Origin of the sequence: Arenibacter echinorum, from assembly GCF_003259375.1 — a bacterium.
In the GTDB taxonomy this organism is placed as follows: domain Bacteria; phylum Bacteroidota; class Bacteroidia; order Flavobacteriales; family Flavobacteriaceae; genus Arenibacter; species Arenibacter echinorum.
In genome coordinates, this window is record NZ_QLLN01000007.1 from 1 (window position 1) to 115,343 (window position 115,343).

Below are 115,343 nucleotides of genomic sequence, written 5' to 3' on the forward strand. Positions count from 1 at the left end.
CGCATAGTCATCCTGTACCGTAGCCTTTAATGTATATGTGATGCCACAAATACATACCATGGGGCCTTAATCCAAATTTCTCTGGGCTATTCCCCAGTACAGGGCAGATTCTATACGCGTTGCGCACCCGTGCGCCGGTCGCCGGCGGATAAGCAAGCTTATCCCCGATGCCCCTCGACTTGCATGTGTTAGGCCTGCCGCTAGCGTTCATCCTGAGCCAGGATCAAACTCTTCATCGTTGATTCTTATATAACTTCGATCAACCCATAAAGGCATTTTTCCCGGCCCGTTATTTCGATTTCATTTTCTGTGCCCCCATCCCGTTTCCAGAACCGGGGCACGCTGTCTTTACAATATATCAATGAACTTTTCTACTTATTTTTTACTGTCGCTCTTTCTCTAAGCGGGTGCAAATGTAGGATACTTTTTTTGTTTACGCAAAACCTTTTTCGAATTATTTTTAAAAGATTTTTTAATTAGCTTGTAACAAGCTGATTTGCAGCTAAAATATTTATATAATTTTTTTACGCATTAAAGAATCACCATAGGCAAGGCCGCCAAAAACTCCAGAAATGCATACATAGAACTATGAAAAGAAATTCCAAACCAATCCAAAACGTATCACAAAATCCCTGTAAGGATAATTGGGAGCAGCATAAAAATTATTGCCAGAAGAAAAAGAAGAGTTGAAGTGTTCGGCCTTTAAGAATATCCTGGTTTGCTGCACTCGGGCATTAATAAAAAAGTCCAACATAGGAAATCCTCCCAATTCCTCCTGCCCCTGGGAATAAAATTCTCCCAATACCGGATTATAGGCATCAGCATTATAGGATGTAAAATATTTGAGGGTCACCCCTGTTTGGAAGTATAGGGCCTTTTTAAACCCAAAGTTCGAATAATACAAGGTGTTTCTTGTAACTACTTCCGGCACGTTTAAAACACTATTGCTCTGGGAAACATTTTGATACATTACCGTATTATTGAGCGCAAACCCCTTCCATTTAAATTCCTTTCCATATTTGACCTTTATAATATTAATGGTACTTCCCTCCTGAAAGGGTTTAATAAACGCCTGTTCCTCTCCTTCAACCACAGTTTGTGACGGATCTGAAGCAAAGTAGGTGTAATTGTCCAAAGAAGTGTATTTGGCCATTAAATTGCCAAAAACCTTGGATTCCAGATCAAATTGAAAACCGTTGTTGTTTATCTTATTAAAATCCCCCGTATGTTGCCAGTTGTAATTACTGTAGTCACTTTGATATAACAGGAAGTTAAAATTGGGCATACGCGAAGATGAGTGTATGGAAAATTTAAGCTTATTGTTCTTGTTGATGTCATAACTGGCAAAGGCATCCAATAAGTTTCCGGACAGATCCCCCGAGATATTGGCCTGTGCCGACCCATTCAACTGAAAACCACCAATCTTCTTTACATATTTGGCCCCGGCAGCAATTTCATTGCCCTTAAGCTGGCTTTGGATAAGCTGGGTAGGTGTCTGTAATACCGAATTAAAAAAATAGTTGTACCCGTAATGATTAATAAACCCTGTCAATACACCCAATGTCTTATTGGAGAATTGGGTATAGACGTGATTATAGGTCGTTTTTAAACTCGCTTTATCCGATATACCGGAGTCATAGGCATCTCCAAAATAATCATTTTGGGCGGTTTGTTTATATTGATAGTATTTGGTCTCATAACTAAACTCGTGCCCAAGCGCCAAAGAAGTTGTCCTGGTCTTACCTGAATCTAATTTGCTACCGAATAAAATGTACTGATGATCCAAAAAATACCTTTTTCCCAATAGCCGGTTGCTTGCATCGGAAAAAAGCACATCCAACCGGGATCGATCGCTAAAATCGGAATCACCGGATTCAAACTGTAATTCCTTATTGGACAATCCACCATTTTCCTCAAACAGGGAATTTTGGGCCGCCCCATGTGCTCTTAAGTTATAGCGCTTATCCTTGGATTCATAATTGGCCGTCATCTTAAAATTCCCGGACTCGGCTTCACTATACTGATATTTGCCCAAGGACCTAAAACCTTTAAATGCGATTGAAAAATTTAATCTTGGTGAGGTATTAAAAGCCAATAACGCATCCAATAGCTGTCCTTGCTCAAAAGTGGTCTTAAACATTAGGTCGCTCATAGGGGTCGCCACATTGTAATAATCAATGTCCCTTACTTCCATATAGTTATAATGCTTCGCACTGGCACCCAACTTGGGATAGGTATCCTTTACGTCAAAATTAACTCCCAATTTATTATATGGCTGCCCAACATTGGCAAAAGGCATCAGCTCAAAATCGTCCTTCCTTAAAAAATTGTATTTATACTCCTTCTGAATGGAGATAGTAGTATCCAAAAAAGTCGTATCCCTATCGTAACTTATAATCTTGTAATCCCTAATGGTCACTTCCTGACCCTTATCTTTCCCATTTTTTTTAGGCGGAAGATTTCTGACTTTACGATCCATACCGGCCTCCCCTTCGTTCCTTGAGGGGGGAATTGAATCTTCCTGTGCACTAATGGCCTGACTAAAAAACACTATTAAAAGTGCCAACAAATATCTCATGCTATAAACTTACGTCGACAAAGTTAATTTTTTTGTCCTTAATGAAATGTGAAAGTTTCAAAAACAGAAAATCAACATCTTATCTACCATTCAAATATTAATCCTAACAGCAACTTCTAATTCCTGGATATTGAATTAGCGAACACCAAAACTTAGATCGATCTCAATTCAAGAAACAAAAAAAACCTGCAGGGAATACCTGCAGGTTCTTATACTTATCATTAAAAGCTTTTCTAGTTCAAATCCCAGAACAATTGGGTCTCTGCCTCATCTCCACCAATAGCAGATGCAGCCGAACTATAATTGGCACCATTTAAGGACTGTTCTATAATTGGATAGGTATACCTATTTAGAAAACCGGAAACCGCATCAGCAGGAGTAGCCATAAGTGGATAGTCCAATAATCTTATGGATGTCCAAGCCTCCAAGCCTCTATTATACAATGCAATCCATTTTTGGGTCCCAATCACCTCTTTCCAAGGCGTGGTAGCCGTACTTGCCAAAATAGACAAGTCATAATCTACATTAGGTTGCGCCAAATAATCGGTAGCCTCTTCAGCAGTACCGCCCCAATCAAGGATAGAGGCTGTAATACCGGCATCATAGTGTTCCTTGGCAGTACCTCCTACTTCAAATGACCGCGCTCTTGCTTCGGCCAATAAAAAGCTCACCTCGGAATAATCTAAAATAATACCTGGGAAAGTTGCCTCTTCCAACTGAGCAGAAACGTGGGAATAAGAGGAATAACTGGAAGGCTCTCCAATACCACCTCCCTCGTAGATACCATCACCAGTTGGCATGAAATACAGTGGCAATCTTGGATCGTCCAAAGTATTCATAGCATCTATGATCGTAGCGGCCGCAACAAAATCATTCCTACCACTCAAAACCAAATTATCATAGACCGGATTTGTATTGGGATCGGAACCTAAATATTCGTAAGCTGCATTATCATCATTGCTTGTAAACACCCCAGTTGCAACAGCACTTTCCACGGTAGTTTTGGCGAAGGCCTCATCCACATCGGATAAAAGTATCCCCATTCTCAATTTTAGGGAAGCAGCGAACTTTTTCCACATCGCTACATCACCTTCATATATTCTATCGGCACTACCAAAACTTCCAGTACTCTCATCCAAAGCATTTATAGCAGCGGTCAATCTACCAACTAAATCCTTGTAGATGGTTTCGCCATCGTCATACTTAGGAAGAAGGTTGTCAGCATCCAAAGCTTCGGTATAAGGAACATCCCCAAAAGTTTCCACCAAATTGGCATAAGTATATACATTGAGAATCTCGATAATGATTAGCTTATTAGGCTTTAATGCCTCCAGCTCAGGAGTGGAATAGGTTGTTGCCTCAATAACTATCTTGGCCTCATCCAAATCCTTTAAAACATCTTTGTACATTATGCTCCAGTGTTGTGCAGGAATGGTTCTGGTAACCTGATCATAGTTACTTTCGTCCGTATAGGTGGTTTCCTGTAAATACTGGGCCCATAGTTTAGTATTGTTATTGTTTACATTCAAATCTACCACTTGGTCCACCAAGCTTTTCTGCGCCCCGGTAAACAAACTTTCACCTGGTACAGCCAATGGATCCTTGATGTTCTCGTTCAGACTTTCCAAATCACTGGAACAAGAAGCAAAAATCACGGCAGTAATTAATATTGCTAGTTTTTTCATTTTTATTTTTTTTTAGAATTGTAATTTAAGATTGACACCAAAATCCCTTGTAGTTGGCAATGATCCAACGGAATAACCTTGAAGGTTACCAGCAGACAAACCACTTTCTGGATCTGCATGGGGTAAGTCTTTGTCTATAATCCAAAGGTTTGAACCAATAACGCTTAAACTAGCATTGGTCAAGAACGTATTGGCCAATAATTTGCTAGGCAAATTATAGGTAAGTGCCACTTCACGTAACTTCACATAGCTGGCATCATAGACAAATGCTTTGTCAGGCAAACCTCTTCTGTATCCAAAGGCACCAAATCTGTCGGCCCTAATTCTGGAAGTGTTAGTTGCCCCATCTGGGTTTACACCCTCATTGATAAATCCTCCGCCATCGGCCAAGGTATTCCTTACAGGATTACCCAAATCGTTGATAAACGCTGTTTCTGCATACAAACCAGTAGCAAGTCCATAGTATTGATCCAAGGAGAATATACTACCCCCTTGTTGAATATCGATCAAAAAGCTTAATGAAAATTCTTTGTAGTTGAATTTATTGGAAATCCCCATCAACCAATCTGGATTGGTATCTCCAATATTTTGATCCGATGTGGACGTTTTAACATATTGCCCATCAGCTGGATCAACTACCCTTTCACCATTTAGATAGGTGTAGTCGGTACCATAAATTACTCCATAGGGCTGTCCTACTTCCGCATTAAGGGTTACCCCACCTTGGAAATCTCCCAATTGCAAAGTCTGGATTCCATCTTCCAAGGATACCACCTCGTTCTTATTCTTGGTCCAGTTCACCATGGCAGTCCAAGAGAAGTTATCCGTTCTGACCGGATTTCCAGATATGGAAAGCTCCACACCTTTGTTTTCAATTTCACCTGCATTTAATATCTTTTTCTCATAACCTGTAGCTCTAGATACAGGAACTCCAAAAATTTGATCCACGGAATTGGTTTGGTAGTAAGCAAGATCAAAACTTAACCTATTGCGTAAAAACTTCATTTCCAAACCAAGCTCGAAGCTTTCTGTTTTTTCAGGCTTCAAATTAGGGTTCTTTTTCTCATTGTCAACAGAAGTACTTGGTGCCCCTGGTGGAATGTTTACGTTATAGGTGTCGTAAAGGAAATCGAAAGGTGCACTATTACCTACTTCCGCATAGTTGGCCCTTAATTTACCAAAGGTGATGAAATCAGCATTCAAAAGATTGGTGAAAACAAAACTAGTGGCAATAGAAGGATAGTAAAAAGTACTATTGTCCTCAGGCAATGTAGAAGAGTGATCCCTTCTTATAGTAGCATCCAAGAAAAGTATACTGTTGTAACCCAAAGATGCGCTGGCATAAATACCGTCTATACCAACTCTTTCATCATTTTCAACAGGAAGGGCTAGTGGCCCTGAACTATTCTGCAAAGAATATAGTTTTGGTACGCTCAACCCACCGCTTGTAGCTGAATAAATGGATTGAAATTCGCTCCTTCTAATGTTGGTACCCAATATCCCTTTTAAATTAAATTGATCGGAAAGGTCCTTTTGAAAATTAAACATGAAATCATAATTGGTTTCCGTAACCTCCAGATTTCTTCTTCCGTAACCAGAATCTACATTTCCTCTGTTTCCAGCACTATCAGGAATACCAAAGCTTGTTGGAACACTACCATTGGCCCTTCTCTCTTCCTGTATCTCAGAATAGGTATCGGTTGCTGCCCTTGCAGTAAAGTTCAACCAGTCCGTAAATTTATAATCCAAAGACACATTTCCTATAAAACGATTTCTAGAATCGTTTTGGTAATTCTCGTAACGGGTCCAATAGGGGTTGTCCCAGTAAATCGGCGCCGAACCTGCATCTGTGCTTGCAGGGTTCCAAGTAACGTTTCTTTTGGTGTCAAAATAGATATCCCTTTGATCTTTTAGATCTACGTTGGTTTGCCACCATTGCTTAAAGTTACTCATGATGTTATCACTATAACCGGTTGAGTTACGACCCAATGCCTTGGTGTTGATGTAATTGGCATAACCAGTAACGGTTAAGCGATCCGTTAATGCAAAAGAACCACTCATCGAAAAATTATGCTTTTTAATAGTACTGTTCGGCATTAAACCACTCTGATCGAACTGGGTATAGTTCATTCGAAAAGAACCATCATCGTCATAAGACCTTGCAAAAGAAACCGAATTGGTTGTTGTAACCGGAGTTTCAAAAAATGTTATTGGCCCGTTCTTGGCATTTACCCATGGGGTAGCCGTTCTATAGTTCGGAGAATCTGGATCCAAGGCATCCCATTGGTAGATCATAAGATTTGGATCGAACCTACCGCCATAAGAAGCATCCTCTGTAAATGGCACGGTTAAATCGGCAACCCCGTCACCGGTAACATCCTCCATATTATAAAAATCATCTTCGCCAGGTCCGTAATAAGCACCGTATCCAGCACCGTATTGGTTTTGGTACTTGGCAAAAGTACTTTTATCTATAGAACCTATTGTAATTCCCGAATTAACAGTAACCCCAATTCCTTGGGCATCCTTACCTTTTTTGGTGGTTATCATGATAACCCCGTTGGCAGCCCTTGAACCATATAAGGCAGAAGCAGCCGCTCCTTTTAAAACGTTGACCGACTCAATATCATCAGGGTTTATATCGGAAGCGGTATTTCCATAATCATAATAGTTACCACTTGCTTCACCTTGATACTTGGAATTTGTATTCGTATTGTTTACCGGTACACCATCAATAACGAACAAAGCCTGGTTGCTCCCGGTCAAAGAGGCATTACCTCTAATAACCACGTTGGTGGAACCTCCAAGGTTGTTGTTCTTTCTAATCTGAATACCAGAAGCCTTTCCCGAAAGGGCATTTACAAAGTTTCCGCTTTTCACAGTATTCAAGTCCTCTCCTTGAACCTCTTGTGTAGCATATCCCAAGGATTTTTTATCCCTTGAAATACCCAAAGCCGTTACTACTACTTCCTCCAGTGCTTGGGCATCCTCCTGCATAACAACATCGATTGTGGACGATGCGCCAATTACCTTTGTAACACTCATTTGTCCAATATAACTGAACAATAGAGTTTGCCCTTCACTACCTTGAATGGTATAATTACCATCAAAATCAGTTTGTGTTCCATTAGTGGTCCCTTCGACCAAAATGTTTACTCCAGGCAAGGCCAGACCCAATTGATCGGTCACCGTACCGGAGATTGTTTTTTCCTGTGCGTAGGAAAAACTCATTAATAACCCCATGATCGGAGCTAAAATCCAAGTTAGTTTTGATTTCATTTACTTTTTTTTAAGAATTAGTCAGCCGCAAACTTGTGAAAAATTCCTTAAAAAACCTAAAAAATTTAACAGAAGCATCACTAATTGTTAAACTTACCCCCTATTATTACTAAATTGTTAATATTTTAGTCGTTAATCAATAGTTAATTTAAAGAATTGTGCCAAATTCCTAAAGATTCTTAACCTAAGAATATTCCTACCACATATAATGAATAAATTTTAACAGATTTGAACAAGGCAATAATTCATCCAAAGGACCTTTTTTCTTTAGGCAAATCCTTGACAATCGTTTTTAATGGCCAATTGCCGACTACTTCCTTAACTTCAGGAACACGGACCCACTCGATGACAAAACCATTACATACTTGAGAATTTGTTTCCAACGGGCATTATGCCTTTTATAAATTTTTATATTTGACATTAGTTGGAGAAAAGTATTGGCAATAGGCAGGCTTGTCTTCCGTACATCTATCTAAATTGATGAAGTATTTTCAATTCCATACCACATTAGAACAATACATAAATGTTAAAAGCCTTTTACAAATTTGATTTGGAAGCAGGAACTGATGAAGCCGGTCGTGGGTGTTTGGCAGGACCTGTAACCGCCGCGGCCGTTATTTTACCGAAAGATTTTACGAACGATACCCTTAACGACTCAAAAATTCTGTCCTCTACAAAAAGAGATTTACTTAGGCCAATAATTGAAACAAGTGCTACAAGCTTTGGAATTGCCCAGATTTTTCCGGATGAAATTGACAAAATCAACATATTGAACGCGTCTTTCCTGGCAATGCACAAAGCCTTGGATCAATTAAATACAAACCCCGAATTTATCATTGTGGACGGCAACCGGTTCAACCCCTACCAAAACATCCCCCATGCCTGCATTGTAAAAGGAGACGGCAAATACCTAAGCATTGCCGCCGCTTCCATCTTGGCCAAAACCTTTAGGGACGCTTATATGGAAAAAATTCATTTGGAATATCCCATGTACAATTGGATAAAAAACAAAGGCTATCCCACCATGGAACACAGAGATGCCATACGGAAGTATGGTATTACCAAGTATCATCGAAAAACTTTTAGACAATTACCAGATCAATTCAAACTGGACGTTTAAAAATCCTAAATTTGTTCAAAGCTTTATTTATGAAATTCAAATTACTAGCGGTACTGTTTTTACTATTGATCGGATGCACAGAACAAAGCTCTAAGACCTCACCAATACTCTACTACGTTCCCCAGAACAGTGCCATTGTCATAAAAATAAACGACAAACCCTCTTTTTCCAGTGAACTGGAGAACAGCGACCTCCTCAAAACCTTATCCGCTACAACCACCTATGCCTCCGTACTGGAAAAATTAAAACCCTTAAAATATATCCAGCCCAATGGAGAGAGTATTTTAGCCTTCGTGGAATTGGGAAAGGCAAATTTTGAACTGTTATTAATTGCCCAAAACAGCGATGATCTTTTTCAAATTGGGGAAGGCAGCAATATAGTGGTTGAAAACATAACCTATGAGGGGAAAAGCTTTGACAGTTACAGTGTGGACGGGGCCAATTTCTTTTCCACGGTTTTGGATGACAAAATTATTATAAGCTCCGCGCAAATGCTGATCGAAAATATACTTCGCAATGAAAGGGACCTAGCAGCAGACGAATCCTTGAATAAATTGTATCAAATCGCCAATAATCAGAGTAGTGCCAATATTTTTATAAACACTAATAAAAGTAATCCATTGCTCAACCACATTTTGTCCGACGGACATAAAGTTGATATTTCCAAATTTACGGACTGGGTATCCCTGGATTTTAACACCAACAAGGACCACCTAAAACTAAATGGCATTAGCATGGCCAATGATTCTATTATCAATTATAGTAATCTTTTTAAAAATAGCCATGCCCTAACTCCAAAGACGCCCGCTCTGGCCCCAATGGCCTCCGATGCCATTATGGCCTTTACTTTTGACAATTACGAAAGCTTTGCCCTAAACCAAAAAAGATATTTAGATAGATCCATTGTTATAGATACCACCTTTAAAGCTGTGGAAGAAATTGGATTTGTATACATGAACAAGGAGAAAGCGGTTATTCTCCATACCTATGGTTCCGAGAATATCCTTAACTATCTTGATAAATTGGAAAAAACTTCTGAAGAATACCAAGGCAATGAAATTGTTGGCCTCTCCAAGTCCGATTTCCTTAATCATTATTTCAATCCACTGATACAGGATTTTGAGGCCAATTATTATACTATCATAGAAAACGCGTTTGTGTTCTCTTCAAGTCCGGAGACCTTAAAGACCTTTATTGGAAATTTCAAAAATGTATCCACTTTTGAAAAGACATCGGTTTACAAAACGGCAAAAGAACAATTGGCAGACGAATCCTCCATGCTTTTTGTTTCCAATGCCGATGGGGTTGAATATTTTTTGGACCAGTACATAGACAAGGACATTTCCAAAAACGTTAAAATCAAAGAACTATCCGAGTATTCCTTTGCCGCGCAAATGGTTGCGGATGATAATTTTCATCACACCAATATACTTTTCCAAAAAATTGCCCACGAAACCACGCTCAACAAAACCATTCCCTATTTCACTCTACAGCTGGATACAGAAATAGTGACACCACCACAATTTGTAAAGAACCATAGGACCAATAAGGACGAAATTATAGTTCAGGACCAGGACAACAACCTCTATCTAATCTCTACAGACGGCAAGGTAATATGGAAAAAACAACTAAGTGGTAGAATCCAGGGACGTGTAGAGCAGGTAGACCTGTACAAAAATGGTAGATTGCAACTGGCATTCACTACAGATAACCAATTTATGATAGTGGATAGAAATGGTAAGGATGTGCCCCCCTTTACCTTTACCTACGAAGGAGGCAATTTAAACCCTTTGGCCGTATTTGATTACGACCGCAAAAAGGATTACCGTTTTTTGGTCACCCAGGGAACAAAAATATTTATGTACAATAGCTCGGGCCAGATTGTAAAAGGCTTTAAGTACACCAAGGCAGCAAATCCCATTCTGGGCACACCCAAGCATTTTAGGGTAGGCAAAAAGGATTATTTGGTCATGAAACAGGAAGGTGGCGAACTAAAAATATTGTCCAGAACCGGCGATACACGGGTGAATGTGTCCAACAAAATTAGTTTTTCCGATAATGAAATACTTCTGCATAAAAACAAGTTTACGGTTACCGACACCAAAGGCCATCTATTCCAAATAGATGAAAAAGGCAAAACAACCACCGCAAATCTAAATCTACTCCCAGACCATGGCTTGGATGCCACAAGCAATACCCTGGCCATTATGAACGATAACGTGCTGACCATAAGGAGCAAAAAAGTGGAATTGGATCTTGGGGTATATTCAAAACCGAAGATTTTCTATTTGAACGACAAGATATACATCAGCGTTACGGATATACAGAACCAGAAAATTTATCTTTTCGACAGTCAGGCAGAAGCCATTTCCAACTTTCCAGTTCCCGGGAATTCAAGTATTGATTTAATTGATATGGACAACGACCATAAACTAGAGCTTGTAGCAAAGGATCAGGACAACTCGATCATTGTTTATAAAATAAATTAGTAAAGACAAAGGAGGTAGATATCAAAACTAATCCATAGTCAAGTAAGTTTTTTCTATTATTTCTATAGGAAAAATAATAGTTAAACCTCTCATTAATCCTACACTTCAGGACTTCTCAATACCCTGCCACAGTTCTTTTATTACAAACTTTTTTAATGCAAATGTTAACCATTGGTTTTAACGCACCATTAATACATAAAAACATGCAACATACACACCTAATTAGGCGCAAGCCTGAAATTTTGCTAAATTTAGTTAACCTATTGATCCAAAGTTGATTGTGACAATAACCTTACGAGAACATTAAAAATAAAGATTATGAATCCCTTAAAAGCATTCCCCAAAACAATTCCAGCTATTCTATTGCTTTTCTTTTTTTCCGGAGACCTTCAAGGCCAAATATTGAAAAAATTGGGAAAGCGGGCAGAAAGGGCCGTAGAGCGCACCGTAGAAAATAGGGTAGATAAGGAAGTTACCAAAAAAACCGATGCAGCCTTGGACAGCATTTTGGAGCCCGGCAGTAATGGTCCATCGACTTCACCTGTCCCCAACCCTACTAATGAAGGAGGAAGCAATAATCCTTCAGGCCAAGACAATGCAGGAAATGAAGGCGGAAATTCGGGCAGTGCCACTACCGTTGGCCCAGGTACCGCCAAAACAATTCAAGTATATAGTAAGTTTGATTACGTACCCGGCGACAAACCTTTGTTCTTTGATGACTTCTCGAAGGATTTTATTGGTGACTTCCCATCCAAATGGAATACCAATGGAGGTGGAGAGGTTGTTTCCATAAATGATTCGGGCGAAAAGTGGTTGGAGTTAATTTCGGGATACAACATCTATTTTATTCCAGATACACCAAACCTACCTGAGGAATACACCATTGAGTTTGATGTAATGGCCCTTGGGTTGGATAACAAAACTTCTTCAACAGCATTTCTTAGAGTAGCATTGAGCGATGATGACAAATTTAAGGACGGTGCCAATTTTGTACATGCCCATATTCCTTTTTGCTTATATTCCCCAATAGGCATTACCATGGCCAATCACATTAATAATAAAAGGGAAATTTACAGTGTCGTAAAGGCTGATCTTAGAGATGAAATTGTGGACAGACCACATATTTCCATTGCCGTGAATAAACAGCGGTTTCGCTTATGGGTCAATGAAGAAAAGCATATTGATATCCCCAGGATGGTTCCCCAAGGAGCCGTATTGAACAATTTAAAATTCCATATGAACAATTTTAAAGATGGAAAGGAGCGTATTTTTATCTCCAATCTGAAAGTTGCAGAGGGAGGGGTAGACCTCAGAAGGAAATTGATTTCCGAGGGGGAAGTCTCCACCAATGGCATTCTGTTCGATTCCGGATCGGCCAATATCCAACCACAATCCATGGGGATCATTCGACAAATTTCGCAGGTTTTGCAGGAAGAAAACGGAATGAACCTTATGATAATTGGACATACCGACGCCGATGGCTCGGAAGATGCTAATTTAAGCTTGTCCCAAAAACGCGCTGCGGCGGTAAAGGAAGCCCTGGTAAACGTATATGGTATTGCCGACAACCGTTTGCAAACTCAGGGCAAAGGGGAAAGCGAACCTTTAGGGGACAACAATTCTACAGAGGGCAAAGCGCAGAATAGGCGCGTTGTCTTCAAAAAAATATAATATTTTTAATTAACCCATCCAATAATAAAAATCATGAGAACACTTACCTTAGTTTATAGCTTTTTCCTTGTAACCTCAACAACTTTATCTCAGGATTGTAGCAAATACTTTCCTATGGAGGAAGGCACCAAATTCCAAATTACGAATTATGACAAGAAGGATAAAGTGTCTGGAGTAATGGATTATGTAGTAAAGGAGTTTAGTGGCAATACCGCTACCTTATTCTACGAAATGCACGACGATAAAGGCAAAATGATTTTGAGTTCGGAATATGGAGTCACTTGCACGAATGACGGGATTAAAGTGGATTTCAGCTCCATGATGTCACCAGAGCTCATGGGACAATATAAGGATATGGAGGTGGAAATGACCGGTACTGATCTTTTATACCCTAATAATATCAGTACAGGACAGTCGCTACCCGATGCCGATGTATTAATGACGGTGAAGATGCCACCACTCAACATGAGAATGAATATGAATTTTTTCAACAGAAAAGTAATTGGCAACGAATCCGTAACCACTCCGGCCGGAACTTTCGATTGCTATGTAATTACCTTCGATACCGAGGCTAAAATGGGTGTAAAGATGACGAATAGCAATAAGTTATGGCTCGCCGAAGGTTATGGCATGGTACAACAGGAAACCTACAATAAAAAAGGTGACCTTATGAGCAAGAGCGTGCTTACCAGTTTTGAAAAATGATAGGAACATCTTTTTGAAGGATTACTGCCATGATCGCGCAGGTCGATGAAGAATTGGATTTTTCTAAAGACCAAAAACCTTCGTTCCATGATAACCATTACCTTCTTAATGATTCCGACGAAAACAAGGCATACAAAAATTCGCATGGCAAATATTGGAACAGTATTAAACATAAGCAAGGAAGACATTGAATTTTTGGGGAACCTGGCTAATACACTTATAATCATACCAACTACATAAAAATGAATATATTATAAATATCTAAAACTTGAATTATGAAAAAAAAACCGATCATCATCATTGCATTTGCAGCGCTCCTGATAGCCTCCTGCATAAAAGACTATGTAGGCCATGGAGGCGATAAAATAGAGTTTACCCAGGATAATTATTTATACGAGGGAGATCTTTACCGCATTTACCTGGATCAGGAAATAGCCAAACTAGACGTGACTATTGCGGCCCTTAACGACATCATTGCCAATAATCAGGCCGATCAGACAACACTGAACGATCTTAAGGCAGCGGAAGAGGCCAAGGAGAACTTTGTTTCTGAAATAACTATAATCTTTGACCTGGAGCAAGTGGGGCGCACAATTCCTAGGCCAAGACCACCATGCCCATCACCTCAAAGCTGCGATTTTACGGCCTTCGAATATGTGTTAACCGACAATACCGTTGAGAAATTGGAAATCCTGATCTTAAACGAAAATGGAAAAACCATTGGCGGGGGCGTTATTGATGACTTAAGGCCCCTGTCCGGCACCGGAGGTTTAATTCAATTTAGCAAACTAAGGGTTGATTCCTATAAAGACCCGATCACCATATCGGTGAAGGTTTTCGGTGTAAATGGAAACGATAGAAGCTATAATTTAAAATAGCTGTAATTCCATTAAAAGTACACAACTTGTACAAAGGCTAATCTAAAAAGTGTATTTTTAATTCTTTTGTCATATAGAACGGAATTGAATTGGTAGACCTCATTGGTCTAACGCTCTGCACTCTTCCGAAATTGACAGTAGAATGGACTTTTTAGATTAGCTTCTTTTGTATGAACCGGTATGCTGCCTTTTTCTTAGCACTTTTTTCTCTTGTGGCCTTTGCCCAAAAAGAGTCCTATGATGAACAACTGGACAACTTATTTAACAATGCTTACGAACACCTCTACATAAACAAGGATTCCGCTTACCATTATTTCAAGGAAATTGAGGATTTGGCAGTTAAAAACAACGATTGGGTCACGGTTATTGAAGCCCTGATTAGTTCCAATAGAAATGCAGGTGCTTTTTATGACCTTGACAAACTGAGTGATAATCTGAACATCTTGGATTCCCTTTTTTTAACACACAAGACATATCTGGATTCCCTAAAGGAAAAACGTCTCTTCATAAATTCCTTATTGTACGATAAGGGCAATTACTATTTTCAACTTAATAATTATAGGTCTTCCCGACAAACATTTGGGCAAATTATTGAATCATTGGAGGCCTTACCAGATTCGGAAATGGATGAAGACCTAATAGACCTATTGTCAGTTTCCTATAGCTTTATTGCCAAGATGTACACTGAAGAGGGCAAATATGAACTTGCCCAGCAATATTACGACAAGAACATTAGGTATATCCTTCAAAAAAAACCCGATGACCTAGCTTCCTTGAACACCAATTATAGCCTACTGGCAGAACTGTACGGCAAAAAAGGCCAATACGTAACTTCCACTACATATTTCAAAAGGGCATTGGGATTCTACCTTAATGACCAATCCGGCATTAACGGTATTATTGCAACAGCCCATAATCTCGCGGAAAATTATCTTTCCCTTTCCAAGACCGATAGCGCCCAACATTATCTAAAACTGGCCAAAACATATTTAAACGACACCCATCATTTTGCATCATTTCATCATAGGGTACAAGCCAAATTGGAACAGAAAATGAACCATTTTGATTTGGCGGTCAAGGAACTGAATTTAGCACTTCAATTGGAAAAAAATAAATGGAAGAATGCCAAAAATGAGAGCATGGCCCAGATTTATAATGAAATAGGAGATTTACAGGTCTCATACGGACAATATAGGAGTGCGGTTTCCAATTATAATTTGGGCTTGAATCAAATTGTGGATTTTAGCCAAGATGGAACCATCGCATTAAAACTTCTCAAAAATAAATCCCTGGCACTGAACACCCTAAACTCTAGGGATAATTATAGGACTACCATAGAAACCGTTAAACTAGGCATAAAAACCTTGGACTCCCTAAAACCCACTTTTAGAAGTCAGGCTGACCAATTGTTTCTTATTGAGGATGCCTTTCCCTTATTTGAAGCAGGTATAGAAGCTACTTACCAACTTTACACCTCATCCAGTGACGAACCCTATATCGACCTTGCTTTCAAGTATTCCGAGAAAAGTAAATCTGTCCTATTGCTAGAGGCCCTATTGGGAGCCAAAGCCACAGAATTTGCCGATATACCCGCTGATGTTTTGGAGCGGGAGAGCGAGTTAAAATCTGAAATCACCCATTTGGAGAAACAAATCAAAAATTCCATAGGAGAAAAAACTGAACATCAAGATGCCCTTTTCAATCTAAAGGAAGAATACCGCCAACTAGTAAGGAAATTGGAGACCGATTATAAAAGCTATTACGATCTAAAATACAATACAGCCACTATTGCAATCGAAGAGACTCAACAGGCCTTGGCCAAAAACGAACTTTTAATTTCCTATTTCTATGGCAACAAGGCTATTTATGTTATTTCCTTGGGCAGCAATACTAAGAATTTGATAAAAATACCTATTGATGCAAACCTCGAGGCGGGCATCAAAAAGGTATACAGAATGCTTGCGGATCCAAAATCGGATGTGTCAGTTTTGAGCAAGGCAACCCATAAAATATATGTGCGTTTGCTTGAACCCATCTTAAAATCTGAAAATAAAACGAAACTTATCATTATTACCGATGGCCTATTGAACTATATCCCCTTCGCAGCTTTGAACACCGATCCCGAAGGACTAAGCTATTTGGCCGAAAAGCATGCCATCAGTTATGTAAATTCGGCCACCCTACTTTCGGAACTGCGGCAACGGCAACCAAAAGAACATACCGTTTTGGCCTTTGCCCCAAGTTTTGATGGCACCGTAAGTGTAAGCAATGCAGACAGAGGAAAATTGCTGCCTTTACCAAACAATAAAAAAGAAGTGGAGCAGATATTAACCACCTTTAAAGGCCGTGCCTTTATAGACAAAGAAGCGTCTCTCCCTAACTTTAAATCCCAACTATCCTCTTTCAGGGTGGTTCATTTGGCCACGCACGCCATTTTCGACGACACCGCTCCAGAATATTCCTATTTAGCATTTTCACAGCACGATAACACAACGGAAAACCTTCTCTATGTAGCCGATTTATACAACCTGAAAATAGATGCTGATCTGGTAACCTTAAGTGCTTGCGAAAGTGGTTTGGGAGATCTTAAAAGGGGCGAAGGCTTTATGAGTTTGGCAAGGGGATTCTTCTACAGCGGTGCCGCGAGTATCGCCAGTACCTTATGGAAGATCAATGATGCCAGTACAACTGCTTTAATGCTCGGTTTTTATAATAATCTTTCCGTGGGAGACACCAAGGATGTGGCCTTGCAAAAAGCGCAGATGGGATTTTTGAACATCAACCGTGAAAACGGGTTTTCACATCCTTACTATTGGTCCGGTTTTGTAATATCTGGTAATACCGTACCGCTGTCATTTTCCAATAATTGGATTTGGATATTAATTGGTGTTATCGTTGTGCTTGTGGGTATATTTTTCTTCTTGCGAACTGGAAAAATTAGGCTTAGTCCAATTCCCTGAGCAAAGCTTCGGCCTTTTCCTTATTGTAATCGAAGTCTTGCACATGCCTTTTAAGCGCTGCAACCGCGTTTACCTTATCAGAATCCTTTAGATAGGCAAGTGCCAAATACCAATTGGCCTCAGCTCTAAATACTTCATCGTTCAACATCACGTTCTTTAACAAATCAATGGCCTGGGTATTTTTTCCCAATTGTAAATAGGACAGTGCCTGGTAAAAGTCGCCATGGGATATGCCCCCCATACTTCTAAGTTCTTGGAAGGCAGCTACCGCCTTTTCGTATTCACCAGCCTCATAGGCTGCAAACGCATCCCTTTCCCTTGTTGAATCGCCATCAGCCCTACTTATAGTGTAAACTGTATTGGGGTAACCTTCAAAATTGTCTTGATATAATTCATTGTAATCAGGTCCTGAAAATGATTTGATGCCAATCCAACCCAAACCGATCAATAAGGCTATGGAAGCCGCAATGGACCAATTCTTAAAACGCCATTTTGAAGGTTTACTTTTATCCTTCCCACTAATCTCCCTCTCATAACCTACCAGTTTTTCTTTGAGGTCTTCATTTACATACTCTTTGATGACACGTTTTAGATCTTTTTCAAACTCGAATTGCGCTTTGAAATCCAAATCATTTTTCAATAATTCATCAAAGAGAAGTTGCTCATCGTCCGTGAGCTGGTTCGCAAAATAGTTATATAATAAAAGTTCCTTATCCATAATTATTGGACGTTGTTAGCTTGGATCCGTTCCCTCAAGGTTTTCATACAACGGGATTTTGCCGCTTTTACGACATTTTCACTATTGTAATTTTCAGCCTCCATGATTTCCTGTATAGTGTAACCGCGATAGTAAAAAAGGGTCAACAACTCCTGGCATTGTTTGCCAAGGGTGCCAAAATGTTTTTGTAATAATGTCTGCTCGGTTGTCAACTCTGGTTCTTCCATTTCAAAACCACTTACCAATTCATCTTCCCTACCTACAATTGCTAGGTCGAATTTGGAACTCACCTTTTTCTTATTCTTTTTCATACGATCAAAAATCAAGTATTTGCCAATACCAAAAAGGTAGGTGGCAATACTACTGGTAAAGCTTTCCACTTTACCGTTCATCACATTATCATAGAATATGATATAGGCATCTTGATAAACATCTATATTTTCCTCATCAGATAAATGGTACCTCCGTGCAAAATTTAAGAATTTGTCACGGTTCTCTTCGTAAACCTGTTTCAACGCCTTATCAGAGCCTTTTCTTAGGTCTTCGAGCGTAATTTCGGTTTTTGCTTCTTTCACTTTATGGATGGGGATAAATAAGGTTAACACCTCGCTATGCTAATTTAACATTTTTTAAAAAAAGATGCCTATGAAAACCCTTAAATAGCGCGTACAACTTCCATTTGTAGTATTAGCACTACAAAGAATGCCGCTACTTTACAACAAGAACTAAGTGTTGATAACAAAACACCAAAAAAAAAATTCATCATAACGTTAACCTTTCATTTCCAAACCTATGAAGGGTTAAATATTTAAAACTAAAATCATGAAAACAATCAAAATTTTATACCTGACTTTTGTATTGATCTCCGCAATATCCTGTGATAAGGATTCCGTTGGCGACATCCCTACCGAACCTAAAGAAGTTGAGTCCATTCCCAAAGATGGTGAACTTCCGGCCGAATCTCTCTCACTTACTTTTACCGTTCAGACCCAACAAGACCAAATGGGCGATTTTGCAAAGAATGCCATGGTCGAATTCGATGGCAAGGTATGGTCTGTTGGAGGTATTAACGCCTATTCAACCCCTAATTTATCCAGTGATGTCTGGAGCAGTGAAAACGGGAAAAACTGGATTTCAGTGACCAACGATAAGTTTAGTGAACGTGAAGGCCATACGCTGACCGTATATGACAACAAAATGTGGCTCATTGGAGGTGTAGATGATTCGCACACCCATTTAGGAGAAATATATTTCTCTACCGACGGTGTTAACTGGACCATGGTAACCACCATCAGCCCCACATTAGCCGCCCCGGCCTTCCACAGCACTGTTGTCTTCAACAACAAACTATACGTTATCAGGGATGGCTTTGATGACCATGTCATTGTATTGTCCTCCAGTGATGGCATTAATTGGAATCTTGAAACTGACCATGCTTTTTCCAATAGGGAGGATTTTGAAGCCGTGGTATTTGAAAATGCCATTTATGTAATTGGCGGTAAGCACGTTGATAGTTCATTTAATGAAATATGGAAAAGTACAGATGGCATAGAATGGAATTTGGTTACTCCCAATACCGACATCTTTAGCCCCAGGTATGCACATACGGCAACAGTACACAACAACAAGGTATGGATAGTTGGGGGTGTCACAGGCCCTTATGATGAGACTCATATCGATTTTTGGTTCTCCGAAAACATGGAGGATTGGACAGAATATGATGGTCCCTTACCCACTACAGAAGGTCTTATTCATCATACGGCGCTATCCTATAATGAGGAATTATGGCTTTTTGGAGGACTACAACCAGACGCTTCCGGTGGGGCACCAATAACAGGGGAAATCAGAAGTATAAGCGAAGATTAATACCGGCCGGTTTTAAGCCATTATATAATAAGAACATAAAACAACATTAAACAAATATATCATGAAAACAATATCCACCATTAGAATCAAATTTAAAAATATTTGGACATTAGGACTACTACTCCTTCTTGCAACAACCTTTTTAAGTTGCAACAAAGAAGACGAACCCGAAATTGAAGCCTCCCTTCTGGCAGAGAGTTCACAAGAACTAGTATTGGGCAAATGGTTTGTAGAACTGGCTCAAAGCGATATAGCAAGCCACTGTCTCGAACAGTACTACTTGGATTTCAAGTCCGAAGAAGTTACAAATATGGGAGCACTGGGCTTGATCCATGAACAGACAACAAATTTAGACACGGGCATTTCGTTAACCAAAATTTGTGAGCTGCCCGATGAAACCTCTTATGGGTATTCCTGGACAGGTAACCAAGATCTCAGCATTATGATAGACTCCAGAGAGGCAAGGTTATCCATCATTATGATATCCAACAACCTTCTTATCCTGAACAACGAAACAACCGGAAAAATGCTCGTCATGAAAAGGAGACCTTGACAATCGTCATTTTTAAAGTCGATCACGTTTTTAATCTATTCATCCCTTAATCCTGAAGACGACAGGGGTGGCTCTACTGAGAATCTGATAATTCCAGTCCCGCACTATTTAGGACGAATCTTCGGGGCATTGATATAACTTAAAAGTCCGGTTCTAAACCAGATCACTATTTTTTGCCGAAATGTTAACCTTTAAGGAGTGGGGCCATTAAGATTATAAATACTAAAAACACAATTATGAAAACTATCAAAACTATAATGACATTGGGCCTAATATCAATGTGCATAGCTTGTCAAGGACAGGCAAAACAGGAAAACACCGATAGAAAGGAAGCTCAGAATGTTTCCAAGATGGATACTGCCAAACAGATGAATCTTTTGGATGAACAAGCCAAGATCTTAGGTTCTGTTTTTGGAAATCTTGAAACGGGAGAAAAAAATCCGTTTGAGGGTATTACCAATTATATGGAATTGATTGAAAAAATGGAAGGTCCCGAAGCAGATAAACAGTATTTAAGGGAACAGTACAAATTGTATGACTTGAGTACAGACCCCAAGAAAAAGGAAGAGTTTAAAGTTTTGTTCAATAAAAAACTTAAAGAGGCCATGGACAAAGGCATGACAGAAGAGCAATAAGATAGCGTCTTTAAAAAAAGCCGAAGTAAAAATCTTCGGTTTTTTTATGCTCCAATGTTAACCTAGGAAATGATTCTCCATTAAAGTATACAAATCATTAAAATATTTTATCATGAAAATCTATAATTCAATCTTGGGAATTTTAATACTACTTACAATAACAATGGGCTGCCAGAAAGATGATGACAGCATCATTTATTTAAGTGATGCCAAACAAATAACAGCCTTCAGAATATTAAAAACTGAAAATCCTTCTTTGACCCAGGATATTATCGGCACTATTGATCAGGACACAAGAACCATAACCGCAATGGCTCCAAATGGCACTGACTTAAATGGTCTTGTCCCAAGTATTCAAGTATCATTAAAGGCATCCATAGACCCGAAGGCAAGCCAAGATTTTGTCAACACTGTAATTTACACAGTTACCGCTGAGGATAAAACTACGGCAGCTTATGAAGTAACGGTCCTAATTGATAAAAGCAGTGAAAAAAAAATAACTTATTTTAATTTTGAAAGAGCAGATAACCCCGCATTAACGGCATCTATAAGTTGTTCAATAGACGACGATTTAAAATTGATTACCGCAACTATACCCAATAATGTAGACCTGTCCTCTATGACCCCAAGTATTGGACTATCCCCTGGAGCCACAATAGATCCCAATGGAGTCCAAAATTTCACGGAAAAAGTGAACTACACTATAACCGCAGAGGACGGCTCTTCCAATATCTACGAGGTTCATTTAACCAACCTTGCTACCAAACAAAAAAAGGTATTGGAGGATATCTTAAGTACAAACCCCGAAAACACCTTGGGATGGGACTTAAACACCCCGGATTTAAGTACTTTGGAGGGCGTAAATACCTGGGAAACTGGAGAAATACATTGGATAGACCTTTCTGGAAAGGGCATTAAGGTAATACCCGCAGCCTTAGGTGAACTTAAGAACTTGAGCTTTCTAAAACTCTCCAATAACAATATTGATCTTATTCCTGAAGAGATAGGATCATTAACCAACTTATCAAGTTTTTATGTGGACAATAATATGCTTGAGGCATTACCAGCAGCATTTTGGACACTTACAGCGCTTCGGAATTTAGATTTAAACAATAATAATTTAACCTCCATACCAAGCGAAATTGGTGCCCTAATAAATTTAGGACAACTTAATATCTCCGATAATAATTTGCAGTCCATTCCGGCTGAAACTGGGAACTTGGTCCAATTGACCTATTTAAATTTCAGTTCCAACAAAATTGAAACCCTACCACAAGAAATAGGTCAGCTAACAAACCTGCAATATTTCTATGCTACTGACAATGAATTGACCAATCTTCCCGAATCAATTTGGGATTTAGGAAGTATTGAGTATTTCTCTATAGGCAGTAACAATTTCTCATCGCTAACCAATAAAATAGGACAACTTACTACATTGATAGAATTAAATATATCAAACAACAATCTTAGCACCCTTCCCACTTCCGTGGGAGAACTCATAAACTTGGATGAGTTGGATTTGCGCACTAATAGTTTTACCTCAATCCCTCAAGTCGTTTGTGACCTGGAAACTGATCATGGCACTTTAATTCACAAAGACGAAGGCGTTAGCTGCGAATAGAGAAATTAGGACACCCCTGGTAAATAGCATTTTAAACCGAGGTACCTACTTCGGTTTTTTTTATGCACCAATGTTAACCTATAAAATATCCAAACCATTAAAAGGCAAATAATATTAAAAACAAGAAATTATGAAAATTACAATGAAATATTTGGGCTTAGTTATTGCAATAATGACCCTTACTTTTACATCTTGTTCAAAAGATGGTGAAATAGGGCCAATAGGACCAGCGGGCGCAAACGGAACCAATGGCATTGACGGGGTCGATGGACAGGATGGGCAAGATGGAGAAGATGGCAACGCCAATGTAACTGCTTCTGATTGGTTTGAGCCAACTGAGAGTTCTTATAGCGTTAACAATCCAAGATATAAGGCCTTACCTCTTGCAACAAATCTGAGTTCAAGTTTATTGGAGGACGGGGTTATTCTTGTGTACTATGATAATGACACGGATGTTTATCTCCTCCCCAATCATATATTCGCTCCTGACGGCTCTATATTAAAATCAGTGGACTCAAAAACTAATCGTGCCGCGCGCACTATATACATTAACATCCAACGTTCAGATTCTGATCTAATTCCAAGTGAATACCTATGGGATCAAAGTGGCCCGCCTTACAATAGGGGAGTTCGATTTAGATATGTAATCGTTCCCTCCAACGCTGCATCCGGTAAAAAGGCTACAATCGACTACAAGAAAATGTCTTATGAAGAGGTAATGGACCATTTCGGATTGGATTATTAATAACCATTATTGGACAACATATTAAAAAACCGAGCATCTCACTCGGTTTTTTTTTGCTCTGATGTTAACCTTGTTAATCTTCTAACATTAATAAAAAAACAATAATCATTTTTTAAAAATTCTAATTATGAAAAAAACAATGAAATTATTTGGATTAGCTATCTTGGTTTTTAGCCTTTTGACAACCTCTTGCGCTAAAGATGGTGAAGATGGGGCTATGGGCCCCGCCGGTATTGACGGTGTCGATGGAACCGATGGAACTAACGGTGTTGACGGGACTAACGGAAACGCCAACGTCAATACCTACGTTTTTGACCTTTCGTCCGATTCTGGTAATTCAATTCCCGTGGATTTACCGGAACTCACTCAAGAAGTAATCGACAATGATCTTATTATTGGTTACCTACAAAATGGTGCGGGAAGCAGCACCTATTACCCAGTACCCGCAAGTGTATGGCCGAATGGCACTGGTGGATTCTATGACATTGCCGTTGATATTGCAATAGGAAAATATTGGATTCATTTTTACGAGGTTGGTACACAGACATTCATGAATGTAACTAGTGTAGAATTGGGCAAACTTAAAATCGTTATTGCCGAATCTACAAATACAACTACAGGTAAAAGTGGAAAAGAAAGTATTCGCCAATCATTGAAATCAGCAGGTGTCGACATAAACGATTACTACGCCGTTATGGATTATTTTGGGCTTGACTATTAGGCCTTTTGAGACATAAAAATGAAAAGACCGATGCACATGCCTCGGTTTTTTTATGCCCCAATGTTAACCTTAAAATTTCTGGACCATTAATAGGTAAAGCGTTCCTTCAATTGGAACAATGAAATTTAATAGATAAATAACTTAAAAAAACATTGCGATGAAAACTTCAAATAGAAATCATAGCCTATCCTATCAATTAGGGAAACACCAAAGTGCCAATAGATATTTAGCAAACCTATACCCACTTAAATACCTTATTATCCTACTACTATCAACTACCTTATTCAATTGTAGTAGTGATGATGACACTACTAATTTTGAACAAGACCCTTTATTGGGAAAATGGGAAGTCACCAGTGGTGTTTTTATAGAATCACAACCTAAATACCTCATTTTCAATACAGACAATACTATAAGCTTTTTACATGAGACGGATCTAGGATTTAAATCAAATGAAAAAGTTCCTTATACGGTTTCAGGATCTGAGATCAAAATAAATGTGCAAGGCTTTATACCTTTCGAATTCATATTGGAACAGAATAAACTTCAGATTATAGAGGGTGCTAATGTTTTGCAGTTGATAAAAAATAATAATGCGCCCTCTTCTGAAAATTGGGTAGAGGAACTTTCAATACTAAGTAAAGGAAATGCCCCAGTGAGCGGGGAGGGAGATTTCGCATTCACCTATGACAAAACAGAAATTATATATGGAATGAATGATGAAGCAACTTATATTCCCTTAATTGACCCGGTAACATTTACAGAAATTGGCCAAATAGCAACCACAAATATTGCAACGGCCGTTGAGATTGAAAAGTTTGAAGATGCGGATAGGTTCCTTTTTCAGAACAATGCCAACTCCAACGAAATTAGCGTTTATAAAATGGATGATGGCACTTACCAATTTAGCCTAGAAGCAGACAATAAGATAAGTGGTATGGCCTCTGTAGATTCCCAGTATCTATGGGCAGCTTCCAATGAAGATGAAGGAAGCTTAAATCTAATAAATGTTGCGGACAATACCATAGACCAGACCATACCATTGGGTTATTATAATGTATATGGGTTGGACTATCAAAATGGATTCCTATATATTGCAGATGGTAAATACTTGCATAAATGCCAAACTACACCAACGTTTAAAACTGTTGAGACTTATAAATTGCCAGATTTTGGAATACAAGGCATTGCTTATGACGGCATCAACTTTTGGGTAAGTGGGGTGGATGTAACGGAAAGTGGTTATAAGCTGATTAAGACCAGCCTTACTCCATAAAATATTTCATCCTTAAGTGGGGATTTTAGATATACCGGTCTAAAGATGATCATAAATAGAAATATTGGAATTTTTGGTAAAGCCAGAGTAATAATTGGAAATATCGAAACTACTCCTACACTTGGGTTTTTGCCGAAATAAGATGTGCTTCGAACAGTACCTCAAAATGTTTCAATAGTCGCTGCTTCACCTCGGCCATATCCACTACCTTTTTACCAAGCTCAACATTCAAGGAAGTAACGGCCTTACCTTTAATGCCACAGGGAATCATCAGATCAAAATAGCCCAGATCGGCATTCACGTTCAATGCAAAACCGTGCATGGTTACCCATCGGCTGGCTCGTACCCCCATGGCACATATTTTTCGGGCAAATGGGGTACCCACATCCAACCAAACCCCTGTTTCCCCTTCGGAGCGCTCCGCATTAAGACCGTAGTCCGCCAGGGTCAAAATAACCATTTCCTCTAAAAACCTGAGGTATTTATGAATATCGGTAAAGAAATTATCCAGGTCCAAAATAGGATAACCAACAATCTGTCCCGGGCCATGATAGGTTATATCCCCACCACGGTTTATCTTGTAGAATTTTGCGCCTTTTTCGGTAAGTACATTTTCATCTACCAACAGGTTATCCATATCCCCGCTTTTACCCAAAGTGTATACATGCGGATGCTCTACAAACAAAAAATGATTGGGCGTTTCCAATTGGGAACCCTCCCTCCTATTCTTTATTTTTAAGTCCAAAATAGATTGGAACAATTCTTCCTGGTAATCCCAAGTTTCCTTGTAATCTTTATGCCCCAAATCTTCTAATAGAATCCTTTTGTTCATCCTGCAAAGATACAAACTCCCTCAATACAGCAAACTGCAAGCTTTTAGTTCGGGTTGTTAAGGATGATCAAGGCGGCGATAACACCGGGTACCCATCCACAAAGAGTAAGGATAAATACTATAATAAAGGAACCACACCCCTTGCCAATAACGGCCAAGGGTGGAAAAATAATGGCCAACAAGACCCTAAAACAGCCCATGTTTTTTAATTTTTGATTGATGACGTCCCTCCTCGGGACTGATATACTACTTTTATTCCGCCCCTTGGAAGGACAGCTACACCTATACGACTAAAAAACGGACATTTTGTTACAAGAAATTGGGAATAATTTGGATAGGCTATTTTGAAAACAATCAATTCCAATTTTTGGATTGATAGATTAACGGAGAGTGCCTATATTTGCAGCCTTAATTTATAAGAATATGCAACTTTCGGAACAAGAAATAATTAGAAGGGAAAAACTTGGCAAGTTACGGGAAATGGGCATCGACCCCTATCCCGCGGCACTGTATCCAGTAAATAGTACTTCTAAAAAGGCCAAGGAGAATTATGATGAAGGCAAAAAAGTAGTTCTTTCCGGAAGGCTTATGTCCAGAAGGATTCAAGGCAAGGCTTCCTTTGCAGAACTACAGGACAGCGAAGGCCGTATACAGGTCTATTTCAACAGGGACGAAATTTGTACTGGGGACGACAAGACCTTGTACAATGATGTGTATAAAAAATTATTGGACATTGGCGACATTATTGGTATAGAAGGCGAACTTTTCACCACACAGGTAGGCGAGAAAACCGTAATGGTAAGGAATTTCACCCTACTGAGCAAATCTTTACGTCCCCTGCCCTTGCCAAAAGTGGATGCCGACGGAAAAGTTTACGACGAATTTAACGATCCGGAATTGCGCTACCGTCAGAGATATGTGGATTTGGTAGTAAACCCAAGCGTTAAGAAAAATTTTATAAAGCGTACCAAGATTACCAATAGTATGCGTCAATTTTTTAACGATGCAGGCTATTTGGAGGTGGAGACACCTATTCTGCAACCCATTCCTGGAGGTGCCGCAGCCCGTCCGTTTATGACGCACCACAACGCATTGAACATTCCTTTATATTTAAGGGTGGCCAATGAGTTATACCTAAAAAGATTGATTGTTGGTGGCTTTGATGGGGTTTACGAATTTGCAAAGGATTTTAGAAACGAGGGCATGGATCGTACCCATAACCCTGAGTTTACCGTTATGGAACTTTATGTAGCCTACAAGGATTACAATTGGATGATGGATATGACCGAAAAGCTTTTGGAAAAGGTGGCCATCGATTCCAACGGTGCTTCCAAGGTAACCGTCGGTAAAAATGAGATAGAGTTTAAGGCCCCTTACCCTAGGGTACCCATTTTGGAAGCTATTAAAATCCATACCGGTTTTGATGTTGCCGGGATGAACGAGGTGGAACTTAGGGAAGTTGCCAAAAAATTAAATATTGAGGTTGATGATAGTATGGGAGTTGGCAAGCTTATCGATGAAATTTTCGGTGAAAAATGCGAACATCACTACATACAGCCTACCTTCATCACAGATTACCCCAAAGAAATGAGTCCTTTGTGCAAGGAGCACAGGGACAATCCGGCATTGACGGAACGTTTTGAACTCATGGTAAATGGAAAGGAATTGGCCAATGCCTATTCCGAGCTGAACGATCCCATTGACCAGCGCGAAAGGTTTGAAGAACAACTTCAACTATCGGAAAAAGGGGACGACGAGGCCATGTTCATTGATCAAGATTTCCTAAGGGCCCTGGAATACGGAATGCCCCCAACCAGTGGTATCGGTATAGGTATAGATCGTTTGGTGATGTTGATGACCAACAATGCCTCCATACAAGAGGTGCTTTTCTTCCCACAAATGAGACCGGAAAAGAGACAAGTTGAGCTTAGTGAAGAAGAAAAAGAAATACTTGCCCTGTTAAAACCAGAAGGCAAAATGGCCTTGGATGAACTTAAGACCAAAGCGGGTTTAAGTGGCAAAAAATGGGATAAATCCATGAAGGCCCTTTCCAAGCACGAGTTGATCAAGGTAGCCACAGAAGGCGATACTAAAATGGTGCTTCTTAAGAAATAGTCCCAAAAGGAACTAACAAAATCTATAAATTATTTTAAGCGATTCTATTAGAACGATAGAATCGCTTAAATTTTTACACCCAAAAACCAACATCTCTTGTGGTATTTTTTTGGATTGACATTGCCTTTGTAATTTCATACTTTTATAAACGGCAATTTTCTGAAATAAAATTAATTAGGAATTAATAATCAGCAGAATTCACAGAAAATTCCCAAAAGAATTAGCTATTTGATTACAATTGGAGTTTATTTCTCACATTATTGCCGAAAATATCATCGTTTTATTACCCTAAAAAAATGAAATTTGGATTTTCTGTATAATTGGATTTTTAAAAGAAGATGAATATTTAAGAACTAATGTGGGCATATGCTACAGTATGGAACAAAAAAGTATTGGTAATCATCATAATGTTGATTGCACATAATTCCTTTAGGAAGTAATATTATTTCCCTTAGAATAATTAAATTAACTGCTTAGTATTAACTTAACGCAGATAAGCACAAGAGAAACGGATTTGATACCTTTGATACCAAATAAACATTAAAAATATTAGTATGAAAAATAAAGCATATTTATTCCTGTTCATTTTGGGGGCACTTGTGCTTGTAATTTCAGCGTGGATGATGCTTAAACCTTCGGATACCGTAGATTTTAGTGCAGATATAAAACCCATCTTGAACAAGAATTGCATTACCTGCCATGGTGGAGTTAAAAAAAGTGGTGGTTTTAGTCTTTTATTCGAAGAGGAGGCCTTTGCCAATACCGAATCCGGAGTGCCTGCCATTATCCCCGGCAACGCAGCCAAAAGTCCATTCATCCAACGGTTAAAGGAAGATGACCCAGAATTAAGGATGCCCTATAAGAAGTCGAAACTTTCAAAGGAGGAAATAGAATTATTGACCAAGTGGGTAGATCAAGGTGCCAAATGGGGCAAGCATTGGGCCTATTCCTTACCGGAAAAGGTAGACATTCCGGAAGCCACCCAATCCGCAGGTATTTCTTCCAATGATTCTGAAGGATTTATCCAAAACAGCATAGACCACTTTATTTTAAGGACCTTGGAAAATAACGACTTGGAACCTAGTCCTGCAGCAGAGCCAAATGTAATAGCCAGAAGACTTTCCTTGGACCTTACCGGTCTACCTCCGGACGATTCCTTGTTTAATGATTTTACCACCGGAAAGATTACCTATGAAAATATGGTGGACGAGCTGTTGTCCCAAGATGGGTATGGTGAAAAGTGGGCCAGTTGGTGGTTGGACCAAGCCCGCTATGCCGATACCAAAGGTTATGAAAGTGATATGGGAAGGACTATGTGGCAATATCGTGATTGGGTAATAAGGGCCTTCAACAAGGATATGCCCTATGACCAGTTTACCATTGAGCAGTTGGCCGGTGATCTTTTACCTCAACCATCCGTTGACCAACTCATTGCAACGGCTTTCCATAGAAATACCATGAATAACGGAGAAGGAGGAACAGATGATGAAGAGTTTAGGGTAGCTGCGGTAGTAGACAGAGTAAATACCACTTTTGAGGTATGGCAGAGTACCACAATAGGCTGCGTACAATGTCATAGTCATACTTATGACCCCTTTAAAAATAAAGAGTATTACAATCTCATGGCATTTTTCAACAATTCCAGGGATGAAGATACTTCTGAAGATGAACCTACTCTAAAATTTTATACTCCAGACCAAAAAACGGAGATAAAAAAGATAGTAGATTGGATTTCCAATCACGGCAGTTCCCAAATTGCCGAAAAATATCAGAACTTCCTCACCTACACCGAACCAATTTACCATTCGCATTTAATAAAAAAATTCGAAAATGGTAACGTAGAAGGAAGGCTTTCCTTAAGGGATAATGGTTTCTGTTTTTTAAATAATGTATATACTCAAGGTGCGGGGTATATGTATTTAAAATATTCTTCTGGAATAGACGGCACTACTATGACGATAAGAAAGGATAATGCCGGTGGAGAAATTCTATCCCAGTTTGTCATCAACAAAACTTCTGGCACCTTAGTACGAAAAGTTCCATTTAAAAAAACGAACGAAAAGCTAAACCTTTATATCGAAACGGATAACAATAGTGTCTCACCTAAATCTGCCTTGGGATATTTTACATGGTTTGCCTTTCTTCCCGATATGCCTGATGTTCCGATAGCCGAGTATCCTACTATTGAAAATACCTTATTAAAATTATTAAATACTGATACAGCCTCCTTACCTATCATGGTTGAAAACCCGGACTATAGAAACCGCATCACCCAAGTTTTTGAGCGGGGCAGTTGGCTTATGAAAACCGATACAGTACAACCAGGAACTCCCAAAAGCCTAAACGCTTGGAACGATGCCTGGCCAAAAAATAGGTTGGGACTCTCAAGATGGCTTGTCAGTAAGGAGAACCCGCTAACGGCTCGGACTTTGGTCAACAAGGTGTGGCAACAAATTTATGGGCGGGGCATAGTAGCTTCCTTGGAAGATATGGGCTCGCAATCCGATCCGCCTTCCCATCCAGAATTATTCGATTGGCTGGCTTTAAGATTTATGAACGAGCACAATTGGAGTATAAAAGCCTTGGTAAAAGATATTGTGATGTCCGGCACCTACAGGCAAAGTTCCAAAAACAACGCCAAATTATACAATTTGGATCCTGAAAACCGACTCTATGCCCGCGGTCCCAGAATACGCTTAAGTGCAGAACAAATTCGCGATCAGGCCTTGGCCGTGTCGGGGCTAATAAGTGCCAAAATGTACGGCCCAAGTGTTATGCCGCCACAACCTGATGGCATTTGGCAAACGGTATATAATGGTGGTAATTGGGTGGAAAGCCAAGGGGAGGACAAGTACAGGAAAGCCGTTTACACTTATTTAAAAAGGACCAGCCCCTACCCTTCTTTCCTGACTTTTGATGCCGGAAGTAGGGAAGTATCAACGGTGCGCAGAACGGTAACAAATACCCCTTTACAGGCCTTGGTTACCCTTAATGACCCAGTATATCTGGAAACTGCCTATCATTTGGCCAAATTTATGAGCCAAAACAATAATGTGGACAGCAGCATAAGACAAGGGTACAAGAAAGCCGTTCTATTGGACATCAATAAGGAAAAACTACATGTATTAAAAGAATTGTACAACAGTTCTGTTTCTGAATTCAAGGAAAAACCTAAAAATATTAAGGAATTTCTTCCTTATGAAGCGGATGCAGATGCCAATATAGCAGCATTGACCGTGGTGGCCAATGCTATAATGAACTTGGATGAGTTTTTAACAAAATCGTAGTTATGAACAGTTTAGACCGATTAATAGAAGAAAAGTTGCAGCGGGAGCTCCAAGCAAAGACCCGAAGACATTTTATAAAGGATTGTGTTGCCGGGATGGGAGGTTTGGCCCTAGGCTCCCTTTTTATGTCCTGTAATTCCTTTCTTGGCAATAATGACAAAGCTAGGATTACCCTGACAGAAAGGGACATCAACCCCTTGGCTTCCATGGCACCTCCTTTTCCTGCTAAGGTAAAATCTGTTATTTACCTGCATATGGCAGGGGCTCCTTCCCAGTTGGAAATGTTCGATTACAAGCCTACCCTACATAAACTGAACAATCAGGCCTGTCCGCAATCCTTGTTGGAAGGGCGAAAATTTGCCTTCATCCGCGGAGTACCAAAATTACTTGGACCCCAGGCGGAATTTAAGCAGCATGGGGAATCCGGTAATTGGGTCTCCAACTTTCTGCCCCACTTTTCCAAAGTCGTGGATGAAGTGGCTTTCCTTAAAGCGGTAAATACAGATCAATTTAACCATGGGCCTGCGCAATTATTTATGCATACTGGAAGTCCTAGGTTGGGTAGACCAAGTATAGGATCTTGGGTCACCTATGGTTTGGGATCCGAAAATCAAAATTTACCAGGTTTTGTAGTCCTTACTTCAGGAGGAAAAACGCCAGATGCCGGTAAAAGTGTGTGGGGCAGTGGTTTTTTACCCTCGGTGTACCAAGGGGTCCAATGCCGATCCAAAGGAGATCCGGTACTTTATATAGATGACCCTAAGGGCATTACCCGAAACCTTAAAAAAAGTACTATTGATGCTATAAACAACATCAACAAAAAAGAATTCAATGAATATTCCGATCCTGAGATTTTGGCTAGGATCAATCAGTACGAAATGGCCTACCGCATGCAGACTGCAGTGCCAGAGGTGATGAACATCAATAATGAACCAGAGCATATGAAGGAAATGTATGGAGTACAACCTGGAAAGGAATCCTTTGCCAACAATTGTCTCTTGGCCAGAAAGCTCGTTGAGGACGGGGTACGCTTTGTACAATTGTTCGACTGGGGATGGGACAGCCATGGTGACAGCCATTCCAATGCCGTTGATCTTGGGTTAAGAAATAAATGTACAGAAATAGACAGGCCCATTTCAGCATTACTCCTAGACCTTAAACAGAGAGGATTATTGGAAGAAACCTTGGTGATCTGGGGCAGTGAGTTCGGAAGAACCCCTATGCAGGAAAATAGGGAAGGAAAAGAAATGGCCTTTAAGGGAAGGGACCATCACGGAGATGCCTTTACCATGTGGATGGCCGGAGGAGGCATAAAGAAAGGTGCCAGCTGGGGCCTTACCGATGAAATTGGATTTTCTGCATTGGAGGGCCAGGTCTCGGTACATGATGTGCACGCCACTATGATGCACCTTCTGGGTTTTGACCACGAACAATTTACTTTTGATTTTCAAGGAAGACCCTTCCGACTTACCGATGTGGAAGGACATGTAATCCACGAAATTCTTGCATAAAATACAAACCGACCAAACCAATATAATGCGACTATTTATCCCGTACTGTGAATCCTTGCTAATTTCCTACATCCAAGAAAAGGTTTTATCCTTTAAAACCTCTATGAGAAACCAACTATTTTGGGATACTTTTTGCGCAGGAACACCATTCTACTGCCATAACGGAGTTGAAATTTGCAGACCTATTAATTCCGTTAATCATGTAGCTTTAAAAGAACGCCTAAAATTGAACAAATAATTTATGGAAGTTATCCAACAATTAATAGGTCGCTTACACCCTCTTGTAGTTCATTTACCGATAGGATTCATTATTGCCGCCTTACTATTGCAATGGTATGATAGAAAAAACAAGGAATGGTCCAAAATACTTGGAATCCTGTTTCAATGGGCATTTATTTTCGCCACTATAGCATGTATTAGTGGCTATCTACTTTATAAGGGCGAAGGATATTCCTTCGATACGGTAAAATTTCATTTATGGCTAGGTATTGTTACCGCCTTATTTTCTTTGTTGATGTACCTTAGGTTGTCAGCATCCTCAAAAATCGACTTTATAAAGCGAGTGCCAGTGGTTCTTTTTTCTTTCTCACTATTATTTCTCATATCGTTCACAGGGCATCTTGGGGGAAATATCACCCACGGATCGGATTACCTCATTGAACCACTGCCCAACAGTATAAAATCCATATTGGGTGTTGGCCCGGAAGTTTATGAAATGCCTACCCTGGACGAAGATAATTGGGAAGATGCCGTGCTCTATACCGATCTTGTTCAACCCATCCTGAACAATAGGTGTGTAAGCTGCCATAATGCCAAAAAAGAAAAAGGGGAACTGCAGTTAGAGGAAGAAAACGGTATACTTAGAGGTGGAGAGGACGGAGTGGTAATTGAGCCGAACGACCCGGAAAAAAGCGCCCTCTACGCCAGATTGATATTGCCTTTGGAGCACGAAGACCACATGCCCCCAAAAGACAAGACACAGCCCTCAATAGAGGAAATAGAAATTATAAAAACCTGGATAGCCCATAAGAATTCGTTCGACAAGACCATTGGTGAACTAGGCCTAAAAAAAGAATTATTCTATGCGTTTTTCCCCAAAGAGAAAGACGACACCTACCCCAACGTAGCGGTTGCCGAAATTCCAGTGGATACCATTGCAGCTCTGAAGAATAAGGGCTTTCACGTAGAACGGCTAAGCGAGGAAAGCAATTTTATAAAAATCTCCTGTATCAATAAACCTACCTTTTCCGATAAGGATTTTGATTCGCTATCCTCAGTTAGGAATCAAGTTGTTTATCTAGATCTTGGCGAGACCCAGATTACCGATGCTATTTTTGAAAAAATAAGCACCTTGCCCAACCTTACCATATTAAAGTTGGACAATACCGGGGTAACAGGGAAAAATATAGAAACCTTGGAAAAACTGGAGTATCTTAAAAACTTGAACCTTATGGGGACAAATTTTGAAGAGGTACATCTCCCAAAATTAAAAAAGTTTGAAAAATTGCAGATTGTGTATCTGTTCAACACACCGGTTAAAAAACCAGATCATGTAGACAAACCAAAGGAAGGCGAATTGTTTGTAGATTACGGCGGTTACAACCTACCCAAAATAGCCACGGATTCCATAGTTTTCTAGTTTGGCCACTATCTTGATACTATCAGCGTTAAAAGTAAGTCTTACATCGAAATACTGAAATAAGAGTGGCATTTTCACGTTAATACTAATAGATCCCAAATCTATTTAGTATGAAAAAATTCTACGCAATTATTTTCTTGTCCTTTTTTGCGCTTTCCTGTACCAAGGAAGACAAGGGAGACATTACCGAAGTGGAGATAGATTTGACCGCTTGTTTTACAGTTAGCACGGACACCTTAGTTATTGGGGAATCTTTACAATTGACAAATTGTTCCAAAGATGCCGTTATTTTTTCCTATGATTTTGGCAATAATGAAATAAGCAACCAAGAAAGTCCTTCTGTAACCTATGAGGAAGGTGGCAGTTATACCATTACCCTTGTTGTTTACGATGACCAAAAACATAGCAAAACCATCAGCAAAACAATTTTTGTGGAAACCCCAGTGGAATCCTATTACCTGTTCCCTGAAATTCCCCTAGGATACAATGCGCTACCATTAGAGATGGGCATTGATCCTCTAAACGGCAATATTTTCTATCTAGAAAAAACCGAGGATCTTGTAAACCTGACCGTCCCCAAATTCTACTACAAAGAATTGGGTACCAACCTTATACCTTCTTCCAACTATATTGCTGACCAACAGTTCAACACCGAAAATGCCTATGTCAATTTTCTTGGCAACGGTAATAAGAACATCCATTTTTCCCGTACCCTGCCAGAATTATACGGGTCGCAGGAAATAACCCTGAATAACAACTGGGCCTTGACATCTACTTTAAGCTCAGCAACCAAATACCTATATGGCTACCTAAAAGAAGGTGTAAATTTCATATTCTTTGGAACGCAAAAGGACAATGGCACCTACAAAGCAGTTATTGAAAAAAGGAATGCCAATGGCGATGCTTTTGATGTCCAATTTAAAACCATTGGATCCAACAATGCCTTGCTGGCCGATATGATCAAGACAACCAATGGTTATATAGCCTTTGGAGCCACATTCGACAAGAACATTATTCTACCCTTCATTACCAATTATAGCCCAGTTCTAGTGTTTTTCGATACTAATTTCGCCATTACAAAAACGGTAGAACTTAGTAACTCCGTATTGGGGACGCATATCACCGAAGCCAACCATTTAAATGGTGCTTACCACCTAATACAATTGTCCAACGGCAACTTGGCTACCTACGGCAATGGCGAGCTCAATATTACAGATTCAGACGGAAACTTTATCAAAACCCACTATTTTAATGTGAACAATAAAACCCAGGCCATAATCTCTTTGGGAGATTCTTTTATAATCTCAACAGGCGATGGCTATTTGCGTAAATTCGACCCTACTGGTACTGAAATAAAGAAACTTAATTACAAGGGGAACTTTACTCCGGAAATATTGGAAATAAACAATAACCTGTTTATTGTTGCCGGCTACCGGACCAAGGATACGATCCTCAACATAGCAGAACTTCCTGTCGTAAAAATATTTTACGGTGCAGTGGATAAAGACCTAAATTTGATAAGCGTGGAGTCGATTTTCAACTAATTGGAATCAATATCACAAAAACTAAAACTACATATCAGTTTACATTTTTATAACTGCCAGAAATAGCCTAGTTTAGAACTCCATAAACCTCCCATATGGATTTGAGCAAAAAATTAGGATTATTATTAGGCCCCATCTTCTTTTTTATTATTCTTAATCTACCAAATACCCTAGTCTCCGAAAAAGGCGATGCCGTAATCGCGGTGGCGGTCTGGATGGTAGTTTGGTGGATAACCGAAGCCGTATCCATTTCCGTTGCGGCCTTGCTGCCCCTTATTTTATTTCCCCTCCTAAAGATCATGCCCATCAACGACGTAGGTGCCAACTATGGAAGTCCCATCATTTTTCTATTTTTTGGAGGCTTTGTGATGGCTTTGGCCTTGGAGAAAGTGAACTTACACAAACGTATTGCCCTTAACATCATTAAAATTACAGGAACAACACCGAACAAGGTAGTCCTAGGGTTTATGATTGCTACGGCTGCCTTAAGCATGTGGATAAGCAATACGGCAAGTACTGTGGTTATGCTGCCCATTGCCATGTCCGTAATTGGGCTATTGGTAAACGATGCCGACGGCTTTACCAAGGATGATCGCAATTTTGCACTCAATGTAATGTTGGGAATCGCATTCTCGGCAAACGCTGGAGGAATTGCAACCGTTATTGGCACGCCTCCAAATTCAATTTTAATTGGCTTACTGGAAAACGAGTACAATATCGAAATTTCTTTTCTTAAATGGATGGTTGTTGGATTGCCATTTTCAATCATCTTGGTAACCATTTGTTATCTGGTCCTTGTAAAATGGTTTTTTCCCAATAAGCAATTAAAATTTACAGGCTCCAAACAGATTATTCAGGAAGAATTAAAAAAATTGGGGCCTACGAGCCGCAAAGAAAAAATGGTACTCACCATCTTTGGAATAACAGTTTTCCTATGGATTTTTAGAACATTGATCAACAGTATTTTTCCTTCCTTAGGATTATCGGACACCATCATAAGTATGATAGCCGCAGTTTCCCTTTTTGCCATTCCCTTTAACATTAAAAAAGGTGATTTTATTATCGGCTGGAGCGATACCGAAAAATTGGCATGGGGAATTCTAATATTATTTGGTGGTGGACTTGCCCTGGCCGAAGGAATGTCGACCAGTGGTATTGTAGATATGGTTGCAAACGCCATTTCCACTAGCGATATAAGTATATTATTTACGGCATCCTTGTTAATACTTTTAATGCTCTTCATGACAGAATTAATGAGCAATGTAGCCTTGGTTGCAGTCCTTGCTCCTGTAGTTGCAGGTATAGCGATAGGTCTAGGGGTTCCAGTACTCTATTTATTGATTCCGGTGACCATTGCCAGTAGTTGCGCCTTTATGTTGCCGATGGCCACGCCTCCCAATGCCATAGTTTTTGCCAGTGGATATATAAAGGTATATCAAATGGCAAGGGTGGGAATAGTTCTTAACCTTATCTCAGTGGTATTGCTGATATTGTTGTTCCAATTCGTAATTCCCCTACTCTTCTAATTTACAGGTTGTATTTGGAACATAAGTACAGGAAAAGTTATAACAAAAGTAAAGCCTTTGTTTCCACAAAGACTTTACACATGCTTAATTCCAATAAACTATAAAAAAAAATTCTCTATATAAATAGACTGGTAATATGTAAAAATGTTACAGTCTCAATTTGATTTTTTTCTTTATCCTGATATAATACTAGAATCGGGGCCCTAAGATTCAGAAAGACCTATAATTCCGTTAATTATTTCGTAAATGGGCAATAATCCAAATCCACTTCCAAAATTTAAATTATTTTTAGTTCTTTGAAAGATTACAAGAATTCAAAAAACTTGCCCGAAATATGATTAAACATTTACTCGCGAAAGCCTTATTTACATTTGTGCTGATAGGTTGCTTCCAAGCTGCGGAAGCACAAATCTTTAAAAAGAAGGCCAACAAAGCCGAATCATCCGACACCAAGGAAAAATCAAAAAAAGGAGAAATAGAATCCTATGAAAAGGTAATCACCAAAGATGCAAAAACAGATAAGGGCCTTTTTGATGTTCACATAGTAGATGATAGTCATTATTACGAAATACCGGACTCCCTTTTTAACAAAGAAATGCTCATGGTCAGCAGGATTTCCAAAACGGCTACCGGTATTGGCTTCGGAGGGGGAAAAATAAACACCAAGGTGCTTAGATGGGAAAAATTGCCCAAAAAAGTCCTTCTTAGGGTAGTAAGCTACGATATTGTTGCTGCCGATTCACTCCCGGTAAATGAGGCCGTAGTAAATTCCAATTTTGAACCTGTATTGTATTCATTCGATATCAAGGCATTTAAGAAAGACAGCTTGCATCCCGCTACGGTAATCCAAGTGAACGATCTTTTTGAGAAAGATGTTAATGCCCTAGGCATGCCTGAACATTATCGCAAGGAATATAAGGTTTCACGTTTGGACGACTCCAGAAGCTATATAAGCACCCTAAAAAGTTATCCCTTAAATATTGAGGCAAGACATGTAAAGACTTATGTGGCCAGCAATCCCCCATCCAATGGAAGTTTGGGGTCTATTTCAATTGAAATAAACAACTCCATGATATTACTACCGGAAGAACCAATGAAACGTCGTTATTTTGATAAACGAGTAGGTTGGTTTGCCAGAGGTCAGGTAGATTATGGCCTGGATGCCCAGGAAAGCAAAACCGTAAGGTTTCTTGACCGTTGGAGGCTGGAAGTGAAAGAAGGGGATATTGAAAAATTTAAAAATGGAGAACTTGTAGAGCCCAAAAAGCCGATTGTATACTATGTAGATAGGGCTACACCAAAAAGTTGGGTTCCCTTTATAAAGCAAGGAATAGAGGACTGGCAGATTGCTTTTGAGGCAGCTGGTTTCAAAAATGCCATTTTGGCCAAAGACCCCCCAACTCCCGAAGAAGATCCGGAATGGTCGCCAGAAGACGTGCGTTATTCCGTAGTTCGCTATTTGGCCTCTCCTATTCCCAACGCCAATGGACCGCATGTAAGCGACCCCAGGACTGGAGAAATATTGGAATCCGATATCAATTGGTACCACAATGTAATGACCTTATTGAGAAATTGGTTTTTTGTACAAACGGCTGCCATTAATCCAGATGCCAGGGGAGTTGCCTTTAAAGAGGAGGTCATGGGCCGCCTAATTCGATTTGTGTCTTCGCACGAAGTTGGCCATACACTAGGCTTGCCACACAATATGGGCAGTAGTATAGCCTATCCGGTCGATTCGCTCCGCTCCGCTTCCTTTACCAAAAAGTACGGTACGGCACCCTCTATAATGGATTACGCCAGATTCAACTACATTGCCCAACCGGGAGACGAGGGTGTGGCCCTTATGCCAGAAATTGGAGTGTACGACAAATATGCGATTGGATGGGGATACCGCCCCATTTTGGACAAATCTGACAAGGAAGAAAAGGAAACCTTGGATAGTTGGATCCTAAAACACGCGGGTAATCCATTATATCGATTTGGCCACCAACAAGTAGGGGACGTAGTAGATCCAAGTTCGCAGACAGAAGATTTGGGGGACGATGCCATTAAGGCTAGTGCTTACGGTATTGAAAATCTTAAGAGAATAACTCCAAAACTAATTGAATGGACAGCAGAAAACGGTAAGGAATATGACGATCTAAACACCATGTACGGCCAGGTAATTTCACAATTTAATAGGTACATGGGCCATGTAAGCAATAATATTGGCGGCGTTTATGAGCATTATAAGACCTATGATCAGGAAGGGGCAGTATATACCCCTGTAGTTAAGGATCATCAAAAAAACTGCTTGCTATTTGTGCAGGAACAATTGTTCCAGACCCCGGAATGGCTGATCGTTCCAAACATCTTTAATAAAATAGAATATTCGGGTTCCGTAGAGCGAATAAGAAGCTTACAAGTTAGAACGTTGGAGAATATTTTGAGTTTGGGCAAACTGGCCAGGATGATCGAGAACCAAACTCTCAACGGTGCAGAGGCCTATTCCCTATTGGAAATGATGGGCGACCTTAGAAAAGGACTCTGGTCCGAAACAAGAAATGGAAACAAAATTGACACCTATAGAAGAAATCTACAAAAGGCACATATTGAAAGATTGGCCTACTTGATGACCGCTGAAAACGAAAGCAAAAAGGGAGATTCTGGAGGATATCAAAAATCCACCCCGATCAATACCGGTCAATCCGATATTCGCTCAGTTGCCAGAGCGGAATTGAATATTCTTAGAAAAGACCTGAAAAATGCAATCAATAGAACAGTAGATCCTATGAGCAAGTTTCATTTACAGGATGCAGTGGAACGGATAGAATTAATTTTAAATCCGAACAGTTAAATCGATCATCATTTAAGATACGTCTTAATTGTTATAAAAATAACATTCAGTATAATTGGAAAGGGCTATTTTAACAGATAGCCCTTTTTATTATCCTATATTTCAGATTTTTCCGTTGAACGGATACCTTTTAACGATTAAATGTAAAATTTAACAATATTTATTTTCCAGCATTTAATATTTTTCCTACTTTCAGACCTTTCTTAATACCCCCCAATCTATGTCCTATAAAATTAAAAGTTTATTGTATTTTGTTTGTTTTGTAGCCTCGGCTGTTTTGTACTATGCATTGGAGCCCGAATATAATAATAAAAACAATAGGGATTCGGCCGAAATCATTGAGCTACCATCCAATAATTTGGATCTTGACAATAAGTTGGCAAAACTGGAAAAAATTCAGGAATAGGGCTACTTCTGCACTCTTTTAAAATTCACAACCACATTTATTGGTCTTTTTACAACAACTTTAAATAGGTTTCACAACATTGGCCAATTAGGAGGCAATAGATTATATATCTTAGAGGTATAATAAAAACCCCAAATCTATGTCCTACAAAATAAAAAGTCTCTTATATTTTATTTGTTTTTTGGTGTCAGCATTGGTTTACAATAATCTATCTGACAATACTGAAGCAAATAAAGAACTGATCTCAACAGATAAATCAAAAGTTACTATTGAAGCTTTGGCAGATAACTCAGAAAATAAGTTCATAAACGTACAATAACAACAATCCAATAATTTGTTTTGAAAAAGGGTATAAACCTAGGTTTATGCCCTTTATTTTTGGTTCATACCTCTAATTGGATCAATCCCAAAAGTTGTATGTGAATTACAAAAAGATATAATTTACTATCTCAAGTTTGTGTTCTGTTCATTTTTTGCATCGCCCAAAAAACGAACCAAAAAACGCTAGGCTGATTTTAAATTTCTTTAAATCTACGCAATTTCCACAGCCGCGCCGTCCAGGCCGCTTTCACTATGGTGAAATGCTCTTTGGACAGCTACCTGAACCCAATGTGGAAACCACTTGATTTACGACGAAATTGAAAATAGGCCGGTCCTTTCGTTCCGTCAACCTTCATGTGGGAATAAGTCATTTTCCATTATTAAATACCTTTGGGCATTGCCCTCAAGGTCTATGGTTCGGTCGTTCTTCTTCCGTCGTGGAGATGGCATGGCCGTTAAGAATTATTGAAGCCTTGGAAATAATTTAGGCCATGGCATCGGTCCTTAAAATCCAGAGATTTTAGGGACCACCTAGTGAAGAAGGGTCTTTTCTTTTGTTTCGTTTTCTTTGGACAAGCAAAGAAAATGAAAGAATTATTTAATCGTTAGTTTTTCTAGATTGCTCCTATTAATTAAAACTATTGCTCAAAAAACATGAGTGATCAAATTAATCCTAATTTTACATAAACACAACAATTGTTCCTGACCCCTCTAATTGCAATCCAGAGGGATCCCATAATTTATGTCGGTATGACAATTGTACTTCCCATATCCACCTAGGCCATCTGTTAAAATTGCCCTAAAACCAGCTTTCCTGTTAAACCAATCTAATAACGTATTGTCCTATATACAAAATAGTAAATAATATGAAAAAATTAGTTGTATTAGTTGTATTGATGGCCGGTATAAGCGCCATTGCACAAAAACCGGAACGAGAAAGAGGCCACAGAGGCGATATGAAAGATATGAGTCCTGAACAAATTGCCACCTTGCAAACGAAGCAGATGACCTTGGCCTTAGACCTTACAGATACCCAACAAAAGGAAATTCAAAGTCTAAACCTGGAAAATGCTGTGAAGCGTTCAGAGAAAATGAATGAAATGAAGGCAAAAAAAGAAAGCGGTGAGGCTAAAAAATTAACTTCTGAAGAACGTTTTGCCATGAAAACAGCCATGCTGGATCATCAGATAGCCCAAAAAGAGGAGATGAAGAAAATATTGAACAAGGAGCAATATGAGAAATGGGAGAAGATGAAAAAAAACAGGGAAGGTCATAGAAAAGGCAGGGGAATGGATGACAATGACAAAAGGTCTGGAAAGAAATAAAACTTTTTCCCCTATAGAATAAAGAAGGCTAAATAGGCATATTGTTGTCTATTTAGCCTTCTTACTTTTATTGATCAATGAAGATCTTTGGCAATATTTGCGAGGGCAGCGATGGTCTCATCCAAATCTTTATAACTTAGGGCATCGTTTAAGAAGTAACTCTCAAACGCACTTGGTGGCAAGTATATCCCCTGGTTGAGCATACCGTGGAAATATTTCTTGAAAGCGGCATTGTTGCCTTTGGCCGAAGATTCAAAATCTACCACTGGTTCTTCTGTAAAATGTATCGAGATCATGGAGCCGAACCTATTCATTTGAAAAGGAATATGGTTATCGGTCAATACCTGTGCCATTCCTTTCCCCAAGTATTTGGTCTTATCGGCCAAACTCCTAAAAACTTCTGGATTATTGTTCAATTCGGTCAACATGGCCAGTCCGGCACTCATTGCCAAAGGGTTACCACTCAATGTTCCCGCTTGATAAACTGGACCATCCGGAGCCAAATGCCCCATGATCCCCTCTCTGGCCGCAAAAGCACCAACTGGCAATCCTCCTCCAATTACCTTTCCAAAAGTAACGATATCGGCATCTACCCCCAATACTTCTTGGGCACCCCCTTTTGCCAATCTGAATCCAGTCATAACCTCATCAAAAATTAGCAATATGTCCTCCTGGTCACAAAGATCACGCAATCCCTTAATAAAGTTTTCTTCCGGAATAATACATCCCATATTACCGGCTACGGGCTCAATAATTATGGCAGCAATTTCTCCTTTATTAGCGGTAGCCAAGGCTTTTACACTTTCAAGATTATTATAAACCGCCAAAAGGGTATCCTTTGCAGTGCCCTGGGTTACCCCGGGACTATTAGGACTACCAAAGGTAACCGCTCCACTTCCCGCTTGAATTAAAAAGGAATCCGAATGACCGTGATAGCATCCTGCGAATTTTATTATTTTGTCCTTTCCTGTGAATCCCCTGGCCAAACGCACAGCACTCATACAGGCTTCCGTACCACTGTTTACAAAACGTATCTTATCAATATTGGGGACCATGGAAACCGCTAGCTTTGCCAATTGGGTTTCTATTTCCGTCGGCATTCCAAACGAGGTTCCCTTTTTGGCCTTCTCGATAACCGCATCTATTACGGGGGCATAGGCATGACCTAAGATCAGCGGCCCCCAAGATGCGATGTAATCTATAAGCCGGTTACCATCCTCATCGTACAAATATGCCCCTTTGGCCTCCTTCACAAATACAGGATTACCTCCAACGGCCTTAAAGGCCCTAACAGGGGAATTTACCCCTCCAGGAATATAACGCTGTGCCTCAGCAAATAAAGCACTGCTTCTTCTATAAATCATAGATTATCTTATTTTTTCAGATTTAACAGTCAATTTTTGGCCCTCGGCCAAATTGCTATTGTTCATATTGTTCAACTTCATCAATTCCGGGATGGAGACAAAGTAGCGTTTAGAAATGGAATATAGGGTATCTCCCTTTTGAACCACATGAATTTTATGTTCGTACTGTTTCGGTTCCTTTTTTACAATGGCGCCAGACTTTACAACCGTCCTGTCATACTTATCCAATTCATAACGCTCTATAAGCGCGATCAATTTATGGGGATATTTACGGTCCGTTGCATAACCGGCCTCTTTTAAACCATGGGCCCATCCTTTATAGTCATCATGATCCAAATCGAACAAAAACGCATATCTGGCCCGGGAAGATAAGAATACACTGTGGTCCCTAAAGGAATACATGGGATGGTTATACTTCCTAAAACATTCGCCTTTTGCATCGTCATCATGAAAATCATAATCCCCTTCCCAACCTGTATGACATTTTATTCCGAAATGATTGTTGGTCTTGGCGCCAAGAACACCTCTACCCGCGCCACTTTCCAAGATGCCTTGAGCCAAGGTAATGCTGGCAGGTATGCCATAAGCCTTCATTTCAAATTGGGCTATTTCCGCAAAGGTCTCTATATATTCCTCGGTAGTATTAACCGTGAACTTTACAAATTTGCCATTGTCCTCAGGTAAGGCATAAGCAATCTCACTTTTGGATTCGTTTAGCGGTTTGGACTCTGGCCTGGTAGCAGTTGTAGTAGTCCTTGGATCCGGCTTTTTAGCATAAGTGGTTCTCTTTTTAACACCGCAACTCACTAGGAACAAACCCAATATTGTTGTTATCGCTATTCTTTTTATCATACTTTTATTAATGGAAGATTCTTCTTTTTTAAAATTAAATTCATTCCTGCTATCCCCTGTAGACCACCACTGTGTATCGCCAAAATTTTGGTTCCTGGTTTAAAATAATCATTTTTTACCAAATCCAAAATACCATACAAAAGCTTCCCTGTATAAACGGGATCTGTAGGAATATTGGTCTTTTCTTTAAAATAATTAATAAACTCTATAAGCGCTTCAGAAACTTTGGCATAACCCCCAAAATGATAATCGGTATTGATTTCCCAGTTTTCTTTGGCCGTAAAATTACGAATATCTTTTTTTAAAAAATCACCTTTTAGTGAAGGAAAGCCTATAACACTCTGATAATGAAGTGAAGAATTGATAATCCCGGCCAAGGTTCCACCCGTTCCAACACTTGAACATAGGACGTCAAAATCCTTGTCCTGCGGAGTCAATATTTCTTCACAACCCTTAACGGCAAGCAAATTAGTACCGCCCTCGGGAATCATATAATAAGGACCCAAGTCTTTGTTCAATAATTCCAAAAAAGAAGATTCCGACTTGCACCTATAAGCCTCTCTTGAAATAAACTTAAAATCCATTCCATGCCCATGGGCCTGCGCCAACGTTGGATTGAGCATCCAATTTCGACTTAATTCCTCTCCCCTGATTACCCCTATCGTCTTAATCCCGTACAAATTTCCGGCATAGGCAGTCGCGGCAATATGGTTGGAATAGGCCCCACCAAAAGTTAAAATCGTATCCAAGCCTCTTTGTTTGGCCTCTAAAATATTGTACTTAAGTTTTCGGTATTTATTGCCGGAAATAAACGGGTGTATCAGGTCTTCCCTTTTTACCACTAGGGTAATCTGTTTTTTGTTTAAAATAGAAAGGTCTACTTCCTGATTTATTCCCTGCACGCCTAAGGCTTTTGGCCCCAAAGATATTTAATAAAACTAAAAGTCCTTCTCTCCTGTAGATAATATAAATTAGTTTCATTATCGTAGGCCTCCCTTTCAAAGCTGATATTCTGGTAGGCCTTATAAGCATCAAAATATATTAGGTATCTAATAATGCCTTCCAATAAATACAAAAAATAAAATGGAACAATCAATAATTCCCGTTGTTGCCTTAGATGTATTTTTTCGTGATTAAGTAGCGTAGCATCCTTTTTTAAAGAAGAGTTCTTCAAAATAATGAAGGGCCAAAAGGACAGTCCCACATAGTTCTTGTAAAATACATGTTTAAAAACTAAAATCATTCTATCGGATAAATATCACGCATATCAAAGATAAAAGGGCATTTCATAAAATCTTTTCATAATCGACTTACTACGAACAAAATAGGTTCAAATACAAAAAGTATGCTAAACTTTGTTAAATCGACCCCAACTTGATTGACCAGCTTAAATTATTTGGTATAAATCCCATAAATTTACATCAATGAAGAAATTTATACCACTGGAGGAAGGGGATTTTTACCTTTCAGAAGACGGATACAAAGTTTTTACAAAACAATATCATCTAAAAAGGGGATATTGTTGTGAAAGTGGCTGCAGACATTGTCCCTACGGCTATAATCAAAAAACGAACGCACAGCGCCATAAATAAGGTATTCGGCATGATTTTTGAGTTTGTTTACATTGAATATCACAAGTACTAATTCAAATATAATAGCTATGAAAAAGATTAAATTTTTAGTCGTCCCGATCTTGGTATTGTTCTTCGCCAGTTCCTGCACATCGGTACGTGTATTATCGGATTATGATAAAGAAGCAAATTTTAATTCGTTCAAAACCTATGCCTTTTATAAAACTGGGATAGACAAGGCCCAGATTTCGGATTTGGACAAAAAGAGAATACTTAAGGCCATTGATACTGAAATGAGCTCTAGAGGTTATGTAAAATCTGAAAATCCCGATATGTTATTAAGCATATTTACCAAGGAAAAACAACAGGTGGATGTGTACAACAATTATTGGGGCGCAGGCTTTTATGGATGGGGCTGGTCTCCATTTTACTGGGGATCTCCATATTACGGAGGAAACAATGTTAGCACAAGGACCGAAGGCTCTTTATATATAGACATCATAGATGCCAAGAACAAAGAACTGGTTTGGCAAGGAAGGGGCGTTGGCACCTTGAACAACATTAGAAATATGGAAAAGAAAGAGAAAAGGATAAAAGAATTCGTTTCTGAAATATTGGAAGCTTATCCTCCCGGATCAGCTATGAATTAAATATTTTGCCTTTAAAAATATCCATTACCTAAAGCATATTTAGGTTATTTTTTAGAATAAATTCTCCCTAATTCCCTTCCCATTAAGGAAGGGAATTTTTTTTGATCCCCTTCCAAAAATATGTTGTCTTAAAAGTGCCCTTTTGCTTTCTTTAGCTATATAATTATAAAAGGTGGTTCTTGGGGGACATGGGCGCATTTTGTATCTTTAAAAGGAATAAAACACAAACTATGTCTTTTGAAAGCAATTTCATTTTGGATAAGCTTCCCGAGCATTTGAAGCAATATATTAAACCACAGAATTATGAGGATTATTCCCCTATAGATCAGGCGGTATGGCGATACGTAATGCGAAAAAATGTAGACTATTTAAGTAAGGTGGCCCATAAAAGTTATTTGGAAGGCCTAAACAAAACGGGGATTTCCATAGATTATATTCCCAATATGTACGGCATGAACCGTATTTTAAAGGAAATAGGGTGGGCGGCCGTGGCCGTGGATGGTTTTATTCCTCCTTCTGCCTTTATGGAATTCCAGGCTTACAATGTTTTGGTAATAGCATCGGATATTCGGCAATTGGAGCACATTGAATATACCCCTGCACCCGATATTATACATGAAGGAGCTGGGCATGCCCCAATCATAGCCAATCCCGAATATGCGGAATACCTGCGCAGGTTTGGGGAGATAGGGTCCAAGGCCATTTCCAGTGCCAAGGATTACGAACTATACGAAGCCGTAAGACATCTGTCCATTATAAAGGAGGCCGAAGGCACTCCCCTAGAGGACATAGATAAGGCCCAAAAGAAAATCGAAGAACTGCAATTAAATATGGGCGAACCCAGTGAAATGGCCCTGATCCGAAATCTTCATTGGTGGACCGTGGAATACGGGCTGATAGGTACTGTGGACCGACCAAAAATATACGGTGCGGGTTTACTATCCTCTATTGGGGAAAGTGCCTGGTGTATGACCGATAAGGTCAAAAAAATTCCGTATTCCCTAGAAGCAGCACATACTTCCTTCGATATAACCCAACCACAGCCACAACTATTTGTTACTCCAGATTTCGCCTATCTAAACCAAGTGCTGGAGGAATTTGCCAACACCATGTCCTTGAGACAAGGTGGCCTAAGTGGTTTGGAAAAGCTTATCAACTCCAAGGAAATGGGTACCGTAGAGCTAAGTACTGGCCTACAAGTATCAGGGCATTTTGAGAGTGCCATTGCCCATGAAGGAAAACCGGTCTATTTACAGACCAAAGGCAATACGGCCCTTGCCTACCGGGAAAAGGAATTGATAGGGCACAGCATTAAGCAACATCCCCATGGATTTGGTTCGCCCATAGGAAAATTAAAAGGTATAAATCTTGCAATAGAGGATATGAGTCCCCGCGATTTAAAGGCCTATAATATCTATGAAGGCGAAGCGGTAGACCTTGAATTTATAGGAGACATAAAAGTTTCTGGGGAAATTATTACGGGTACCAGAAACCTAAAGGGAGAAATTATTCTGATTACTTTGGCAAATTGCACGGTTACCCATAATGATAAAATCCTCTTTCATCCGGGCCAAGGCTTATACCATATGGCCGTAGGGGAAAATATTGTTTCCGTGTTCAATGGTCCAGCGGATTTAAAGAGTTTTGATTTGGTTACGCATAAAGTAACCGACACCACCATAAAATCGGCCAAAACAGAACAAAGAAAACAATTGGAGCAATTTTACAAGCAAGTCAGAGAATTTAGGGAAGGTAAAAATGTAACCATCTCTAGAAACAAGGTTTTCCTGGAAATAAAAGCCAACCACCCAGAAGATTGGCTACTTTCCGTTGAATTGTACGAATTGGCAAAAAATAATGGTGATGGAAGTTTTGCTAAAGAACTGAAATATCACTTGGAAGCCCTTAAACACCAAAAACCGCAACTAGGCCATCTGATAGACGACGGACTGGAATTGGTAGATAAAAGTTTGGTAGCATAAGCTTGGTCATTAGTTTCATTTGGATTCCTTATATTTATGCTGCTACCTTTAATAGATCTGAAATGAAGCCTTTAACTTGTTTTGTGTGTTGCTTTTTTATTTTATCCATGTCTCCTCTACTATCCCAAACCAATTATGACGAAAGCAAGGTCCCTTCCTTTGAGGTGCCCGATCCGTTAATGACTTTTAAAGGAAAAAAAATCAAAACCGTTAAAAAATGGGAAAAAACAAGAAGGCCGGAGCTATTTCATTTTTTTGAAAACAATGTATACGGCAAGATTCCCAAGACCCTTAAGATAGACTCCTATACCATATTAGAGCAGGACGACAATGCTTTTAACGGAAAAGCCAAGCGCAAGCAGGTAGAACTTTCTTTTAAGAACAACGGCAAAACCTTGAGATATACCATTTTGCTTTATCTACCGAAGAATAAAGTGAAGGCGCCAGTTTTTTTGGGCTATAATTTTTATGGCAACCATACGATCACGGAAGACAAGGCCGTATTTATTTCATCGGCCTGGGCCAATAACAATGAATCATTCGGAATCGAAAACAACACCTTGACCGAAGTGTCTAGGGGAAAAAGAACAAATCGCTGGGCAGTGGAAAAAATATTGGATGCCGGTTACGGCTTAGCTACCATTTACTATGGCGAAGTAGACCCGGATAAAAATGATTTCACTGACGGAATACATAGTCTCTTGTATCAACAAGACCAGAATCATCCCAAGCCTGACGAATGGGGCAGCATTGCAGCTTGGAGCTGGGGCATGGTAAGGGCAGTGGATTATTTTGAAAAAGATCCTGACATAGATGCTTCCAAGGTAATTGCCTTCGGCCATTCCCGACTGGGCAAAACATCGCTTTGGGCCGGGGTCATGGATAAAAGGTTTGCAGGGGTAATTTCGAACGACTCGGGCTGCGGGGGCGCAGCCATGTCCAAAAGAAAATTCGGAGAGACCCTAGCGGTTATAAACGATAGGTTCCCACATTGGTTTTGCGATAATTTCAATGAGTACAACGAAAATGAAGAAGCCTTGCCGGTAGACCAACATCAATTATTGGCACTTATTGCGCCGAGACCCCTTTATGTGGCCAGCGCCCAAGAAGACCAATGGGCAGACCCCCGGGGCGAATTCCTTTCCGCTCATTATGCCACGCAGGTTTACCACCTATACGATAAAGAAGGCATAGAAACCATGGAAATGCCAAAGGTAAATGAGCCTATCCACAATACCGTTTCCTACCACATCCGTACAGGCAAGCATGATGTTACCGACTACGACTGGGAGAACTATATTAAGTGGGCAAATGCCTATGTGAAATAGTGTTCAACAATTCTATTCCGAACCAATTTAGTTCAGCACCTTTAATTCATCAAAATTTTGGATGTTACTATCCCCATAGGTCAGTGTCCAACCCATGGAATTGGTAAGCACCAAAAATTTGGAAAGCTCGCTTAGCAATCTGTTCTCTGCATTGGACTTTAAGGTAGAAGCCTCTATTTTTTTCAACAAGGATGCATTAACATTCCGCTTAATTTTATTATAATCCTCGGCATTGAACTGGTTTAAATAGTCTGCAGTAACATCGTAATATTCAAAATCGGGGTTTATCTTAATTTCAGGTTCCGGGATACTTATTATCCGAAGGGTCTTGGTAGCCTCATCAATTTCGAATTTTACCAAACTAAGGTCATATGCCACGGTCACCTCCGCATTTACCACCACCAGTGCCTTTTTATCAGCAGTAATCAAAGGGCCAAATAATTGCTGGGAATCCTTATAATTGTATACTTCTGCAAAATGCCCTTCGGTAACGATCAATTTGGAAACGTTGTTGATCTGCTCCTGAATGAGCATGGAATTCTCCTTTAAAATGGACTTCTTTTCTTTCTCCTCCGAACAGGAACGAAAAATAAAAACAACGGCCAACGTAATTATAACACCAACAAAAAACCTTTTCATACCACTAAATATATGTTATAATCAAGAATTATAATGCTAATTTTTAAATAAGATTATTGCGTTTTGCTTTTTGTACGGCTTCCAATTTGCTGTGCACTTGAAGTTTTGTATAGATGTTTTCAATATGCCTACGCACGGTACTGGGTGATAAAAAAAGATTCTCTGCAATTTTAGTATGACTTAGGCCCTTACCCAGTTGTTCCAAAACTTCCACCTCACGATTTGTCAGGAAGACCTTTTCCTGGGTGGCAATATTGTTTAAAGCTATTGGGTTTCTAAGTAATTTAAGGGTTCTTAACGCTACTGTAGGGGTCATTGCTGCTCCTCCGTTTAGTGTATCCAAAATTCCTTTGTAAAGGGTCCCGGGATCAACATCTTTTAGTAGATACCCGTCAGCCCCTGCTTTTATTGCATTAAAAATATTCTCATCATTATCAAAAACCGTCAGCATTACAATTTTAATCTGAGGGTATTGCGCCTTTATTTTTTCGGTTACCTCAATTCCACCTAACACAGGCATTTCTACATCCATCAAGATAAGATCCAAATTGGAGTTTTCCTCCAGTTTTTCCAAGCATTGCAATCCGTTTACAGCTTTCCATTTCACCACTATGGCCTCAAAAAAAGCAAGTTTATCCTCTACTGCTTTTAACAGAAAAGAATTATCGTCTACAATGGCTACTTTAATTTTCATATCTTATTTTCTTACAGGGATGTAAAAATCAACTGAAGTTCCTTGGCCCAACATTGAGGTTAGCTTTAATTCACTATTTAGTTCCACAGCTCTTTTTTGCATATTTGACAGGCCATTCCCCAACGTAACTTCAGAAACATTAAAACCTACTCCGTTATCGTTGACTTCTACATGAAAATAATCTATAGTTTTATGAATACTAACCGCCATAGTGTGTTCTACCAATTCACTATTTACATAAGCGTATTTCAGGGCATTATTAACAGCCTCCTGAATGATTCTATATAGATTTACCCCTTCTTCGGCTGTGAAAGTATAGGTTGGGTCTATATCCGAATCTACCGTGAAATTTAATTTTATATGTTCCGAAGATTTAGTTACGGATGCCATAAAGATGTCCAGGCGATATTGTAGGTCTTCAAAAGTGATGTGCTCTTTGTTCATTGCCCAGATCGTATCGCGCAATTCATTGATCGTGGTTTTGGTGAACATCCCAATTTCGGTTAATTTGTTTTTTATTTTATCCTGTCCAGTAGTTAAACCATACTTTAAGGTGTCTATTGATGAAATAATAAAAGTTAATTGACTGCCTATATTATCATGCAGGTCCCTTGATATCCTTAACCTTTGATCCTGCAACCTATTTTGGGTCTCTATTTGAACCAAAGCTGTTTTTAATTCGTTTTCCTTTAACAGCTGCCTGTTCTTCAATCGCTGTTGACTATAAAAAAGATAGCCTATAAGTCCCAGTAAAAATGCCACGGCAAGCAAACCATAAATTAGATTATTTTTTTTGTTGATCTCCAATTTGTTTTCAACCAATTGCAATTGCTGTTCGGACAGTTCCTTCTCTTTTTTTTCTGCCTGATATTTTGCCTCCAACTCAAGCATTGCCTTCGTTTTGGCAATTTGAAACAAGCTATCTTTTTTAATAATAAAGGCTTTAGAAGTGGTATAGGCGAGATCTATATACCCTTTTTTATAATAAGCTTCTGATAGTAATTGTAACGCATTCACCTCAAATTCTTTAAAATCCTTTTGCTGGGCTACTTCCAAAGCTTTATCCAATTGGGCTATTGCAATATCATATCTTTTAAAACCCAATTGGTTTTTTGCAAAACCTATCCTAGTATTGGTCAGTTCATAGTCGTTATTATCTGTAATAAACATTCCTATGGCCTGCAAATAGGTTTTTTCGGCTTTCCCATATTGACCCAAACTATCTTCGGCTACGGCAATATTGTTCAACATATACGGCACATATCTATGGTACCCTAATTTTTTATACCCCTCAGCTGCATCCAGGGCATAAGTTGTGGCATCATCAAATCTTTTCAAGCGCAACATTACCGAGCCTATATTCCCGGTAGTTACCGTAACCCCAAATGTATTCTTACTTTTTTTATACAATTCAAGCGCTTGTTGGTAATAATCCAACACCTTAGCATATTCCCCCTGCTTTTTATAAACGATGCCAATATTGCTCAATACCATTGGCATTAGGCCTGGATCAGTAGCATTATTTCCATAAATTCTCAGCGCCTTAAAATAATGCTCTAGTGAAGTTTCAAAATTTCCCCGCTCATCCTCTATAATCCCCAGATTATTATAGGTATCGGCCAAACCAATACTATCCGCCTTTAAATAATTGATCGAAAGACTTTTGGAGTGGAAATAAATGGCACTATCGTAATCTGCTTTAGCCTGATACGCACTGGCTATAGAGTTATACGCCGATGCATATAGTTTTTTTTTATTCGTTTTTTTAGCTTCCAATAGCGCAGTCCTTGCGTAAACCAATGCACTGTCCAAGTGTATGTTTCTATATTGCCAGGAAATCTCGTTCAAAGTGCCAACAAGGAGTTCTCCATTTTGAGTTGTTGAAACCCTCAAAAGACTATCCAGCTTTTTTTGCTGAGCATAACATTTTAATATCGTTAGTATTGCTAACAAAAAAATTAGACCTTGCCTTTTCATTAGTACAATTATCGTAAAAATTTCTAATTTATACTATACTTTGTTCCAGCAATGCTTCTTTTAAATTATACGTTATAAAACTATATTCATTTAGTCCACTTTCCCTGTTGGAATAGGTTACGCGATGATGCTCTATACTTTCCAGATAATATCCTACAAGATTTCTATGGGCGTTTTTCAAGGCATGGTTTCTCTTTTTAAAATAAAAAATTACACTAAAAGCGATGGCCAAGGTAGATAGAACAATTAAAATTAAAATAGGCATACTTTTGGCTTTAAATATAGAACCCATCCTGACTTTTTTTATTGAAGTAAAAATGTAAGAACGGGTTCATACTTTTCAAAGTATTAGTTAAGGCATTAATACCAAGAAAGACAAAGCTTCTTGAACATTATATCAGTGCCATTATTGGAACCTTTCCATAAATAGCTCCCAATCAAAATTTGTTTTTACTTGCCAAATATTTCGCTGGTATGGTATTCAAGTAGTTTTTTACCTGCCAAATACATGCCTTCTGCGTATTTTCCCCCATCTGGTTTAAGCCATTTGGTGGTTTCGCTATAATTATCACCTCTAATGGAAACTATTGGATTCAATAAGGTGGCCGTTGCTTGGGTTTGGGTTGAATAGGCCGCAATCTTTTCTTTCTGCAAAACGCCATCAATTTCCAAATCAGATTTCATGCCTCCTAAATATTGAGATTCTGGACTACCACCAATTTTCAATTTTCCACGTGTAAAATTCACATAACTGGCAAGTCCCACAGCCTGTTTCGATTTATCGAACATGCTCGTAAGTCCTGCAGATGTATTTTCGTCCGTAACGGTATACGTATCCACTAATCTATAATTTACAAAAAGCTTCACTTTGGCCTGATTGCCTATATTCCAATCTGTACCCAAGGAAGAAAAAACATATACCAATGCAACATCGGCTATTAAGGCATCACCCAATTCACTGGATAAATTTTGAGCTGTTTTATCAAATCCTCCCAATTTGGAAGAAAATGCATTTCTATCTTTATAGTAATAAGCGTAATCTGTAGGTACAACCGCAATAATCCCTGTCATATCGGTTTCAAAAAGCATTGGACCAACAGCCTTTTCCCAGCCTTTATAGCTATCCGATTTTCCGGCCTCTTCGGCCGAAATAATTTCATATCCCTTATTATTAAAATCAGCAATGAACTCTGCGTACAATTGATCCGTTTTTGCCTGAATTGCATCTTTATCCAAGGACGATAGACCAACAGCCGCTTTTGCTTTGGAAGCATTTTTAATACTTCGCCCAAATCCACCTGCTTTTTTTTCATCGACCGCCTCTTTATAAATTTCAAAATTTATAGTAAAGCTGGAAATATAAATTTTCTTGGGTCCATCAACAATTTTATTGGCTTTAAAACCATCATCTTTTGGTTTAAATTCACCCAATTGTTGCGCCTGAACAGTGCTTATAGCAAAAAGAAAAATCGTAAGGTGTAAAAAATTAAATTTTGATTTCATGAAGTTTAAGGTTTAAATTATTTCCCTCAAAACTCCAATAAAATAGAAAACAAAACCATAGGGCAATTGCCCTATTTTAATCAGAATTTCATAAAAGGATACTCCTTTTGAAGGTACGTAATTTTTTGATCAAGTGCCTTAAGGAATTCCTGATGCTTTTCCGATTCTAGATTAAATGGACGGTGCTGTAATCCTTTTTGAATGGCTAATACTTCATCCATAGTCTTATAGGAAGTTTCAGAAATCCAAACCGTTTTAAATTTTTCCCAGATATAGGTAATCGCCAGGTCATTGGGATGCACCAGATCATTCGCGTAAAAGCGATAATCCCGAAGTTCGTCCATCATTAGTTCATAACTCGGGAAATACAAGGCATTAGCTTTTTTTATTATTTGGTGCACTGCACTGATCAAATGCGCCTTACTTTGTTGATTTTCTATAAATCCATCCTTTAAATGACGCACTGGGGAAACTGTAAAAACAATCTTGGCCTTAGTATTTATGGTTTGAATTTGACGTACAATAGCTTCCAAGCTTTGTACGATTTTTTCTATTGAAAGTAGTTCTTTCTTAAATGCCAACTGTGGCACCTTATGGCAATTGGCGACTTCTTTTCCATTTTCCTTCAATTGATAGGCCCAAGCTGTCCCTAAAGTAATAAAGATATGGGAAGCCTCGGTTATATATAGTTTCGTTTGCAATAAGCCCGAGTTTAAGCTACCGCTTAAATCTTCTTTTGTAACAGAGGACAAATCGGAATGCGCGTCATAGCACTGCCAGCGCTCATTCAAAAAAAATACCTCTTCCCCTGTGTATTGCTTCTGATGAATAGCCCTAAAAATCAAGTTTTCGATAGCCAATGGATGGAATAAAATTCCAAACGGATTTTGTAGGGTTTGAAATTTATAGTAAGCCAGTTTGTCTCCTATATTGTTGGCAAAACAAGACCCCAACACCATTAGCTGACTTCTATAATCAATCTGATTTTCAGCTTTTTTTAGAGGTATCTGTGTTTGAAGTTTCATGATACAATTTTAAGCATTACCTTCCTTAAGCAACTCTAATGCATCCTTAAGATGATATAACTATTTGGATTTTTATAATCGTCCTATAGTATATAATCTTTAGCTTTCTGCAGTACCTCTCCAATCCCAGTTGGATTTTTACCTCCGGCGGTAGCAAAAAACGGTTGACCGCCCCCGCCACCTTGAATGTACTTTCCAAGCTCCCGAACTATGGTTCCAGCATTCAATTTCCTTTCCTCTACCAATTCCTTGGAGATATAACAGGACAAAAGTGCTTTCCCCTCGTTCTCCGAAGCGAAAAGTAAAAAAAGGTCCTTTCTATTCTGTCCCATCTCAAAGGAGATGTCCTTAATTCCTGCCGCATCCAAATCTACCTTTTTGGCCAAGAATTGAATTCCGTTTACTTTAGTTAGTTCATTAAGCAACTCGCCCTTCAAATTTTTAGCCTTCTCTTTTAAGAGGTTTTCCACCTCTTTTTTCAATCTCAAATTTTCTTCTTGCAAAGCCGTTAAGGCCTTAATAGGTTCCTGGGAATTATTCAAAAGCTCCTTAATTTCCAACAGGGTATTATTACTTTCAGAATAATAATCCTTGACAGCATCGGAGGTTATGGCCTCTATCCTGCGTATTCCCGCAGCCACAGCGCCTTCCGACTTAATTCTAAAATGCCAAATATCAGCAGTATTCCGCACATGGGTCCCACCGCAAAGTTCTATTGATTGCCCAAAGCGAATAGTTCTGACCGCATCGCCATATTTTTCTCCGAACAGGGCCATTGCCCCTTGCTCCAAGGCCTTTTCCATAGGCACGTTTCGCTGTTCTTCCAAAGGAAGTCCATTACTTATCCTCGCATTTACAAAACTTTCAATTGCCCTCAGTTCATCTGCACTAAGTTTGGCAAAATGCGAAAAATCGAATCGTAGGTATTTGGAATGTACCGCCGAACCTTTTTGTTCCACATGGGTTCCCAAAATTTCACGTAATGCTTGGTGCAACAAATGGGTTGCCGTATGGTTGCATTCCGTTCTTTTGCGCTGCTTTGCATCTACCACCGCCTTGAATTTATCCCCTGAATCCTTGGGTAAATTTTTTGCAAAATGTACAATCTCGTTATTTTCTTTTTTAGTATCCAAGATATATACCACATCCCCATTGGAAGCTTCCAAATATCCCTTGTCCCCAACCTGTCCTCCACCTTCAGGATAAAAAGGGGTAAGGTTGAATACGATCTGATATTGCTCACCTTCTTTTTTGGAAGTTACTTTTCTATATTTTACAATTTTTACAGAGGTCTCCAAATTATCATACCCCACAAATTCCTGATGTGGATCCTCGGCAAGAACGATCCAATCTTCTTTGGACACTTCGGATGCCGATCTGGAACGATCCTTTTGCTCCTTCATGGCAGCTTCGAACCCTTTTTCATCCAGTTCATATCCCCTTTCACTTAAAATAAGTGCTGTTAAATCAATTGGAAATCCGAAAGTATCGTACAGCTCGAACGCTTTTCTACCGTCTATTTTTTTGTCCTTGTTTTCGGCAACAATATTATCCAACAATAATAATCCTTGGTCCAAAGTCTTTAAAAAGGAATGTTCCTCCTCTTTGACCACATTTTCTATTAACTGTCGTTGGTCCTTAAGTTCTGGAAAGGATTTCCCCATCGTATCGGAAAGCACTTTTACCAATTGGAACATAAAAGGTTCCTTGGTATTCAAAAAGGTAAATCCGTAACGAATGGCCCTTCGCAAAATTCTACGGATTACATAGCCCGCCCCCGTATTACCGGGCAACTGTCCGTCAGCTATGGAAAAGGAAACCGCCCTTATATGATCCGCAATTACCCTAATGGCAATATTTGTTTCTTCGTCTTTTCCATACTTGGAATTGGTGATGGTCTCTATCTCCCTGATTATCGGGGTAAACACATCGGTGTCGTAATTGGACTGCACCCCTTGCATTACCATACACAAACGTTCAAAGCCCATTCCGGTATCCACATGTTTGGCCGGCAAGGCTTCCAATTGTCCATTGGCCTTCCTATTGTACTGCATAAAAACCAGGTTCCAGATCTCCACGACCTGAGGATGGTCTTGATTGACAAGGGCAGCACCGGAAACTTTTACCTTTTCCTCTGCCGAACGGATATCCACGTGTATTTCCGAACAGGGGCCACAGGGTCCTTGGTCTCCCATTTCCCAAAAATTATCCTTCTTGTTCCCAAAAAGAATCCTTTCCTTGGCCACTATCTTACTCCAAAGCTCCAAGGCCTCCGTATCTTGGTCCAGCTTGTCGGCATCTTTACTTCCCTCAAAGACCGTTACATAAAGGCTATCCTTATCAATCTTGCACACTTCGGTTAAAAATTCCCATGCCCAGGCAATGGCCTCGGCCTTAAAGTAATCCCCAAAACTCCAGTTCCCCAACATTTCGAACATGGTATGGTGGTAAGTATCCTTCCCCACCTCTTCCAAGTCGTTATGCTTGCCACTAACCCTAAGGCATTTTTGGGTATCGGCCACTCGAGTGTACTTAGGGACTGAGTTTCCCAGGAAAAACTCCTTAAACTGATTCATGCCCGCATTGGTAAACATTAATGTAGGATCATCTTTGATGACCATAGGTGCAGAAGGAACAATTTTATGGGATTTTTCCTTAAAAAATTCTAAAAACTTGGCTCTAATTTCTTGGGATTTCATGTAAATTGGTAAGCTTTTTATATATTTAACGGTTGTTAGAAAACAATTTGCAAATTTGCAAGTTATCTATAAACATGACCACAAAAATAGGATAAATTAGATACATGTCTAAGGTAAAATATTATTACGACCCGGACACCCTATCTTACCGTAAGATAGAACCCAAAAAATCCAGAAGATTTAGAAATATTGCTCTATTTTTTCTAGGGTCGTTTCTATTTGGTTTTTTAGGTCTTATATTGCTTTTAAACACTAATTTGGTAAACACCCCGCGCGAACTATCTTTGGCCAGGGAAGTGAAAAACTATGAACTTCAGTTCGAATTGCTGGGCAAGAAAATGGAGCAGATAGAAAACGTACTGGCTAATATTGAAGATCGTGACAACAATATCTACAGATTATATTTCGAGGCCAATCCTATTCCTGAAGAACAGAGAAGAGCTGGATTTGGAGGGGTAAACAGGTACAAATCCTTAGAAGGCTTCAACAATTCCGAAATGATCATTGCCACGACCAAAAGGCTGGACATTATTCAAAAACAAATGGTGATACAATCCAAATCCTTGGATGAGATTACAAAGCTGGCGGAGGAAAAAGAAAAATTATTGGCGGCAATCCCCGCTATACAGCCCATAAAAAATGAAGATCTTACGCGTATGGCATCGGGTTACGGTTGGCGTTCAGACCCTTTTACCAAAGCCAGAAAAATGCACTGGGGAATGGATTTCACCTCCCCTAAAGGCACTCCCATTTATGCCTCAGGTGATGGAACCATTACCCGCGCTGACAACAACGCCTCAGGTTACGGGAAACATATAAGAATAGATCATGGTTATGGATATATGAGCCTTTATGGTCATTTAAGTCAGTATAACGTTAAAGCCCGACAAAAGGTAAAAAGAGGTGATCTTATTGGCTTTGTAGGAAGCACTGGGCGTTCCGAAGCACCCCACCTGCATTATGAGGTATGGAAGGATGACGAACGCATTAACCCCATCAACTTCTACTACGGAAGTTTAACCGCAGAGGAATTCGAAAATATGTTGAAATACGCTAACCAAGAAAACCAATCCCTGGATTAATGCATATAGATCTTCCGGAAAAACGATATTATGGTATTGGTGAAGTAGCCGATGCCTTTGATGTGAACACCTCACTTATCCGTTTTTGGGAGAAGGAGTTCGATGTGCTTAAGCCTAAAAAAAACGCTAAGGGCAATAGAAAATTCACCCCCCAGGATATTAAAAACCTGCAACTTATCTACCATTTGGTAAAAGAACGCGGTTTCACCCTGGAAGGTGCCAAAACCCATTTAAAGGAAGATAAATTAAAGACCTTGTCTACCTTTGATGTAATCCAAAAATTGGAAAAGGTTAAGGCAGAACTGATCAAAATAAAGAACCAACTATAAATAACACTAAATACACTGATCATGAAAAAATGGTTAATTCCAGTAATTATCCTTGCCGTTATAGGAATAAGCTTGTACCAATGGGCCGTAGGCTTCAACAACACGGCTGTTAAGCTTAAGGAGACCTCTACCCAGTCATGGGCCAATGTGGAGAGTGCCTACCAAAGACGAAACGATCTTATAGGCAACTTGGTAAAGACGGTACAAGGCGCAGCTGATTTTGAAAAAGGTACCCTTACAGCTGTAATAGAAGCTAGGGCCAAAGCCACCTCCGTTAGCATAGACCCCACGAATATTACCCCAGAGCAGCTGGCAAAATTCAATGAGGTACAAGGGGGACTTAGCGGAGCACTAAAAAGTCTTTTGGTAACCGTAGAACGTTACCCTGACCTGAAGGCCAACCAAAATTTCTTGGAACTGCAGTCACAATTGGAGGGCACGGAAAACAGAATAAACATAGAACGAAATCGATTTAACGAAAGCGTTTTGCCCTACAACAATCATATAAAAACATTCCCTAATTCCGTATTGGCAGGCATATTTAATTTTGATGAACTGGCTTACTTTAAATCTGAAGCTGGTGCAGAACAGGCTCCGGATGTGAATTTCGAATTCAACTAAAATCAAGATGTCCAAAGTAGAAGATTTTTTAACGGCCAATGAAGAATTGGAAATAGTGAATGCTATTGTAGAGGCCGAAAAAAATACTTCCGGGGAAATAAGGGTGCATATTGAACCCAAGTCCAAAAAACCCCATTTTGAACGTGCCCAAGAAGTATTTCACTATTTAAAAATGGACAATACCAAAGAAGAAAATGGAGTATTGATCTACATTGCCGTACATGACAAGAAGTTTGTTATTTATGGCGATAAGGGGATAAACCGCGTAGTCCCCGACAATTTTTGGGACAACACCAAAAAGATTCTGGAAAATCATTTTAAAAAAGGAAATTTTAAGCAAGGTATCATAGAAGGAATACTCATGGCCGGCAAAGAATTGGAAACCCATTTCCCTTGGCGACATAACAACACCAACGAATTAAGCAATGAAGTATCTAAAGGGTAGTCTCTTATTCCTGGTATTATGCAGCTTCTCCATAACTGTTGCCCAATTTAAAATTCCCGAAAAACCCAAGCTTCAGGAACAAACGAGTGTTTATGACTATATAAATTTACTTTCTGCCGAACAAAAAGCTAGCCTGGAACAAAAATTGATCCGTTATTCGGACAGTACTTCAACCCAGATCGTAACGGCCATTATCTCCTCTACCCAAGGGGAAAATATAAACTTTTTAGGCGCCAACTGGGGACATGCCTGGGGTATTGGACAAGCCAAAGAGGACAACGGTATTTTAATTCTATTGGCCCGGGACGACCGGAAAATTGCCATCAATACAGGTTATGGAATAGAGCCCCTATTAACGGATGCCCTTTCCAAACGTATTATAGAAACTGTCATTATACCAGAATTCAAGCAGGACAACTATTACGACGGACTCAACAAAGGGGCGGATGCCATTTTTAATGTGCTCAATGGAGAATTCAAGGAAGAACGCAGTTTCGACAAAAATACTGGTTTTCCATTTCAGACCCTATTGCCTTTCATCATTTTCATTGTAATTCTCATCATTCTTTCTAATAAGGGAAGAAAAGGTGGCGGTGGTAAGGGAGGTAACCGAAAGGGTATGGACCTTTGGGATATTATTGTACTCAGCAATATGGGCCGTGGAGGCTACAGATCAGGGTCTTCCGGTGGTGGCTTTGGTGGTGGAGGCGGTGGTTTCGGAGGAGGCTTCGGCGGTGGCGGCTTTGGTGGCGGTGGCTCGTCTGGGGGATGGTGATTTTCCAATGTATCAATGAATTAATGTAACAATGGGATAATGGATCAATTTACCAATGAATAAATGTGTCATTGTTTTTATGCAGCAATGGCTTAATTTGAAAATTTGGTAATAAGCGATCGCGAGTTCGATGTAAAAACTTAAAAATCAAAAGCCGTCAAATTGAGTGGTTTTTCATAGTGAAACGAAGAAAAACTGTATCGAAATTAGGCTTTTGATCGAAAATTCACTTGTCTTCGATACGATTTTCTACCAAAAATCACTCTGACTGACGTAAATTTTCTAATAGACAACTCACGCTAAGTTAATTTGGTGATTTGAAAATAAACCTTCAAACCAGAAACCTTTTCAATCCAGAAACCCTTCAAATCAGAAAAATCTCAAACTAAAACATTAATTGTAACGACCTCTTCTACCTCCAACATCAGGTTTTTTGCCTCCAAACTGATCAAACTTGTAGGTAAAACTTGCCATAAAATACTGCTGTAGTACCGTACCTTGAAAATCCTGAATAAAATCCTCCCCAGTAGTCCTTCTGGTATTTATATTTTGATCCAACAAATCGTAGGCCAAGACCTTCAAAGTTCCTTTATCTTTCATCATTTGAAGCCCAAGGCTCATATTCCAAAAAAGGGCATCCTTTCTAAATCCTGGACCTACATTGCCATTATAACTATATTTCAGATCATTGCCCCATATTAAGTTTTTGGGCCAATAGGTGGTAACCCTTAGACTGGCATTCTGGGAAGTGAATTTTATATCCTCAACACTTTCCAAATTATAGGTGGTATTGTTAAAGCCTATACCATATCCAGGTTCAATCTCTAACTGTTCCTTATAATTATAGGTAGTGGAAATATAGGGGGTAACATCAAAACTTTTTGCCTTTAATTCCACGCCGTTGGTGAAACTTACCTGTCTTCCATAACTCAATCTTGGCCTTACGTTGAATTTAAGGGTATAGAGACTGTCTTTCTTTATTTGCTTGGAATACCCAACACCCCCGTATCCACTATAATTGCCATCCACATTGGTATAACGGGTAGTTCTTAAAAAATTATCGTCCGTTGTGGAGATGGCGGACACCCTATCCTTCTGGATATCAAATCCGGTATAAAGAAAAATTCCGGTTTTATCCTTCCAGTTATAATTGTTGTAATTAAAATCTACGCCGTGGTTAACACTGGGCAACAAATTGGGGTTCCCTATTACTACGTTCAATGGGTCATTGATATTGGGAACAGGTTGCAATTGATTTACCGATGGCACATTGAGCCTGGAATTATACCTCAGGTACAAGCGTTTGTTCTTGCCTATATTATACCTAATATTAGTTCTAAACAATAAATTCTTATAGGAATTGGAAAAAGAGGTGTTCTGTAGAAAATCCTGATTCTTAAGATCTGTCATTACATAGGAGGCATTGGCCCTAATATTCAATTTTTCACCATTGCTGCGTATTCCAAATGATGGGGACTGTTGAATATTTCCGAAGTTAAAATCTGAACTTAAAGCCGTATTAAAATCGGTATAGCCATTAGTAGCAGCGTCAAAATCCATTACCTGCTTGGCATTGTCCCTTTGATCATTTCGGTATTCATAACCAAAATCCAAAAACAACTTACTGGTCAATGGCTGCCTATAATCCAGCTCCAATTCATAGGAATTTGTTTGATTATCGATTTCCGACAGCTGATCCAGGTTTTCTACACTTGGGTCATCCCCATATATCTCCCGGAAGGAGTTTAGGTTGGAGGTGTTCACATTTTCAGAATTGTTATTGGAGAAGTTAATGCTGATCATTTTACCAATAGTATCAAGCTTTTTCATAATTCCAAGACGATTGGAAAAATTTCTTTGATGTCCATCACTGACAGTTATCCTATCATTTCTGTTGATCAAATCCCCATTTTCATCTGTGGAAGTCGTGTTGTTGCTATTGACCGAATTTGTCCTATTGATACTCATAGAAGGCTGAACCGTAACCCGAAGAGTTTCATCTACATCATAGTCTATATTTGCCGCCCCCCGGTTAGAATTGGTAGAGCCCTCGAAATTGGATACGTTGTCTGTAAAATATCTACTGTCGGGCAAAATGTTTTCCCTACTTGTCCTTTGGTCATTATAGGAATCGCTATATCCAAAAAAGTAGTTGGCATCGATCTTATATTCCCCTTTTTCAGAATTGGCATAACTGGTCCCTACGTTGGATGAAGTAGTGATTCCATTACCGAAATTATTGATAAGACCTGATTCCCTGGCTCCGGAATAACCCCCATCGGTATTCCCTACCATATCGTAAATCTCATCAAAAGAAAACCCAGAATTGTTTATGTTATTTGAGCTGGCAATAACGCTTACCCTCTTCTTATCATTAAAATAATTGATAAGTCCGTTTAGTTGATATCTTTCATCGGTACCATAACCTGCCGCCATTCTTCCTAAATAGCCCTTATTCTTATCTTCCTTGATGGTTAGATTGATGGTCTTGTTTTCACCATCGCCAGCTTCCCCGGTAAACTCTTCGGTTTTGGTTTTGGTATCTGTAATTTGAATCTTGCTTATTATATCCTTGGGCAAACTTTTGGTAGCTACCTTGGGGTCGTTACTAAAGAATACCTGTCCGTTTACCAGGACCTGATTTACCTCCTTACCGTTTACGGTTATCTTACCATCACTATCTACCTCTACCCCAGGTAGCTTTTTCAAAACATCCTCTACAGTCGCATCGGGCTTTGTCTTAAAGGAATCAGCATTAAATTCCAAGGTGTCCTTTTTTATGGTGATAGGCACCCTATCGCCCACAACAAGTACAGCATCCAATTCCTGCGCTTGTTCCTCCAATTGCACATTCCCCAAATCTACCTGAGCCCCCAGTTTAACTTTTATATAATGTGGCTTATACCCATTGTAGGAGAAATATACATTTACCTCCTTGAGATTGGTATCCCCTTCCAATTCAAAGACTCCTTTTTGATCGGATACGGTGTAGGAAACCAAGGTACTATCCTTTAAAGATTCTGCATAAATAGTGGAGGCTTCCAATGGTGCCTTGGTAATAGCATCAACAATTTTCCCGCTCAATACAAAATCCTGGGAAAAAGAAAGGTTAAAAAATAAAATGGAAAATAGGATAGAAAAGTGAAATTTCTTCATCTGGCAATACTGTCTTGGATTCTTGGTAGTTTGGTAAGCCACCAAAAATAACCCTTGACCCACTACGACCCAAATGGTTAACAGAACTTTAAGACCTAGAAATTAGAAATACCCCATTAACAATACAGATTCCTATTTCTTTCTCATAAAGACCGATACAGGCACCCCTGTAAAATCGAAATTCTCCCTTAATTTATTCTCCAGAAAACGCTTATAAGGATCTCTTACATATTGAGGAAGGTTACAGAAAAATGCAAACTGCGGATAGGGTGTTGGCAATTGGGTGCAGAATTTAATTTTTACATACTTATCCTTATAGGCCGGCGGCGGATAGTTTTCTATAATGGGCAACATAATATCGTTCAGCTTTCTGGTCACCACCTTTTTTTGTCTATTTTCATAAACCTGAACTGCAGTTTCTATAGCCTTAAAAATTCGCTGTTTCGTTAAAACAGATATAAAAAGAATGGGCACATCTGTAAAGGGTGCTATGGCCTCCTTAATTTTCTGGGTATAATGCTTAATGGTATTGGTCTCTTTCTCTTCAATCAAATCCCATTTATTCACCAAGATTACGATTCCCTTATTGTTCCGTTGTGCAAGCCAAAAAATATTTTCCACCTGTCCATCAAAACCACGGGTAGCATCCAACATAAGAATGCACACATCCGAATGCTCAATAGCCCTTACGGACCGCATTACGGAATAGAACTCCAAATCTTCCCTCACCTTGGCCTTGCGACGGATCCCAGCGGTATCCACCAAATTAAATTCGAAGCCAAATCTATTGTATTTAGTATCTATACTATCTCTAGTAGTACCGGCAATATCGGTAACTATATATCTTTCTTCCCCTATAAGGGCATTGATAAAAGACGATTTTCCTGCATTAGGTCTTCCAACCACAGCAAAACGCGGCAAGTCGTCCTTCTCTTTTTCCTTTTCCGGTAATATCTTTACCAAATCGTCCAATAAGTCGCCCGTACCACTACCGTTTATACTGGCAATGGTATAATATTCGCCTAGGCCCAAGGAATAAAACTCCACGGCATCTTCAGCTCTTTTACCGTTGTCCACTTTGTTCACTACTAAGAAAACGGGCTTATTTACACGTCTCAACAAATTGGCCACATCCTCATCCATACCCGTAACCCCGGCTTCCACGTCCACCATAAAGATGATGGCATCAGCCTCATCTATGGCCAGTTCTACCTGCTTATCTATTTCTTTTTCAAATACGTCATCGCTCCCCAACACATATCCGCCGGTATCGATCAGAGAAAACTCCACACCGTTCCAATCACTTTTTCCGTAATGACGATCTCGCGTAACCCCGCTCACAGCATCAACAATGGCCTCTCTTCTTTGAATTAATCGGTTAAAAAAGGTTGATTTGCCTACATTAGGTCTTCCTACAATGGCTACTATAGCACTCATACTTTTAATTTGTTGCAAAAGTACTATTTATATCCGAAGAAAAAACAGTATCTTTTATCCTAATTATCAGCCAAATAGTTTGAAAGCCTTACCCAACGAAATTGTATTAAGACCTAGGTTCCAACTTAACCTAAAAGGTCCTGCCCAACCCATTCTACAATTGTTTCAAGAAGTGGACAAACCCCCTTTTAAGGTTAAAATATCCGATCATCATGTTTTTATAAAATTCAATAGGGCGGAAACCCATTTCTGGTCGCCTCAGTTACAAATAGAGATAGTGGACCAGGAGGACGGCAACAGTACCATTTACGGATTATTTGGTCCCAACCCCACTTTATGGACCTTCTTTATGTTTGTCCATTTTGGAGTAGCCTCCCTTTTTATCATTTTTGGGGTTTGGGCCTATTCCAATAAGGCCCTGGGCAAAGAAATAGGCCTTCAAATAGGATTAATGGCCTTAATGGTCGTAACCTGGATTGTTCTTTATGTATTTGGTAGGATAGGAAGAAGAAAAGGAAAGCCCCAAATGCATCAGTTGCATGAGTTTATGTTACAGCATATTAAGGTTTAAGGTTCAAAGATTAAAATGAGTTGGCAGTTTCAGGAAGCAGTGGGCAGAAATAGGTTCAAAGTTTCAAGTTCAAGGCTGTAGGCCAAAAATAATTTGATCGAAAGATGTTCCTTCCCCTAAGGAAGGGAAGGTGGCTTCGACAGAGGAGAAGACGGAAGGGGTTTGATGTACAGGGCGCTGGCAGTGGGCAGTTTTCAGTGGAAAGAGAAAAATCTGATTCCGAATTACATTTTCCAGTTAAGAATAAATCAGCGAGTATCATTGAGGTCTCGACTGCGCTTGACCGGACAATCTTTGTTTAGTTCCAAAAATCATATCGTGTTCTGTGATTTAAACAATCCAATAAGACGCTACCCCTGGTTATACCCGAAGCGTTTCAATTGGTTGGGATCGCTTCTCCAATTCTTGTTGACTTTCACATAGAGTTCCAAATGCACCTGCTTGTCGAAGAATTTTTCCAAGTCCTTACGGGCTTCCACCCCTACCCTTTTTAGGGCACTTCCCTTATGACCTATAATAATACCTTTTTGGGAATCGCGCTCCACCATGATAACAGATCGCATGCGGATTATATCCTCATCCTCAAAAAACTCCTCGGTATCGATCTCCACAGAGTATGGGATTTCCTTTTTATAGAATTGAAGGATTTTTTCCCTAATGGTTTCGTTTACAAAAAAGCGTTCCGGCTTATCCGTTAATTGGTCCTTGGGGTAATAAGGCGGGGCTTCTGGCAACAATTCCAATATCCGAAGAAAGACTTCCTTAACATTAAAATTCTGCAAGGCAGAGATGGGATGTATTTCAGCTGTTGGTAATTGTTCGTGCCAATATTGAACCTGTTCTTCCAAAATACCTTGTTCCGAAACATCAATCTTGTTCAAAAGGAGCAAAACAGGGATTTTGGTGTTTTTTAGTTTTTCAAAAAAGCGCTCATCCTTCAAGGCCTTCTCCCCAATTTCTACCATATAAAGCAGCACATCGGCATCTTCAAAGGCAGATTTTACAAAATCCATCATAGAAGACTGCAATTCATAGGCCGGTTTAATAATTCCCGGAGTATCGGAAAGTACAACTTGAAAATCGTCACCATTGACAATTCCCAAAATACGGTGCCGGGTAGTTTGTGCCTTGGAGGTTATAATGGATAATTTTTCCCCAACAAAGGCATTCATGAGTGTGGATTTCCCCACATTGGGATTTCCTATAATATTTACAAAACCGGCTTTATGCGACATCTTCCCTTTTTAACTATAATAGGTGCAAAGGTAGTAGAATCCTTCTATCTATATCATAATAAAGCCTAAAATTACATAAAGCACTACTGTTATTAAGCCCCCGATCAAGGCATAGGGCAACTGGGTATTTATATGGTCTATATGATCACTGGCAGAGGCCATGGAGGAAATAATGGAGGTATCCGAAATAGGCGAACAGTGGTCTCCAAAAACCCCACCTCCTAAAGTAGCAGCAACCACTAAAGGTATTGGTGCACCATGGATTTCAGCCATGGGCATGGAAATCGCCATCATAATGGCAAAGGTCCCCCAGGAAGTCCCGGTTGAAAATGCGATAAAGGAGCTAATTACAAAAATAACTGACGGTAAAAAAACAGGAGACAACCAATCTTTGGACCAGTTTGCGATAAATTGTCCGGTACCCAGAGCATTACAAGCATCCCCTATAGCAAAGGCCAATAGCATTAATAAAGCCAGTGGCATCAATTCACTAATACCCTTTAGTGTCAGATCTATCATTTCTTTGGTTTTCATAATTTTTTGAGATCGATAGAGCACCATGGCCACCAAAATCGCCGTAAGAACTGCGTATAGGACAGATGATGAACCAGAACCTTGACCAATTGCCTTAAATACATGATCGCCAAAAGAAGTTGCATCCTCCACAGCGTCCCAACCCGTATATGCCAGAAAGAAAGGCATCATAACTACCATGGTTGCAAGGGGAACGATCATATTGTAAGCCTTGGCCTTGATTCCTTCTTTGGACTCAAAGGAGGTTACCTCACTGGACAACATAGGTTTGGCATTATCATTAAGCAATTTACCCGTTTCCCTGGTGCGCTTTTCCGCTTTTGACATAGGTCCAATATCCTTTTTGGTAATAATTACCACGAAAACAATGGCAATGGCCAGGATAGGATAAAAATTATAAGCTATGGACTCTAGCATAGTTCCAAACGGATTTTCTATACCCTGGGTAAGCAAAAGTCCCATTATAAATGCTCCCCATGCATTAAAGGGAATTAAAATGGAGGAAGGAGCAGAACTGGAATCGGCAATATAGGCCAGTTTTTCCCTAGGAATCTTCAGTTTATCAAAAATAGGACGATATAGAGTTCCAACCGTTAAGGAACTAATACTAGTCTCCACAAACAGTAAAATTCCCGTGAACATTGCCATAAGCTGTACTACTACCCTACTATACCCACTTTGTTTTTTTTCAAAATAGGCTATTACCTTATTAAGCTCGTTTATAAAACCCTCGACCCCTTTGGAATACTGTATAAACAATAACAAGGCTCCCACTAGGGCACTGAACATTATGGTTCTGGTATTGCCAGGCGACTTAAAAACATTGACCATACCTTCCACTGCGGCTAAGGTACCGGTAAAAAAATTCCAATCATTGATGATCACCCAAGAGAACCAAATCCCAAAAAGCAGGGCTATATAAACTTGTTTGGTTCTGAGCGCCAGCACAATAGCGATTACAGGTGGTAAGATTGAGAGAAAACCATAGTTATCCATAGATGATCGGGCGAATTAAAGGTGACGGATTTTAATTAAAATCGATACAAAATAGAAAGATTTTGGACAATGAGGACTACAACTGGGCATTTTTAAATGTTTGATAAAAATTTAGTCTCATTTTTAATATTTAATTGAAAATAGATTTGGGAAATCATAAAAAGCATGTATCTTTGCAGTCCGAAATAATTCAGTCAGCATTATGAACTGAGGGTTTAGAGCCAAGTTGAATGTTTTGGAAACGCACATCGCGGGATAGAGCAGCATCCTTCGACTACGCTCAGGACAGGGTACCTACTCTGACTGGAAAAATATAAAATGACAGTACCTTTAAGGTACATTGAACATACATCGCGGGATAGAGCAGTAGGTAGCTCGTCGGGCTCATAACCCGAAGGTCACTGGTTCGAGTCCAGTTCCCGCTACAAAGAAAACCAGCTAGAAATAGCTGGTTTTTTTGTTTTGCGCAAAAGCAATGCTCGCATTGGCTTTGAAGCAAAACGAAAAAATAGGGCGCGGAGCGACCTTGGTTTTCTTTGTAAAGCCACCCCCATGGCCCTTTCCGTAGTGAAACGGAGGAAAGAATCCAGTTCTCCCACAACTCTTAAAATTGTTTCCACATTAAATTTGGCGTAGTAGCCTTTCCTTGTAAAGCCACCCCCCATGGCCCTTTCCGAAGCGAAGTGAAGGAAAGAATCCAGTTCTTCCACTAATCAAATTTTAAGATAAAACAAAATTAGAGGACACAGAACAATCTAGCTTTTGTAGTAAAGCTACCCTATGGCCCTAAGAAATTCCTATTCCAAAAGAGAAACCAATGCTTTCGGATCAGGATGCGGCAGAATATTTATTGGCGAATGTGTTCAATAAAAATTGGTATCAAGACGATAAACTTCTATAGGGAGGGCGAAATAATATTAAAGTCAGATCATAAATAAAAAGCCACTTGCCTTAAGCGGGTTATGGTATAGTCCAGCTGTGGTGTTTTTATGGGCCATAATCCCATTGATGCTGCCAAAAAAAAAGGAACAAAGGCCCCAAAAGCAGCATAATTTATAAGTTGCATATAAATCTGGGGCTATAAGAATTCAAGATGATTTTTAATTGTTAACTTTAAAAAGGTCAATAGTTAAATCACCTAAAATGAACCCACTGAAAATAGTCCTCGTTTTATTAAGTTTTACTTTTTCGTTCCATTGTCTTTGCCAAAATAGTACAACTTCCATTAACGTTACGGTTACGGATAAAAATACAGGAAAGCCAACGGCAGTACGAACTAAAATCAACGATTCTAATGGATATGTAGCCGGCATCCCCAAGGAGGCTATTTCTATTATGTACGGAAGGGACGACAAAGCGGAACGCTACGGTTTTCAACCAGATAGCACCTATTATATTGATGGCCATTTTAATCTTGATCTACGCCCTGGAAAATATAAAATTACCTTATCAAAAGGGTTTGAATATCTGGATCAGGAGCATACTATCGAAGTAAAGGAAAGTGGAGGCAACACTTTTAGTTTTGAGATGAAAAGGTGGGTTAAAATGTCAGATTTAGGTTGGTATTCCGCCGATGACCACATTCATATTCGCCGGTCTCCAAGGGAAAACCCACTAATCTTGAAATGGGTCGAAGCCGAAGGGCTAAATGTTGGGATCTTACTTCAAATGGGAGATTTCTGGGCAACCTATTTTTCCCAATATGCATTTGGAGAAGATGGAACATATGGACAGAATGAAAGCTTACTTTCTACTGGCCAGGAGGACCCAAGAACTCACCAAATTGGTCATACAATCGCCTTGGTAGCCGATGATTTTGTTCGGCAACAAAAAGACTATTACGAATACGATAAGATATTTGATAAGGTTCATGAATTGAACGGGATAACTGGGTATGCCCATCAAGGTATGTCCTTTAATGGTTCAAGGGGTATGACTTTAGATGTGCTAAGCGGCAAAGTGGACTTTCTTGAACTACTCCAATTTTGTGTCAATGGGGGCCCTCTGCTTACCCAAAATTACTACCACTTTCTGGATTTGGGCTATAAACTTACGGCAACGGCAGGATCCGACTTTCCCTGGTGTGGCCTTGGTCCGTCATTTGGTACCGACGACCCAAGTTGGAATGCCCGAATTGGCAATGTCAGGTTTTATACTTGGATAGATGGAAAATTTGAGTATGCATCTTGGAAGAAAAATCTAAAGGAAGGACACACCTTTGTCTCATCCGGCCCTATGCTTGTTTTTAGTATCGATAATCATCTCCCAGGTGATGAAATTAAATTGTCGGCACCGCAAAAAGTCTCCATTAAGGCAAAAGCTTTAGGAAATAAAGACCAAATTCCACTTTCAAAGCTGGAGATAATAGCCCATGGAAAAGTGTTGAAAGAAATAACGCCTAATGGGGATGTTCAATCTCTGGAAAATATGGAATTGAACTTTGATCTAGAATTAGAAAAAGGGACTTGGATAGCTGCACGCTGTTTTGCAGGCCCAAATCAAGTTGCCCATACAACACCTATTTATATTACTGTAAATGACGGGGGTTTTCACAACCCGGAAACATTCGATGACTACTTGTCATTAAACGAAAAGTATCTGGATGAACTGGAAGCGGAATTGAAGCAACCCAACGATCGGGTAGATATGCGCGCCTGGTGGCATCGTAACCCGCTACAAAAAAGAATTGCCGAAACACGAAAAATCATTGAAACATTGAGAGAAAAAAGAAGGCCGGATTAAAGCATTTTTTTTGCATTGGTACTAATGCGTCTAAGACTAACAAAAAATCCTCCTTTTCTACTTCTTTTTTAATTTTTCTTGGATTTTCTGTAACTAGGATGTGGTTCCGTAGAATTCAATTCATTTTTCCAAATATCTATTTCCACTTCGTTTTTCTGAATAGCACCAAGCGTGCTTCGTCCTTTTGATACATAGGACTCAAGAAGGGCGATTAAATCTGTTATTTTTTCAGGGTACTGTGCCACCAGATTATTCTTCTCACCCAAGTCTTCTTTCATATTGTAGAGTTGTACTTGAGGCAGTCCCAATTTTATAGTTTCGATCCCAAATGGGGCAGTCCTTCCTCCTGAGCCTGGCGCTAAAAGTAATTTCCAGTCGCCTTTACGTATGGAAAAACGCCCATGAACAGAATGATGTACTATACTTTCACGGGGATTGTTAACAGCTTTTCCAAACCAAGAATTAAAAAAACTGAAACTATCCTCTCCAACCTCATCAGGAAGCTCTTCAGAAAGCATCTCTGCAAAGGTCGCCATCATATCGGTTAAACAAATAAGCTGATTGGATTGAGAGTGAGCTTTCACTTTCTCTGGCCAACGAAGAATGAAAGGGACACGGTGCCCACCATCCCAAAGATCTGCTTTGTATCCTCTTAACTTAGAGCTTGGAAAATGATTCTTCGACTCTAAATAAGAAATATCCACTTCTCGGCCCTGTGAGGTACCATTATCCGAACTAAAAATTACAATTGTATTTTCGCTTAGCCCATTACGATTAAGGGCCTCCATCACTTCACCTACAGAACCATCGGTTTGAGCTACAAAGTCACTATACTCACCCAAAGTCCCTTTTCCTTTCCAATTGGGAGCTGGGGCCACTGGTGAATGTGGCGAATTTTGCGCAAAATAAATAAAGAAAGGCTTTCCTGACTTTGCCGCTGCAGCTTTATCATCTATCTGCCGTACTACTTCTTTTGTTAAATCAGGAAGTGTTTCAATAAAAGGAATCTCTTTGATAATCGTATCGTCTTGAACAATACTGCTCATATCGGCAGATTGCTGGAAGCCATAAAATTCATCAAAACCACGACTGATAGGTCCGTCTGGAATGTGGGTACCTATAGGGGCAGGAGCATAGAAGTGTGTTTCGGTCATCTTTTGTCTCGATGGTTTTTTTGTCCCGCTTGGCAATTCATAATGATAATCCAAATGCCATTTTCCAACAATGGATGTACTATAGCCCTTGCCACGGAACAAACTACCAAGCGTCATTCGGTCTGCTTCAATCAGGGGTTCGCTTCCCCCACCTACAATCCCCCTTTGCAATCGTGTACGCCAATTATACCGACCGGTCATCAATCCATATCGTGATGGAGTACATACTGACGAACTTGTATGGGCATCAGTAAAGACCATCCCTTCTGCTGCCAATTGGTTTAAGTTAGGTGTTGGAATCTTGCTATGGGTTGGATTTAGTGCCTGAACCTCTCCATAGCCCATATCATCAGCATATATAAATATAACATTGGGTTTTGTTTGTTGCTGTGCAAAAAGGCTTGTCGATAGGATTACCCCCAGCAATCCAATAATTAAAAATTCTTTCATTTCATATTAATTTAGTTTCTTTATTAGTTTTAAGTACATTATTTTCCTAATGCTATTTTTACTTTTTTCATAAATTCTAAACTCTTTGGATTGACAAATGGCTGGTCTCTTGTAACATCTTGGGTTATCAGCATATTTACAGTAACCGGAACATTAGCCTTAGCCATTTTATGAAAATAATCGAGATACTCTTGTTCGGAGAAAGTAGGCCCTCCCTTTGAATTGGAATCACGCCTGATGATACCATTGAAAGGTTCTTTTGGAAACCATGAACCATCCAACACAAAAGATGAATGTTCCTGCAATCCTTCATAACGACCACCTTCCTCAAATAACTTTTTATCAAGCGGATTGTTCAAGCTGCCACCTGAATCACTTGTTTGAAGATCATTAAAAGGAGAATATTGCGCCCACCAGTGACTACTAATGGCTACAACTGCATCGGGATTACCGGCCTTTAATGATCGATAATACTTCTCCCATGGCATATTCATTACATAAGCAGAAAACGATGAATCGATATATCCCCAGCCGGCAATACTTTTCCCGTATCTTAAACTCACCTCACGAGCAAAATCATTCAGATATTGAAACCATTTATCTGGGTTCTCTTCTATACCTAATTTAGCAGCAAGTTCACCTCTAGGAGACATATTATAGTACAACAATAGTTTTATATCTCGTTTATTTAAGGCTTCTGCTAAGTCCGCAATCAAATCTCTCTCTGTAGTCCTTCCCGGAAGTACTTTTTCTAGTGTTTTAATCGGTGCTGGAAACATTTGCATCCCATGACAAGTAGTAAAGGTTACCCATGAAGCCCCAGTTTCAGCAACCAAATCGGCAAATACGTCTACATCAAACGTATTTACACCCCACTCAAAAGTCTCAAACGCTTGCTTATCGCCATATAAGGGATAAGTGAACAATGACCAATGAATAAAAAGACCGTATTTACCATCTCTCATCCACGATAAATCGGGCTTCAATTCCTTTGCTCGTACTTTCATTGCATTCCAAACCTTTGGACGTACTAAGGCAATATCTTTAACAGCAATTGAAGCTGATGATTTAGGAGGAATTCCATTGTCCAACTCTTCTTTCGCAGCTTTAATTTGCTTGCTCGAAATTTCAGAAAAATGAAATGTTATTGTATTTATTCCTTTTTTTAAAGGTATAACCTCATCGAACCACTGCCTTGTGCCTGCTACCTTGCGTGATTCATTGTATTGTGTAAGCCCCCTTAACGCTGTACTAAGTACTTTACCATTTGATATAATCTCAACTGTACAGTCAGGAGTTTGTCCTTGGAATTCCTTACCTGTATATTGTATTGCTACCAAATAATCTGCCGTTTCGGGCACCTCAACTGTCCACGTTATTTTATCATTTACATCTGTAAATCCATATACGATATCATTATCTTTTTCAGAAAAACCATTCCCCTTATTAGGTCCATATTTAATGGAGCCTTCAAGACTGCCTTGGTGCCCCATTAGTACATTAAATTCATCACTATTAAGTTTTATAACAGTATTATCATTAACGGATTTATGACTTATAAATAATAAGGATAATAAACAAAGACCTATAGTACTCTTGATGTATCTCTTCATCTGAGATTTTATTTAGTTTTTATCGTCAATTCCATTATTTTTTGATTCCTGAAAATTTTTAAGTTTAAGACTCCTTTCCAATTATGTTCTTGATACATTTTCATTAAATCTGAAATTTTATCAATTTCTTTCGACTCACCTGCAATTATAACATCTCCAGGTTGTAGTGCAGAGTTTGACAATACACTTTTAGCATCAATATTAATAATCAGTACGCCTGCAGTTTTACTTAATCCAGATGCGGATCTTTCCTCCATGGTCTCAATATTTTTAATTTGTGCACCAAGCCAATTTAAACTAGTTTTCTTTGTTTTTTCACTATTGTCTAATGACCATATTATTGGAAATTTAGGAGTTTTTGCTATTTTTTTTAAGGCCATTTTTTTTACTCCGAAACTATCCATTGGAAAATTCTTAAAACCTATTTTTAGTGCGGGTGAATTTTCTGAAACAGTATAATTTCCAGTATTTGGATTAATAAATTGGGGGTTTCCAAAAACACTTTGTAAGTCTGTATTGTTTCTTTGAGCTTTTAAAAGGGCTTCTTCGTCTGGAAACAAATTATAATCTACCTCTTTGCCCCATGCTTGTAACCTAATGTCTTTATGGTCTGTAAGAACAATATTTTGACGAAAAACATCTTCACTGTTTTTAAACCACACATGAGGATGAAACCCATTATTAATCATAATATTATTTTCTACAGTTCTATAAAACCCTTCTCGTAATTTTAAACCACCGTTAAGACATACATTATTATATATTGCATAGTTGGTAGATCCATCATCTAAGTCAATATCCCAACCATGATCACACCTAAAACGGTTATTTCTTATTATAGTGGTATGTATAGCATCCCACAAGGGCATCTTTGGATTCTTTGCTACAATTTCGTCCATCGTTTCACGATTTGGGTGCCAAAAACGATCTCTGCCCCATGAATTAAAAGAGCCATGGTCTCCTGATTCCAATACGGTATTGAACACATCATTATATTCTATAATATGACCACCCCAAGTACCTTCACTAACATTTATACCTGCTCTAGGCACTTCATAAATACTATTGTTGCTTACGGTTATATCCATAGCCATTGAAATTTCTACACCAGCCGTCTGCTTTTCCAATCTTCCAGTTCTATAAATCAAATTATTATCTACCGTACATGTTTTTGGAAACATATTGTTCGCTGGTCCTTTTATTGTGTCTAATTCTTTAAAAGGAATAAACTCATCGTACTGAAATGAAGGAGAGCGTACTGCACTAGGACTGCCTACGAAACTTATAGCAGAAGCGCCACAGTCATGAATATGGTTGCCAGAAATTGTTGTACTTCTATTGTAATTACTAACAAAAATAACGTTACCTCCCAAATTTGAAAATTCACAATCTTTAACGACAATGTTTTCTGTTCCTTCTATAAAAACAGCTGCCCCTCTATAGATAGTCCAGTCACTTCTAAGTAAGGGTTCATAATTCTCCATAATCGTTCTTTTGGCATGCTCAAATTTAATCCCCTCTATTGACACATCTTTAACTGGTAATTCTTCCGAGCCCTTTATTTCAAGCAAATGTTTTAAATATACCCCTTCGAATATCGCGTTTTGAATATCAATAGTTGTTTGTGGCCAATAATATAGTTTACTTGTATTTTTATCAAAATACCATTCACCAGGGCTATCTAGCTCTTCAAATACATTTTCCACCATCCTAAGTTTTTCGTGCATTCCTGCCGATGGTCTATTGTTTTGATGTCCTCCTGATAATACTGGTTCTCCTTTTTCGTTAATCCCTGATATTGTGTAATGAAACCCACCCCATTCTCCGGCGTGCATGGCATGAACAATGGTTCCTATAGGTTGAGCCCATGATTTAACCCGCTCTAGGGAAATGGCATCGGCAGAATGCCCTTGCCAATGCCCTGCCCTTTCGTCATAATTTGGATAGCGCGCCAAATTTTGTCTAATACCGTTTACAAACAACTGGTCAAAGGCAGTATTGTCCGGCATTTGGGATACCCAAATATGGTCGTTATATTTTTCCCAATCAGGTTGTAGCCGTTTTGAACCCTTTATAGTAACCAAATCGGAACCTTCACCAATTATGCTAAGATTACCCAGCTTAGGCGTAATAAGCAAAGTAGAGTCTAAATAATATTCCCCTTGGGATATATTGATGATTATTGGATTGACTTTATCCTTTGAGCGAATTTCATTTGCCTTTATTATAGCCTCGTTGATACCTTTGAATACTACCTCCGTAGATTCGCCATTTCCCTCACCGACATAAAGATTAATTACCTTTTCCTTAGAACCACAACTTATTAATAAAAAAATCAAAAAAAGGCCTGGTGACCATCTTTTCCAATAAATGGTTTCAAAATACTGTGTCATTGAAAATAGTTTTATTTGTTAAATTACCATTTGATATTGCCCTATACTTATTTGGCACCTCCATTGTCGGATTGCTCTTTAATCCAGAACCCCGGGTTGATTTTTCATTCATCGGTAGACATTGTTTTTTGTATTGTTTTTAAGAGTTCAAGCGATTCAGGCGAAACAGATCCATCTTCATACATTTCGAGATTAATAGATAATGGATATCTGTGTTCTTGTGCATATTTAATTTGCGATATAAGTATTTCAGCAGAATAGTTCGGACTCACAATTTTACTGTTCTTATCAATATGCCCCCATCTTTTTTCAAGGGGAAAACAAGTGTGGGCCATTAATCCTTTTTGAAGTCCTTCTTGAAATACTCCTTCCTTAAGTTCTTCAAATTGTGCCAACCCCTCTCCTGCAAAATAATCTTGGTATTCAGTAAGGCGTGGTAAAATCCATGAATTATAAGCTATTATACGCTCACTGTTACCACTTTTGGCTGCCTGACTTATCTTCTTAAATGGAGCACTTAATATACCTCCTGTGGTGCCATCAAAATGACAATCATAATAACGTTGCGCACCATCAAACCACCAGCCGTGTAGCTTTCTTTTATACCTTTTACCTATCTCAGACAGAATATTTGTTATGTTATAGTATAATTCTGTTTTATCAGCTTTATATCCACCTGATGCTTCCATCCAATCAGAGTCAACTGAATGGTAACAATCGTAACCATAATGATAATAAAAGATAAGTTTAATCCCTTTTTTATCTAGGACATCTGCCATTTCTCCCAATAGATCACGTTTCGTTGTTCGACCTTTAATTAATTTGTCAAGTGACTTTATAGGGGCTGAAATATACTGCTGCCCCCATGTTATCGACCAAAGAACATAAGATGCTCCCGTTTGCTCAACCATATTGGCAAAACGTTCAACATCAAAATCATTCACTTTATCTTCCCAGTTTTTTATTGTGTCACCTTTCTCAGGAGTTGCCCTATTTGTCCATTGAAACATTAATCCATAACCAGCATCGCGAAACCAATCTGGATTTTGCCTATTCTTCAAGGTGTAATCTTGAATGCTTTTTTGCACTTCTGGCTGAGTAAGTTCTATGCTTGATAGTTTAAATCCCTGAGTCTTCCTTACTATCATTTGAACAGTGTTCACACCCTTCTTTAGCATCACTTTTCCAATAGAAAGCCTTGACCATTCCAGTGCCTTGTTCACGACTTCCTCTTTTTGTCCGTTACAACTTAATTCTATACTAGCCTCCTCTGCAAATACTAAAGTAGATACTTCATAAACACCTGCTTTGGGTGATTTTACTTTCCACTCCAAATAATGAAGTTCAGGTGTTATCGACTCCACCCACAAAAACATGTGATTTTTAACAATGGGTTTCAAATTTGGGCTGATGCTGGCATAACGGGCTGAGAGTACATTAATTTGATTAGGATTTATTTCCACTGTGATTGTTCCTTCACCTGTTAAATGATCTCCTGTTTCGGCATAGGGGTCAATTTTATTTTGGGCATTAGCCAAAGTGCACCCTATTATCAAGAATAACATTGGACGACATATGAAGATCCAACAATTTTCGAACTTTATCATATAGTACAAAACTCCTATTTTCTCACTATGCTTTTAACCTCTTTCATCACTTCTAACGCTTTTTCACCAACCGTTCCATCCTGATAAATTCCTAAATTTACGGTAACAGCACCTCCGTTATTCATGCAATCTAATATGTACTTACTCAATTTTTGGGAGCTTAACCTCGGATTAGGCATTTCAGATTTCTGCTGTACCCAGTATGGTTCCATTATTAGTAGTGCTTGATAGGGTAGTTCCGGAGCCGGACCGTTTTGCATGTAACCATTGACTGGGATATCGATGGGGCTCGCTACCTCGCCAGCCCAATAATCCTGCCAAGGGGTTACGGATGGATAAATCCAAGAGTTCAGACATATAATTCTATTCTGGTTCCCTATTTTGGTGGCTTTATTGAATTGTTCAAATGGAACTTCAGGAAACTTTTCAAAAATTTGATACCAACTATCAAACCAATAACCTGCAATTTGTTGTTTGTAACGACTTCCCATTTCCTTTAATATATCTTGGAAATTATTTACGAAACTCTGTTGTTCATTATCTGTCAGAGTTTCTTTTTTAACATCAAGGTTAAATCCGAGAGGTCCGTTAATATAGCAAATCAATTCAACCCCTTTCCTTTTTAAGGCATCAGCCAATTCAGCGATTAAGTCTCTTTGAGTTGTTTGCCCTGGATGCACTTTTTCCCAAGATTTTATGGGAGCAGGACAATAAGACTCGGCATGGCCGATTGTAAAAATAACATAACCGGCTCCAGTATCTTCTACCATATCTGCGAACTTTGTCACATCGAATTCATTAACAGCCTCTTCATAACTTTTAATAGTGCCATCTTGTTGAACACTTTCAGATGTCCAGTGAAACATAAGTCCATAACCACTTTTAACAAGCCAATCAACACTTTCCCTTGAATTTAAAGCACGCAGATTTTCTTTCTCAATTCTTTTTTTTGCCGAAATAGGAACAAGTTCAATCGAACGAAAATCAAGTAAGATATGATCACCGGAAATTCCCTTGGTAGAAAATGACACTATTTGTTGCCCTTTGGTTAAAGAAATTTCAGATGTAAGTTCTAGTCTCTGAAAGTTTCTTCCGCCAAGGTAAGGTCCTTTGGTCGGTTTCAATTTAAAGTTCATATCCCCCCCTGTGGTCTTAAACAAAATATCAGTATTTTCACCTTCCTTTCGGACATTAGCAATAAGATATAATTCGTAAGTCCCATTTGATGGAACATTAATATCCCATGCCAATTCGAAATTTCCTTTACATTCCATGTTATTTCCTCCTACGATTTTTAACTCACCTTTTACCGTAGACGCCTCTGTACAGTATAAAAAAGTGCTTTTATCGTCCTTGAGCTGAATAGAAGATCTTAGCTCATCTAAGGAAAAATGATTATTTTTTTTGGGCAATCCGATTGCAATAACTTGCTCTGATCCAAAAGAAAAAATTAAGTATAAAGTCAATAAATTTAGTTTGATAAATATTTTCATGGTTCTTTAAATATTAAAATAATTTTATAAGTGCTTTTCTGAAATTAGGGCATAAGAGTTCTATTATTACGAAAGAGCATAATTATTACGCGTGTAAGGTTCTTAAGAAGAATATTCCATTATAACAATCTAATAAATGTGCTTAAAATCCTAATTACCATAAAGATGAATTAATCATTTTACGGCAACATAAAACCTAAACTTGAGATAATGGTAAGTAATTAATTATGTCATCATCCTTTTTTAGGACAAGCTAATTTTCCTAAAGTAAATAATGATGATACTTGTTTTCCTGATTAAAAGTGGCGATAAAAAATCGCCACTTTTATTTAATGTAACTATCCAAAACGAACTGATATAATTTCGTCTTAGATGGTAGCTATCCTAATTTCCACCATAGGAAGGATTCTGATCTATATTATTGTTCGAAATCTCAAAATCAGGAATAAGCCATGTGTTATTATAGGGACCAATAGGCACAACCAATTCCGTGCCTCTAGCAGCTTGCACTAAATCAAAAGATTGTGTCCTCTTTAAATCAAACCAGGCACTGCCTTCAAGATGAAGCTCCCATTTCCTCTCCATTAAAACCGCATCCCGGAAATCTTCTTGACTTAGTCCGGACAGATCAGGTACATTCAACGGATCAGCATTATCTATTCTCGCACGTTCCCTAACTTTGTTGATATATTCATAAGCAGCAGCTGGGCCATTCATTTCATTTTCTGCTTCAGCTGCTATAAGGTACATTTCGGCTAAGCGAAGTATGGGGATTGTATAATCAAGAGTGCTGCTTGTTTCTGCAGGGCTTAATTCATCTTCAAAGAATTGTTCGTCAATAAATTTATTGTAATACGTGCGACTTACAATTTCATTTCCCTTCGCATTTGTGTAACCATCTTTAATCCCCCATTCCATACGCCTATCTCCAATGGCGAAACTATTGATAAATGCTTCTGTTGGCAACATTGTGGCGGTCTGGTTTCCAGTTGGCGCAGTGTTTTGATGTAAAGGGTTACCAACATTAGGAGGCGAAACCAAGGCTTCCCATATTGTTTCGGAGGTGTAACGATTGTTATGAAAAACTTGGGCATAATCCCCTAACAATTGAAATTTATCAGATGTAATTACCTCAACGGCCTTAGTTTTTGCCAATGAATAGTTTGCGGTAATATTAAGTGGATACCCTGCCGTTGTTAAATAAACCTTGGCCAATAACCCTGTAGCTGCTGATTTATAAACACGTCCTTCGTCCACGGCATCATCGGGTAAATTAGATTCGGCAAAAATAAGATCATTAATAATTAAATCATAAATGTCGTTTTGAGATGACTTTTCCTTTTGGATTTCATCTAAAGAACGTACAGGTTCTGTTCGTAAAGGAATATCACCATATAATTGAACTAGCTGGAAATACGCGTATGCCCTCAAACATTTTGCTTCGGCTTCAATCCCAGCTTCAACAGCCGCTTCCAATTCAATATTCTCCAACCCTGCCAAAACCAAATTGGCATTATTTATAATTGCATATGGATAACTCCAGTTCTGCCTTATTGGCCAGAAATTTGCCGATGGATTATTTTGCCAGATATCTCCTGTTTGCTCTGCCGATTCCGGAAAATCACTGTAATCCGCAAAAACTTCTTGTAAATTCTTTTGTAAACCTATATTCCTAACATCTACATAAAGCCCCATTAGCGCGGCATTGAAATCAGCTTCTGACTTATAAAAATTAACTGACGATATAAATGTTTTTGGTTCTTCCTCCAGAATGTCGGAACATGCTGTAAAGAAAAGAGAAAACACACATAATAATATGATTAAATTTTTCATGTTATTTTAATTTAAAAGGTTATTTGGATTCCACCAGTTATTGTTTTGGAGGATGCGTACACCCCACGATCCCAACCATTGACTGCAGATGAGGTCCAAGAGGCCTCAGGATCATAATGTGGGTATTTTGTTATGGTTAGTAGATTGCTTCCACTAACATAAACAGTAATGTTCGCTAGGTTTATTTTTTCGCTAATGCTCTTGGGAATATTATAAGCCAATTTTATATCTTTTAACCTAAGATAAGACCCATCTTCAACCCACAAAGAACTTGGTGAACCAAAAGTGATATTGTCTGTTGCAGATGAAGACGCAGTGGCATAAGTACCTGTAGAACCAGGACCAGTCCATCTATTGTCCCAGGATTCCTGTGTAACGTTCCACTTTCCTCCCAAGGCTGTATAATACTTGTTAAATTCGTTTACTATATCGTTCCCATAACTCCCAACGATCAAAAAGCTTAATTCAAAATTTTTATACCTTATTTCATTGTTCATACCAAAAACAAGCTTTGGCTCAAGATGCGTTAATAACTTCTGATCTTGTCCATTTATAATCCCATCATCATTAATATCTACAATCCTATAATCTCCGGCTTTTTTACCTGGTTCTAATACAGCTGCTTCGGCATCTGTTTGATAAATGCCATCAAGTTCATAACCGAATAATTGGAAAGGAGCATTATCTTTAAATAACGGAAACCAGTTGCCTCCAGCTATTGGGCTATCAATACGCTCAATAACATTTCCATTATTATCCTTTCCTAAATCAACAACTTTACTTCTGTTGAAAGACATATTTATGGAACTATTCCATTTTACAGCACCCTCTAAATTCTTATAAGAAAGATCAAATTCCAATCCTTTATTTTCAATTTCTCCAACGTTTCGAGTAGAGGAACTATATCCGGAGGAGGGTGGCAAAGTTGCATTGTACAACAAATCCGTTGTTTTTTTATGGTAATAATCTAAAACAAAATTAAATCTGCTGTCCAAAAATGAAAGATCTATACCTACATCCGTTTGGGTAGTTGTTTCCCATTTTAAATTCTCGTTGGAGAAACCGGAAGCAACAAAGCCAACTGACTCTCCACTACCGAATACGGCCGTATTCGTGGTTAACCTATCCAGGGTTTGATAAGGAGATATAGCTTGATTACCAACTTGCCCGATACTAGTACGTAATTTAAGGCTATTGACCCATGTTACATTATCCATAAAGCTTTCTTCTGAAACTCTCCATGCAAAAGCTGCCGACGGAAAAAAAGCATATTTATTGTTTATACCAAATTTTGATGAACCATCATATCGCCCAGTGGCTGTAAATAAGTACCTATCCTTAAATGTATAATTTAATCGGCCTAAATATGAAAGTAGCTTAGAGTCCAAGTAACCCGTAGATAATGGCACTGTATTAATTGCAGATTGCATGTTATTGTTTTCGAATACATCGCTAACAAAACCGGAATACCTGCCTGAATTCATAAAGTCTGTAACTTCCTCTTGGTATGAAAAACCAGCCATCGCAGAAAGTCGATTATCGTCATTAAAAGATTTAGTATAATTCAAGATATTTTCATTTACCAGCCTGTAAAAATTGCTTTTATTTTTCCATGCCTGCCCTCCGCTTGGACCACTACCGGAAAGTTTCATCGAATTATATTGATCATAGCTAGCATTATTTACGTCAACCCCAGCAGTCACTTTCAACATCAAACCATCAATAATCTTATAATCAACAGCGATATTTGATACAACTCTATATTTTGAAGTGGCACTTTTACTCAATTGAGAATAACCCACGGGATTTGTCCCTCCCCATGGCGTACCCGTAAATTTTGTATAATTTCCTGATTCATCGAATATAGGAGTAGTTGGCGCCATTACAATTGCCTGAAAAGGAATAGCTCCCCAGCCGTCTGCGGCAAAATTACTCGTATTGTCAATAGAGCGGTTAAAACCAATGTTAGCTTGTACACTTAGCTTTTCACTTAATTTTAGATCACCATTTAATCTTAATCCAATACGGTTATAATCAGAGCCTTTAAGAATACCTTCCTGATTCATGTAATTTACGGAGCTATAAAACTTCGCATTCTCATTTCCACCAGATGCCGTTAGCTGATGACTTTGCCATAATGCGTTCCTATAGGCAAGGTCTTGCCAGTCATTATTTGGTAAAGCCGCAATTTCTGAAGGACTTAAAACAGTGCCTCCTTCTTTAACAGCAATTTCATTTTGCATGGCCACATAATCTGTTTTATCCAAAAGGTCGATTTTCTTTCTTAAACTCTGAACCCCATAATAACCGTGATAATTAATTGTTCCCTTGCCTTCTTTGCCTCTTCTTGTAGTAATAAGCACAACTCCATTGGAACCTCTGGAACCATAAATTGCGGTCGCTGATGCATCTTTTAAAATTTCCATTGAAGAAATATCCTCAGGATTAAAATCTGCCCCCAATCCTTCAACTGGCAATCCATCAACCACGTATAAAGGATCATTACCCCCAGACAAGGAATTTCCTCCTCGAATGCGAATAATTACCTCATCCCCAGGCCGCCCCGATTTTTGAGTCACCCTGACCCCTGCAGCTTTTCCTTGAATGGCCCTTGCCGAACTTGTGGGTTGCCCTTGAGTGATTTGATCTGATGAAATGGAGACAATTGAACCCGTTAAATCACTTTTTCGCATGCTACCGTATCCTATTACAACTACCTCGTCCAATCCGGCTGCACTTTCCACTAAACCAACCGAAATATTAGTCTGTCCATTAAGTGGTACCTCCTTGTTTGCAAAACCGACATATGAAACCACTAAAACGGCATTTTCGTTCTCCACAGAAATTGAAAAATTACCATCAAAATCAGCTTGTGTTCCATTTGTAGTGCCTTTTTCAAGAATATTTGCCCCTGGCAACGGGGTACCGTCATTATCCCTTATCGTACCACTCACTTGAAATTGCAATTTCTTATCCAAAATCTTATCTGAACTACGTTCAGAAGAATCCACTGAACCTTTTTTAACTACAATAGTGGAGCCATCTGTGAAGTTGTAAGTAAAACTTAAAGGCGACAGTGTTTTATCCAATAAATCCCCTGCCTTAATCACTCCCTTCTTGAGTTGGATATTCGGTGCGGCTTTGAGCAAGTCGTGTCGATAGATAAACTTATAATCGGTCTGCTTGTTGATTAGCCGAAAGACCTGTTTAACATTCAAGGTCACATCTGACTCGACAATAATCTCTGCATTTTGGCCTGTCCCCTTGATAGGGTTTAGTGCTAATGAAATCGAACAAAATAGAAAAATTATGGATTTCATAATTAGGTGTAAGAAAACTTTGCCAAATAGGCAAGGTGGTCGGTTGATTAATTTAATTTTCATAAATTTGTGATGGTTTAGTTAAACATTGTTTTAATTGACCTACTGGGAAAAAGGCTATTGCTGTGGAAGGTGCTGGCCTTTTCCTTTTTTTTATTTAATGTAAATTGTTTTATCGTTAATTTCAAATTCTAATTGACCCTCACTGGTGGCCTCAATAAGATTAAGAATATCTTCTACCGCTTTGGTTCTTTCCAATATTCCTGTAAAAACAAATTTCTTTTGTTTGGCATTCTCAAAAATAACCTCGGTATCATACCATCTTGAAAGGACTGTCAATATTTCCTCCAAGGGTTTTTCATTAAAGGAAAACAAACCTTTCACCCATGAGATTTCCTGGGAGACATCTATTTCTTGAATGTCTATATTATCACTTTCATGACTAATTTTTGCTTGTTGATTGGGCGCCAAGGTTTCACTTACCTCCCCTTTTTTGATTCTAATTTTCCCCTCTACCAAGGTAGTGGCCATAATTTGATCATTGTTATAGGCCTTAATATTAAACTCAGTACCAAGCACATCTATTTCTTGAGATTTCGTAAGCACATTAAATGCGGCTCCCTTGTGATCTTTACTTGGTGACACCTTAAAATAGGCCTCGCCATATAACAGTTCCACCTTGCGGGTAAGACCGTCCTTAAAAGTTACCGGATATTTTAATTTGGTTTCAGAATTTAACCAAACTTCCGTACCATCAGATAACTGGACAAAGAACTGACCTCCCCTTGGTATAGTCAAGTAATTATAAGACTGTTCTTTTTCGACAACATCACTTTGCTCTTTTTCGGCATATACCAATTCTTCCCCATTGCTACTGACTTTCCCTGTTTCAAATTTTTTCCCTTTTTCCAGAGCAACTTCATCTCCATTTTCAAGAGTAAGAATGGCCTTATCGGTACCCGCTATAATTAATTGAGGCTGCTTTTGAACTTCAGTCCGGTTTACTGTGTTAGTGGTATGCAACAGATAAAAGGCCATTCCCAACATCAACATTACTGAGGCAGCTACTCCCATTCTCTTATATAGGTTTGTCCTTTTTATGCGCTTTTCATTTTTCAGCCTGGTTTTGATGGTCTCCTTGGCCTTATTAACATCGTATTCTTTCATGGAAAGTGTACTTAGGTATTGTGTTTTAACATAACTATTGAAGATTTGTATGCCCTCCTCATTCTTAAGTAGACCTTCCAATTTTTCCAACTCGGAATGATTTGCTTCTTGATTTAGAAACTTAACGATTATTTTTTCTGATTTGGTCATTTGAATTATCAACACTTATAAACCTAATACGTGCTATTTTTTAATACCCCTCTAATTTTTTGCAATTATTTTTAGATATTTACTAATATTGTGTTCCAATATTCAGAATAACCTAATTTAAATGGACAGTAAAAGAAACTTATTTTTAGCTCAAAGATTAATTTCCGGTGACTCAAAAGCCTATGATTTCTTAATGGAATTTTATTACCAAAGTTTGTGCGCCTATGCACAATCTTTGTGCTATGATCATGCCTTGGCCGAAGATATTGTTCAAAACGTATTTGTAAAGCTCTGGGTAAAGAGAATAAAAATAAATCCAGACTTATCCATCAAGAGTTATTTGTATAAGTCCGTCTATAATGAGTTTATTGATCAATACAGAAAGAATAAACCCGTAATATATCTGGAGAAAAAATATTTTGAGGCTATTGACCTGGTGATTGACATAGAACCGGAAGAATTGGGAGACTTAATAAAATTAATGAATGCCGAAATCGAGAATTTACCTGCAAAATGTAGGGAAATATTTTTAATGAATAAAATGGAAGGCCTTACCCATACCGAAATCTCCGAATACCTTAATATCTCCTTAAAAACAGTTGAAGGCCATATTACCCGTGCATTTAAAATTCTTACCGAAAAACTGGGCACTAAAATGGAAGCTGTGCTTTTTTTACTTTTTAATTTCAATAAACAAAAGAGACAGTCGTCCTTGAGATAAAGTAATTTAATTTTGCCTGGCTGCGTGGAAGGATTATTGAATTATTCCTATTTCACTATTATTAAAGTTGCGTTTAATCTATTTTTCGATTCCCTCAAATTCTTCAATGGGAAACAAAAAGTTATTCCATAAATTTCTTGGTTTATGTTCATATTTTACCTTAAATTGTAGAAAATATTTATTGTTTAACCAGAGTACACGGTCCGTACAGGGTTTTACAGTTTTTTGACTTAGATAGAAAATATTTTGGGTGATATATAGTATTTGTTGGTTTTTTGACCAAACTCATAACCCGAAGGTCACTGGTTCGAGTCCAGTTCCCCAACAACTTTTAAGTTTAACACCACGTTAATTCTAGCCTGCTCTTACCAATAATATCAATTGACACTTCTCATAAATCCAAGAATTTCCCAGAAAACATACTCTTATTGGTACGAATCAATTTATTAATCGATTCTGATAATTTCAAAAATGGTTTGTTTCTACTTTTATACTATAAAGACATCCTTGTGGCATAACATAAAGATATTAGTAAGCAGCAGATTTATATAACAGTCTATTGAACAGATCAATTCCATTGAATTAAAATAAAAGTACCATGCAAAAAATATTTAGGGCACTCTTGGCCGGCTGGGGAGCCAAAAAAATAGGGGGAGGAAAATGTGGATGCATAGGTGCCATCATTGTATTTCTGATCCTATATTGGCTTTTGGGGTACGTTTTCAACTAAGACTATTCACTTTATGGATGTTACCAATTAAAAAGTGCCCTGCCCAAGTCGTAGGAAGGTACTTTTTAGATTGCTCTGGTCGAAAAGGTTGTTCCAACCAATTATTTATACATTTTTTTGCAAGGCCATTGGGCAACTATCCCTTATCTATAGATGAGACTAAGGCTTTGCCGTAATGCTCCGGAATCATTTTAAATTGCTTGACCCAAAGCATCCAGGAAGAAAAATCCTTTAATTGCAATGAACTGTTCCAGAAGATTCGAAAATGAACACCCTTTTTAAAATTGAAGCTTATGTATCATAGGTTACAGCCCACCACTTAGCTTTTTTATAATTTAGTACAGAATTTAAGAGGAATAAAAATGAAGGTAAAACAATTTGAATATAAGCCCTTGTCCCATTATTCTTATGCTGTGGTCAGCAATGGTGAAATGGCAATCATTGACCCGGAACGCAACCCGATGCAGTATTATGCATTTGCCAAAGTGAACAAGGCAAAGATAGTTGCGGTGGTCGAAACCCATCCCCATGCCGATTTTGTAAGTTCACATTTGCAGATTCACAATGAAACCGGAGCCATCATTTATAATAGTGAGAAATTAGGCGCGGAATACCCTTATACCCCTTTTGATGAAGGCCACAGTATCAAAATAGGAAATGCTACCCTAAATGCCATAAATACGCCCGGTCATTCACCGGACAGCATTACCGTAGTTGCCACGCAAAGGGATGAGACCGTCTTATTCACGGGCGACACTTTGTTTATTGGTGATGTTGGGCGACCAGATTTGAGGGAGAAAGCAGGGAATATCAAGGCAAAACGCCAGGAACTTGCCGAAGCTATGTATCACACCATCCAACATAAGTTTACAGAGCTACCGGATAGTGCCGTAGTATATCCCGCTCACGGAGCCGGTTCATTATGTGGAAAGAGTTTAAGTGAAGCCAACAGCAGTACTTTGGGCAATGAACGAATGGGAAATTGGGCATTTAAGAAACAGACACAAGATCAATTCGTAGAAAAACTACTCGATAGCCAACCGTTTATCCCATCATATTTCGGATTTAACGTAGATATTAACAAATCAGGTGGAGCCAATCTAAGGACAGCTATTGCAGCAGTGCCTTTTAAGATGAATACTTCTTTAGATAGACTCATCGTTGACGTACGTAACGAAATCGAATTTAAAAAAGGATTCCTAAAGGGAAGCATCAATATTCCAGCAACTTCCGAAGATTCAAGGTTTGAGACTTGGCTGGGTGCCATCGTGGAGCCCAAGGAGAAATTTAGTTTGGTTATTGACAGTCCAGAAGATTTGGACCACATTTTAAACCGCGTGGCAAAAATTGGCTACGAAAATCAACTGCAAGCGGTAGTGACCCTTCCGGAAGGGAATTTGATAAAACTGCCACAGATCGATATAAATGATTTTAGGAACAATCCCAAAAAATACACTATACTGGACGTTCGTAACCAAAGCGAAGTAGAAGAAGAAAAATTCTTTGAAAACGCCCTTTCCCACCCACTCAATGAATTGAGGAAAACGGCAAATAAAATCCCTACAGACAAGCCAATAGTTGTGCATTGTGCCGGTGGATATAGAAGTGCCGTTGGCAGCAGCATATTGACCAAGGAATTGAAAGACATCCAAGTATTAGATCTTGGGGAACAAATTAATGAATTTAAATAATAACATCATGGCGAACACAAATTTGAACATAATTGGACTAAACGAAAAAAGCTCTATTAAAACGGCAGAGAAATTAAATGAACTTTTAGCCAACTATCAGATATTCTATATGAATCTGAGAGGGTACCATTGGAATATACAGGGGAAGAAATTTTTTGAACTTCATTTAAAATTTGAAGAACTATACAACAATGCCCTGTTAAAAGTGGATGAAATTGCAGAACGAATACTTACTTTGGGTCAATCCCCATTTCATACCTTTCACAAATATTTAGAGAATGCCAAAATAAAGTCGGTCGAGAATGTTGCCGATGGTGAAATTGCCATTGAAAATATTCTTAAGGCATTGAAAATACTATTGGAGGAGGAAAGATCCATATTAAAAATTGCGGCCGATGCCAGCGATGAGGGCACGGTAGCACTGATGAGCGAATATATCGTAGAACAGGAAAAACTAGCCTGGATGTTTTCCGCTTATAAAAGTTAACAAAAATCACAGTCTTCCATAATTTTTAAGAGAGAGGGCCATTTGTAAAAAGTGGCTCATTTCTCTTTTTTAAGTAATAATCCAGATAAAAACAATCTCAACGTCAATCCCGATTGAAGTATAAATTGCGAAAATATATTGTTTGTGTTTAATGCCTTAACTGATTAGCGAATTTCCAAAGTATCAAATTTTTAACAAGGGTATAAGAAGATTTATTTAGAAATATATGAAAGATCAACCAAAAGATTTTTGGAACGAACGCTACAATGCTACGGAATATGTTTATGGCACCTCGCCAAACCATTTCTTGAAAGAGCAGCTAGGCCTTTCTAAACCCGGCAATATCCTTTTGCCGGCCGAGGGCGAAGGGCGTAACGCGGTATATGCAGTAAAACAAGGTTGGAACGTGACGGCTTTTGACAGTAGCGGTAACGCTAAAAAGAAGGCCCTAAAATTGGCAGGGAACGAAAATGTAAAAATAAATTACCAAGTAAGTGATGTCCTAAAATTCACGACCGAGGAACGGTTTGATGTGTTGGCCCTTATATATGCCCATTTCCCAAAAAACATACGCCAACAGGCACACCAACATTTACTTCAATTTTTAAAGCCCAATGGCAAAGTCTTCTTCGAGGCTTTTGCGAAAGAGCAGTTAAAAAACAGTTCGGGCGGACCTAAAACAAAAGAAATGTTATTTTCCGTCGAGGAAATCCAGGAAGAATTTTCGGGATTAAAATTTGAGTTTTTGGAACAGCGATCAATCCTACTTGACGAAGGTGAATTCCATAAGGGAGAAGCGGAAGTGATTAGGTTTGTGGCCACAAAGAACGAGCAGAAACAACTGCAATCAAATGTTAAGTAATCTCCCTTTCTTTCACATTTTCTCATAAGGCCAATGGGTATCTACCCCCTGACTTCGAATGAGGCTTTGAAATTTTCGCACCGCAGCGGAATCCTTATAAACCTCTTGGGGGCTTCTGCCCAATTCCATTAAAAAAGGCACAAACATTCCTATGGCCTCACCTATACTCCATTCTACAGGATGCAGCCTATAACATCCGTTTGTAAGGTGGGTGGTTCCAATATTTTTATTATCTGGGGTTCATAAAACATATATAGTAATTAATTATGATTATGGAGGAAGGGTTAATTAAAGCAAGGAATACTTTATTATTTATCTGGTCGTAATCTGCTAAAGTTAAAAAAATTGTATTTAACTCTCCGATAGGAGTTTAAGCCATTGAATAATCAAATAATATTGAAATTTAACCCGACCACACATTTTTCTTACACATTCATACAGATTTTACCTTTAGTAATTTAAGATTTCTTACATTTATTAAGGAATACTTGTACACGTAAATAATTCTTTAGTCCCGAAATATTAGCCCCCCATAATAAGTGACTTCCCCCAGCATTTTAATTTCAATAAAATTAATAACTATTCACTCTTACTATTGACACTGCTAAATGACTTTTAAAAGCATAAACACTTAGTAGTTGTCGTGAACATATTAATATAAATCTTAAAATCATGGAGCCATTATTCAAATTCGTTCTACACAGACCAGCTGTTAAAATTCAAGACGATTCCATTATTGAATTAACACAAAAATCAAATTTTCAAATAGATTTAGCCAAAGCAATAGGCAAAAAAAACACTAGAGATCTGCTTAAAACTGTATCCACTGAGTATGTAAAATCAAAATCTTTCATCAAATCAACGTCAGATCTGAAAATATTAAGTAAGCTTCTCTTATTTCAAGCTGCTCTTGACCAGCTCTCCAATAAAAGCAATATCCCTTCAGATGCCATAAAAGATGCAATAAAAGATGCATTTGGTGCTACAGCCTCTACTGTAGTAAAAGATAATGATTATATAGAAGCAATAAAAAACCTCAAGGATAGCATTATTGCTATTAAATACTTGCCCGAGCAACATGATAAACCAATCGAAGATTTAACCAATGCTCTAAGAGATTTAGAAATAATTAACCTATTTGTGTCCGATCCAAATTATTTACAAACCGCGGCACAACTAAAAAAAAATAGGGAACGAGTACTTCGACTTCCGACCCAAGCAGAATTAAAAAGCATTTTGGGTCAAAATGAAGAAGAAATAAAAAAACAAAAAGAAGCAGAACAAAAAAAACAAGATGAAATAAGGAAAAGCATTCAGAATAAAGCTGAATTGTATGGCAAATTACAATATGCCATCAAAGAAATCATGAATATTGATCACACCAATCTAGAAACAACCTCTCAAAAAGCCAATAAGGGATTTCTTCCTCCTAAAGAAGTTAGACCACTGAATGTGTTTATGGATAATGTTCATAAATTAAATTCTTTGGGGCAATTACAGGTATTAAATGCCAAAACCCAAATTGAAAGAGGAGTAAATTTGCAAGATGCCTTTCATATAAAATCCCCAATTGCAGAGAAGTCGACCCCTGAGACTAAGCCTCAAAGGCAATTTTTTACCGGTGTGGACGACTTCAAGCCAATTAACATGACCTCTACACTTTTCAAGTTCAAAACTGGGACCGAGAAAATGCTTTCCACATCATCTTTAAATCTTCTAAAAGAAAGAAAATTAAGCATTACCGAAATGGGTATAGATAAAGTAGTGGTAAAATTAAAATTTGAAATGGAGGAGTTGTCAAGCGAATTGGAAATTTCTACCCAATCCCAAAAAATAAATTCATTAAGCCGCATCGGAAATATAATCGTAAAAACATCTGTACCCACAAAATCGATGTGGGGTTATCTACCTCTCCATCAAGATTTCAATCTTAAGGATTTTTTTATGTTAGATGATAGAATACCAAAAACTAAAGGTAAAGCATCGCCTTCAGGAGTGGCAGATCTACTGATAGTGAAACAACAATTAAAATCCTATGAGGGCCGGGATGTTGCCCATATAGAAAATATATTAAAAGGTGAATTAAAATCTAGGGAACACAGAAGATTCAATCAGACCATAAATGATACTTTTATTGAAACAGAAAAGATTCAGACCGAAGAAAGAGAATTAGAAAGCACTGACCGATTTGAGTTAAGTAGAGAAACGAGTAAAACGATTGAACAAGAAGCCTCTCTAAAGGCTGGACTATCAGTATCAGGAACTTACGGCCCTACCGTCAGCTTTTCGGCAAGTGCAGAAGGCTCATTGAGCACCTCAAAAGAAGAAGCCACTAAGACTGCCGCTACTTTTAGTAAGAGCGTGACCCAAAGGAGTGTTGAAAAACTTACGGAAAGAATTTTACAATCTAACCGGATAATTATTACAACAGAAATTGAAGAAAAAAATATACATGAACTAGACAATAAAGCTGGAACGGGGCACATATCTGGCGTCTACCAATGGGTCGAAAAAGTCTATGAAGCACAAATGTATAATTATGGTTTAAGGATGATGTACGATTTTATGTTACCTGAACCGGGAGCCTATATCGTAGAGTCCATGCAAACTGCACATGCAAGCAAATTGATGATTGAGAAACCAATAGATTTTACGTTAAACCCCAATCAAATCAATGAAACCAACTATAATTTTTGGATTCACGCTTATGGCGCCACTGGAATTGTACCACCTCCAGAAGAATATATTACAAAGTCTTTGGACTACAGTGCTGGTGGTGGTGACGATAAAACCGATTATTATCATTCAGGTATTGTACAGATTGATGAAGGATATCAGGCTATTCAGGCATCAGTTGGTGCTGTTTGTAATCAATGGAGCGGCAATCGTGTTGTAGACATGGTTGTTGGAAGAAGAACACACCGATTTGTTGAAGGGGATTGGCTTTGGATTACTAATTTGAATAATGAAACAGAAAGTATTCCATTAGCTTTTAAAACAAATGATGTTTCCGATATAGCGGTGGCCTTTGAGATCAAATGTCTAAGAACCAGCAGAGCGTACAAAAAATGGCAGCTGGAAACTCATGGGAAACTAATGGAATCATATAAGGTGAAATTGGCTGATTATGAAGAACGCCTTGCCGCCGCAGAATTAAACGCCGGTGTTGAAATTAAAGGCAAGAACCCCACCTTAAATCTAGAAATAATGAAGGATGAATTAAAGAAAAATTGTGTTGCTATTTTAACGAATCAGCACTTTGATTTATTCAATTCCATTGAGAATGGCATTAATGGATTGCCACAAGTTAATTTATATGAAAATGAAGCCGAAGGCCCTTATGTACGTTTTTTTGAACAGGCTTTTGAATGGGAACATATCACTTGGCTTACATATCCTTATTTCTGGGGTAGAAAAAGCAAATGGGAAGAGAGAATAGCCTATGATGATCCAGACCCCCTTTTTAATCAATTTATTAAAGCGGGTTACTGTAGAGCAGTTGTTCCGGTGAGACCCGGATTCGAAGGGGCATTGGACCATTTTTTGACATTTGGCGAAATCTGGAATGGTGGCCCGTTGCCAGCAATTTCAAGTGATCTGTACTTACCGATAGCCGATGAAATCGCAGAAAGATTGGACCGTCCAGGAGATGAAATTCCACAGGGTGATCCATGGGAAGTGAGAATTCCAACCAATCTGGTTAAATTAAGAGCAGATGATTCTTTGCCCACCTGGAAAAAAGACGCTACCGGAAATTGGATTGAACAATAGATAACTCTTTTTACTATTTTCCCATGGCAAATGTTATTATTGATTTTTGCAAAGAATACGAAAACCTGCCGTTGAATACCCAGTTTTTATTGAAATTTAAATTGGATGGCACTTATAAATGGATTGGAGGCACTATGCACGTAGTGTCGTTAACCTGTTCCAACCGTTCCGTGACATTATCCACCAAAATAGTAATGGTAGAAGATGCATGGGCTTTTAAAACTTTTATTCAGTCCAAAAGTGCAGGCCCTGCCACTTTGGAAATCAGCGTAGACGGAATTGTAAAGAAAAAAGTTTTATTCAAATTTCATGAAAATAAGGATGTATTTAATAAGGCTAAAAACGATTTGCTTGTATCTGAATTAAAATATGTCGCTCCCGAAGTTAATAAAGAACCTCGTATAGCGGAATATTCGGGTAACTATTGTATGGCAGCATCGGAAAGAGGGCTATCGGAACTCTTAGGCGATATTACACATTTTTATGCTGTTGAAAGAACTACTCATAAGCGTAAAAACAAGGTTAGTTTTTCTGGTAAATCCGCAGTTGACAGAGGCAAATACTTCCAAAAAAAGGGCTTTACGTCTGCATATCACGCCTTCAACGGATATAGGGTAAACAACGTTAACAAAGATTTGATTTATAATGCCAGTGATGATAATGATGCGAAGGTTCAATATGGCATAGTAAAATATGATATAATTGAATTTAATGCAACCGGTAAAAGCGCACTAACCAAAATTTTTGAAGACGATTTACGAAACAAAGAATTGGGTTTTCATATATATTACTTTACTGTTACTGATGGTTTTCATACATTGGTATTGATCATTAATAAATTTTCAGACCCATGCAATCCAACTTATGAAATTTGGGATCAACATGGATTAAGTAGTTCTCATGGGCCGATGACGGATATTGCGGAGGGAATCAGGCGGCAAACTAGTTGGACTTTCGCCAATTCTTGCTTAAACAGATATATAAAAAAGAAAACTCAACACATCGATTCAACCACAACTTTTTTATGGAAAATAAAGCAAAAATAATAACGCTACTTTCCTTAATAATATTGGCTATTAATTTAACATGTAATAATAGGACCCAAAGAAACAATTTACTTTGTAGTCGGGGAGAAAATGGAAAATGGTCTATTATTCTGGAAGAAGATGTTTTAATAGATATGGTATATGTTGACAACAAAGCCATCGCTATTGATAAAACCATTGATTGCAAAACATTTAATTATTTATTTAAGTTTAGTGAAGATTCTTTAAAACTTAACAACACATATTATACACACAATCCACCAAAAAATTATTTTAAAGACAAAAACTTTATTTACTTTTTGATGTGTGCCACTCCTGAAAACTGTCAATTAGTAAAAAAATGTTCCGTTAATGAATATGAATTGATGGGGGGTGAATATATAAAAATATATCGAAATGTATATTGGCAAGGACACAAAATCCATAATGCAGATGCTAATACGTTTAATACCATGAATGTCATTCAAGATAAATCGGAGTGGGAGTTGACTGTAGGGTTTGACAAAAATTTTATATACAATCAGGCAAGTGTCATGTCCAAAAAAAGATTTGAATCTTTATATTGGATAAATAAAGATTCATTAAGATTATATTACCATTATTAATTTCAATTGACCATATTAATATAGACCTGTTGGCCAATACCAATTGGGTCCTAATAAGTATTAGAATTAATGAATCTCCAGTGGATCAAAGTAAAAAAGGAACAACAGTTTAACATCGTTCATTTTTAAACTCTACTAACTTAATTCAAACTTTTAATTATTGGGCAAAGGCAAAAACACACCCTATCCCTTTACATTTTTTCATAAGGCCAATGGGTATCTACCCCCTGACTACGAATGAGGCTTTGAAATTTTCGCACCGCAGCGGAATCCTTATAAACCTCTTGGGGGCTTCTGCCCAATTCCATTAAAAAAGGCACAAACATTCCTATGGCCTCACCTATACTCCATTCTACAGGATGCAGCCTATAACATCCGTTTGTAAGGTGGGTGGTTCCAATATTTTTATTTACCGGAAATATATTTTCCATCCTTTGCGGAATTAGGGCTCCCAATGGAATCTGAAAGGGAAGGGAGGCAAAGTCGATATAATTATCCCCGCCACTACTTGGATGCAGATCTATATGATAATATCCTATCCCCACACTATCCTCAAAATATTTGGCCCTGGCCTCAGCCTCCGAAACTCCTTGGATAGCTGCTCTTTGGGTTTTTCCCACATGATGTTCGGTGATCCTAAATAAAGGCTTTATTCTTCTAGCCTCCCTTATATAAGGATATTTCGCAAGTCCGTCATTGGTTCCCATGACATCTGGCCTCAATCTAATTCCCGGCCACCCTTTTCCGCCATCAGCCCTGGGGGCTTCCGTTTGCAGCCAATACAAGAGGGACAGACTTAATTGTTTGGCCCTGTTAATATGATATTTTAGCTCCTCATCACTTACATCGACCACATTGCCTAAAAAATAATCGTTCTGGGGATAATTCACTAGGGTGATATCACCTTGAAAAAAACCCTCTTCAAAATTATCCTTGGCCAATATTCTGCGATAATTCCATAGGTTCAACACCTCCCCCAAGCTATTTCCCCTGGGATCGAACCCTAAATTCTTTGGCAAGAGGGTGCGTGGGTTGGAATAATTGAGCTCCAATAATTTCCCCGCCCATGGCGATTTCATTTCGGGTCTAAAGTCGCGCCAAAACCCATACTCTTCGGGTTTTTCTATAGTCCAATCCTCATTCGGCCTGTAGTCCATTGCAAAACAGACGGTAAAGGCCTGATTATTTGTAGGATCTGCTATTTCTGTCGCATGTAGTTCTCCTGTATCCGATTTGGCTTCGGCACCGGTAACATACTCTGTACCAGTCATGGGCAATAAATCGCCTAATTCTGTTGCGTCCGCAAAGAAAGGTGCCTCTAAATTCCTTTTCTCCCCTGTGGAAAGGTTTATAACCCTTACCGATTGCACTTTGTTCCCCTTGGTAGAGGCGTCCAAAGCCATTGTTTCCCTTAATAGGACCAGTTTACCGGCACTGATATACGGATCGAACATGGTTTCCAACACCCGTAACGATATTTTGGGCTCATGGCTAATTTCCGAAACACTGGCATTCCCAGGATTAAACCTCTCGTTATTGACATACTGTTCTTTTATTGGATAATTATTGCGATAATATTCCCTAACTTTTTTTCTAAACTCCCTATATAACGCGGTAGCACCAAAATCATTGATCCATTTATGCTCATCAGGGGGTACGCCCTGTTGCGTTAATTGACCGCCAATCCAATCTGTTTCCTCGGTCATTATTACCGTTAAGCCGTTGCGAAGCGCCCCATAGGCTGTGGCACAACCACCCGTTCCCCCACCGATTATTACAAGATCTGCTTTTAAGGCCCTTCCTTCTATAATTATACTATCGACTTTTTTAGAATGCTTTTTTCCTTGGGATGCATAAATGGGGTTTAGGACCAACAACCCCGTACCTGCGGCCAAATTGCCAAAAAAATTTCTTCTTTTCATAGGAAACAAATTACGAAAATACCTTCACTGCTATATGCAGGACAATTAACAATTTTGACAACAAAACTAAAATAGTCATTTTTTCACCTCAAGCTAAGTGTTGATATCGGTATGGTGAATATCTGTGATTTGTAGCGTAGTTCTTTTCCATTAAGTTATCCCCTTTACTTTTAAGAATGAAACACCAAAAACATGTATCAAAAAAAGGAACAAGGGTTCACAATGTTCCTTGTTATTCTAAACTAACTCAAACAATTTTTAGATCAGCCATAAACGAATATAAAATTACCTACTGTTTCATTTGTGACCGCACCGATTTTATCCAAGTAGTATGTAACTGTAATAGTTCGTTCAACTTCTTCGGATAGGACTTGGCCAAATTGTTCTTTTCACCAATGTCATTTTCCAAATTCAACAAGTATAATTTTTCCAACTCGATTTTCTTCCCTTCAACAACAGGTTCTCTTACATTTCCAATAAGTTTCCAAGGACCTTTGCGCACTGCCCATTGGGCCATTTTGTCGTCATAACTCCCCAATTGCCAGTGCACTACCTCATGACCTGATTCTTTTTTATTATCCAGAATAATGGGCATAAGACTTTTTCCATCCAAATTATCGGGCACTTTGGAGTTGGTCAATTCTGCTATAGTAGTAAACCAATCCATTTCCATACTCAACTGATCGCGAACTTCATTTGCGGGAATAATTCCCGGATAACGTATTATGGCCGGCACACGGATACCCCCTTCGAACAAACTGAATTTGCTTCCCCTATAAGGCCCAGCATTACCTCCTCCCCAAAATGCCCTTTCCTCCAAGGAATGCCCGTGATCTGATTGGAAAACAACAATAGTGTTATCCGCTATACCCATCTCGTCCAGATAATCCAAGACATTACCAATTTTCTCATCTGTATTGGACACGAAAGCGGCGTATTCCCTTCTTGGCGTTGGAAGATCCTTGTAATGCTCCAACCACTTTGTGGTACCTTGATAGGGATAGTGCGGTGCATTAAACGCCCAATAAATAAAAAAAGGCTCATCCTGTCTATGGTTGATAACCTGTTTGACTTCTTCCACCATTAAATCGGAAAAATGTTGGCCATCATAATATACCTCCTCTGAATTTCTATACAAGTCGTGTTTGTTGGGCCCGTCCCAATAAAAGGTGTGGGAATAATTATCAATGCAACCTCGCTGATGTCCGAAAAAATAATCAAATCCCTGTCCGTTGGGCAAGTTCTGTTCCCTATGTCCGAGGTGCCACTTACCAATCAGGGCCGTATAATAGCCATTGGGCTTAAGCATCTCTGCCATAGTGATCTGCTCGGTAGGCAATCCATGTTCCCCGCTAATTTCCGCTCGTTCGGGTATTGGAACATTACCCTCCAGACCTGCCCGTAAATTGGTCTTCCCGGTCATTAGGGCGGCACGTGATGGTGAACATACCGGTGCTCCAGCATAGAATTGGGTAAACCTTACCCCCTCCTTAGCCAATCTATCCATATTTGGGGTATGCAGGTCGGTAGCCCCATAACTATTCAAATCTATGGATCCCTGGTCATCGGTCAAAATTACAATGACGTTGGGCCTGTTCTTCTCCGGAGTTTGGGAAAAAGCTCCATGGTAAAAAAGTAAAAAAAGCAATGCCAATTCAATGCCTATTGATTTTCTAAATACGTTCATTTCGGTCTAATTAAAATTTAGTGGTGTATAAAGATTGCAAAAAATAAATAAACCCATACCATGAAATGCAGATTTGTTGTGGTGTCAATTACTGGCATTAAAACATATTATAAAATGGAAAAAAAAAGGAACAGTGGTTTCCCAATGTTCCTTTGAACTAAACTAACTCAAGATTGACGGTATAGTATTATTGATTTTTATTTGTACCTATCCTTTTTTCACCTTCGCTTATAATATCCTTGATATATATAGTGTTGCTTCCTTCATCTTTTAAGGAATTCAACTTATAAACGTTGTCCAATTGACTCTTGAAATGAGCAAATGCCCCATCACCAATTTGCTGAATAGCATTTATCGCAATCAATTTAATGCCTAGATGTTCCTCATTCAGATATTTAGAAATTGTTTCGCTTGCAATACCGGTTTGCCCAATTTGATATAAGGTTTTTGCGGCCAGAATAGCTACATCGGGGCAATCATCGTTCAATAATTCCTTTATAGCTTGCTGCGTATCCCATTCTTGGGCGGCAATCCGTGTCAGTCCTATTAAACTCCAATAGCGTACCGTGGCATTTTTATGGGTAATCCCTTTTTGAAATAGAGCATAGTTGTCCTCATCTCCGGTAGCCGACTTAATTGCAACATCTACAATTTGCTCAATAGGATAATTTTCAGATTGGGCATACTCATATATTGTTCCTGTTCTATTAATTTCAATAAGCTCGGATTCCGGTATAAAAGAGGCATTCTTGGTATTGATGGCATTATCTATCAACTTCCCAAAAAGTTTTTCCTTTACTATTTTGTATTCTGGTTTATCTGCAAGATTATTGATCTCCCAAGGGTCATTCTTCATATCGTATAGTTCCACAGTTGGTTTTTTCTCCCAAAAATAGCTTTGCGCTTCACTGCATTTCCCATTTCTATAGGCCTGCTCCCAAGCCCGGGCCGCAGCAGCTCTCCACAGATATGAAATATGCTGACCTGTAGGTCGATCGGGATAGAAATTATAAATGAGCCGATAACCTTTATCACATACCCCCAGCATATAATCGATGCGTTCATCCATCCTGCCTCGAAAAAAATTGACATGGTCAGGTGCTTCAGAGTTATATTTTCCCAAAAATGGCTTTCCGTCCATATGCTCAGGCGTAGGAATCCCAGCGAGGCTCATGACCGTTGGACCAAAGTCTATAAAACTAACCAATCGATCGTCCGTGCCATTGGGCTTGGTAGGAGCCAGTTTCATATACTTTGGCGGAAATTTAATTAGGAGTGGTACACGTGTTCCCGTATCGTATAAAAACCTTTTGCTTCTTGGCAAAATGCCCCCGTGATCACCATAGAAGAAAACAATAGTGTTATCCTCTTGTCCACTTTTTTTAAGATCCTTTAGAATTTCCCCAACCTGTTTATCCATCAACGTGATGTTATCGTATGATTTTGCCCAATCCTTTCTAATATCCGGACTATCGGGATGATAAGGAGGTAAATTCATTTTTGAGGGATCATGGACAAGATCCTTAGGGTCATAATTATGGATTACGTGCTCATGCGAAATTCCTACATTAAAAATGGCAAAGAAAGGTTGGCCTTTCTTTTTATTCTTATAATGTGCCTTATCCGAGCTTTCGTCCCATATGTTCCGCTTCAACATGGACGAATTGTAATCTTCCTTGGCGTTATTTGTACAATAATAGCCCTTATCCATTAAATACTGGGAATAGCTCCTTATATAAGAAGGAATGTTATAGGTGCTTCTCATGTTATGAGTACCAGTGGTGGAGGCGTACATCCCTGTAATCAAGGTGGATCTGGCAGGGGCACAAACAGGGGTATTGGCGAAGGCATTAAGATAACGGGTACCTTCAGTTGCCAATTTGTCCAAGTTGGGTGTAATGGCATTGGCATCGCCATAGCAACCTAAATAGGGGCTTAGGTCTTCGGCTACAATCCAGAGAATATTCGGCAATTCGGTCTTAGATTGGGAAAAGGAAAAGTTGGCCGACAAGAGACCTAATACTGAAATATATAGAATTAATTTTGAGTACATCTTTAAAGATTTTTCATTTATGATGGGTTGGATCATTTATATTTTATCCCTAATTTTTATAGAATTTCCGAGATTCCATAAAGGGAGTAAATGGTTGTCCAAAAATTTGGCAATAACACATCCTAATACTTATACCTATTCCATTTTTTGGAACACAGCTCCCAAACGAAAGGTTTTCATAAGGCTAATGGGTAAATAATTTTACAGGTTTACCCCACAAAGTAAAACACTAAAAAAAAAGAGTCTGAACAAAAATTATCGTTTTTAGCCATAAAATATTTACAACAGCTATATAAATCAATAAATTTTCGTTCAGCCTCTTATTAAAAACTTTTATATGGAGCCTAGCTCCTAATATCCCGGATTTTGTTCAATATTTGGATTTTGATCTATAACATCTTGTGGAATTGGGCTCATATATTGTTTGGCCTCAAACTTGGCCGTATATTTCACCTCTTCCTCGACGCTGTAGACCCAAGTACCAGAATTATCCACGGGGCTTGAATTCCTGATGACCATATTGTGTCTTGGGACTCCCATAGTCTCCTCCTGCTGCATCAAGCGCTTGTTGTCAAAATATCTCTTGTTCTCAAAACACAGTTCTACCCTACGTTCCTTATGGATTGCTTCTCTCATCTCTTCTTTGCTGAGGCCGGCCGGAAGGTCTGGAAGATCTGAACGATCCCTGACTCTGTTGATAGCATTGTAGACAGATGGATCCGGCCCAACGGCTTCGTTCTGCGCCTCGGCATAGTTCAATAGAACTTCTGCATACCTATAGAAAACATCATTTTGTCCGCTGGCATCGTTTCCAGGGGCCGCATCTGGATTCAATCGTTTCTTTTGGTAATAGCCAGAATCCCCAACATCGGTCTTACCTGCAAGGTCTATCTGGTTGGTCTTGTCTGGATTGGCATAGGTCTCATCGATACGGGTATAGATAATATCCTCTGTAGGCATCCAATCCAATTTGTAAGTAGCCCCGTCATAAACAATGAAATCATAGAAGCGCTTTTCCCTGTTTTCATAAGGGTTTTGAGGATCATACCCGGAAGCCGGGTCGGTAATAGGCAATCCATTGGCCATGGCAAACTGATCTACCAATTCCTGGGTAGGGTTATAATTCCCCCAGGTCAGGTAATTGCCCAATACATAGGTAGGTCCACCGCGTCTTTCATAATTGGATCCCATTCCGCCCACATTGGCCACAATTTGTCTATCCCAAATAATCTCCACATTGTATTCATTGGAAGCCCGCCAAAGATTTGGAAGGTCGTCGAACAGATCATAGGTGCCATCATAAAGATCGATAAACCTTTTGTTCGTCGCCGCCGCAGTCGCCCAACGTCCAGCATCAGCTGTTGCGAAATGCACGAAATTTCCAGGATCCGAAAGATATGCAGTACCGCTGTTGAACAAAGGACTTGCGGCAAACAATTCCAGCCATCCTTTTAGAGCTAGGGCAGCTCCCAAGGTGGCGCGACCTGCGTCACCATTCCCGTTATTATATTTTACTTCCAAACTACCATCATCAACGATAGCACCAAGTTCTCCCGTAATAAAATTAAAGGTTTCTTCGAATGTTGATCTGGGAACCAGGAGTTCATCCTCGCTCATGGTATTTCTGTCCAGTGGCTCAGTGATAATAGGCAAGCCGCCAACATGCATAAAGTACTCGCTATAAAAGAAAGCTCGTAAAAACCTAAGTTCGGCCACCCGTTGTACGTAATACTCGTCCGAATAGTTTTCCCTGTTCTCCTCCAATTTTTGAATTCCCGTGTTGCATTTCCTCAATTTTACGAAAAAGTTTCTCCAAGTATACCCATTTGTAGGGCCATAAGTACCGCCCCATGGGCTATCATTGCTAGAGGATGGTGCCTGACATATTCCCTGTCTCCAGTTGGAAGCCGTATAGTAATGACTAATGTTGTAGTCATCGGTATAATAATCCAATTGCTCCGCCAGTGTACAAATCCTGGGAATTTCACTGTAGACGTCATTGATAAAGATATCGGCATTGGCTTCTGAGGCCCATTGGGTGGCATCGGTTAGTTTGGATTTATTCTCGTTCTCCAGAAAATCCTCCGTATCACATGAAATGGCACCCAATAAGAGCGATGCACAGATTCCAATAGTACTGATTTTATATATTAATCCTTTCATGGTTTTTATGATTTTTAAGTTAAAAAGAAATATCGACTCCAAAAGACAATGTCTTAGTAATAGGATAGGAGTTTTCACGATCGGTATACCCCAATTCTGGGTCTATAAAATCCAATTTACTTATGGTAAACAGGTTCTGTCCCGTTAAACGCAAACTTATCGATTCCATATTTAGCTTTTCGGACACGCTTTTTGGAAGGGTATAACCCAAAACTGCAGTTTTAAGACGTACGTATCCTGTATCTACCATCCAAAAATCTGAAGCTTGCGTATTGTTGGAATATGGTGAGGGTGTAGCCCTGGGATAACTTGCATTTTGATGGTCCGGGGTCCATCTGTTGTTGAAATATTCATACGAGGTATTACTTCCATTATTGGCAAAAGGGGATGTCAAAAAAGTTTGGATATTAATGTCCGAATTAGCCACCCCCTGGAAAAATAAGGAAAGGTTAAAGCCCTTATACTCCGCCGTGGTGTTAAAACCATAGGTAACCGACGGGTAAACAGGATTACCTATTACCGTTTGGTCATTCGAATCGATTATCCCATCAGGTGTGCCATCAGGGCCACTTAAATCCGCATACCTAACGTCTCCTGGGTGCAAATCCCCAAATTGTACCACGTTATAGCCATCCGTACTGTTTATAATTCCGTCTCCGTTGATATCATCGGCCGTAGAGAAAAGACCCAAAGATTTATAACCATAGGGCGTTCCAAAGGGTCGTCCTACCCTAGTTCTATTAGGATTGTCCCTTTCCGCATCCGATTGGAACACTTCCAACATATTGTTCTCGGCATAGCTAAGGTTGGCATTAAGGGAAAATCGAAAACCATTATCCCACATTTTTTGGGTTCCCAATCCCACTTCAAATCCGTTGTTATCCATAGACCCCTTGTTTTCTTGGGAGAGGGCCAAACCATATTCAACCGGCACAGTAACCTGCGGTGCAAGAAGCATTCCAGTTCGATCCTCGTGGAAGAAGTCGAACTCCATATTAAAAAGACCGTTCCACATAGTAAGGTCAAAACCTATATCAAATTTGGTCGATATTTCCCATGTAATATTGGGGTTGGGCTCTGTACTTACCCTAGACCCCTGTACAAGGCTTCCATTTCCAAAGGCATAGGCGTTACCACGTAAATCGTATCCTGCCAAATATTGAAATGCGGCAAGATTGCCATCGATATAGGGAAGGTTCCCCGATTTACCCCAGGAGGACCTAACCTTTAAACTATTGACGGAGGTCATCTCCTTCATAAAACTTTCCTCAGATATTCTCCATGCGGCTGAAAAAGCTGGGAAATAGCCCCAACGTTCTCCTGGTGCAAAGGAATAGTGTCCATCATACCTACCAGAGGCTTCCAGGATATATTTATCCTTAAAAGTATATCCTAAACGATATACATAACCGATCTCACTTGCAGTTCCTGAAGATCCGCCATTATCATAATCCAATTTATCTGAACTTCCCAAGCTCAACTCATCTATTTCAATAGCAAAATTGTTCCTACGGGCATTGAAAAAGTCATTTTTGGTCTCGCGAGCCTCTGCCACGAACAAGGCGGAAACACTATGGTCCCCAAAAATACGATCATAATTAAGGTACCCTTGATAGGTGAATTTTGTTTGCCTACGGTTTTCCACCTGCAGCCAAGTATATGGCTGTCCGGCACCTTCCTGCAGGGAAATTGCCTCGGTATAGGTATAAGGTTGCTGATCCAGGTCAATATTATAAAAAATAAAAGGGACGTGCCAAAGTTTATCATTGTTCGTAGTGGGGTCATAACTAAAAACCCCCTTCACCTTTAATCCAGGAATAAAAGGTAATTCTTGTTCAACATAAACCGAACTGAGTAAGGTATTATCCTCATCCTTGCGATAACCTTCGGACTCCAATACCCCTACTGGGCTACCTCCCGAAGATTCGCCCCATTTGTCCCCTTCCGGGTATCTCAAGGTTTGTATAGGCACAAACTTATAGAAACTTCTCATTAAGTGGGTCAGGTTTTCATCGGCATCGATACCGTCCGTATGCTCTATAGAACCGTAAAGTGACATTCCGAACTTGGTGGTCTTGGTGGCCTGAATATCCAAACTCATGTTGTAGTTATACCGTTGGTAGCCTACGGGGTCAAAAATTCCCTCTTGATCAAAGTAACCCAGACCGGCATTATATTTTATCACATCGGTCCCTCCACTTATCTGGAAGTTGTTAATGGATACCCCTGTATTTTTTGCAAACTCATCCGTAAAATTGGAGTCTGGGTATTTGTATGGATCTGACAAGTGTAATTGGTTGTAATCGGCTATAAGGCCTGGATCATTCGGAGGAGTAGTTCCCGAAGGGTTTAAATTAAAGTATCCTTCATTCTGCAAGGCCATATAATCCCGGGCACTCAGCATTTCTGGAAGGTAGGTCGGGTTTTGAAAACCATAAGAACTGCTCAAACTGATTGTAGGTTTACCAGTCTTGCCTTTTTTGGTAGTAATAACAATAACCCCATTGGCACCCCCAATACCAAAAGGCGCAACTGCGGCCGCATCCTTAAGTACGGTTACGGACTCGATTACATTGGGGTCTATTTGGCTCATGTTGTCCCTGCGTATTCCATCTACCACGATCAAAGGGCTAGTATTACCCGTAGAGACAACCCCTCGAATATAAATATCCGGGTTATCACTTCCAGGAGCACCACCATTTGGCCTCATACTAACACCGGTCATCCTACCGGCAAGATTCTGGGAAACATTGGAAGTAGGGATGCTCGCTATTTCCTTCCCTTGCATAGTACTTACCGAACCAGTTAAGGTAGACTTCTTTTGGGTGGCATATCCTACCACAACAATTTCATCAAGGCCAGCGGCATCCTCTTTTAGAATAACTGAGATATCCGTTCTTCCATTAAGAGCGACTTCTTGTGTTGCAAATCCAATATATGATATTACAAGCGTTGCATTTTCACTGTCCAATTGAATTGAAAACTTACCGTCAAAATCGGCCTGGGTACCATTGGTAGTGCCTTTTTCTACAATATTGGCTCCTGGCATAGGGACGCCAGATTCATCGGTAATTAGACCCGAAACCAGAACTTGATCCTGTTTAGTGTCATTTTGGGATTGTTTAGAAACCGTTTGAGGAATTTTTAAATTTTCGTCTTGAGTTAAGATAATTTGTGTCCCGCGCACTTTATATACGGTGTGTGTACTACCAAATAAACTTCTCAATACGGTATCAATGTGCTCCTTATTAACACTCAAGGATAATTTACGCTGTAGGTTTACATCCTTTACCTTATAAATAAATCGGAATTTCGTAGTAGATTCAATGTCATCAATAATGTCCCGCACTGTAGCGTTCTCTACGGCCAAGGTAACCTTAGTCTTTTGCGCATAGCTATCATTGGCCTGTAAACCTAATAGAGTGGTAAACAACAGTAGCGTGGTCAGTTTCATTTTTAAGTCAAATTTCAACAAAGGTTTGCCTAACCTCCGCTGGTTAAGTGGTTTTTTCATATTTTTGAATGTTTAAGTGTGGTTAGTAAATAATTACTCGATCACTCTTTTTAACCGGGAAATGTTAGCGCATTTTCCGGTTCTTTTTTATGAATTCAGAGTGACGAAGATTCAATTCGAAATTCTATGTCATAGTTTATTTGTTTTAGGGTTCTACTTCTATTTAATGATTACCTTATTTTCCTGTATGGTATAATCTATTTCATGGGTGTCATTGAAATAACTAAGCACCTCATCAATTTTAACATCATTGAAACTGGCGTTAAATATTTCTTTTCCCAAAGCAATATTGCTATTTTCCAACTCTATGTTATAATGGCGCTCCAATTTTGCCAAGATCTGATTAAAAGTTAAATTCCTAAAAACCAAATGCCCCTGCATCCAAGAAGTATATTGGCTTGTATTTACCTTATTTACCAATATGCCTTTGGAGGCATAGTCAAAAGAACCTTTTTGACCTGGAGTTAAGGTAACAACCGCATCCTCCAATTCCTTTTTATTATCCAAACTCACAGCCCCCTCAACCAGAACAACATCGATATTTTTATCCTCATCATAGGCCGATACATTAAACTGCGTTCCCAAAACTTTCACATCCAGTTCGTTCACATTTACAACAAATGGGTTGGATACATTTTTGGCAACATCAAAATAAGCCTCCCCGGTAAGAAAGACCTCTCTTGGACCTTCGGTTAAAAAAGCTACTGGATATCTTAAGGAACTCCCAGCATTCAAGTGAACTATAGTACTGTCTGATAAAACCAATTGAAATTTTTTCCCGTGGGGTATTTTTAAGGTATTAAACACCAAATCTTCCTTTTGGACAGCATGGGAATAACTGATCTGATTTTGCTCTTGGGCCCCAATAATATTTCCATCCGAATCCCTAACTTCCTTCTTTCCTGTAATATCAATGGTCTGAATGGTACCATTATCCAATTCCAAGGTAATAGGTTCGTCCTCTGGCACCAAAGGTGCCTTACAACATTGACCATGGTTTGTTGAGGTATTTTGTTGAAAGTAGAATCCCAAACCAATTAGCAATGCAATAGCTGCTGCAGCCGCAAACTTTGTCCAAAGTGGGAAAAGTTTTTTAACCGGTTTTGTATTAATGTCGATTTCGTGGGTAACTTTGTTATAGGCATCATCAAGATTATTTTCCAATGTTGCCAAATTTAAATCGTGATTATCACGAACATAAGATTCAAGAATAGTTTGATTTTTTTCATCCTTCAACCAGTCCCGAAGCTCAATAATCTCCTTTTCTGTAATTGTACCAAGAAGCAGCTTAGTTATATTTTTTTTCATTATCTTATCACCAATTTTCTCCCGTTATGTGTTAGTTCCGAAAATCACTTTCATTACACATTACACAACCAATACTTTAAAAAAATATAAAACCCTTAAAAAGAATTAAAAAAAAATTTGATATTCGCACTTATGTTCCAACAACCTACCAAACCAACAGCTAGGACAAATGAATGAAATTGAGGCAGTGATTGCCATGAAAAACGGCGATAGGTGTGCTTTCAAATATCTATTCAATATCTATTATAATCGGTTGGTGGCCTATATAGCCACATATACCAATGATAAAATACAATCGGAAGATATTGTACAACACGCCTTTATCCGGTTTTGGGAGGATAAGTCAAAATTGGACGAAACCAAATCTCCAAAGGCATATCTCTATGCCATTGCCTACAATAGATATATAGATACCGTTAAGAAGGCTAAAAAACAGGAAAAATTGCTTGGTCAAATTTGGGAACGCGCTTTAGTGGATAGAATTCAGGAAGACTCCGACGCCCTGGAAGAGCGTATCCAAAAAATGAAACAGGTCATTGATTCCCTTCCCCCAAAATGTAAAGAAATCATCGTGTTGAATAAGATTCAGGGGGTGAAATATAAAGAAATTGCAGATCAAATGGGGATTTCCGTAAAAACGGTAGAATCCCAAATGCGGATAGCCTTTACCAAAATAAGGGAGGCCTTTAAAGAAGATTATGCCCTGTTGTTTTTACTGTTTAAGTAAGTACCGTCCACTGTCTCTCCACTCCTTCCTCCCACATTGCACCCCAAAACTTGTGTACAAGTATACATTATTGAATGGCAGGCTCCTTATCTCTCTTTTAAATATTCAAGCTTTGGAAGGATCCATATACAATTAAGCCAATAATTTGTTATGCTCCCATGTTTACCAAACCCAATATTTTATAAATTAGAATTCAGGAAATTAGGAATAATAGCTTGCCAACAATTACACGATTACAACCAAAAAAATGGCACTAAATCATGGTAAATTACAAGCCTTCAATTAAAGAAATAGCGGTGTCCTTTTCCAATGGAAATTTTGAACTTGCATTTCCATATTTATCAGAAAATATTACTTGGAACATTATTGGTGAAAATGTGCTGACCGGAAAAACCGACGTAATTGCGAATTGCCAACAAACAGCTGCTTATTTTAAATCTGTCCAGACCAACTTTATCACGGATCATATTATTGTTGCGGACAATAAAGTGGTCGTTAGTGGAACGGCCGAGTTTATAAAGGACGGTAGACGGGTTAATTTTATTTCGGCATGTGACGTTTATGAATTTAACGGGAACCATGAATTGGAAAAAATTTCTTCTTATTGTATTTCCGATAAAAAATAATAATAAAATGCCTCCACGGGCTATAATTATGACATACTGTAGGATTTAAATTTTCATTATAATCAATGGAAAGTGTTAGAAAGCGAATTGTATATATCGATTTTAACAAGGTCTTTTCGACTTGATCGGACGACCCTAAATTAAATTATTTAAAACCTTATCGACCTTCAAATGGTATTGGTTGACTTAGAGCTAAACACTTATCTTAAATTTATAATGGTTACCGTACTGGGGATTCTATTTTCCGGCATCTTGAGCGCAATACTTCGAAAAAACTGGACCACTAATAGAATATTGTAAATCTAAATAATTCAAAAAGCGGTTATTATTAATCGCGGTACTGAAACTATATATTAAGGTCTCAACTGATTTTGAAATTATCCCCTGCGAAAAACATGGTGACTTCATGGACTTATGAAGCAACCGCCATTTGAAGGAAGACCCCGTGTGCAATTCAACTGATATTTCCGTCTTTTATCGATTACGGCAATTGCAAACCCAATATTTCATATCTTAGAAGGTTAGTAACAAACATCAGGTTGTAGTACTCCCCCCTCTATACACCCACAAAAATTTTACCGAAATAATGGACTTTACGCACAAGATATTGTGCCGAGACACCCAACAACCACTTTCTTGTTGGCCATAGCCTTGATGGTGGTTTCAAAAAATTTGTTACAAGAAATAATTAATACGTGTAAAAGGGAAACATATGAAATTAGAAAAAATATTGGACAAACTAGGTTCACTGGAAAAGAACTCTTTTATAAAAATTATAGACCATATTATTTCTAAAAACCCCAAGAACTTAAAAGAAATTGAAAAAATTTTAAGTTCATCTGACAAAGGCCTCAAATCAGTTGATAGCCTTAATATATCTAATATTTTCAGTTTGACTTCCGAAGAATTTACAGAATATGTAGTATGTGAGTTTCAGGAAGCCAATTCCCAATTGGATATTCTTATCGATATTATTATTCGTGATGGAAATTGCATAATGAAACAAGATTGGTTTTCTAGACTTTACGAAACCGAAATCAAAAATTTGAAGGGGAAAATCAAAAGTTTAAACTGGGAGCTTGAAAGTGAAAAATCTGAATTGAGTGAATCGAAAAAAAGAGATTATAGAATATATAAAGCTTGCTTAGCTACTGCCTATAGTAATGATATTATTAATAACAGGGAAGCCAAAATAACTTCTGACGAATTATCAATAATTTTAACCTTATCAAAACAACTAGGACTGTCACAGGAAGATGTGAAACTAATTAATTATACTATTCTACCGGTAAAGAAAGCCGAAATTCAGGAGGTAATTAACAACCTGAAAAATCTTGGAGTGGTATTCTTTTCCAAAAAGGAAAATACTCTGTATGTAGCTGATGAGATGGTTAGGTTATTAAGAAAAGTAAGAAAAAAAGAAGTTGCTGAAAAGTTCTACAGACGTACATTAAAACTATTGAGAGAACCTATTATCAACCAAATTGCCAAAGAACATAATATTGATAGAAAATTATCCAATTCACAAAAAATAGAACAAATTATAAAAGAAGGTATTTCATTCACGGATTTACTTTCATCCGAAATTTACAAGCCAGGGATAACCTTAACCGAAAAGAAAAAAACACTAAATGAACTTTGTGAAAAAGGACTAAACATTCCTAATCTTAAAGGCAGTACCCTCGAAGACAAAATAAATAGTCTCATTGAACATTTTGAAGATGTTGAAAAGGATGAAAAAGTTGGCATTTCAATAGATGGCTTTGACAAAATGCTCGCCGAATTAAATGTATCACTCCCAAAACTAAACAAGGATTTAAAGGAACAATTTGAACTGCAGGATGAATATGTTATGAATGCCGATTTTTTATTAGACTATAATATTAAACCTAGAGATATTTTAGATCTGATCACAAAACCTGAATTGTCCAAATTCATTAAAGACAATGGCATAAAACAACGTGGGGACGATATTCTCAATATACTAGAGCATTATAAAGATGTAGAAAATTTATATCTCGAAAACTATGAAAATGTCGGCTACCGCAACCTAAACTTGTTAAAGGAAAATGGTATTTCAGTTAAAGAGAGTGAGCTTGGTTTAAAATTTGAAGAACTTACCAAAATAATATTCAAATCTTTAGGATTTATTGTTGATGATAAATTTAAAAATCAACTGAATACCCAAAAAGACATGATGGACATCCTTTTGAATTTAGGGAACAACGAAATAATAATTGTTGAGTGTAAAACAATAAAAGAAAAAGGTTACAATAAGTTTAGTACGGTATCAAGGCAATTAAAATCTTATCAGAATTTAGCCCTTAAAAATAACTTGCGAATTGTCAAAATTTTACTCGTAGCTCCTGAATTTAGCGATGACTTTATTTACGATTGCGAAATGGATACCGAAATGAATTTATCCCTTTTGAAAGCCTCAAGTTTATCCAAAATTTTTGAAGCCTTTAAGGAATCAAAATATCAGGAATTTCCACACGTTTTATTTAGAGATATAGTTATTAACGAAGAGCGAATTATTAAAGCGTTGACTAAATAAACTTTCTGTCTCCAATAGTGTGCGATCTTGCTTGAAGCTAGTAGTCGATGCTCTTACCTTGAGCAGGAAGACGCGACCTGCCAAACCTCGAATGCTCTCTTTTTGTTTTCCTTATCAGCCGAGTGAAATCTCCAGACTTCGAGTACCACAACCTACACATGCTTTACCCAACGCGCAAAGCCACATTTCCAATGGGCAAATCAATACAAAGTGCTATCTTTAAAGTTTTATTTTTAACATAAATGCAGAACAATATTTTGCTAGAATTACCTTCTATGAAAAACAGTATCCTATTCGTCCTTGTAATACTTATTTGCCAGACCTCCTTCTCGCAGGAAAAAGAAGAAACCAAAAAAGACAAATGGGATGTCAACACCCCTGCCCTACCCTTTAAAAATGTATCCATTACTACCAATGAGGGCTCTTGGATAAGTCTGGACGTAAGTCCGAACGGGAACCAGATCGTTTTTGATATGCTGGGGGATATCTATACCATGCCCATCAGCGGGGGCACCGCCACTTTAATCAGGGGCGGCCATGCCTTTGAAGTGCAACCCAGATACAGCCCAGACGGCAAGCACATCAGTTTTACCAGCGATGCCGGTGGAGGCGATAATATTTGGGTGATGAACACAGACGGTTCC

At 38.8% G+C, this 115,343-nt stretch carries 83 protein-coding genes, 1 tRNA gene and 1 rRNA gene (1 of these 85 running past the window's edge); 46 read left to right on the forward strand and 39 right to left on the reverse strand.

Annotation, left to right across the window (positions count from 1 at the left end; genetic code table 11):
• From LV92_RS17275 to LV92_RS17290, 4 genes are all read right to left on the reverse strand, one after another.
• Positions 1 to 239 (reverse strand): 16S ribosomal RNA (locus tag LV92_RS17275); the annotation flags it as partial.
• 347 nt (positions 240 to 586) lie between these two features.
• Positions 587 to 2,578, reverse strand: coding sequence for a putative porin (locus tag LV92_RS17280; RefSeq protein WP_111624862.1), 1,992 nt, complete (start codon positions 2,576 to 2,578; stop codon positions 587 to 589).
• 233 nt (positions 2,579 to 2,811) lie between these two features.
• On the reverse strand, positions 2,812 to 4,263 hold the full coding sequence (locus LV92_RS17285; RefSeq protein WP_111624863.1) for a SusD/RagB family nutrient-binding outer membrane lipoprotein: 1,452 nt from the start codon (positions 4,261 to 4,263) through the stop codon (positions 2,812 to 2,814).
• Positions 4,264 to 4,275: 12 nt separating this feature from the next.
• Entirely contained in the window at positions 4,276 to 7,542 is a 3,267-nt protein-coding gene (locus tag LV92_RS17290) for a SusC/RagA family TonB-linked outer membrane protein (RefSeq protein ID WP_111624864.1), read from the reverse strand.
• A gap of 523 nt (positions 7,543 to 8,065) precedes the next feature.
• Between LV92_RS17290 and LV92_RS17295 the strand changes: the two genes are divergently transcribed.
• From LV92_RS17295 to LV92_RS17320, 6 genes are all read left to right on the forward strand, one after another.
• Positions 8,066 to 8,662: a ribonuclease HII gene (locus LV92_RS17295; RefSeq protein WP_111624865.1), complete on the forward strand. Its 597-nt coding sequence runs from the start codon at positions 8,066 to 8,068 to the stop codon at positions 8,660 to 8,662.
• A 29-nt stretch (positions 8,663 to 8,691) separates the two neighbouring features.
• Entirely contained in the window at positions 8,692 to 11,151 is a 2,460-nt protein-coding gene (locus LV92_RS17300) for a ribonuclease HII (RefSeq protein WP_111624866.1), read from the forward strand.
• Between the two features lie 318 nt (positions 11,152 to 11,469).
• Positions 11,470 to 12,822: an OmpA family protein gene (locus LV92_RS17305; RefSeq protein WP_111624867.1), complete on the forward strand. Its 1,353-nt coding sequence runs from the start codon at positions 11,470 to 11,472 to the stop codon at positions 12,820 to 12,822.
• 33 nt (positions 12,823 to 12,855) lie between these two features.
• Positions 12,856 to 13,527 carry a TapB family protein gene (locus tag LV92_RS17310; protein ID WP_146613555.1) on the forward strand — a complete coding sequence of 224 codons (672 nt, stop codon included), beginning with the start codon at positions 12,856 to 12,858 and terminating at the stop codon, positions 13,525 to 13,527.
• 275 nt (positions 13,528 to 13,802) lie between these two features.
• Positions 13,803 to 14,405 carry a hypothetical protein gene (locus tag LV92_RS17315; protein WP_111624869.1) on the forward strand — a complete coding sequence of 201 codons (603 nt, stop codon included), beginning with the start codon at positions 13,803 to 13,805 and terminating at the stop codon, positions 14,403 to 14,405.
• Between the two features lie 170 nt (positions 14,406 to 14,575).
• The gene (locus LV92_RS17320; RefSeq protein WP_111624870.1) at positions 14,576 to 17,365 is read left to right on the forward strand and encodes a CHAT domain-containing protein; all 2,790 of its coding nucleotides are present in this window, start codon (positions 14,576 to 14,578) and stop codon (positions 17,363 to 17,365) included.
• Here the strand turns inward: LV92_RS17320 and LV92_RS17325 are convergent.
• Positions 17,349 to 18,083 carry a tetratricopeptide repeat protein gene (locus tag LV92_RS17325; protein ID WP_111624871.1) on the reverse strand — a complete coding sequence of 245 codons (735 nt, stop codon included), beginning with the start codon at positions 18,081 to 18,083 and terminating at the stop codon, positions 17,349 to 17,351. The genes LV92_RS17320 and LV92_RS17325 overlap by 17 nt on opposite strands.
• A 2-nt stretch (positions 18,084 to 18,085) precedes the next feature.
• The gene (locus LV92_RS17330) at positions 18,086 to 18,658 is read right to left on the reverse strand and encodes an RNA polymerase sigma factor (protein WP_111625075.1); all 573 of its coding nucleotides are present in this window, start codon (positions 18,656 to 18,658) and stop codon (positions 18,086 to 18,088) included.
• A 247-nt stretch (positions 18,659 to 18,905) separates the two neighbouring features.
• Between LV92_RS17330 and LV92_RS17335 the strand changes: the two genes are divergently transcribed.
• From LV92_RS17335 to LV92_RS17365, 7 genes are all read left to right on the forward strand, one after another.
• Positions 18,906 to 19,949, forward strand: a complete 1,044-nt coding sequence (locus LV92_RS17335; RefSeq protein ID WP_111624872.1) for a Kelch repeat-containing protein — start codon at positions 18,906 to 18,908, stop codon at positions 19,947 to 19,949.
• Between the two features lie 61 nt (positions 19,950 to 20,010).
• Entirely contained in the window at positions 20,011 to 20,502 is a 492-nt protein-coding gene (locus tag LV92_RS17340; protein ID WP_111624873.1) for a hypothetical protein, read from the forward strand.
• Between the two features lie 236 nt (positions 20,503 to 20,738).
• Positions 20,739 to 21,137 (forward strand): hypothetical protein, encoded by a 399-nt coding sequence (locus LV92_RS17345; protein WP_146613556.1) that lies wholly within the window; start codon positions 20,739 to 20,741, stop codon positions 21,135 to 21,137.
• Positions 21,138 to 21,249: 112 nt separating this feature from the next.
• The gene (locus tag LV92_RS17350; RefSeq protein ID WP_111624875.1) at positions 21,250 to 22,758 is read left to right on the forward strand and encodes a leucine-rich repeat domain-containing protein; all 1,509 of its coding nucleotides are present in this window, start codon (positions 21,250 to 21,252) and stop codon (positions 22,756 to 22,758) included.
• Between the two features lie 130 nt (positions 22,759 to 22,888).
• Positions 22,889 to 23,503: a collagen-like protein gene (locus LV92_RS17355; RefSeq protein WP_111624876.1), complete on the forward strand. Its 615-nt coding sequence runs from the start codon at positions 22,889 to 22,891 to the stop codon at positions 23,501 to 23,503.
• Positions 23,504 to 23,630: 127 nt separating this feature from the next.
• Complete coding sequence (locus LV92_RS17360; protein ID WP_111624877.1) at positions 23,631 to 24,224, forward strand: hypothetical protein; 594 nt, start codon at positions 23,631 to 23,633, stop codon at positions 24,222 to 24,224.
• 157 nt (positions 24,225 to 24,381) lie between these two features.
• Entirely contained in the window at positions 24,382 to 25,500 is a 1,119-nt protein-coding gene (locus LV92_RS17365) for a YncE family protein (RefSeq protein WP_111624878.1), read from the forward strand.
• Between the two features lie 115 nt (positions 25,501 to 25,615).
• Here LV92_RS17365 and lipB read toward each other — a convergent pair whose 3' ends face one another.
• Together lipB and LV92_RS17375 are read right to left on the reverse strand one after the other, a co-directional pair.
• On the reverse strand, positions 25,616 to 26,332 hold the full coding sequence (lipB, locus tag LV92_RS17370; RefSeq protein ID WP_111624879.1) for a lipoyl(octanoyl) transferase LipB: 717 nt from the start codon (positions 26,330 to 26,332) through the stop codon (positions 25,616 to 25,618).
• A gap of 44 nt (positions 26,333 to 26,376) precedes the next feature.
• On the reverse strand, positions 26,377 to 26,532 hold the full coding sequence (locus LV92_RS17375) for a YqaE/Pmp3 family membrane protein (protein WP_111624880.1): 156 nt from the start codon (positions 26,530 to 26,532) through the stop codon (positions 26,377 to 26,379).
• Positions 26,533 to 26,755: 223 nt separating this feature from the next.
• Here LV92_RS17375 and lysS point away from each other — a divergent pair, with 223 nt between their 5' ends.
• The 9 genes from lysS (at position 26,756) to LV92_RS17420 (ending at position 42,842) form a co-directional block, all read left to right on the forward strand.
• A complete protein-coding gene (lysS, locus tag LV92_RS17380; RefSeq protein ID WP_111624881.1) occupies positions 26,756 to 28,447 on the forward strand; it encodes a lysine--tRNA ligase in 1,692 nt (563 codons plus the stop codon).
• 554 nt (positions 28,448 to 29,001) lie between these two features.
• Positions 29,002 to 31,734 carry a PSD1 and planctomycete cytochrome C domain-containing protein gene (locus tag LV92_RS17385; protein WP_111624882.1) on the forward strand — a complete coding sequence of 911 codons (2,733 nt, stop codon included), beginning with the start codon at positions 29,002 to 29,004 and terminating at the stop codon, positions 31,732 to 31,734.
• Positions 31,735 to 31,736: 2 nt separating this feature from the next.
• On the forward strand, positions 31,737 to 33,245 hold the full coding sequence (locus tag LV92_RS17390; protein WP_111624883.1) for a DUF1501 domain-containing protein: 1,509 nt from the start codon (positions 31,737 to 31,739) through the stop codon (positions 33,243 to 33,245).
• A 241-nt stretch (positions 33,246 to 33,486) separates the two neighbouring features.
• Positions 33,487 to 34,884, forward strand: a complete 1,398-nt coding sequence (locus tag LV92_RS17395) for a c-type cytochrome domain-containing protein (protein WP_111624884.1) — start codon at positions 33,487 to 33,489, stop codon at positions 34,882 to 34,884.
• A gap of 110 nt (positions 34,885 to 34,994) precedes the next feature.
• Positions 34,995 to 36,428 (forward strand): PKD domain-containing protein, encoded by a 1,434-nt coding sequence (locus tag LV92_RS17400; protein ID WP_111624885.1) that lies wholly within the window; start codon positions 34,995 to 34,997, stop codon positions 36,426 to 36,428.
• A 95-nt stretch (positions 36,429 to 36,523) separates the two neighbouring features.
• A complete protein-coding gene (locus LV92_RS17405; protein WP_111624886.1) occupies positions 36,524 to 37,954 on the forward strand; it encodes an SLC13 family permease in 1,431 nt (476 codons plus the stop codon).
• A gap of 334 nt (positions 37,955 to 38,288) precedes the next feature.
• Positions 38,289 to 40,790: a zinc-dependent metalloprotease gene (locus LV92_RS17410; protein WP_111624887.1), complete on the forward strand. Its 2,502-nt coding sequence runs from the start codon at positions 38,289 to 38,291 to the stop codon at positions 40,788 to 40,790.
• 220 nt (positions 40,791 to 41,010) lie between these two features.
• On the forward strand, positions 41,011 to 41,196 hold the full coding sequence (locus LV92_RS17415; protein WP_111624888.1) for a hypothetical protein: 186 nt from the start codon (positions 41,011 to 41,013) through the stop codon (positions 41,194 to 41,196).
• A 1,187-nt stretch (positions 41,197 to 42,383) separates the two neighbouring features.
• Entirely contained in the window at positions 42,384 to 42,842 is a 459-nt protein-coding gene (locus tag LV92_RS17420; protein WP_111624889.1) for a DUF4890 domain-containing protein, read from the forward strand.
• A gap of 74 nt (positions 42,843 to 42,916) precedes the next feature.
• Here the strand turns inward: LV92_RS17420 and hemL are convergent, their stop codons facing one another.
• Genes hemL through LV92_RS17440 form a run of 4 tightly spaced genes read right to left on the reverse strand, consistent with a single transcriptional unit; the run spans position 42,917 to position 46,301 of the window.
• Positions 42,917 to 44,206, reverse strand: coding sequence for a glutamate-1-semialdehyde 2,1-aminomutase (gene hemL / locus LV92_RS17425; RefSeq protein WP_111624890.1), 1,290 nt, complete (start codon positions 44,204 to 44,206; stop codon positions 42,917 to 42,919).
• Between the two features lie 3 nt (positions 44,207 to 44,209).
• Positions 44,210 to 45,058: a glucosaminidase domain-containing protein gene (locus LV92_RS17430; RefSeq protein ID WP_111624891.1), complete on the reverse strand. Its 849-nt coding sequence runs from the start codon at positions 45,056 to 45,058 to the stop codon at positions 44,210 to 44,212.
• Complete coding sequence (locus LV92_RS17435; RefSeq protein ID WP_111624892.1) at positions 45,055 to 45,960, reverse strand: 1-aminocyclopropane-1-carboxylate deaminase/D-cysteine desulfhydrase; 906 nt, start codon at positions 45,958 to 45,960, stop codon at positions 45,055 to 45,057. The genes LV92_RS17430 and LV92_RS17435 overlap by 4 nt, the downstream gene beginning before the upstream one ends.
• 2 nt (positions 45,961 to 45,962) lie before the next feature.
• The gene (locus LV92_RS17440; protein ID WP_111624893.1) at positions 45,963 to 46,301 is read right to left on the reverse strand and encodes a hypothetical protein; all 339 of its coding nucleotides are present in this window, start codon (positions 46,299 to 46,301) and stop codon (positions 45,963 to 45,965) included.
• A 181-nt stretch (positions 46,302 to 46,482) separates the two neighbouring features.
• On the opposite strand from LV92_RS17440, the gene LV92_RS21830 reads away from it, so the two are divergent.
• The 4 genes from LV92_RS21830 (at position 46,483) to LV92_RS17455 (ending at position 50,589) form a co-directional block, all read left to right on the forward strand.
• Entirely contained in the window at positions 46,483 to 46,650 is a 168-nt protein-coding gene (locus tag LV92_RS21830) for a DUF5522 domain-containing protein (protein WP_170126351.1), read from the forward strand.
• 68 nt (positions 46,651 to 46,718) lie between these two features.
• Positions 46,719 to 47,279: a DUF4136 domain-containing protein gene (locus LV92_RS17445; protein ID WP_111624894.1), complete on the forward strand. Its 561-nt coding sequence runs from the start codon at positions 46,719 to 46,721 to the stop codon at positions 47,277 to 47,279.
• Between the two features lie 230 nt (positions 47,280 to 47,509).
• The gene (locus LV92_RS17450; protein WP_111624895.1) at positions 47,510 to 49,261 is read left to right on the forward strand and encodes an aromatic amino acid hydroxylase; all 1,752 of its coding nucleotides are present in this window, start codon (positions 47,510 to 47,512) and stop codon (positions 49,259 to 49,261) included.
• Between the two features lie 107 nt (positions 49,262 to 49,368).
• Positions 49,369 to 50,589, forward strand: a complete 1,221-nt coding sequence (locus LV92_RS17455) for a glucuronyl esterase domain-containing protein (RefSeq protein ID WP_111624896.1) — start codon at positions 49,369 to 49,371, stop codon at positions 50,587 to 50,589.
• Positions 50,590 to 50,616: 27 nt separating this feature from the next.
• On the opposite strand, the gene LV92_RS17460 is transcribed toward LV92_RS17455, so the two are convergent.
• From LV92_RS17460 to alaS, 7 genes are all read right to left on the reverse strand, one after another.
• On the reverse strand, positions 50,617 to 51,228 hold the full coding sequence (locus LV92_RS17460) for a DUF4230 domain-containing protein (protein WP_111624897.1): 612 nt from the start codon (positions 51,226 to 51,228) through the stop codon (positions 50,617 to 50,619).
• Positions 51,229 to 51,271: 43 nt separating this feature from the next.
• A complete protein-coding gene (locus LV92_RS17465) occupies positions 51,272 to 51,922 on the reverse strand; it encodes a response regulator (protein WP_111624898.1) in 651 nt (216 codons plus the stop codon).
• Between the two features lie 3 nt (positions 51,923 to 51,925).
• Complete coding sequence (locus tag LV92_RS17470) at positions 51,926 to 53,815, reverse strand: tetratricopeptide repeat-containing sensor histidine kinase (RefSeq protein WP_170126352.1); 1,890 nt, start codon at positions 53,813 to 53,815, stop codon at positions 51,926 to 51,928.
• A gap of 112 nt (positions 53,816 to 53,927) precedes the next feature.
• The gene (locus tag LV92_RS17475) at positions 53,928 to 54,191 is read right to left on the reverse strand and encodes a hypothetical protein (RefSeq protein WP_111624900.1); all 264 of its coding nucleotides are present in this window, start codon (positions 54,189 to 54,191) and stop codon (positions 53,928 to 53,930) included.
• 158 nt (positions 54,192 to 54,349) lie between these two features.
• Positions 54,350 to 55,402 carry a hypothetical protein gene (locus LV92_RS17480; RefSeq protein ID WP_111624901.1) on the reverse strand — a complete coding sequence of 351 codons (1,053 nt, stop codon included), beginning with the start codon at positions 55,400 to 55,402 and terminating at the stop codon, positions 54,350 to 54,352.
• A gap of 80 nt (positions 55,403 to 55,482) precedes the next feature.
• Entirely contained in the window at positions 55,483 to 56,427 is a 945-nt protein-coding gene (locus tag LV92_RS17485) for a GSCFA domain-containing protein (RefSeq protein ID WP_111624902.1), read from the reverse strand.
• Between the two features lie 83 nt (positions 56,428 to 56,510).
• Positions 56,511 to 59,126: an alanine--tRNA ligase gene (gene alaS, locus LV92_RS17490; RefSeq protein WP_111624903.1), complete on the reverse strand. Its 2,616-nt coding sequence runs from the start codon at positions 59,124 to 59,126 to the stop codon at positions 56,511 to 56,513.
• Positions 59,127 to 59,230: 104 nt separating this feature from the next.
• Here alaS and LV92_RS17495 point away from each other — a divergent pair, with 104 nt between their 5' ends.
• Genes LV92_RS17495 through LV92_RS17515 form a run of 5 tightly spaced genes read left to right on the forward strand, consistent with a single transcriptional unit; the run spans position 59,231 to position 62,378 of the window.
• Positions 59,231 to 60,208 carry a M23 family metallopeptidase gene (locus LV92_RS17495; protein WP_111624904.1) on the forward strand — a complete coding sequence of 326 codons (978 nt, stop codon included), beginning with the start codon at positions 59,231 to 59,233 and terminating at the stop codon, positions 60,206 to 60,208.
• Positions 60,208 to 60,537 (forward strand): MerR family transcriptional regulator, encoded by a 330-nt coding sequence (locus LV92_RS17500; protein ID WP_031445282.1) that lies wholly within the window; start codon positions 60,208 to 60,210, stop codon positions 60,535 to 60,537. Before LV92_RS17495 ends, LV92_RS17500 begins: the two co-directional genes overlap by 1 nt.
• Positions 60,538 to 60,558: 21 nt before the next feature.
• Positions 60,559 to 61,158, forward strand: coding sequence for a LemA family protein (locus LV92_RS17505; RefSeq protein ID WP_111624905.1), 600 nt, complete (start codon positions 60,559 to 60,561; stop codon positions 61,156 to 61,158).
• Between the two features lie 7 nt (positions 61,159 to 61,165).
• Positions 61,166 to 61,603 (forward strand): TPM domain-containing protein, encoded by a 438-nt coding sequence (locus tag LV92_RS17510; protein ID WP_111624906.1) that lies wholly within the window; start codon positions 61,166 to 61,168, stop codon positions 61,601 to 61,603.
• Positions 61,584 to 62,378, forward strand: a complete 795-nt coding sequence (locus tag LV92_RS17515; protein ID WP_111624907.1) for a TPM domain-containing protein — start codon at positions 61,584 to 61,586, stop codon at positions 62,376 to 62,378. Before LV92_RS17510 ends, LV92_RS17515 begins: the two co-directional genes overlap by 20 nt.
• A gap of 393 nt (positions 62,379 to 62,771) precedes the next feature.
• On the opposite strand, the gene LV92_RS17520 is transcribed toward LV92_RS17515, so the two are convergent.
• Both LV92_RS17520 and der read right to left on the reverse strand, forming a co-directional pair.
• A complete protein-coding gene (locus tag LV92_RS17520) occupies positions 62,772 to 65,534 on the reverse strand; it encodes an outer membrane beta-barrel protein (RefSeq protein WP_111625076.1) in 2,763 nt (920 codons plus the stop codon).
• 132 nt (positions 65,535 to 65,666) lie between these two features.
• Positions 65,667 to 66,971 carry a ribosome biogenesis GTPase Der gene (gene der, locus LV92_RS17525; RefSeq protein WP_111624908.1) on the reverse strand — a complete coding sequence of 435 codons (1,305 nt, stop codon included), beginning with the start codon at positions 66,969 to 66,971 and terminating at the stop codon, positions 65,667 to 65,669.
• A gap of 79 nt (positions 66,972 to 67,050) precedes the next feature.
• Between der and LV92_RS17530 the strand changes: the two genes are divergently transcribed.
• On the forward strand, positions 67,051 to 67,542 hold the full coding sequence (locus LV92_RS17530) for a GTP-binding protein (protein ID WP_111625077.1): 492 nt from the start codon (positions 67,051 to 67,053) through the stop codon (positions 67,540 to 67,542).
• A 350-nt stretch (positions 67,543 to 67,892) separates the two neighbouring features.
• On the opposite strand, the gene era is transcribed toward LV92_RS17530, so the two are convergent.
• Together era and LV92_RS17545 are read right to left on the reverse strand one after the other, a co-directional pair.
• A complete protein-coding gene (era, locus tag LV92_RS17540; RefSeq protein ID WP_111624910.1) occupies positions 67,893 to 68,777 on the reverse strand; it encodes a GTPase Era in 885 nt (294 codons plus the stop codon).
• Positions 68,778 to 68,825: 48 nt separating this feature from the next.
• Entirely contained in the window at positions 68,826 to 70,307 is a 1,482-nt protein-coding gene (locus LV92_RS17545; RefSeq protein ID WP_111624911.1) for a Na+/H+ antiporter NhaC family protein, read from the reverse strand.
• 352 nt (positions 70,308 to 70,659) lie between these two features.
• Between LV92_RS17545 and LV92_RS17550 the strand changes: the two genes are divergently transcribed.
• Positions 70,660 to 70,732, forward strand: a tRNA-Met gene (locus LV92_RS17550).
• On the opposite strand, the gene LV92_RS17555 is transcribed toward LV92_RS17550, so the two are convergent.
• A complete protein-coding gene (locus LV92_RS17555) occupies positions 70,730 to 71,017 on the reverse strand; it encodes a hypothetical protein (RefSeq protein ID WP_111624912.1) in 288 nt (95 codons plus the stop codon). The two genes, LV92_RS17550 and LV92_RS17555, sit on opposite strands and share 3 nt — an antisense overlap.
• A 433-nt stretch (positions 71,018 to 71,450) precedes the next feature.
• Between LV92_RS17555 and LV92_RS17560 the strand changes: the two genes are divergently transcribed.
• The gene (locus LV92_RS17560) at positions 71,451 to 73,049 is read left to right on the forward strand and encodes a CehA/McbA family metallohydrolase (RefSeq protein WP_111624913.1); all 1,599 of its coding nucleotides are present in this window, start codon (positions 71,451 to 71,453) and stop codon (positions 73,047 to 73,049) included.
• Between the two features lie 68 nt (positions 73,050 to 73,117).
• Here the strand turns inward: LV92_RS17560 and LV92_RS17565 are convergent, their stop codons facing one another.
• From LV92_RS17565 to LV92_RS17600, 8 genes are all read right to left on the reverse strand, one after another.
• Entirely contained in the window at positions 73,118 to 74,653 is a 1,536-nt protein-coding gene (locus tag LV92_RS17565) for a sulfatase family protein (protein ID WP_111624914.1), read from the reverse strand.
• A 38-nt stretch (positions 74,654 to 74,691) separates the two neighbouring features.
• Positions 74,692 to 76,266, reverse strand: a complete 1,575-nt coding sequence (locus LV92_RS17570; RefSeq protein ID WP_111624915.1) for an alpha-L-fucosidase — start codon at positions 76,264 to 76,266, stop codon at positions 74,692 to 74,694.
• Between the two features lie 8 nt (positions 76,267 to 76,274).
• Positions 76,275 to 78,659: a PDZ domain-containing protein gene (locus tag LV92_RS17575; protein WP_111624916.1), complete on the reverse strand. Its 2,385-nt coding sequence runs from the start codon at positions 78,657 to 78,659 to the stop codon at positions 76,275 to 76,277.
• A gap of 104 nt (positions 78,660 to 78,763) precedes the next feature.
• On the reverse strand, positions 78,764 to 80,197 hold the full coding sequence (locus LV92_RS17580; RefSeq protein ID WP_170126353.1) for an alpha-L-fucosidase: 1,434 nt from the start codon (positions 80,195 to 80,197) through the stop codon (positions 78,764 to 78,766).
• An 83-nt stretch (positions 80,198 to 80,280) separates the two neighbouring features.
• A complete protein-coding gene (locus LV92_RS17585) occupies positions 80,281 to 81,759 on the reverse strand; it encodes an alpha-L-fucosidase (protein ID WP_111624918.1) in 1,479 nt (492 codons plus the stop codon).
• 384 nt (positions 81,760 to 82,143) lie between these two features.
• The gene (locus tag LV92_RS17590) at positions 82,144 to 83,592 is read right to left on the reverse strand and encodes a RagB/SusD family nutrient uptake outer membrane protein (RefSeq protein ID WP_111624919.1); all 1,449 of its coding nucleotides are present in this window, start codon (positions 83,590 to 83,592) and stop codon (positions 82,144 to 82,146) included.
• A gap of 11 nt (positions 83,593 to 83,603) precedes the next feature.
• Complete coding sequence (locus tag LV92_RS17595; RefSeq protein ID WP_170126354.1) at positions 83,604 to 86,912, reverse strand: SusC/RagA family TonB-linked outer membrane protein; 3,309 nt, start codon at positions 86,910 to 86,912, stop codon at positions 83,604 to 83,606.
• A gap of 153 nt (positions 86,913 to 87,065) precedes the next feature.
• Positions 87,066 to 88,229, reverse strand: coding sequence for a FecR family protein (locus tag LV92_RS17600; RefSeq protein ID WP_111624921.1), 1,164 nt, complete (start codon positions 88,227 to 88,229; stop codon positions 87,066 to 87,068).
• A 121-nt stretch (positions 88,230 to 88,350) separates the two neighbouring features.
• Here LV92_RS17600 and LV92_RS17605 point away from each other — a divergent pair, with 121 nt between their 5' ends.
• From LV92_RS17605 to LV92_RS17620, 5 genes are all read left to right on the forward strand, one after another.
• Positions 88,351 to 88,950 carry an RNA polymerase sigma factor gene (locus tag LV92_RS17605; protein ID WP_111624922.1) on the forward strand — a complete coding sequence of 200 codons (600 nt, stop codon included), beginning with the start codon at positions 88,351 to 88,353 and terminating at the stop codon, positions 88,948 to 88,950.
• A 598-nt stretch (positions 88,951 to 89,548) separates the two neighbouring features.
• Positions 89,549 to 89,680 carry a hypothetical protein gene (locus tag LV92_RS22095; protein ID WP_262511305.1) on the forward strand — a complete coding sequence of 44 codons (132 nt, stop codon included), beginning with the start codon at positions 89,549 to 89,551 and terminating at the stop codon, positions 89,678 to 89,680.
• Between the two features lie 362 nt (positions 89,681 to 90,042).
• Positions 90,043 to 91,371, forward strand: coding sequence for an MBL fold metallo-hydrolase (locus LV92_RS17610; protein WP_111624923.1), 1,329 nt, complete (start codon positions 90,043 to 90,045; stop codon positions 91,369 to 91,371).
• A gap of 7 nt (positions 91,372 to 91,378) precedes the next feature.
• Positions 91,379 to 91,858 (forward strand): Dps family protein, encoded by a 480-nt coding sequence (locus LV92_RS17615; protein WP_111625078.1) that lies wholly within the window; start codon positions 91,379 to 91,381, stop codon positions 91,856 to 91,858.
• 226 nt (positions 91,859 to 92,084) lie between these two features.
• Positions 92,085 to 92,720, forward strand: a complete 636-nt coding sequence (locus tag LV92_RS17620) for a class I SAM-dependent methyltransferase (RefSeq protein ID WP_111624924.1) — start codon at positions 92,085 to 92,087, stop codon at positions 92,718 to 92,720.
• 12 nt (positions 92,721 to 92,732) lie between these two features.
• Here LV92_RS17620 and LV92_RS22185 read toward each other — a convergent pair whose 3' ends face one another.
• The gene (locus LV92_RS22185; RefSeq protein WP_211323017.1) at positions 92,733 to 92,942 is read right to left on the reverse strand and encodes an FAD-dependent oxidoreductase; all 210 of its coding nucleotides are present in this window, start codon (positions 92,940 to 92,942) and stop codon (positions 92,733 to 92,735) included.
• Positions 92,943 to 93,392: 450 nt separating this feature from the next.
• Here LV92_RS22185 and LV92_RS17630 point away from each other — a divergent pair, with 450 nt between their 5' ends.
• From LV92_RS17630 to LV92_RS17640, 3 genes are read left to right on the forward strand one after another with little or no spacing between them, the layout of a single operon-like run.
• Positions 93,393 to 96,491, forward strand: coding sequence for a hypothetical protein (locus tag LV92_RS17630; RefSeq protein WP_111624925.1), 3,099 nt, complete (start codon positions 93,393 to 93,395; stop codon positions 96,489 to 96,491).
• 23 nt (positions 96,492 to 96,514) lie between these two features.
• On the forward strand, positions 96,515 to 97,537 hold the full coding sequence (locus LV92_RS17635; protein ID WP_111624926.1) for a hypothetical protein: 1,023 nt from the start codon (positions 96,515 to 96,517) through the stop codon (positions 97,535 to 97,537).
• On the forward strand, positions 97,516 to 98,142 hold the full coding sequence (locus LV92_RS17640; RefSeq protein WP_111624927.1) for a DKNYY domain-containing protein: 627 nt from the start codon (positions 97,516 to 97,518) through the stop codon (positions 98,140 to 98,142). The genes LV92_RS17635 and LV92_RS17640 overlap by 22 nt, the downstream gene beginning before the upstream one ends.
• Positions 98,143 to 98,333: 191 nt before the next feature.
• Here the strand turns inward: LV92_RS17640 and LV92_RS17645 are convergent, their stop codons facing one another.
• From LV92_RS17645 to LV92_RS17675, 6 genes are all read right to left on the reverse strand, one after another.
• Positions 98,334 to 100,064 (reverse strand): FAD-dependent oxidoreductase, encoded by a 1,731-nt coding sequence (locus LV92_RS17645; RefSeq protein WP_111624928.1) that lies wholly within the window; start codon positions 100,062 to 100,064, stop codon positions 98,334 to 98,336.
• 289 nt (positions 100,065 to 100,353) lie between these two features.
• On the reverse strand, positions 100,354 to 101,751 hold the full coding sequence (locus LV92_RS17650) for a sulfatase family protein (RefSeq protein ID WP_111624929.1): 1,398 nt from the start codon (positions 101,749 to 101,751) through the stop codon (positions 100,354 to 100,356).
• A gap of 187 nt (positions 101,752 to 101,938) precedes the next feature.
• Positions 101,939 to 103,804 carry a sulfatase-like hydrolase/transferase gene (locus LV92_RS17655; protein ID WP_170126355.1) on the reverse strand — a complete coding sequence of 622 codons (1,866 nt, stop codon included), beginning with the start codon at positions 103,802 to 103,804 and terminating at the stop codon, positions 101,939 to 101,941.
• Positions 103,805 to 104,155: 351 nt separating this feature from the next.
• Positions 104,156 to 105,967, reverse strand: a complete 1,812-nt coding sequence (locus LV92_RS17665) for a RagB/SusD family nutrient uptake outer membrane protein (protein WP_111624932.1) — start codon at positions 105,965 to 105,967, stop codon at positions 104,156 to 104,158.
• A gap of 19 nt (positions 105,968 to 105,986) precedes the next feature.
• Positions 105,987 to 109,481, reverse strand: coding sequence for a TonB-dependent receptor (locus LV92_RS17670; RefSeq protein ID WP_211323013.1), 3,495 nt, complete (start codon positions 109,479 to 109,481; stop codon positions 105,987 to 105,989).
• A 159-nt stretch (positions 109,482 to 109,640) separates the two neighbouring features.
• Positions 109,641 to 110,789 carry a FecR family protein gene (locus LV92_RS17675; RefSeq protein WP_111624933.1) on the reverse strand — a complete coding sequence of 383 codons (1,149 nt, stop codon included), beginning with the start codon at positions 110,787 to 110,789 and terminating at the stop codon, positions 109,641 to 109,643.
• Between the two features lie 169 nt (positions 110,790 to 110,958).
• On the opposite strand from LV92_RS17675, the gene LV92_RS17680 reads away from it, so the two are divergent.
• The 4 genes from LV92_RS17680 to LV92_RS17695 all read left to right on the forward strand — a co-directional run.
• On the forward strand, positions 110,959 to 111,516 hold the full coding sequence (locus tag LV92_RS17680; RefSeq protein ID WP_072860701.1) for an RNA polymerase sigma factor: 558 nt from the start codon (positions 110,959 to 110,961) through the stop codon (positions 111,514 to 111,516).
• A gap of 260 nt (positions 111,517 to 111,776) precedes the next feature.
• Positions 111,777 to 112,142, forward strand: a complete 366-nt coding sequence (locus LV92_RS17685) for a nuclear transport factor 2 family protein (protein WP_085500656.1) — start codon at positions 111,777 to 111,779, stop codon at positions 112,140 to 112,142.
• Positions 112,143 to 112,854: 712 nt separating this feature from the next.
• Complete coding sequence (locus LV92_RS17690) at positions 112,855 to 114,699, forward strand: hypothetical protein (RefSeq protein ID WP_111624934.1); 1,845 nt, start codon at positions 112,855 to 112,857, stop codon at positions 114,697 to 114,699.
• Between the two features lie 275 nt (positions 114,700 to 114,974).
• Positions 114,975 to 115,343, forward strand: partial view of an amidohydrolase family protein gene (locus LV92_RS17695; RefSeq protein ID WP_111624935.1) — the beginning only. It continues 2,934 nt past the right edge of the window; the window shows 369 of its 3,303 coding nt (coding positions 1–369); it begins with the start codon at positions 114,975 to 114,977; its stop codon lies off the right edge, out of view.

What these genes read in the sequence shown, in the direction of transcription:
- LV92_RS17280 (WP_111624862.1), bottom strand. Translation starts at nt 2,578, where the DNA reads ATGAGATATTTGTTGGCACTTTTAATAGTGTTTTTTAGTCAGGCCATT.
- LV92_RS17285 (WP_111624863.1), bottom strand. Translation starts at nt 4,263, where the DNA reads ATGAAAAAACTAGCAATATTAATTACTGCCGTGATTTTTGCTTCTTGT.
- LV92_RS17290 (WP_111624864.1), bottom strand. Translation starts at nt 7,542, where the DNA reads ATGAAATCAAAACTAACTTGGATTTTAGCTCCGATCATGGGGTTATTA.
- LV92_RS17295 (WP_111624865.1), top strand. Translation starts at nt 8,066, where the DNA reads ATGTTAAAAGCCTTTTACAAATTTGATTTGGAAGCAGGAACTGATGAA.
- LV92_RS17300 (WP_111624866.1), top strand. Translation starts at nt 8,692, where the DNA reads ATGAAATTCAAATTACTAGCGGTACTGTTTTTACTATTGATCGGATGC.
- LV92_RS17305 (WP_111624867.1), top strand. Translation starts at nt 11,470, where the DNA reads ATGAATCCCTTAAAAGCATTCCCCAAAACAATTCCAGCTATTCTATTG.
- LV92_RS17310 (WP_146613555.1), top strand. Translation starts at nt 12,856, where the DNA reads ATGAGAACACTTACCTTAGTTTATAGCTTTTTCCTTGTAACCTCAACA.
- LV92_RS17315 (WP_111624869.1), top strand. Translation starts at nt 13,803, where the DNA reads ATGAAAAAAAAACCGATCATCATCATTGCATTTGCAGCGCTCCTGATA.
- LV92_RS17320 (WP_111624870.1), top strand. Translation starts at nt 14,576, where the DNA reads ATGAACCGGTATGCTGCCTTTTTCTTAGCACTTTTTTCTCTTGTGGCC.
- LV92_RS17325 (WP_111624871.1), bottom strand. Translation starts at nt 18,083, where the DNA reads ATGGATAAGGAACTTTTATTATATAACTATTTTGCGAACCAGCTCACG.
- LV92_RS17335 (WP_111624872.1), top strand. Translation starts at nt 18,906, where the DNA reads ATGAAAACAATCAAAATTTTATACCTGACTTTTGTATTGATCTCCGCA.
- LV92_RS17340 (WP_111624873.1), top strand. Translation starts at nt 20,011, where the DNA reads ATGAAAACAATATCCACCATTAGAATCAAATTTAAAAATATTTGGACA.
- LV92_RS17345 (WP_146613556.1), top strand. Translation starts at nt 20,739, where the DNA reads ATGAAAACTATCAAAACTATAATGACATTGGGCCTAATATCAATGTGC.
- LV92_RS17350 (WP_111624875.1), top strand. Translation starts at nt 21,250, where the DNA reads ATGAAAATCTATAATTCAATCTTGGGAATTTTAATACTACTTACAATA.
- LV92_RS17355 (WP_111624876.1), top strand. Translation starts at nt 22,889, where the DNA reads ATGAAAATTACAATGAAATATTTGGGCTTAGTTATTGCAATAATGACC.
- LV92_RS17360 (WP_111624877.1), top strand. Translation starts at nt 23,631, where the DNA reads ATGAAAAAAACAATGAAATTATTTGGATTAGCTATCTTGGTTTTTAGC.
- LV92_RS17365 (WP_111624878.1), top strand. Translation starts at nt 24,382, where the DNA reads ATGAAAACTTCAAATAGAAATCATAGCCTATCCTATCAATTAGGGAAA.
- lipB (WP_111624879.1), bottom strand. Translation starts at nt 26,332, where the DNA reads ATGAACAAAAGGATTCTATTAGAAGATTTGGGGCATAAAGATTACAAG.
- LV92_RS17375 (WP_111624880.1), bottom strand. Translation starts at nt 26,532, where the DNA reads ATGGGCTGTTTTAGGGTCTTGTTGGCCATTATTTTTCCACCCTTGGCC.
- lysS (WP_111624881.1), top strand. Translation starts at nt 26,756, where the DNA reads ATGCAACTTTCGGAACAAGAAATAATTAGAAGGGAAAAACTTGGCAAG.
- LV92_RS17385 (WP_111624882.1), top strand. Translation starts at nt 29,002, where the DNA reads ATGAAAAATAAAGCATATTTATTCCTGTTCATTTTGGGGGCACTTGTG.
- LV92_RS17390 (WP_111624883.1), top strand. Translation starts at nt 31,737, where the DNA reads ATGAACAGTTTAGACCGATTAATAGAAGAAAAGTTGCAGCGGGAGCTC.
- LV92_RS17395 (WP_111624884.1), top strand. Translation starts at nt 33,487, where the DNA reads ATGGAAGTTATCCAACAATTAATAGGTCGCTTACACCCTCTTGTAGTT.
- LV92_RS17400 (WP_111624885.1), top strand. Translation starts at nt 34,995, where the DNA reads ATGAAAAAATTCTACGCAATTATTTTCTTGTCCTTTTTTGCGCTTTCC.
- LV92_RS17405 (WP_111624886.1), top strand. Translation starts at nt 36,524, where the DNA reads ATGGATTTGAGCAAAAAATTAGGATTATTATTAGGCCCCATCTTCTTT.
- LV92_RS17410 (WP_111624887.1), top strand. Translation starts at nt 38,289, where the DNA reads ATGATTAAACATTTACTCGCGAAAGCCTTATTTACATTTGTGCTGATA.
- LV92_RS17415 (WP_111624888.1), top strand. Translation starts at nt 41,011, where the DNA reads ATGTCCTATAAAATTAAAAGTTTATTGTATTTTGTTTGTTTTGTAGCC.
- LV92_RS17420 (WP_111624889.1), top strand. Translation starts at nt 42,384, where the DNA reads ATGAAAAAATTAGTTGTATTAGTTGTATTGATGGCCGGTATAAGCGCC.
- hemL (WP_111624890.1), bottom strand. Translation starts at nt 44,206, where the DNA reads ATGATTTATAGAAGAAGCAGTGCTTTATTTGCTGAGGCACAGCGTTAT.
- LV92_RS17430 (WP_111624891.1), bottom strand. Translation starts at nt 45,058, where the DNA reads ATGATAAAAAGAATAGCGATAACAACAATATTGGGTTTGTTCCTAGTG.
- LV92_RS17440 (WP_111624893.1), bottom strand. Translation starts at nt 46,301, where the DNA reads ATGATTTTAGTTTTTAAACATGTATTTTACAAGAACTATGTGGGACTG.
- LV92_RS21830 (WP_170126351.1), top strand. Translation starts at nt 46,483, where the DNA reads ATGAAGAAATTTATACCACTGGAGGAAGGGGATTTTTACCTTTCAGAA.
- LV92_RS17445 (WP_111624894.1), top strand. Translation starts at nt 46,719, where the DNA reads ATGAAAAAGATTAAATTTTTAGTCGTCCCGATCTTGGTATTGTTCTTC.
- LV92_RS17450 (WP_111624895.1), top strand. Translation starts at nt 47,510, where the DNA reads ATGTCTTTTGAAAGCAATTTCATTTTGGATAAGCTTCCCGAGCATTTG.
- LV92_RS17455 (WP_111624896.1), top strand. Translation starts at nt 49,369, where the DNA reads ATGTCTCCTCTACTATCCCAAACCAATTATGACGAAAGCAAGGTCCCT.
- LV92_RS17460 (WP_111624897.1), bottom strand. Translation starts at nt 51,228, where the DNA reads ATGAAAAGGTTTTTTGTTGGTGTTATAATTACGTTGGCCGTTGTTTTT.
- LV92_RS17465 (WP_111624898.1), bottom strand. Translation starts at nt 51,922, where the DNA reads ATGAAAATTAAAGTAGCCATTGTAGACGATAATTCTTTTCTGTTAAAA.
- LV92_RS17475 (WP_111624900.1), bottom strand. Translation starts at nt 54,191, where the DNA reads ATGGGTTCTATATTTAAAGCCAAAAGTATGCCTATTTTAATTTTAATT.
- LV92_RS17480 (WP_111624901.1), bottom strand. Translation starts at nt 55,402, where the DNA reads ATGAAATCAAAATTTAATTTTTTACACCTTACGATTTTTCTTTTTGCT.
- LV92_RS17485 (WP_111624902.1), bottom strand. Translation starts at nt 56,427, where the DNA reads ATGAAACTTCAAACACAGATACCTCTAAAAAAAGCTGAAAATCAGATT.
- alaS (WP_111624903.1), bottom strand. Translation starts at nt 59,126, where the DNA reads ATGAAATCCCAAGAAATTAGAGCCAAGTTTTTAGAATTTTTTAAGGAA.
- LV92_RS17495 (WP_111624904.1), top strand. Translation starts at nt 59,231, where the DNA reads ATGTCTAAGGTAAAATATTATTACGACCCGGACACCCTATCTTACCGT.
- LV92_RS17500 (WP_031445282.1), top strand. Translation starts at nt 60,208, where the DNA reads ATGCATATAGATCTTCCGGAAAAACGATATTATGGTATTGGTGAAGTA.
- LV92_RS17505 (WP_111624905.1), top strand. Translation starts at nt 60,559, where the DNA reads ATGAAAAAATGGTTAATTCCAGTAATTATCCTTGCCGTTATAGGAATA.
- LV92_RS17510 (WP_111624906.1), top strand. Translation starts at nt 61,166, where the DNA reads ATGTCCAAAGTAGAAGATTTTTTAACGGCCAATGAAGAATTGGAAATA.
- LV92_RS17515 (WP_111624907.1), top strand. Translation starts at nt 61,584, where the DNA reads ATGAAGTATCTAAAGGGTAGTCTCTTATTCCTGGTATTATGCAGCTTC.
- LV92_RS17520 (WP_111625076.1), bottom strand. Translation starts at nt 65,534, where the DNA reads ATGAAGAAATTTCACTTTTCTATCCTATTTTCCATTTTATTTTTTAAC.
- der (WP_111624908.1), bottom strand. Translation starts at nt 66,971, where the DNA reads ATGAGTGCTATAGTAGCCATTGTAGGAAGACCTAATGTAGGCAAATCA.
- era (WP_111624910.1), bottom strand. Translation starts at nt 68,777, where the DNA reads ATGTCGCATAAAGCCGGTTTTGTAAATATTATAGGAAATCCCAATGTG.
- LV92_RS17545 (WP_111624911.1), bottom strand. Translation starts at nt 70,307, where the DNA reads ATGGATAACTATGGTTTTCTCTCAATCTTACCACCTGTAATCGCTATT.
- LV92_RS17560 (WP_111624913.1), top strand. Translation starts at nt 71,451, where the DNA reads ATGAACCCACTGAAAATAGTCCTCGTTTTATTAAGTTTTACTTTTTCG.
- LV92_RS17565 (WP_111624914.1), bottom strand. Translation starts at nt 74,653, where the DNA reads ATGAAAGAATTTTTAATTATTGGATTGCTGGGGGTAATCCTATCGACA.
- LV92_RS17570 (WP_111624915.1), bottom strand. Translation starts at nt 76,266, where the DNA reads ATGAAGAGATACATCAAGAGTACTATAGGTCTTTGTTTATTATCCTTA.
- LV92_RS17575 (WP_111624916.1), bottom strand. Translation starts at nt 78,659, where the DNA reads ATGACACAGTATTTTGAAACCATTTATTGGAAAAGATGGTCACCAGGC.
- LV92_RS17585 (WP_111624918.1), bottom strand. Translation starts at nt 81,759, where the DNA reads ATGAAAATATTTATCAAACTAAATTTATTGACTTTATACTTAATTTTT.
- LV92_RS17590 (WP_111624919.1), bottom strand. Translation starts at nt 83,592, where the DNA reads ATGAAAAATTTAATCATATTATTATGTGTGTTTTCTCTTTTCTTTACA.
- LV92_RS17595 (WP_170126354.1), bottom strand. Translation starts at nt 86,912, where the DNA reads ATGAAATCCATAATTTTTCTATTTTGTTCGATTTCATTAGCACTAAAC.
- LV92_RS17600 (WP_111624921.1), bottom strand. Translation starts at nt 88,229, where the DNA reads ATGACCAAATCAGAAAAAATAATCGTTAAGTTTCTAAATCAAGAAGCA.
- LV92_RS17605 (WP_111624922.1), top strand. Translation starts at nt 88,351, where the DNA reads ATGGACAGTAAAAGAAACTTATTTTTAGCTCAAAGATTAATTTCCGGT.
- LV92_RS22095 (WP_262511305.1), top strand. Translation starts at nt 89,549, where the DNA reads ATGCAAAAAATATTTAGGGCACTCTTGGCCGGCTGGGGAGCCAAAAAA.
- LV92_RS17610 (WP_111624923.1), top strand. Translation starts at nt 90,043, where the DNA reads ATGAAGGTAAAACAATTTGAATATAAGCCCTTGTCCCATTATTCTTAT.
- LV92_RS17615 (WP_111625078.1), top strand. Translation starts at nt 91,379, where the DNA reads ATGGCGAACACAAATTTGAACATAATTGGACTAAACGAAAAAAGCTCT.
- LV92_RS17620 (WP_111624924.1), top strand. Translation starts at nt 92,085, where the DNA reads ATGAAAGATCAACCAAAAGATTTTTGGAACGAACGCTACAATGCTACG.
- LV92_RS17630 (WP_111624925.1), top strand. Translation starts at nt 93,393, where the DNA reads ATGGAGCCATTATTCAAATTCGTTCTACACAGACCAGCTGTTAAAATT.
- LV92_RS17635 (WP_111624926.1), top strand. Translation starts at nt 96,515, where the DNA reads ATGGCAAATGTTATTATTGATTTTTGCAAAGAATACGAAAACCTGCCG.
- LV92_RS17640 (WP_111624927.1), top strand. Translation starts at nt 97,516, where the DNA reads ATGGAAAATAAAGCAAAAATAATAACGCTACTTTCCTTAATAATATTG.
- LV92_RS17645 (WP_111624928.1), bottom strand. Translation starts at nt 100,064, where the DNA reads ATGAAAAGAAGAAATTTTTTTGGCAATTTGGCCGCAGGTACGGGGTTG.
- LV92_RS17650 (WP_111624929.1), bottom strand. Translation starts at nt 101,751, where the DNA reads ATGAACGTATTTAGAAAATCAATAGGCATTGAATTGGCATTGCTTTTT.
- LV92_RS17655 (WP_170126355.1), bottom strand. Translation starts at nt 103,804, where the DNA reads ATGTACTCAAAATTAATTCTATATATTTCAGTATTAGGTCTCTTGTCG.
- LV92_RS17665 (WP_111624932.1), bottom strand. Translation starts at nt 105,967, where the DNA reads ATGAAAGGATTAATATATAAAATCAGTACTATTGGAATCTGTGCATCG.
- LV92_RS17670 (WP_211323013.1), bottom strand. Translation starts at nt 109,481, where the DNA reads ATGAAAAAACCACTTAACCAGCGGAGGTTAGGCAAACCTTTGTTGAAA.
- LV92_RS17675 (WP_111624933.1), bottom strand. Translation starts at nt 110,789, where the DNA reads ATGAAAAAAAATATAACTAAGCTGCTTCTTGGTACAATTACAGAAAAG.
- LV92_RS17680 (WP_072860701.1), top strand. Translation starts at nt 110,959, where the DNA reads ATGAATGAAATTGAGGCAGTGATTGCCATGAAAAACGGCGATAGGTGT.
- LV92_RS17685 (WP_085500656.1), top strand. Translation starts at nt 111,777, where the DNA reads ATGGTAAATTACAAGCCTTCAATTAAAGAAATAGCGGTGTCCTTTTCC.
- LV92_RS17690 (WP_111624934.1), top strand. Translation starts at nt 112,855, where the DNA reads ATGAAATTAGAAAAAATATTGGACAAACTAGGTTCACTGGAAAAGAAC.